Raw genomic sequence first — 114056 nt, forward strand, 5'->3', positions numbered from 1 at the left:
CGGCTTCTGGATGAAGGCGTTGGCGCCGGCCTCGGTGCCGCGCTGACGCAGGTCCACGTTCTTCTCCGCCGTCAGCAGCAGGATGGGCACCGAGCGGACCTGCGGCATCGCGCTGGCGCGCACCTCCTTGACGAAGGTGATGCCGTCCATCCCTGGCATGTTGATGTCCGCGATGACCAGACTCACCGGCACCAGCCGGAGAATCTGCAGCCCCCGGGTCGCATCGTCGGCCTCGACGGTCGAGACCTTGAGGTTCATCAGGTAGATCTTGACGATGTTGCGAACCGTCGGGCTGTCGTCCACCAGCAAGACGTTGGTGCTGTGGGTGCTCACTGTGCGGCGGCTCCTGCGCAGGCCCCGCGACGCGCGGAGAATCCTGCGAAACGTTCACGACTCTAGCGTGAGGGCTCTCACGTGAGAACAGGGGGCGGTCCGACCCGGCATCCGTGCGGGCAGGCAGGTGTCGGATGACCTCAGAGGCGGCGCCCCCGGGTCCAGATGGTCCCGGGGGAAAGGGCTTACTCTCCGGCGGGCTTGGGGGGGAGCTCGTCCGCGTCCGGCGTCACCGGAGGCGCGCCAATGGCGTGGTAGCCACCGTCCACGTGGATCATTTCGCCGGTGGTGGAGGGCAGCCAGTCCGACAGCAGGGCACACGCGGTGCGGGCCACCATGTCGTGGCTGTCCTTGGCGCTCCAGCCCAGCGGCGCCTGCGCCCCCCAGCCGCGCTCCAGGGCCTTGAAGCCCGGTATTCCCTTCGCGGCGATGGTGGACAGCGGCCCGGCGGCCAGCGCGTTGACGCGGATGCCCTTGGGGCCCAAATCCCGCGCCAGGTAGCGCACCGTGGACTCCAGCGCCGCCTTGCACACCCCCATCCAATCGTAGATGGGCCACGCGACGCGGTTGTCGAAGTCCAACGTGACGATGGAGCCGCCCTGCGTCATCAGCGGCAGGCACGCCACCGACAGCTCCTTCAGCGAGAACGTCGAGATGCGGAACGCCGTCTGCACGCTCTCCCACGGGGTGTTGAGAAAGTTGCCACCCAAAGCATCTTCGGGCGCGAAGGCGATGGAATGCAACACACCGTCCACCCGGTCCCAGCGCTGGCGCAAGGCGTCCGTGAGCGCCGGGAAGTGGGCGGAGTTGGTGACGTCCAGTTCCAGCACCTCCATCCCTGGCTTGAGGCGCTTGGCGCTCCGCTCGGTGAGGGACTTGGCCCGGCCGAAGCCAGTGAGGAGGACCTCGGCCCCCTGAGCCAGCGCGTGCTCGGCGATGCCGTAGGCCAGGGACTGAGGCGTGAGCACCCCGGTGATGAGCAGCTTCTTGCCTTGGAGCAGCATGGAGACAGCCTCGTTGCGGAAGGGGAAAGACAGGAAACGCGTTCTCTACCATTCCTTCTGGGCGGAACGGTTGAAGTTGCACTCACCCAGGGCATGAATCCACCTGCTCCACGGCAACAGGTGCGGCTTATCGGCCAGCGGCCGGGCGCTACAAAAGTTGCTGCGAAAACCCCCCAACGGGGCGCCCATCCAGTAAAAGACGACACCGCCATGGCGAATTTCCAGGACACGTTCCTTTCCGGCGCCAACATCGACTTCATCGAGGGCCTCTACGCCCTTTATCTGGAGGACCCCGCCAGCGTGGATGCAAGCTGGCGAGAGGTCTTCGACCGCAGCAACGGCGCCGGCCGACCCATCTTCAGCACCAGGCTGCTGGAGCCGGTAGCGGCTCCAGCGGCGGCCAAGGGAGGCAAGGGCGCCGCGCCCAAGGCCCCGGCGGCGCCGCAGGCCGCACCGGTGGCCGCGCCCGTGCCCGGGCAGACCGTCCAGGACATCTCGCTGCAGGCGCGCGTGGATCACGTCATCTTCGCGTTCCGCCTGCGTGGCCACCTGCGCGCGAAGCTGGATCCGCTCGGCCGTCCGCGCCCGGCGCTGGAGCACGTGGCGGACGTGGCCCTGGTGGATGACAGCCACTTCACCGACGCCGAGGCCCAGCAGCTCGTGGAGACCAACGGCGTGTTCGGCGAGCAGCGCGTGCGCCTGGCGGACCTGCTGGCGCGCCTGCGCCGCACGTACACGGACACCATCGGCGTCGAGTACATGCACATGCTCGACAGCCAGCGCCGCCGCTGGCTGATGCACCGGATGGAGTCGAACGAGAACCGCACCGACTTCTCCCCGGACGAGTGCCGGCACATCCTCACCAAGCTGTCCTACGCGGAGGGCTTCGAGCACTTCCTCCACACCAAGTACGTGGGCGCCAAGCGCTTCAGCCTGGACGGCGGCGAGGCGCTCATCCCCATGCTGGACGCGCTGGGCGAAGTGGCCACCGGCATGGGCCTGAAGGAGATCGTCATCGGCATGGCCCACCGCGGCCGCCTCAACGTGCTGACGAACATCCTGGGCAAGCAGCCGGATCAGATCTTCAGCGAGTTCGACGGTCCCCGGAACCCGCAGGCCTACCTGGGCCGCGGCGACGTGAAGTACCACATGGGTTTCTCGTCGGACCACACCACGCGCCAGGGCCGCAAGCTGCACCTGTCGCTGGCCTTCAACCCCAGCCACCTGGAAGCGGTGGATCCGGTGGTGGAGGGCCGCGTGCGCGCCAAGCAGGACCGCGGCGGCGACACCGAGCGCACCGGCGTGATGCCGCTGCTCATCCACGGCGACGCGGCCTTCATCGGCCAGGGCGTGGTGCCGGAGACGCTCAACCTGTCCGGCCTCAAGGGCTACACCACGGGCGGCACGGTCCACGTCGTCATCAACAACCAGGTCGGCTTCACCACCGACCCGCACGACTCGCGCTCGTCCCTCTACTCCACCGCCATCGCGCAGATGCTGGACATCCCCATCTTCCATGTGAACGGGGATGATCCGGAGGCCTGCGTCCACATCGCGCAGCTGGTGGCGGAGTACCGCCAGACGTTCAAGACGGACGTCGTCATCGACCTGGTCTGCTACCGCCGCTACGGCCACAACGAGGGTGACGAGCCCTCGTTCACGCAGCCGGCGATGTACGACATCATCCGCAAGCACCCGACGGTGCGCACGCTCTACGCGGCGAAGCTGGCGGCGCAGAACAAGATTCCGGCCGAGGAGTCGGAGGCCATCAAGCAGCGCTGCCAGCAGGAGTTCGACGCGGCGCTCACCCGCGCGCGCCAGGAGAGCCAGTTCAAGGAGCCCAGCGCGCTGGAGGGCCTGTGGAAGCCCTACCAGGGCGGCTCGCTGAAGAGCGCGCCGGACGTGTCCACCGCGGTGGACAAGCAGGTGCTGTGCGATGCGCTGCGCAAGCTGTCCACGCTGCCGGAGGGCTTCAACGTCCACCGCGACGTGGAGCGCACCGTCATCAAGAAGCGCCTGGGCATGCTGGACAGCGGCGAGCTGCAGTGGAGCGAGGGCGAGTCGCTGGCCTACGCCACGCTGCTCTCCGAGGGCTACAACATCCGCATCACCGGCCAGGACAGCGAGCGCGGCACGTTCAGCCACCGCCACGCGGTGTTGCACGACGTGAAGACGGGCGAGAAGTTCGTCCCGCTGCGCCAGTTCGTCAGCGGCAAGGGCAAGAACGGCTTCCACGTCTACAACAGCCCGCTGTCGGAGATGGGCGTGCTCGGCTTCGAGTACGGCTACAGCCTGGACGTGCCGGACGGTCTGACGGCCTGGGAAGCGCAGTTCGGCGACTTCGGCAACGGCGCGCAGATCATCATCGACCAGTTCATCGCCGCCGGTGAGAGCAAGTGGCGCCGCCTCAGCGGCCTCACCCTGCTGCTGCCGCACGGCTACGAAGGCCAGGGCCCGGAGCACTCCAGCGCGCGTCTGGAGCGCTTCCTGGACCTGTGCGCCGAGGACAACATCCAGGTCTGCTACCCCACCACGCCCGCGCAGATCTTCCACCTGCTGCGCCGCCAGGTGCTGCGCCCGGTGCGCAAGCCGCTGGTCATCATGTCGCCCAAGAGCCTGCTGCGCCGGCCGGAGGCCACCAGCAAGGTGGACGAGCTGGCCACGGGCACCTTCCAGGAAGTCATCATGGACCGGGTGGACCCGGCGGGCGTGACGCGGCTGCTGCTGTGCAGCGGCAAGGTGTACTACGACCTGGTGAAGGCGCGGGACGAGCGCAAGGACGAGAGCATCGCCATCGTCCGGCTGGAGCAGCTCTACCCGTTCTCCTCCGACGTGCTGGCGGGGCTCATCGCGAAGATGCCGAAGCTCGCCGAGCTCCTGTGGGTGCAGGAAGAGCCGCGCAACGCCGGCGCGTGGCACTTCATGTTCCCCCGCCTGCACGACCTGGCCTCCACGCAGTCGAAGCAGCAGGTGAAGATCGGTTACATCGGTCGCGCCGAAGCCGCCAGCCCCGCCACGGGCTTCCCCAAGACACACGAATACGAGCAGCAGCTCATCATCGAGGAAGCCATCCTCCGAGGGACCAAGAATGGCCGTTGAAATCAAAGTGCCGCCCCTGGGCGAATCCATCACCGAAGCCGTGGTCGGCAAGTGGAACAAGAAGCCGGGTGACGCCGTCACCGCCGACGAGCCGCTCGTCGTCCTGGAGACCGACAAGGTCACCATCGACGTGCCGGCCCCGTCCGCGGGCTCGCTGTCCAGCATCGCCTTCAAGGAGGGCGACAAGGTCCGCGTGGGCGAGGTGCTCGGCCTCCTCGATGCGGGTGCCGGTGCTCCCGCCGCCAAGCCCGCCGCCGCGGCTCCGGCCGCCGCGCCCGCTCCCGCCGCCGAGGCGCCCGCCGCGTCCGACGCGCGCTCCACGCCCACCGCGCGCAAGGTGGCCGAGGAGAACCGGGTGGACATCTCCCAGGTGAAGGGCAGCGGCGCTGGTGGCCGCGTGCACAAGGACGACGTGCTGGGTCAGCTCAACCGCCCGGCCGCCCCCGCCGCCCCGGCGCAGCCCACCGGCCCCCGCCCGAACGCCGCCCGCGAGGAGCGCGTGCGGATGACGCCGCTGCGCAAGCGCGTGGCCGAGCGCCTCATCCAGGCCCAGTCCACCGCCGCCATGCTCACCACCTTCAACGAGGTGGACATGGGCGAGGTGATGGCCCTGCGCAAGAAGTACAACGACAAGTTCCAGCAGAAGCACGGCGTGAAGCTCGGCTTCATGAGCTTCTTCATCCGTGCCTCCGTCGAGGCCCTCAAGGCCTTCCCGCAAATCAACGCGGAGATCGACGGTGAGGACGTCATCTTCAAGCACTACTACGACATCGGCGTGGCCGTCAGCGGCAGCCGCGGTCTGGTGGTGCCGGTGGTGCGCAACGCGGACAAGCAGGGCCTGGCGGAGCTGGAGAAGTCCGTGGGCGAGCTGGGCACCAAGGCGCGCAATGACAAGCTGGCCCTGTCCGACCTCCAGGGTGGCACCTTCACCATCACCAACGGCGGCATCTTCGGCTCCATGCTGTCCACGCCCATCCTCAACCCGCCGCAGACGGGCATCCTGGGCATGCACAACATCGTCGATCGCCCCGTGGCCCGCGACGGCCAGGTCGTGATTCGGCCCATCATGTTCATCGCGCTCACCTACGACCACCGGCTGGTCGACGGCCGCGAGGCCGTGCAGTTCCTGGTGCGCGTGAAGGAGTGCATCGAGGACCCGGAGCGGCTGCTCCTGGACGTCTGACTTCAGGCCCGGCATCCGGGCAAGACTTGCATTCCGGGCGGCCGGCTGGACTTCCAGCCGGCCGTTTCACTACAACTGGGAGTGTCTCCCGGTTGTCGGGGGGCGGGAAGAACGGGCGGCTCTCCTCGCGCCGCCCCGCAAGACTGAAGGACGTGCAATGGCAACCGGTACCGTGAAGTGGTTCAACGACGCGAAGGGCTTTGGCTTCATCACCCAGGACGGCGGCGGTGAAGACGTGTTCTGCCACCACACCGCCATCAACATGGACGGATTCCGCACCCTGGCCGAAGGCCAGAAGGTGGAGTTCGAAGTCACCCGTGGCCCCAAGGGCCTCCAGGCGCAGAACGTCCGCGCCGCTGGCTAACGCGTCCGTCAGCCACTCCCTCCGGACTGGCCGATGACAAGAGGCCCGGCCCCACACCTGGGGACCGGGCCTCTGGTTTTTCAAACCCTGGGGCCGCGCGGCCTACAGGTTGCGCTTGAAGTGGTCCATGACGCGCTCCCACTGGCGCTCGGTGACGAGCGGGTCGGGCACCATGTGCGTCAGGCCGCTCAACGGCAGCAGGTCGTGCGGCTTGCCGGCGCGGAAGAGCGCGTCACTCAGCTTCAGCGTGTGGAAGAAGTAGACGTTGTCGTCCGCGGTGCCGTGGATGAGCAGCAGCTTGCCCATGGGCTTGTCCTGCTTCGCGTACGTCAAGAGCGAGCTCTTCTCGTAGGCCTCCGGGCTCTGCTGCGGCACCCCCAGGTAGCGCTCGGTGTAGTGGGTGTCGTAGTCCAGCCAGTCCACCACCGGGGCGCCGGCCACGCCGGCCTTGAAGACGTCCGGACGCTTGAGCACGGCCAGGGCGGCCATGTAGCCGCCGAAGCTCCAGCCGGAGATGCCCACGCGGGACAAATCAATCTCCGGGACTTCCTTCGCCAGCGCCTGGATGGCGGCGGCCTGGTCATCAATCGTGACGCCGGCGAAGTCGCCCTTCACCTCGCGCTCCCACTTCGCGCCGCGCAGCGGGGTGCCCCGGCCGTCAATCTTCACCACGAGGAAGCCCTGGTCCGCCACCCACTGCGACATCAGGTGCGCGGCCATGCTCTTGTGGACCACGGTGGTGGTGGGGCCGCCGTACACCTCGACGATGACGGGCAGCTTCTGGCCGGGCTTGAAGTTGCGCGGGCGCACCAGGGACGTCCAGAAGCGCTCGGGGCCCACCTGCCGCTGCTCCACGTTGGGCGTGTAGGGCGGCTCCTGCGCCACCGAGGGCAGCTCGCCCACGCGGGTGCCGTCGCCGCGCACCACCTGCACCTTGGGCATGGACTTCAGGCCCTGGCCGTTCATCACCACCAGCCCGCCACTCTTGGACACCGAGCCCGACTCGATGTCGAGCCCCGTCGTCACCTTCTCCGGCGCGCCACCGGCCTTCACGCGCCACAGGTGGCTCTGCGTAGGGTTGGGGCCACCATTGAAGTAGAGCGTGTCATCCTTCTGGATGTAGCGCGCCAGCGAGCGGAAGCCCGCGTCCGGCTTCACCACGGTGCGCGCCAGCGAGCCATCCGCCTTGCGCAGCTCCACCTCCGGGCCGCCGTTGCGCTCGGTGTACCAGAGGAAGCCGCTGCCATCCTCCAGCCACAGCGGGAAGGCCTGCTCCAGGTTGAGCCAGGCGTCGTCCTTCTCCGTGAGCAACTCCCGCGACTTGCCCGTGCGCGGGTCCACCGCGAGCAGCTTCTGCTCGGTCTGCTCGCGGTTCTGCACCAGCACGGTGAGCGGGCCGCCCTTGGGCCACGTCACGGTGGCCAGGTACGGGTACTTCGCCGCGTCCCACTGCGCCCACACGGTGCGTCCGCCGGTGACGGGGGTAATGCCCAGGCGCACCTTGGCGTTGGCCTTGCCAGGACGCGGGTATGCGAACTCCTCGCCGCCGCGCTCGGGGTGCATGACGTCGACGATGGTGAGCTTCTCCACGTCCGACGTGTCCGACTCCGTGTAGGCGACGGACTTCGCGTCCGGGCTCCACCAGTACCCGGTGAAGCGGCCCATCTCCTCCTGGGCGACGAACTCGGCCACTCCGTGCGACTTCGTCTCGGTGCCGCCCTTGGTGACGCGCTGCTCGCGGTTGGCGGCGACGTCGATGCGGTACACGTCGTTGTCCCGCACGTAGGCCACCTGCTTGCCGTCCGGCGAGAAGCGCGGGTCCAGCGTCCCCGGCCCCGTCTTCAGCTCCGTCACCTTGCCGTTGGCGCGGTCCACCACGTAGAGGCGGCCGGACAGGGGCACCAACAGCCGGTTGCCATCCTCGGACACCTGGAAGCTGGTGAAGCCCCGGGCGCTGACGCGCATGCGCTCACGGCGGGCCTTCTCCTCGGGGGTGAGCGTCTCCTCGGCGCCCTTGAGGATGGCCTCGGGCGTGAGCAGCTCACGCGTCTGCCCGCTCTCCACGTCGAACGCGTAGAGCGTCTGCACGTTGGACGTGGGCTGGGTGCGCAGGAAGAGGATGCTCTTCTCGTCGGGCGAAATGCGCACGCCGCCGGGCCGGCCGCTCATGAAGCGGCGCGTCTCCGAGAACTGGCGCAGGAAGGGGTCTTGCGACCGCTGCGTCTTGGACATGGTCAGGGGCTTCTGCTCCTGGGCGAAGGACGAAGCGCTCGCAAACAGGAGCGCGGCGGTGAGGACGTGGCGCATGCGTCGTCGAATCCCCGCGCGGAAGGGCGGGGCTCCTTTCGTGGAAAGGTGCGGAGCAGCCTACACTCGGCGGCCTCGCGGCCGGAGCAAACGCCTGGCGTGCTGGAGGATTCCCGACGCAATGGAAACGGAAGACGACGCTCCGCGGCACCTGCGCCTGGCCGGCATCATCCGCCTGGGCCTGGGCGGAGGACGCGGCCCCCAAGACGCCTACGTGTTCGACCCGCACCGGCTCGCCCTCCCCGCCTGGGCCTGCGCCCTGGGTGACACGGAGGGCCCCGCCCTGCTGGTGACGCTGGACCGGCACCTGGACACCGTGGTGCCCCGGGCTCCCGCGGCCGTGCCGGACCGCACGGCCGGGCTGCGCGCGCTGGATGAACATGCCCGCTGGTCCCTGGACGTCCGCAACTACGACCACATCCTCGCGGCCATGGAGGCCGGGCTGGTGGGAGACGCCCTGCTGATTGCACGCACCCGCCCCCGCGGCGCCTTCGCGGGCGACACCTACGTGGACACGCGGGGCCGCGCGCACCGGCTGGTGGCCATCCCCACCGTGGACCGCGCCGCCGAGGCCTACAGCCGCCCTGCCCCCGGCGACGCCGTGCGCGACGTGCTGGACGCCGCCGGACGGGTGCTGCTGGACGTGGACCTGGACTGCTTCACCTCCCTGAGCGACGCGGACCCGACGACGGTGCTCCCCTGGCCACAGCAGGTGATTCGCGAGTTCCTGCTTCCAGAGGACTCGGAGCCCTTCTGGGACACGGTGCTGCGCAAGACGGTGGCGCTGACGCTGGCGCGCGAGCCCCACCACTGCGGCGGGCTGCTCGCGTCCGGGGACCTGTTCCAGGACGCGGCCCAGGTGCTGTTCCGGGAGCTCTTGCGCACCGAGCCCCCGTGAGCCACGCCGCGCGCTACAGCGGCGTCTCCATGAAGTTGGGCCGCACGTCCGTCATCTGCCCGCCCGCGAAGGAGAAGCGGCTGCCCACCGGCGGCCGGGCGTCGTTGAGCACGTAGCCGAAGTCCACGCGGAAGGGCAGGACGTTGAACTGCGGGAAGAGCAGCCGCAGGCCCATGCCCACCGTGTGCACCATGGCGGGCCGGTCATTGAAGGCGCTGCCCGAGTCCCAGAAGAGCACGCCGCCCAAGTGCACCGTCTTCACGACGATGGGCCGGCTGCGGTACTCCAGGTTGAAGAGCAAGAGCCGCCGGCCGGAGTAAGCATCCGCGCCCGCGCCGCGCAGGCCGTTGGCGCCGCCCAGCAGGTGGATGCGGTCGAACAAGTCATCGATATTCACGTCCAGCAGCCCGCGCGCCACGAAGCGCCCGCCCAGCACCTTGGGCGACACTTCAATCAGCTCCGCCGCCCAGCGCCGATTGGTCCACGCGCCCCCCGGCCCCAGCGGCCGGCGGATGGCGCCCGACATGGACGCGGTGGTGAGCGTGTCCCCCAGCCGCAGGCGGTAGCGCAGCGCCAGCCCGCCTTCGACGAAGTGGCTTTGCTCGCCGAACACCGGCGGCGCGTAGCGCAGGGTGGCCGCCACCCAGTGCCCCATCTGGAAGTCCTCGGCCAGGACGTACGAGTCCACGTCCCGCAGCACCTCGTAGCGCGCGTCGAAGGCGCGCAGGCTCAGCCCGACGTAGCCCGCGTCCTCGGCGCGCGGCAGGTAGTTGCGGTTGAACCACTCCGACTGCTCCGGCGAGAGGCCGGATGCCAGCGGCGCGCCGTAGGCGTAATGGTAGGCCCCCACCGTGCCGCCCACGTTCCACTTGTAGCGGGTGCCATGCGAGCGCGTGTACGAGAAGCCGCCCACCACCTCTTCGGTCCGGTAGATGTAGGGCACCGCGGGCCCGCCCGGGAATGGCAGCTGCCAGATGGACGCGCCCCGGTAGACGCGGTTGGTCTCCACGTTCCAGGACACGGAGGCGCTGGCGCTCCACGGCGTGGACAGCGAGTACAAGGGCCGGCTCACCGCGAGGCTGCCGCGCGAGCCCTCCGTCTTGCCCGTCTCCCGGCCCTGGATGACGGCGATGGACTCACTCAGTGACCAGCGGCTGCCCAGCACACGCGGGTCGGTGTAGCTCTGCCCCAGGCTGAGGGTGTCCTGCCGCAGCACGAAGTCCACGGCGATGCGCTTGCCGCGCCCCAGGAAGTTCTGCTCCGTGCCCTGCAGCTTCAGGTACTGGAGCAGCGAGCCCACCGCCGCGAAGTCACTGTTGAGCCGCAGCGACCAGATGTCCTTGGTGACGGCCATCAGCGCCACCGAGTCCGGCGTGCGGCCCTTCACCGCCACCAGGCGGACCATGGAGAACAGGCGCAGCCCGCGCAGGTTGCGCGCCGTCTCCTGGGCGAGCGCGTCCGAGTACGGCGCCCCCACCTGGAGCAGCACCTCGCGCCGGACGACGTCGTCCCGCGTCCGGGCATGGAAGATGTTGAGGAAGTCCGGGAAGGGGTCGATTTCGGCCACCACGTCCTCGGTGTCCACCAACACCTCTTCCAGAATCTTGCCCTCCGGCGCAGGCTCCAGCACCCGTCCGTGCCGGGCCAGGGCCTCGTCAATCAGCGCGTCCTCGTAGTTGTCGATGGCCGACGCGAGGCCCTGCGCTGGCGCGTCAGACGACGCTTCCGGCGTGGAAGGCGCGGCCGCGAGAGACGTGGCGACGAGCAACGCAGGCAGCAAAAGCGGCACGCAAGGCATCCTGTCATGAGCCGCGGCATTGCCCCCTGGACAATGCCGCGCTCTGTTACATCGGGGGATTTCCCGCTTTCACGGTCGCGTCAAAAATATACATGGGGGAAGCAACCGCGAAGCCCACTGGGTGGATAATGACGGCATGACCAGCGTCGTCGGCCCCCGCCGCTCGCCCCTCCTCGCTCGCCCGACCACCGAAACCGCCCGTGAGACGACGTCCTCCCCCCGGACGACCTCCTCCGCGGCCACCAGTTCGTTCCAGCCCGCGCGGCCGGGACTCGAGGGCACAACGCCTTCGATGCTGACGAAGCTCGGCGCGGTCTTCGTTCCCCAGACGCCCACTGCGACGCAGGCGGCGGCCTCCCACCTGAAGGCCGCGGTCGGCACACGGGCGGCGGCGCTGGTCCACAGCACGACGCCCAACGCCGACATCAAGGACCACACCACCATCGAGAGCACCATCGACGTCCCCGAGGACGCCACGGTGGAGTCGCTCAAGCTCAACCTGGACATCGAGCACACCTACCGGGGAGACCTGAAGGTGACGCTGACCTCGCCGTCCGGCAAGAGCGCGGTGGTGTCGGACCGCAAGGGCGGTTCGGCGGATGGCCTGACCGGCGCCTTCGACCTGTCCGCGTTCAAGGGCGAGCCCACGAAGGGCACCTGGATGCTGGAGGTGCAGGACGCGGCGCGCGGCGACACCGGCACGCTGAAGTCGTGGGGCCTGGACATCGCCCCGCAGACGCCAGTGACGGAGCCCGAGGCGCCGGAAGAACCCGAAGGTGGCCTCTTCGAGGGCCTGCGCGACGGCGCGCTGCTGGACGCGCTCCAGGACTACTCGTCCGGCAAGAAGGTGGTCAGCTACAACGAGGCCCGCCGGCTGATGTTCTCCAGCCTGGATGTGAATGAGAACGGCAACGTCGTCTGCGTCTACACGGGCGCCGAAGTCAAAGGCGGCAAGATTCCCAACAACTCGGTGATGAACACCGAGCACACCTGGCCCCAGTCGAAGGGCGCCACGGGCGCGGCGAAGAGCGACCTGCACCACCTCTACCCCACCGACAGCAAGGCCAACTCCCGGCGCAGCAGCTTCCCGTTCGGCGAAGTGGTCAACGTGCGGTGGAGCCAGAACGGCGCCAAGCTGGGCACCGACGCGCGCGGCAACATGGTCTTCGAGCCGCCCGACTCCCACAAGGGCAACGTGGCGCGCGCGATGTTCTACTTCTCCGCCACCTACAACAAGCCCATCTCCAGCGACGAGGAGGCGGCGCTCAAGGCGTGGAACAAGCTCGACACGGTGGACGCCGCCGAAATCGAGCGCAACCGCCGCATCGCCACCATCCAGGGCAACTCCAACGCCTTCGTCGAGGACGCGGCGCTGGCCGACCGCATCAAGGACTTCTAGGCCCCCGCGGAGCGCAGCTCCCCATCGCGCAGGGGCGGCAGCTTCTCGCCCCGCGCCACCGCCGCGACGATTTTCGCCAGCCGGTCCACGCCGTCCGACAGGGCGGCCGGCCCCGGCTGGAGGATGAGCGAGCTCTTCACCTCGTAGAGCTGGTCATCCACCACCGCCCGGACCCCGGTCCACCCGGGGCGGGCGACGATTTTCTCCCGCTTCGCCTTGCGCCCGCACCAGCTGGCGATGACGCCCTCCGGGTCGCGCCGCGCCACCTCCTCCGGCGCGAAGATGCGGCCCTGCGCCCCCTGCGACGCGCGCGACTCCCGGCACACGTCCACGCCGCCCACCAGCTCCACCAGCTCCGAACACCAGCGGATGCCGGAGATGAGCGGCTCATGCCACTCCTCGAAGAAGATGCGTGGCCGGCGTGGAAGCGACTCCGCGGCGTCCGCGTGCCGCTCCAGGTTCGCGGTGAGCTCGGCGGCCAGCGCCTCCGCGGCCTCGGGCCGCCCCACCAGCGCGCCCGTCAGCCGCACCGACTGGAGGATTTCGGCGATGGAGCGCTGGTTGAACAGGTAGACGGGCACGCCCCGCTTCGCCAGCTCGCGGCCGATGTCCGCCTGCAAGTCGGAGAAGCCCAGCACCAGGTCCGGCTTCAGCTCCAGGATGCGCTCGAAGTTCGCGTCCAGGAATGAGCTGACACGCGGCTTCTTGCGAGCCTGGGGCGGACGCACGGTGAAGCCGGATACACCCACCACCAGGTCCTCCGCGCCCAGGCGGTAGAGCACCTCCGTCGTCTCCTCGGTGAGACACACGACGCGGCGGGGATAGGGCGGCGCACCGGAGAGCAGCTCGGACAGGCGGGCATTCATGCGGGGCCACACCCTAACGCGGCCACCGCCGCGCTACGTGTCCGTAGCATTCGTCCGTGCGCATGGACCGGGCTTTCACCGCACTCCCAGTCACGACACGTCCCAGGTGTGTCACCTGTGAAACGTTGTCGCGCCCGAGCCGGATTCTCGGCCGGTGGCGCACTGCGCCAACCCGGCAGGTCGCTTGGGAGGTGGACGATTGCAGTGTTAGCATCTGCCCTCATGTTCGACCGGCGTGTCACGTGCCTCACCGGTCGGTGGGGGCAGTCATGATGGAAAGCAACGCCCCGACGAATGGCGCCCCACCCGACGTCGCGGACCCCATGCTGGGCCGGGTCCTGAACGAGCGCTTCCGCATCCTGGAGACGCTTGGCGCCGGAGGCATGGGCCGCGTCTACAAGGCCGTGCAGTCACCGCTGGACCGGCTGGTGGCGCTCAAGGTGCTCAACCCGCAGTACGGCGAGGGCAAGGACCCCGGCTTCCAGAAGCGCTTCTTCCTGGAGGCCAGCGTCACCGCGAAGCTGCGCCACCCGAACACCGTCACCGTCATCGACTACGGCAAGACGGAAGACGGCATCTACTACATCGCCATGGAGTACCTGGAGGGGCTGACGCTGGGCCAGCTCCTCACGCAGATGGGCCCGCTGCCGTGGCCGCGCGCGCTCAACATCACCCAGCAGATCGCCCGCTCGCTGCGCGAGGCGCACAAGGTCGGCCTCATCCACCGCGACCTCAAGCCCGCCAACGTCATGGTCCTCAATCAGGAGACGGACCACGACGTGGTGAAGGTGCTCGACTTCGGCCTGGTGAAGTCCTTCATCGGCGACGCGGCGCCCGTGCCGCAGGACACGTCCATCACGCAGGCGGGCATCATCCTGGGCTCGCCGCAGTACATGGCGCCGGAGCAGGCGCGCAACATCGCCGACCCGCGCAGTGACGTGTACAGCATGGGCGTGGTGCTCTATCAGATGCTGATGGGGCGGCCGCCCTTCCTGGCCGCGCAGAGCATCGACGTCATCGTCAAACACATCAACGAGCTGCCGCCCGCCTTCGGCTCGCTCTACCCCAACCATGGCATCCCCGGAGAGGTGGAGGCCCTGGTGATGAAGTGCCTGGCCAAGACGCCACCGGAACGCTACCAGTCCATGGACGAGGTGATGGAGGCCATGCGCCGCACCATGTCCACGGTGGGCGTCAGCGGCGCCTTCAGTGGCGCGCGCTTCGCGGGCGCTGGCGTCAGTGGCGTCGGTGGCAGCGGCCCCATCAGCGGCCCCCACGGCAGCGGTCCCCACGGCGCGGCCGGCTCCGGTCCCGCCACCGTGGCGCTGGACATCTCCGTGGAGGAGGCGCCGGTCAAAGGCGGCCGCAAGCCGCTGGGCCTGCTCCTCGGTGGCGGCGCGCTGCTGGTGGGCCTTGGCGCGGCCCTGGTGGTGGCGATGCGCCCCAACCCGCCCGCCGAGCCCATCGTCACACCGCCACCGCCCGCCACCGCCCAGGCCGCGCCCGAGGCCGCCAGCCCGCCCGCGGAGTCCGCGGTGGGTGAGTCCGACGAGGAGCTGGCCCTGGCGCCGCTGACGCGGCCCACCGTGGAGCCGGTGCGCTTCCTCATCGTCAGCGACCCCATGGGTGCGCGGGTGACGTACCAGGGGAAGGACTTGGGCGAGACGCCCCTGAACCTCGAGGTGGCTCCGGATGCCAGCGGCGTCGCGGAAGCGGCGCTGACCTTCACCCTGGACGGCTACCAGCGCGCCCGCGCCGTCGCCAAGGGCGCGGGCCCCGAAGAGCGCTTCACGCTGAAGCTCCAGCCCAAGAAGAAGGCGAGCACGCGGCCTGGAAAGGCCCCAGACTCGTCGCCCTACAAGGACGACCCGTACAATTGAAAACCCTGACAGCCCTCAAACGAGCGGGCCTCCTCGCGATGTGTCTGTGCGCGGGGGAGGCCCTGGCGGACGCCCGCCTTGAGGCCCGCCGCCACTTCCGCAGCGGCATGAGCCTCATCGCCCAGAAGCAGTACGACGCGGGCATCGCCGAGCTCGAAGCCGCCTACGCCATCAAGCCGCACCCCAACGTCCTCTTCAACATCGCCCGCGCCTACCAGGACTCGGGCAGGTCGAAGGAGGCGCTGGAGGTCTACCAGCGCTACCTCGCCAGCAATCCGCCGGACGCGGCGTCCGTGATGCCCATGGTGGCCGCGCTGGAGGAGAAGCTGAAGGCCGAGGGAGCACAGGCCGCCGCGCAGGACCCGTCGTCGCTGCCCATGCCGCCGCCCCCCGCGGGCATGCAGTCGCAGCAGCTGAGCGCGCTGCTGGAGCGGCTGGAGAAGGCCATTGAACGGGCCGAGGCCATGCCCGTGGGGAGCGCCACCATTCCCGGCCTGACGCCCACCGGCGTCGCCCCCGCCAGCACGGACGACACGGCCGGCGGCGTGGACCTGGGCGCGGTGCCCTACGAAGAGCGCGTGGTGACGGCGAGCCGCCGCGCGCAGTCCTCGCTGGACGCGCCCAACGCCACCACCGTCATCACCGCCGAGGACATCCGCCTGTCGGGCGCCACGTCGCTGCCGGAGCTGCTGCGGCGCGTGCCCGGCGCGGACGTCATGGCCCTGGGCGTGGGCAGCGCCAACGTGTCGCTGCGCGGCTTCAACCAGCGCATCGCCAACAAGGTGCTGGTGCTGGTGGACGGCCGCACGGAGTACCAGGACTTCCTGGGCCTCACCATCTGGTCCTCCATCCCCATCGGCCTGGAGGAGATTGAGCGCATCGAGGTCATCCGCGGCCCGGGCAGCGCGCTGTACGGCGCCAACGCCATGCTCGGCGTGGTCAACATCATCACCCGCGCGCCTGGCACCGGACCGCGCGCGCAGTTCAACGTCACCGGCGGCACCGGCAACACCGCCGCGGGCTCCTTCGTCAGCCACGGCGGCTCGGGCGCGATGCGCTACCGGGCGGCGGCGGGCTATTCGCAGACGGACAAGTGGAGCCGGGACTACGCCAGCGGCCTGCCGGACGTGACGCTGCGCGGCCCCGACCCGGACCTGGGTGCTCGCGGCGCGCGCGCGTCGCTGTCCGCCGTGTACACCTTCGCCGAAGGGCGCCAGGTGGGCCTGTCCGGCGGCGTGAATCGCTTCACCACGGAAATCTATCCGCCGGGCCTGCTGCGCAACTACTTCATCGACGGCGTCAACGCCTTCGCCAAGGGCGACGTGGAGCTGGGGCCCCTGAAGCTGAAGACGTTCTGGAACCACATCTCCAGCGACGCGGGTCCCCAGTATGAAGCCACGGGCCAGCGCTCGCTGGTGACGTCGCTCAACTCCAACCTCTTCAACGCCGAGCTGCTCTTCGCGCGCGACTTCGAGCTCGCGGGCACGCACCAGCTCAACATTGGCGTGGAGGGCCGCATCAAGCGCGTGGACTGGGGAGACTACCTGGGGCCGCTGCGCGAGCAGGTGCACGCGGCCTTCTTCGTCCAGGACGAGTGGCGCATCGTGGAGCCGCTGGCGCTGGTGGCCAGCTACCGCGTGGACCGGCACCCGCTGCTCAACCTGGGCAGCCCGGGCCTGGCGCACTCGCCGCGCATCTCCGCGCTGTTCAAGCCTTTCGAAAACCACGCCTTCCGCGCGAGCGCGGCCTCCGCCTTCCGCGAGCCGACGTTCCTGGAGAGCTACACGCAGCTGACGGTGCCCGTGCCGGGCATCAACGGCGTCAGCACGCTCACCACCGGCAATCAGCAACTGCGCCCCGAGCGCCTCACCGCCTTCGAGCTGGGCTGGCGCGGCGAGGCCCCGGAGCTGGGCATCGACCTGGACGTGGCCGTGTACCAGAACACGGTGAGAGACCTCATCGGCCTGTCCGGGGTGTCCCGGCTGCCGCCGGGCCAGTCGTATGACCCGGGCACCGGTTCGTACCTGCTGGGCAGCTCGTCCTTCCAGAACGAGGACGCCATCTACACCGCGCGCGGCGCCGAAGCGGGCGTCACCCTGGCGCCGGTGGACGGCTTGGGACTGAAGCTGAGCGCGTCGCTGCAGGACGTGACATCGGACCGCGAGTCGGCGGCCGAGTGCGGCCCGTGCAACCAGGCGCCGCAGTTCCGGCTGTACGGCGGCCTCACCTACCGCTCGCGCGCGGACCTGGAGTTCGGCGTGGACGCGGCCTACACCTCCGCGTCCACCTGGATTGAGCGCGAGCCCGCCGCCGCGGACCCCACGCGCATCGAACTGGTGTCCAACCCGCTGCGCGCCTACACCGTGGTGAACGCACGCGTGGGCTACATGGCCGTCAAGGACACCGTCACCGTCGCGCTGGTGGGCAGCCACCTGGGCGGCGCGCATTCCCAGCACCCCTTTGGCAATCGCATCGAGCGGCGCGTCTACGCGACCCTGACGGTGACTCCATGAGCCGCCCCACCCTGTCCTCCTGGAGGCGGGCCGCAGGTGGCCTCGCCCTCGCGTCCGTGCTCGGACTCGGCTGCGATTCACCACCCGTGGTGCCCACCGCCGACGTGCGGCAGAACACGCGCACCGCGCGCATCGACGGCAACCTGGTGGTTCAGTCACGCGCGCGTGGCAACGCGGTGGTGTTCCTCTACGACGCGGACCGGCCCCCGCCGCCGCAGGGCACCGGCCGCCCCATCACCTTCACCGTCGTCCCCGCCGAGCAGCTCTTCGGCCCGGCGCTGGCGGGTGACACGCCCGGCCCCTTCGTCGCGCCCTTCAGCTTCAGCCTGGTGCCCGCGGGTCGCTACATGCTCCGCGGCTTCATCGACGCGAACGGCTGCGGCTCGGACGCGGGCGCGGACTGCCGCCGGTCCGACTTCAACCCCTGGTACGGCGTCACCAGCGAGCCCAACGCGGGTGACGTGGGTGGCGCGGCGGTGGACGCGACCGGAAGACCGCTCACGGTGGAAGTCGTGGCGGACGCGGACGGCCAGCCGCAGCCCCTCACCGGCGTGGCGGTGAGCTTCTCCGACACCGCGCGCGTGCTGAGGGACCGGCCCACGTTCCAGGTGGTGCAGGGAGACGGGCAGATGGGCAGTTCGCAGAAGCAGCTGCGCCTCCAGCCGCTGTCCCTCCACGACGGCGCGGTGGACCAGCGCCCGGACGGCTTCGCCGTCAGCTACGTGGACGCCGACAACGACGGCACCCCCGATGGCTTCTGGCCGCGCGTGGTGGTGCGCAAGCTGGCGGACCACGCCAGCAACCTGGTGGACGAGAACGACCTGGACCGCGATGGCGTCCCGGATGACACCGGCGTGGACTACGCCCGCGCCGATGGTTCCCAGGACGGCGTACCGGATGTCGTCGTGCTCAACGCGCGCCTGGTGCCAGACAGCATCATCGCCGCGCTCACCGACGAGAACGGCAACCCTCGCATGGAAGGCGCCGTCGTTCCGGAGCTGGTGGTGGAAGTGCGACCCCAGGCACTGGATGCCCGGGTACCTACCAACCCCGTGCCGCTGCGTGAGCTGCCCCGAGGTCGCTACGCGGTGGTGTTGATCCAACCCAGTGGACAAACATGGCGTGTGCCCAATGAACTGGCACCCGCCCTCGCGTCTGGACTGGGGCTTCCCGCCGTGGAAAGTCAGGCTTTCTTCCTGGAGGTTCCCTGAGTGGCGGTGCTTTGACTTCGGACGCTCCATCCGCCAACATGATCGCCGTTCCCCGGGGAACTGCCCCAATTGAGGTTGATGATCCGATGAAGGCCGGAACCCTCCCCGAGCCCCTCCCCCTCCGCACCACGACGGAGACGACCCGCCCCCTGGGCGCGCGCCCCGTCACGGGCACGGCTCCGCAGCGTGTGCTGTTGGTGGATGACAGCCGCTCCATCCGCACGCTGCTGAAGATCTACCTGATGGCCCGCAACTTCGAGTTCCTCGAAGCGGAGTCCGCCGAGGAAGGCCTCAAGGTGTCGGAAGCGGAGCCGGTGGACCTGGTCCTCACGGACTTCCACATGGATGGGATGAACGGCGCGGACTTCGCCGCGCAGATTCGTGCCAGCGCCAACCCGCGGCTGGCCAAGGTGCCCATCCTGATGATGACGGGCGACCCGAACGTGGCGGAGGTGCGCGCGCTGGGTCAGAAGGCCGGCATCAGCGCCTTCGTCCGCAAGCCGGTGAGCTGCGCGCAGCTCATGACGCTGGTGGACACCATCCTCCCGCTGCCGCGCAAGTAGCGCGCCGCGCCCCTCTGGGCGCCGCTTCACTCACGCCGGGTTCCGGGCCGCCGCAGCGGCGCGGGCCCGGCGTTTTCGCATGGCTTCACCCACGCGGATGGCCATCAGCAGCGCCAGCACCGCGCCGTAGATGAGCGGCTCGGTGATGTCCTTCTTCACGCGCCACACGAAGTGCACCACGCCCAGCGCCGCGGCCACGTAGGCCAGCCGGTGCAGCCGCTGCCAGCGCGGAAAGCCCAGCCGCCTCACCCACCGGTTCGTCGACGTCACGGCCAGGGGCACCAGCAGCACCAGCGCGGCGAAGCCCACGGTGATGAAGGGGCGCTCGGTGACGTCCGCCCACAGCGCGCCCCACGCCAGCCCCTGGTCCAGCACCGCGTACACGAGGAAGTGCGCCACCGCGTAGGTGAAGGCCAGCAGGCCCAGGGTGCGGCGCACGCGCGCGGGCCACGTCCACCCCGCCACCAGCCGCAGCGGCGTGCACGCCAGCGAGGCCAGCAGCAGCACCAGCGCCAGCAGCCCCGTCTGGTGGAGCGCGGCTTCAATCGCGTTGGGCCCCAGCTCGCCCCGCGGGCCCTGGACGGCGAGCATCAGCAGCGGCGACAGGCCCCCCACGACGAGCGCGGGGTTGAGCCAGGGATGATACGGAGACGAGGCCATGGCGCGGGGACTCAGTAGAACCGGCGCAGGTCCATGCCGGTGTAGAGGTGGGCCACCTGCTCCGCGTAGCCATTGAAGGGCAGCGTGGGGCGGCGCTCGAAGTCACCGATGCGGCGCTCGCTGGCCTGGCTCCAGCGCGGATGGGGCACGGAAGGATTCACGTTGGCGTAGAAGCCGTACTCGCGCGGCGCGGACAGCCGCCACGTCGTCATGGGCTCCTCCCGCGTGAGGCTGATGCGGACAATGGACTTGATGCCCTTGAAGCCATACTTCCACGGCACCACGAGCCGCAGCGGCGCGCCGTTCTGGTTGGGCAACTGCCGGCCGTAGAGCCCCGTGGCCAGCAGCGTGAGCGGGTTCATCGCCTCGTCCAGGCGCAGCCCTTCTGTGTACGGCCAATCCAATAGGGCGCGGCGCTGGCCCGGCATCTGCTCCGGGTCCAGCAGCGTGGTGAAGGCGACGTACTTCGCGTGGCTGGTCGGCTCCACGCGCTGGAGCAGCGCCGCCAGCGGGAAGCCCAGCCACGGAATCACCATGGACCAGGCCTCCACGCAACGCATGCGGTAGACGCGCTCCTCCAAAGAAAACCAGGACGTGAGCTGCTCCACGTCCACCGTCCGCGGCTTGTGCACCTCGCCGTCGATGACGACGCTCCACGGCTTCGGCTTCAGCGTGTGCGCGAAGCGGGCCGGGTCGTTCTTGTCGAAACCGAACTCGTAGAAGTTGTTGTAGGTGGTGACGTCCTCGTAGGGCGTGCGCGGCTCGTCCGTGTCGTAGGGGCCCATCGCCTTCGCCACCGGTTGTTCCACCAGGCCCGCGTCCGGGACGAAGCGGTCCATGGGGCGCGTCTGATTGCGGCCCAGCAGGTGCAGCCCTCCGGCGACGGCGACGGCCGTGCCCGCGAAGAGGCCCGCGTTCTTCAGCAGCTCGCGCCGGCGCAGGTACGTCTTCTCGGAGGTGACTTCGGAGCTGGGCGGCTCGGCGGGCGGCTTGTCACGCATGGCCCCTGTATAACGGCCCGGGCCGCCCGCGCGTTACCGGGCAGTGCCTTCGTGTCCCGGGAGCGTCCCGGCGCTCTGCGTCAGCGCGGTCTCACGGGCACGGGCGTCCTTCAGGCGCCACAGCCGCCACCAGGGCGTGCCTGGGGACTCGTGGTGCTCCCAGTGGTAGCCGAAGAAGAAGCACGACAGCAGGGCCCACAGATGATTGCGCGGCAGCGTGCGCGCGTGGTGCGGGGCCATGTCCGGCGTCTCCGGGCGCCGGTGCGGCAGGTAGGTGCCGAAGTAGAAGAGCTGCAACGTGCCCAGCACCGAGGGCAGCACCCAGAAGACGAGGATGTGCGGCTGGGAGACGCCCAGGAAGAGCAGCACGTTGAACTTGGCCGCCATCACCCCAATCTGGGGCAACGTGGTGTAGCGGGCCATGAAGGTGCCCAGCCACGGCCAGAAGGACTGGCTGTGAGTGGAAAAGTCCGGGTCCTCCTCACTCGTGGGCCGGGCATGGTGGGCACGGTGGTTCACCACCAGCCGCCGGTAGGACAGCCCCGCGAAGAGGAAGCAGGCGACCGTGCCCACGGCCTCGTTCACCCAGCGCCGGCCAGACACCGTGCCGTGCATGGCGTCGTGGCCGGTGATGAAGAGGCCCGTGCACAGCCAGGCCTGGAGGGCGACGTGCAGCCAGGTGAGCGGCTCCACCCACGGCAGCTCCGCGCGTGTCAGCGCCCAGGCAAGGTGCCCGCCCCACGCGCCCATGACGACGAGCGCGATGACAACGCCCCAGGGACCGGGCGGCGCTGGACGGAGTTGGCGGGCGGAAGTCTCCATCTCTCCTGCTTTCTGGCCATCGCCGGCCCGCCGCGCATGGGAAATGCCCAGGCGGCGGGGCGGGCAATGGACCGGTGGCTACTTCTTCACATCACGTACCAGTTCCTCCGCGGTGACGTAGCGCGGCTCGATGTCCACCGGCACGTCCTTGAGGCGCTCCAACACGCGCTGCACGGGCGGGCGCACCACGCCGTGCTTCGCCAGCAGCGCCTCGGCGGCCTTCCGGTCACCGCGGCCCTGAATCTCCATGAGCTGCTTCGTCAACGAGGTGACGGCCTGCTTCATCTTCGCCGGCACCACGGAGAAGGTGCCGTCCGCGTTCACCTTCACCGCGCCGGTGTCCAGGAAGTAGTTGAGCTGCACGGCGATGCCCTTGCCGTGCGCCTCGTCCACGCCGAAGCGGATGGAGCGGAAGGCGGAGGCCAGGAACGTCGTGTACATGGTGCGCTCCAGCGACTTGTCGATGACGCCGGTGTCCACCAGGCGCTGGAGCGCCCACAGGCCGGAGATGTCCGCCTTCGCCTCTTCGATGGCGCTGGAGGCCGCCTGGAGCTCCTTGCGCACGGTGGTGGCCTTGCCACCCACGGTGATGTTGCTGGGCCCCAGGCCGTGCATCAGCTCGTGCATCAGGATGTGCGTGAAGAAGGCATCGAAGGAGACGTCCTTCTGGTCCGCCGGGGTGAGGGCCACCTTGGCGATGGGCAGCAGCACGCGCTCGAACTTGGCCTCCTGCACGTTCTTCAGCATCACGCGCTTGGAGCCCATCTTCTCCGACACCCGCTCGTCGTTGGGCAGGTTGAAGGCGGCCGTCTGCACGCCCCGGTTGCCGTCACCGGAGGAGAACAGGCTGTTGATGACGCGGATGGGCGCCAGCGCGCCCAGCTTCGGGTTGCGCAGCTTCGGGTCGATGGGGAGGTTGTTCTCCAGCCCCTGGAGCTGCCCGCTGAACTTCGCCAGCTTCTGCGTCTCCGCGTCGTCGCGCAGGCCCACGAAGGCCTCGAAGGCGGCCTTGTAGTTGAACCACTCGTCCTCGTAGACCTCGTAGGGCCCGATGGTGGGCTCGATGCTGGCGTCCAGCTCCATCCACGCCACCTCGCTGGCGTAGTAGTCGTTGGACAGGAACGCGTCCGCGCGCGAGGTGAGGAACGCCTTCAGCGTGGGCTGCTGGGTGAGCGCGGCGGCCTCACGCAGCAACGCGGCGGCCTGGGCCAGCTCGCCCTGGTACTCCACACTGTAGGGCACCGTGATGAAGCGGCCATCCGTGCCGCGGCGGATGGTGGTGTAGAAGCCGGTGGCCTCCTTCTGCTGCACCTCGGGCAGCGACTTCACCCACGCCTCCACCTCCGCCTGGGTGGCGCCAGCCGGATAGAAGTTCGCGGACGCGGGCTTGGCCGGCACGCCCGGGATGAAGGGCCGCGCCTCGTCGAGGCTGTTCCAGGGCCCCTTGTCCAACAGGAACGCCTGCAGCCGCGCGCGGCCCAGCGGCGTCGAGTCCTGGACCAGGTCCAGCAGCAGCGGCTCGTTGCCCGCCCACCGCTGACGCAGGAAGAGCGCGTCCATCAGCTTCGAGGCCTGGACGATGCGGGCCAGGGCGCGGCGCTCGGACTCCGGCAGCGCCTTCAGGTCCACCCGGAGCTCCACCGGGGCGAAGCGCGCCGTCAGGCGCTGGAGCTCCGCGGCATCCGGGAAACGGGCAGGGGGCGTCTTCTCCGCGGCGGTGGCGGCGCCCGACAGCATCGCCGCGCCGAGCAGGGACAGGAGGGTACGGTTCATGTCCCCTTCCCTACTCCAACCCAGCCCCCCCTCCCAGCGGTCCTCACATCTGAAAACCCAACGTCCCACATTTCCCCCCTCATTCGCGCACACTCGGAAGTCGGGGGAGCCCATGCCACCATGCGCGCCGGCAGCAGCCGTGCTCCCGCCCTCCTTCGAGGCCCTCGATGACACCCGCGTCCCGCGCCCCGTGCGCGACGAGGTCGCCGGCCAGACGTACTGGGACACCCACTTCGGCGTGGACCACCAGCCCACCCGCCCCTGAGCGGGCGGGCGGACGGTCCGGACTCGACAAGCGGTTTTCCATGGTTAAGGGAAAGCGACGCTGGCGCCCCACCGGGCGCCCCGGAGGCCCCTGTCACCATGACCGTCGAAAACGCCCCCCAGCGGGAGACCCACGCCTTCCAGGCGGAAATCAATCAGCTCCTCAGCCTGGTCATCAATTCGCTCTACAGCCACAAGGAGATTTTTCTCCGCGAGCTGGTGTCCAACGCGTCCGACGCGCTCGACAAGCTCCGATTCCGCGCGATTACGGAGCCGGAGCTGCTGGCGGACGAGCCGGCCCTGGAGCTTCGCCTCATCCCGGACGAGGCGAAGGGCACCCTCACCATCGAGGACACCGGCATCGGCATGTCGCATGACGAGCTGGTGAAGAACCTGGGCACCATCGCCCACTCCGGCTCGCGCGAGTTCATCGAGGCGCTGGCGCAGAAGGGCCAGCAGAAGGACATGCAGCTCATCGGCCAGTTCGGCGTGGGCTTCTACAGCGCCTATCTGGTCGCGGACCGCGTGGAGGTGGTCAGCCGCGCCGCCGGCCAGGGCCAGTCCGCCTGGCGGTGGACGTCGGAAGCCAAGGGCTCCTTCACGGTGGAGCCCGCCGAGCGCGCCGCGCGCGGCACCTCCATCACCCTGCACCTGAAGGAGGACCAGAAGGAGTTCCTGGGAGAGTGGCGGCTGCGGTCGCTCATCACGCAGTACTCCGACTACGTGGGCCACCCCATCAAGCTCCAGGTGAGCAAGACGACGGGGACGGGCGACGAGGCGAAGACGGAGACGTCGTTGGAGGTGGTCAACAAGGCCAGCGCCCTGTGGCAGCGCTCCAAGTCCGAAATCACGGACGAGCAGTACCAGGAGTTCTACAAGCACCTGACGCACGACTGGGAAGCGCCGCTGGCGTGGACGCACTTCAAGGCGGACGGCAACACCCAGTTCACCGGCCTGCTCTTCGTGCCCAAGCAGCCTCCGTTCGATTTGGACGCGCAGCAGCAGCGCGGGGTGCGGCTGTTCGTCAAGCGCGTGTTCATCATGGACCGCTGCGAGGAGCTGGTGCCTCAGTGGCTGCGCTTCGTGCGCGGCGTCATCGATTCGGATGACCTGCCGCTGAACGTGTCGCGCGAGCTGCTCCAGGACTCGCAAGTGGTGCGCGCCATCCGCAAGCACGTGGTGAAGAAGTCGGTGGACCTGCTGGAGAAGCTGGCCAAGGACAAGCCGGACGACTACCTCACCTTCTGGAAGGCCTTCGGCACGGTGCTGAAGGAAGGCCTGGCCACGGAGGCCGAGCAGAAGGACAAGCTGGGCGGCCTGCTGCGCTACGAGAGCTCGCGCGAGGAAGGCCTGACGTCCCTCACCGACTACGTGGGCCGCATGAAGGAAGGCCAGGAGGCCATCTATTACGTCTACGGCGAGTCCCGGAAGGCGGTGGCGGACAGCCCCCACCTGGAGGCGCTGAAGCAGCGCGGCTTCGAGGTCCTCTACATGACGGCCCCGGTGGACGAGTGGGCCGCGCAGGGCCTGCGCGAGTTCCAGGGCAAGCCGCTGGTGTCCGCGCTCCAGGCGGACCTGAAGCTCCAGTCCACGGACGAGCAGAAGAAGGAGCAGGAGCAGCACGCCGAAGGCCTGAAGACGCTCACCACGAAGATGAAGGACGTGCTCCAGGAGTCGGTGCGCGAGGTGCGCGTGTCGGACCGCCTGACGGACTCGCCCGTGTGCCTCGTCGTGCCGGAGGGCGGCTCGCCGGCCTACCTGGAGCGCCTGCTCCAGCAGCGCGGCCGGGGCGCGGGCATGCCGCGCGTGAAGCGCATCCTGGAAGTGAATCCGAAGCACCCCGTCATCGAGCACCTGAAGGCCGTGCATGACCGAGACCCGGCCGCGGCCCAGGTGGCGGAGTGGATTGAGCTGCTCCACGACCAGGCGCTGCTCACCGAGGGCAGCACCATCGCCGACCCCAACCGCTTCGCTCGCCGCATGACGGGGCTGTTGACGCAGGTGGCGGCCCTGGCGGCGGCGCCCGCTCCAGCGCAGGCCCCCGTCTCGTCGACGGCGAGCTGAGACGCCGTCACCCACGCCCCCTCTCGCTTCGAGAGGGGGCGCCCGCAGCCCGAGCGAGCGCATGGTGCGCCTGGCTGCTTCAGCGAGGCCCTGGACAAGGGGCATTGCCGACCCGGGACGGGGGTATCGGCTTCCCCGGGGCGCGTCGGCTATCGTCCCTCGGAATATCGAGGGGAGTCCGACGACATGAAGCGAGTGGTTCTGGGGTTGTTCGCAGCCGTGGTCCTCAGTGCGTGCGCAGCGCACGAAAAGACGGGAGACCGCGCCGCGGCCGTGGGGGATTGGAAGGCCGCGTATGCGTCCTACCGGCAGGCGCTGGCCAGCGAGCCGGACAGCCCCGAAATCAAACTCAAGTTCGACACGGCCCGCAGCAAGGCGCTCCAGGATGCGCGGCAACGGGCGCAGACGTGCGCGCAGGTGAATGACTGGGGCTGTGCGCTCGCCGAGTCCGACTTCGCCCTGTCCGTGGAGCCGGGCAACGCGGAGATCGCCTCGTTCCGCGCGCACGCGGCGCAGCAGGTGGCGATGACGCAGTTGGACACGGCCGTCGAGCAGGCGCAGCGGGGGCAGTACGCGGAGGCCGCCTCGCTGATGGACCGGGCGCTGCAGCTGTCCCCGGTGCCCGAGGTCAAGACGCACGCGGAGGACGTGCGGCGCATCATCACCACCCAGGGGCGTGCCCAGGCAGACCGGTACCTGCTCGAGGGCCACTTCATCGCGGCCCACGAGCTGGCGCAGCTGGTGCTGCGGCTGGACGCCTCCGCCTCGGCGTGGGCGCAGAACATCGCCGCGGAGTATGAGCACTTCATCACCGAGGAGGTCGAGCGGCTGTCGCGCGAGGGTGACGCCGCGCGGGCGCAGCATGACTGGGGGCGCGCGCAGCAGAGCTACGGCGCCGCGCTGAGCCTGCGGCAGGGTGGCCGGGCCGCGCCGCTGGAGGAGTACGTGCGCCACATGGCCCTCGCCGACCAGCGGATCGCGGGCCGCGACTGGAACGGGGCGGCGGATGCCTACCATGTGGCGCTGCGCACGGGTCAGGACGACGGCTTCGCCACCCACCAGTTGGAGCGGGTGCAGCTGCGGCCCTACCGCTTCGTCCTGCACTCGGTGCTGGTGACGCCAGGCCGGCCGGATGGAAGGGCGTGGGTGGGCGCGTCGAACGACATCTTCATGCGGCTGGCCAACCGGGTGACCCAGATGGTCCGGCAGCGCGGCATGACGGACCTGGTGAAGGACCTGGCCATGAGCATCCCGCACGAGAACCGCCCGCGGCTGCGCATCGAGGTCCACCACCCGGATGGCATGCACCTGACGACGCAGGGGCGTAACGGCATCTACACGGACTACGACGCCGAGTTCGTCGCCGTCGCCAATGCCTTCGACGGCCGGCGGGTCGGCTTCCAGGTGTACATGGACGGGCCGCACGGCAGCGAGCTGCTGGGCTCGGTGGACGTGCCCGTGAACGAATTGGTGGAACGCCGCGACGTGTCGCTGGAGAGCGCCGCCATCCTCTCGATGCGGCTGAGCACCGTGAGTGACGGCCGTCAGCCGGGCCCCTACGGTGGCATGGCGCACGTGGTGCCCGCGCCGCCGCCCGGTGCGCGGCCGCCGCCGCCGGGCCGCGGCCACGTCGCCTCACCGACTCACTGACGTCCCGCGAGGCCGGAAGCATGGCTTCCGGCCTCCAGACACGGTGTCACACGCCCGGAGCATCGTCCCGGGCGTGGGCAACGAGCAGATGCACACCCGCGCCCTGAACGCCCCTTAGCGCGGCAGGCGGAGCCGGAACGTAGAGCCCGTGCCGACGACGCTCTCCACCTCGATGTCCCCCCCGTGCGCCCGGGCAATCCGGCGGGACACGGAGAGCCCCAGGCCCACGCCGGGGATGTCCTTCGCCGCGGTCCGGCTGCGCGTGAACGGCTCGAAGAGGGTGCCCAGGTCGCCGGGCGGAATCCCCACGCCTTCATCCGTCACGGACACCGACACGTCGCGCTCCGAGGACTCCAGCCGCAGCGACACCACCCCACCCTCGGGCGAGTACTTGATGGCGTTGCTCACCAGGTTGGTGAGCACCTGCGACAGCCGCGTCGAATCACACCGCCAGGGCACGGGCGAGTCCGGCACGGAGTACTCCAGCCGGTGCTGCTCGCTGGACGGCCGGTGGAGCTCAACCACCTCCTCCACCAACCCGCGCAAGTCACACTCCTCCAGCCGCAGCTCCAGGTTCCCCGCCTCGATGCGCGTCCGGTCCAGCAGGTCGCCCACCATGCGCTCCAACCGGTCCACCTGGTTGGAGATGCGCACCAGCGAATCCCGCACCTTCTCCGGCGGAGGCGCCGTCTTGGCCCGTAGCAGCATCTGCGCCGACAGCTTCAGTGCGTTGAGCGGCGTGCGCAGGTCGTGCGCCACGCCCGCGAGGAACTGGAGTTGCCGCGCGTCCTGACTGGTGACGGTCTCCGCCATGTCGTTGAACTCCGCGCCAATCTCCTGGAGCTCTGGCGGCCCCGCGCGCGCCACCCGGGATTCACGCCGGCCTGACTTGAACGCACTCAACGCGCGGCGGATGGCCACCAGCGGCCGGTAGATGCTCGTCTGCGCGATGGTGAGGAACAGCACCACGCCCGTCAGCACCGACACCGCGAGCAACGTGCCAAGGAGCCGCCCCGTTCTCCGCACGGCGGTCGCCTCGTCGCGAGCCGTGCGCGCCCGCGCGATGCTGGAGTCCATCACCGCCCGCGTCGCATCCACTGCCTGCGCCAACCGGCGCCGCCGGTCCGGCTCCGGCGCATTGAGATAGGCCTCGACGCTCGCGCGGGAAGCCGCCACCAGCCCGCGCTCCGCCTCCGTCTCCGTGTACATCTCGACATGGGCCAGCCGCTCCGGCACCTCGCGCACCAGCGCGTCCACCCCGACGCGCGGCCCGATGTCCGTGGGCCCGATACCTTCCACTTCGTGAGCGTACTGGAGCAGCAGCAAGGTGATTTCCAGCTCGGCCGCCGCGCGCACCCGTTCCGCGGCGTCGATGAGGCTGGTGGTCTGCCGCTGCAGCAGGGTGGTCATCCAGAAGAGCCCACCCGCGGACCCCAGCCCCAGAACCGCAAGGAGTACCGCTCCAAGGGTGAGGAAGGTCCGCAACCGCATCACGCCCTCCTGGGGAAAGCCCCACCCTACCCGATACGTGGCGCGAACGGACATCCCAACCCGCCCTCCCGCGAACGGCATCCACCAGCAGCCATTACCCGTGCTGTACCCGCCCTCACCGGGATGTGCACTGCTTCACGGCATGGCAACCCGGTGGCGGGATATCGCCGCGCCAGGCCACATCTCCTCCGGGCCGGGACATGCGTGCGATACGCTGTGGAGTCCACCGTCTTCCGGGAGGAGCCGGCGCCATGAGCTTCACCTTGAACGTCAACGGCCGGGAGCACGCCGTCGACGCGCCCGAGGACACGCCCCTCCTCTACATCCTGCGCGATGAACTGGGACTTCACGGAGCCCGGTATGGCTGCGGCGTGGGCCAGTGCGGCTCATGTACGGTGCTGAGCAATGGCTCACCGCTGCGCGCCTGCGTCGTGCCGGCGGCCACGCTGAGCGGCCGGAACCTCACCACCGTGGAGGGCTTGCGCGCGCCGGATGGGACACCGCACCCGCTCCACAACGCCTTCGTGGCCGAGCAGGCCGGCCAGTGCGCCTACTGCATCCCCGGCATGGTGGTGACGGCGGCGGCCCTGCTGAAGGAGAAGCCCCGGCCCACCGAGGCGGAGATTCGCGCGGCGCTGGATGCCAACCTGTGCCGGTGCGGTTCACACAACCGCATCGTCCGAGCCATTCAGCGCGCCGCGGAGGAACTGGCGCGATGAGCCTCCGCCTGAGCCGCCGCGAGGTGCTCCAAGGCTCGCTGGTGCTGGCCTTCGCCCTCACGGGCCCACGCGCATTGGGCGCGGCACTGGAAGAGGCCGGGCTTCCCGGGAGCCTGCGGCGCACCCGCGACCTCGACGCGTGGCTGCGCATCGGCGCGGACGGCGTCGTCACGCTGAAGACGGGGAAGGTGGAGCTGGGCCAGGGCATCCTGACGGCGCTCGGGCAGCTCTGCGCGGACGAACTGGACGTCAGCATCTCGCGGCTGACCTTCATCTCCGGCGACACCGAGCTGTCGCCGTACGAAGGCACCACCGCCGGCAGCAACTCCGTCTCCCAGGGCGGCACCGCGGTGCGCTACGCGTCCGCCGAGGTTCGCGCCATCCTCCTGGCCATGGCCAGCAAGCAACTGGGCATCCCGGTGGAGCATCTGCGCGTCCGGGACGGCACCATCCGGGCTGGCGGCGGGAAGGGTGCCTCCATCTCGTACTGGAGCCTCGTCGGCGGGAAGGCACTGAACAGGAAGGCGACGGGCACGGTGAAGCCCAAGCCTCCCATCGAGCGCCATCATGCGGGTCGCTCGGTTCCGCGCGTGGACCTGCCGGGCAAGATTTCCGGCGAGGCGAGCTTCGTGCACGATTACCGGCCCGCCAACCTGGTGCACGGCCGCGTCATCCGCGCGCCGTCCCAAGGCGCCTCGCTCACGGAGGTGGACGCCGCGCCGGTGGAGCAGATGCCCGGCGTGCGGAAGGTGGTGCGTGACGGCGACTTCCTGGGCGTCCTCGCCACGAAGGAGTGGCAGGCCATCCAGGCCGCGGCGGCGCTCGCGAGCAGCGCCCGCTGGCGCGAACAGGCCACCCTGCCCCCGGACCCGTACACCTGGCTGCTGGAGCAACCCAGCCAGGACAGCGTCATCGAGGACACGGTGCGGCCCACCGACGTCGCGCCCACGCACACCATCGAGGCGCGTTACCTGCGGCCGTACCAGATGCACGGTGCCATTGGCCCGTCCTGCGCGGTGGCGGAGTGGGACGGCGAGCGCCTCACGGTGCACACCCACAGCCAGAGCGTCTTCGACACCAGCGCGGCCATCGCGAGGATGCTCCGCGTCCCGGTGGACCGGGTCCACGGCAAGCACCTGCCCGGCTCCGGCTGCTACGGCCACAACGGCGCGGACGACGTCGCCGCCGATGCCGCGCTGCTCGCGCGCGCCCTCCCCGGCCACGCGGTGCGCGTGCAGTGGTCCCGCGAGGACGAGCACGCCTGCGAGCCCTATGGCTCCGCGATGGTGATGAAGGTGCGCGCGGGCGTGGACGCGGAAGGCAACGTGCTGGACTGGGACTATGCGCTGTGGTCCACGCCGCACAGCACCCGGCCTGGAGGCCACCCGGGAAATCTGCTGGCGGGGCGTTCGCTCGCGTCGCCCTTCTCCATGCCCATGCCCCGGAATGGCGGACCGCCGAACTACGCCGCGGACCGGAACGCCATTCCGCTCTACGGCTTCCCGGGCCGGAAGGTGACGACCCATCTCGTCACGCGAATGCCCTTGCGCGTCTCCTCGCTTCGAGGCCTGGGGGCCTACGGCAACATCTTCGCCATCGAGTCCTTCATGGATGAGCTGGCCCACGCCGCGAAGGTGGACCCGGTGGCCTTCCGGCTCCGGCAGCTCCACGACGCGCGCGCGAAGGCGGTCATCCAGAAAGCAGCGGAGCGCTTCGGCTGGACCACCGCCCCCAGGCCCCAGGGCCATGGGCGCGGCATCGGCTTCGCGCGCTACAAGAACCTCGCGAGCTACTGCGCCGTCTGCATCGAAGTGCGCGTCGACCCTCGGACCCACGCCATCCAGCTGCTGCGCGCGGTCCTGGCCGCCGATGCGGGCGAGGTCGTCAATCCGGATGGGCTCGCCAACCAGCTCGAGGGCGGGCTCATCCAGTCGCTGAGCTGGAGCCTGAAGGAGGCGGTCCGCTACGACGCCCAGCGCGTCACCTCGCGAGACTGGCGCACGTACCCCATCCTCACCTTCTCGGAAGTCCCGCCCATCGAGGTCGCGCTCATCGAGCGTCCTGGAGAGCCCCTCCTGGGTGTGGGTGAAGCATCCCAGGGCCCCACTTCGGCTGCGCTGGCCAATGCCATCTTCGACGCCACGGGGGCCCGGCTGAGGGAGCTGCCGCTGACGCCGGAGCGGCTGGCGGCGGCGCTCCAGACACGCTGAGGCGGCACCGAGGGGGCAAGCCCATGGCCCGCGCTCACGTCGACAACACTCGACGGAGGCCGCGCGCCATGTGAATCTGCGCTCGAAGTGGAAGGGTGCGGCGATGAACGCCGCAGGAACTCGGATGGTCGGGCCGCCATCCCAGCCGGCAACGCAGCCGGCGGGAACAGCGTATGTCGACGACCACGCCACCGGGGCAGCCTCCCCTTCCGCCCGAGGCCTGGGCCCCACTGCTTCGCCTCTCCAAGCTCGCGAGGTGGCCGCTAGAGCGCTTCCTCCACATCGAGGCAGCCAGCGGCATCCTGCTCCTCGTGGCGGCGGCGCTTGCGCTCCTATGGGCGAACTCTCCCTGGGCGGAGAGCTACGCGAGCTTCTGGCACACGCCGCTCGGGCTCCGCGTCGGTGACTTCACCTTCGAGCGCAGCCTCGAATGGGTCGTCAACGACGGCCTGATGGCCATCTTCTTCTTCGTCGTGGGAATGGAGATTCGTCGCGAGGTCCACCAGGGCGAACTGTCCGAGTGGCGGCGTGCCGCGCTCCCCGCCGCGGCGGCGCTGGGGGGCATGCTCGCGCCAGCGGGCATCTACCTCCTCCTGGCGGACGCTCCGGCCACGCGGTCGGGATGGGGCGTTCCCATGGCAACGGACATCGCGTTCGCGGTGGGCATTCTCACGCTCCTCGGGAGCCGAGTCCCGCCGGCCCTGCGCGTGCTCCTGCTGGCGCTCGCGGTCATCGACGACCTGGGCGCCATCATCGTCATCGCGGTGTTCTACTCATCGGGCGTGGCCGTCACCGGGCTGCTCGTCGCGGCGCTGGGAATCGTGGGTGTCTTCGCGATGCAGCGGTTTGGCGTGCGCTCGAAGTGGGCCTACGTCGTTCCAGCGTTCGTCGCCTGGGCGGGCGTCTACTCCGCGGGGATTCATCCGACGATCGCGGGCGTCATCATCGGGCTCATCACGCCGGTGCGCACCTGGCTCGGTCCGGAAGGCTTCGTCACCGGCGCCCGGACCGAACTCGAACACATCGCCCAGGCGCAGCCGGGCGAGCTGTCCTCCCATCACCTCTCGGAGACCTTGCGCCGGGTCGATGCCGCGCGCCGTGAGGCCATGTCCCCTTCGGAGAGCCTGATTGCCACGCTGCATCCGTGGGTGGCGTTCGGCATCATGCCGGTGTTCGCGCTCGCGAACGCGGGGGTGTCGATTTCCAGTGAGCCGCTCGATGCCGCGTCGTGGACCGTGGCCCTCGCGACGGCCACCGGGCTCCTGGTGGGCAAGCCCCTGGGCGTGATTGGGGCCTGCTGGCTGGCACTGCGCCTGCGGCTCGCGACGTTGCCGAAGGGCCTGGGCATGCGGGAGCTGCTGGTGCTGGGAAGCACCGCGGGCATCGGCTTCACCATGGCCCTGTTCATCGCGCAGCTGGCCTTCACGGAGACGAAGCTGCTCGCCGCCGGGAAGCTGGGGGTGCTGGCCGCGAGCGGGGCCGCCGCTGTCCTCTCGCTCGTCCTGGGACGGTGGCTGCTCACCGCTTCGGCGCGGCCCGGCGCCGCGAGGTCCGCGGACGAGGCGGAGCGTTCGACGGCGCTGTAACACCGCCCAGCTCGACAGCAGCCGGGCCCTGTCGCGGGTGCTGCCAGACGACCCGCTGTTCAACGCGTCTCCCATCGACGACGCGAAGACCGCGCCCGCGCTGGGGAACCTCGGACGCCTGCCGATGCCTCACGGCGCGCACCACATCGAGGTGCGCTGACCCGAGCTCGCGCACGTGGACGCCTCCTGGCGACGCATCCAGGGCTCGGGCACTATCCCGGTCACGAGCCTCGATGGCTCGTCGAACACTGCGGGAGCAAGTGATGCGGACATCGATGAAGTGCGTGGGGCTGTTGTTGCTCGTACTGGGGGGCGCGTGTGCGAGCACCCGGCCCGCGGTGACTGAGCCCGTGCCTCCCCACCAGACGTTCACCATCGAGTCCGTGAAGCTGAAGGAGCCCCGCCACATCACCATCTATCTTCCGCCGGGCTACACGACGTCGGCGGAGGGCCGCTTCCCGGTGCTCTACATGCCCGACGGTGGCCTGAAGGAGGACTTCCCGCACCTGGCCACCACCGTCGACACGGCCATCCGCGCGGGTGAGCTGCGGCCCCTCATCATCGTGGGAATCGAAAACACCGTGCGGCGGCGGGACATGACGGGCCCGACCACGGTGGCGTCGGACCTGGAGGTCGCCCCCGTCACGGGAGGCTCGGCGACGTTCCGAGCCTTCATCCACGAAGAGCTGCTGCCGGAGGTGGAGCGCCGCTACCGGGTGACGCAGGAGCGGGCCATCATCGGCGAGTCGCTCGCGGGCTACTTCATCGTGGAGACGTTCTTCCTCCAGCCGGACCTGTTCGACACCTACCTCGCGCTGAGCCCCAGCCTGTGGTGGAACGCGGAGTCGTTGGTGAAGGGCGCGGGTGAATGGTTCGCGGCACGGCCGGACCTGCGCGCGGGACTTTATGTGTCCTCCGCCAATGAAACGGACGATATCGTCCCCGCCGTGGCGAGGCTCCAGGACGTCCTCCGAACCAGCGCGCCCGCGGGCCTGAAGTGGGAAGTCGAACCCCGGCCCGACTTGCGTCATGACAACATCTACCGGAAGAGCTCGCCCAGCGTGCTGCGCAAGTGGCTGCCTCCCGTGGTGGCCGCCGAAAGCGCGCCCTGACGAAGCGCCCGCGCGCCGCGCGGAAGCCCTGGGCATCCACGCGGCACGCCACATCCGGCGACTACTGCGGAGGCATCTGGTTCGGGTCCATCCAGGCCACCTCCCAGTGGTGACCGTCCGGGTCGTAGAAGCTCCCGCCGTACATGAAGCCCATGTCCATGGCGTCCGCAGCGGGCGAACCGCCGTTCGCCAGCGCGGTCTTCACCAGCTCATCGACATCCTCGCGGCTGGTCGCGGACAGCGCATAGGTGCCCGCGGTGGTCTGGTGCGCGTCGTGCAGTGGCTTCTTGATGAAGTCCTTGAAGCGGGTGTGCGTGAGGAGCATCACGAACGCGTCCTCGCCCACCACCATGCAGGTGGCGTGCTCGTCGGTGAAGTCCTTGTTGAACTCGAAGCCCAGCTTCGTGAAGAAGTCCACCGACCGCTTCAGGTCGGCCACGGGCAGGTTGAGGAAGAGCTTACGGGGACGGCTGACCTTCATGTTCGCCTCCAGGGCGGGTGGGTTACGAAGGCTTTGACTCCAGAGGCGGACCGAAATCATCGGTCCTTTTTCAGAGAGATTCTCCGCGCCCCGCCTACCGAGGGAGCTCCTTGGGGAGGCCGAACCGCGGGAACAACGCCTCTGTATCGAGGAAGTGGGTCATCGCCGCGATGCGTCCACCGGACAGCTCCAGGACGATGAGCGACCACGGCTTGAAGGGCCCGCCGTCGCTGCTCGCGTGGTACTGGCCATAGGCGGGTGAGCCACAGGCCTCGGTCCGCACCAGCCGGGAGTCCTTGCAGACCGCCCCCCGCCCGAGGAACCAGCCGCGAATGGGCTCGTGCCCCTGGAGCCACAGCGTGTAGGGGGGCATGGACAAGGTGACCTCCTCGTGGAGAATCGCGGTGAAGGCGTCCATGTCGTAGCGCTCGAACGCATCCACGTAACGATTCAGCAACGCCGCCTGCGCGTCGGACTGAGGCACCCGGAACTCGGAGTCCTCCAGTCCCAGGTCCGACACAGTCGCCCGGGCACGCTGGAGCGCGCTGTTGACCGAGGCCACCGACGTCTCCAGCGTCTCGGCGATCTCCGTGGCCGGCCAGCCCAAGACCTCGGCCAGCAGCAGCACCGCGCGCTGCTTGGGGGGCAGGTGTTGGAGCGCCGCGAGGAACGCGAGCCGAATGCTCTGACGCAGCGACACCTGCTCGGAGGGGTCCACGTCCGACGGCACCGCCAGCGCGTCCGGGATGGGCTCAATCCAGCTGTTCGCCGGCAGCGGCGTCAGCGGCCCGTCGATGGAGTATGCGGGCCCCAGCTCCATCGGCCGCGCCCGGCGCCCGCTCGCCGACAAGGCGTCCAGGCACACGCGAGTGGCGATGGAGTACAGCCAGGTCCGTGGAGACGCACGGCCCTCGAACCGGTCCATCGCGCGCCAGGCGCGCACCATCGTCTCCTGGACGGCGTCGTCCGCCTCCGAGACAGAACCCAGCATGCGATAGCAATGGCCGATGAGCGCCGAGCGGTGCTCCTCAAAGGCGAATGCCTGCTTCCCAGAATCCGGAAGGTCCTTCATCAATGAGCTGTCTATCAGGCCCATCAGGTCATGTCAGGGGCTCGGACAGGCAGCCCCCGTGTCAATCCAAGCGCGGATGAGCTCACCAAATGCACGCTGAGTGCCTGGCACGGGCTCCAGGCCAGGACCTGGGTCCCAACCCCACCCCACCAGGACGTCCTCGGCCATGTGGTGATGCAGCGCGTCCAGGGACTTTCCGCCGTTTCGCGCGGGGTCCTTGAGCTGCTCGCAAATCTTCCCCAGGGGGACGCCCACCCACGCCATCTCCGCTGGCGCCAGTGCCCACTTCGGATTGCCAGGCACGCTCCGCAGCGTCGTGCCCACCAATGGCGTGTTCCGCGCCTGGTGGCACGAGGAGCAAGGCAGTCCGGGAGTGCCATGTCCCGTGGGCCCGCCCGTCACGGCGGGCACGTGCCGACGCCGGTCCATGCCCTGCCGGGGTACGCCATCGGCCGGGTGGCAGTTGACGCAGCGAGGGTGCGTTATCACACGCCCCGCCTCGACGAAGAGCGCGGCGGAGCGCTGCTTCTCATCCGTGATGGCGGCGAACGCGGACACGGGCTGGAGTGACAGCCCCACATCCTGCGCCGCCTGCGTTCCCGCGGCATCCGGTGCGCTCTTGGTGGACTTGCAGCCCACCCCCGAGATGACGGCGCCCAACACGATGATGGAGAGCCCCCGGTGTCTCATTCGCGCTCCAACTCTCTCAGGACGGCCTCTGCGGCGCGGCGGCCCGACACCAGCGCGCCGTCGATGGAGGCATTGTCCCGGTGGTCTCCACACACGAACAGTCCCGGTGACAGCCGCACCGGCCGGCGAGGCGGCTCCAACACCTCCGGAGGCTGCGCGGGCAGCGCGAGCGGAATCGCATAGGTGCGCAGGTGCCGCCATGCGGACACAGCCGGACCAAACCAGTCCGTCAACTCCGCGAGCACCTCGGCTTGCAGCGTGTCCAGGTCCGGCGTGGCGCCGACAACGGACACGGACACGAGCGCCTGTCCCCGAGGCGCATACGCCGGTGACACCTCGCTCATCACCGCCACGTTGTTCACCCGGCCCCGGCCCTCGCCATTGAGCAACAGCCACGGCCCTTCCACGGGCGGCTCCGGCGCGGCGAAGTAGAGGCACGTCACCCGGTTCATCACCGGTGGCACCATGCCCGGCAGCAGCCCCACCGCGCTCGCCGGGTCCGTGGCCACCACCACCGCCTTGGCGGCAATCAGCTCTCCGTCCGCCAGGCGAACGCGGTGTCCCCACACGTCCGCCACCGGCGCGCGCATCCGCAACAGGCCCGGAGGAAGGCGCGCCGACAGTTGCTCCGGAATGGCGCCCATCCCCGACTCCGGCACCGCCGCGTATCCGGATGAGAACATGCGGAAGACGAACTCCAGGAAGCGGCTGGACGTGGTCAGCTCCCGCTCCAGGAAGATGCCGGCGAAGAAGGGGCGTAGGAACGACTCACGCAGAGCCTCCGTGAAGCCCAGTTCGTCCAGGTAGCGCCGCGTCGTGCGTGACGGCCGCTGCCACACGTCCTCCACTTCACCGGAGAGCGCCAGCTGCCGCAGTTCCAGGATGCGCAGCTTGTCCCCGAACGTCCCCACGGGAGCGAACAGGTGCCCGAGCGCCTCCACGGGGCGGCGCAGCGGGTCCACGACCGTGTGCAACCTGCCCCCCCGCCACACCTTCGCGCCGGGGACGAACCTGCGCAACGACAGCGCCTCCAGGTCCAACGTGCGCCGGCCCTCCGGATACGCGGACAGGTACACCTGGAAGCCCCTGTCTAGCAGGAAGCCCTCATGGACATCCGTGCGAACCCTGCCCCCCGGTGCGTCACTTCCCTCTAGCAGCAACACCTTCACCCGTGACGCGACGAGCGCCCGCGCGCACGCCAACCCCGCGAGCCCCGCCCCGACGACGATGACCTCCGGATACGACACGCACGCTCCTCCACACGTCCTGCTCAAGAAAAGCGCCCACGCTCGCTTGATAAGCGTGGGAGGCGCAAGGGAGACTCGGATGCGGTTGCGGGCAACCGACACTTGATGCAGAAACACCGGCTGTTGCCCGTCACACCTGTGCAACCCGGCGCCGGAATGCTCCCGGCCCACAACACCCCTCGGAGCGAGAGAAAGCAGGTAGCCCCATGTTGATCGTGATGCGACCCGACGCGACGGCCCAGGACATCGAGCGTGTGAACGACGAGATCCGCCGCCGTGGTTGGCAACCGCACGCGATTCCAGGGGGCACTCGCACGGCCGTTGGCATCACCGGAAACCCGGGCGCGGTGGAACCGGAGCCCTTCCGCGTGCTCCCTGGCGTCGCTGACGCCGTGGCCATCTCCCAGCCGTTCAAGCTCGTCAGCCGAGAGGTGAAGCCGGACGACACGCAGCTGCGCATCGGCGACCTGACGATTGGCGGCTCGGCCTTCCACGTCATCGCCGGCCCGTGCTCGGTGGAGTCGCGCGAGCAGATTCTCTCCACCGCCCACGCGGTGAAGAAGGCGGGCGCCACCATGCTGCGTGGTGGAGCGTTCAAGCCGCGCACCAGCCCCTATGAGTTCCAGGGCCTCAAGGGTGACGGCCTGGCGCTGCTGGCCGAGGCGCGCCAGGAGACGGGCCTGCTCGTCACCACCGAGGTGAAGGACACCGCGACGCTCCAGGCCGTCGCCGACGCCACGGACATCCTCCAGATTGGCGCGCGCAACATGCAGAACTTCAGCCTGCTGGAGGCCGTGGGTGAGCTGCGCAAGCCCGTGATGCTCAAGCGTGGCATGAGCGCCACCATCAAGGAACTGCTGATGGCGGCCGAGTACATCGTCGCCCGCGGCAACACGCAGGTCATCCTCTGCGAGCGCGGCATCCGCACCTTCGAGACGATGACGCGCAACACGCTGGACCTCAACGCGGTGCCCATGCTGAAGGCGCTCTCGCACCTGCCCGTCTTCGTGGACCCGTCGCACGGCATCGGCGTGCGCAAGGCGGTGCCGGCGATGATGCGCGCGGCGACGGCGGTGGGGGCGGACGGCATCATCGTCGAGGTGCACCCCGACCCGCCGCGCGCGAAGTCGGACGGTGCCCAGTCGCTGGACTTCTCCGAGTTCGAGAAGTCCATGAACGAGGTCCGCGCCATCGCCCAGGCGATGGGCCGCGAAGTGGTCAGGCTGGGATAGGCCATGACACTCAAGGAAGCGCTGGGCAAGGTGGTGGGCCGGCGCGACCTCACCCGCGAGGAGATGACCCGCGTCATGGGTCTGATGCTCGCCGGGGAGGCTTCGCCTGCCCAGGTTGGCGCGCTGGCGACAGCGCTGAAGATGAAGGGTGAGACGGAGGATGAAATCCTCGGCGCGGCGGAGGCCATGCGGGCCTGCGCGGCGAAGCTGTCCCCGCGTGCCGACGTGGTGCTCGACACCTGCGGCACCGGCGGCGACGGCGCGCACACCTTCAACATCTCCACCGCGGTGGCCTTCGTGGCCGCCGGGGCCGGAGTGACGGTGGCCAAGCACGGCAACCGCGCGGTCTCCAGCCGCTGTGGCAGCGCGGACGTGCTGGCGGCGCTGGGCGTCTCCATGGAGCGTCCGCATGAGCGCGTGGCGCGGGACATCGACGAGCACGGCGTGGGCTTCCTCTTCGCGCCGTCCCACCATGGGGCCCTGCGGCACGTGGCGCAGGCGCGGCGGGACATGGGGTTCCACAGCGTGTTCAACCTGCTGGGGCCGCTGACGAACCCGGCGGGGGCGCGCTACCAGCTCCTGGGGACGTTCGACGGCAAGCGCGTGGAGCAGACGGCGCGCGTGCTGGGCCGGCTCGGCAGCCGCCGCGCGTGGGTGGTGCACGGCCATGACGGGCTGGATGAAATCTCCCCGTGCAGCGCCACGGAGGTCGCGGAGCTGCGCGAGGACGGCACGGTCCACACCTTCACGGTGTCGCCCCAGGACGCGGGGCTGGATGTGGTGCCTCGCGAGGCCATCGCGGGTGGCGACGCGGACGAGAACGCCCAGCGGCTGCGCGCGCTGCTGGACGGCGAGCGCTCGGGGCTGCGCACGGCGGTGCTGCTCAACGCGGCGGCGGCGCTCGTCGTCGTGGGACTGGCGGCGGACCTGCGTGACGGCGTGCGGAAGGCGGAGCAGGCCATCGACTCGGGCGCGGCCCGGAACAAGCTGTCGGCCCTCATCGAGGGGGCCTTGTCATGAGCACGACAGGAACGTTGGACCGCATCATGGCGCGCAAACGCCAGGAGCTGGCGGCGCGGCCTCCCATGGCGCCTCGCACCCGGCCCACGCCCCGCGACTTCGCCCAGGGGCTGGTGACCCACCGCTCCGGGCGGCGACTGAGCGTCATCGCGGAAGTGAAGCGCAAGAGCCCTTCAGGCGGGGATTTCCCCCACGCCGACGTGGTGGCGGTGGCCCGGGCCTATGAGGCCGCGGGCGCCAGCGCCATCAGCGTGCTGACGGATGGGCCGGACTTCGGCGGCGGCCTGGAGGACCTCGTGGCCGTGCGGGCGGCGGTGTCGCTGCCCGTGCTGCGCAAGGACTTCCTCGTGGCGGCGCGCGAGGTGGAGGAGAGCGCGATGTGGGGCGCGGACGCGGTGCTGCTCATCGCCGACGCGCTGGAGGATGGCGAGCTGCGGGAGATGGTCGCCACGGCGAAAGCGGTGGGCGTGGCCGCGCTGGTGGAGGCCCACACGGAGGCGCACGCCGAGCGCGCGCTGGCCGCGGGCGCGAAGCTGGTGGGCATCAACAACCGCGACCTCGCCACCCTGAAGACGGACACGGGCACGGCCCTGCGGGTGATGCCGAAGCTGCGCACCCGGGCCCGGGTGCTGGTGGCGGAGAGTGGCCTCAAGTCCCTGGCGGACCTGATGGCGGCGCAGGAAGCGGGAGCGGACGCCGTCCTGGTGGGCGAGTCCCTGCTTCGAGAGCCCGACCCCGGACACGCGCTGCGGCGGCTGCTCGGGGTGAAGGACGCGGCGCCATGAGTGTCCGTGTGAAGGTGTGCGGCGTCACGCGCCTGTCCGACGCGGTGGCCGCGTGGGAAGCAGGCGTGGACGCGCTGGGCCTCAACTTCTACCCGAAGTCGCCCCGCTACCTGGACCTCCCCACGGCGGCGGCCCTGGCACGTACGCGGCCGCCCCTGGGCACGGTGCTGGGCGTGTTCGTCAACGCGGCGCCGGACACCATCCGGGAGACGGTGCGCGCTTGTGGCCTCACGGCCGTGCAGCTCCATGGGGACGAGCCCCCGGAGGCCTGTTCGGGGTACGGCGTGCCCGTCATCAAGGCGCTGCGTGTCCTGGGTCCGGAAGACGTGGCCCGGGCTCGGACGTATGTGGGCGTAGGAGACGTCGCGGGGCTGCTGCTGGACGGCGCGGCCCCGGGATATGGCGGCGGCGGCGTGGGCTTTGACTGGTCGCTCGTCGCGGGGCTGGCGGGAAGTGGCCTGCCCGTGCTGGTGGCGGGAGGCCTGCGGCCCTCCAACGTGGCCGAGGCGGTACGCGCGACGCGGCCGTACGGCGTGGATGTGGCCAGCGGCGTGGAATCCGCCCCTGGCATCAAGGACGTGGAAGCGGTGCGCGCCTTCGTGCGCGCCGCGAAGTCCATCAACCTCTGGGAGTGACAGACATGACGACGGAGACTGCCGCCGGCCGCTTCGGGCGCTACGGCGGACGCTACGTTCCGGAGACACTGGTTCCCGCGCTGCAGGAGCTGGAAGAGGCCTATGCCGCGGCGAGCGCGGACCCGGCCTTCCGCGAGGAGGTCGCCCGCGTGCTGCGCGAGTACGTGGGCCGCCCCACCACGCTGACGCCCGCCCGGAGGCTCACGGAGGCCTGGGGCGGCGCGAATGTGTGGCTCAAGCGCGAGGACCTGGCGCACACCGGCGCACACAAAATCAACAACACCGTAGGTCAGGTGCTGCTCGCCAGGCGGATGGGCAAGAAGCGCATCATCGCGGAGACGGGCGCGGGCCAGCACGGCGTCGCCACCGCCACCGCGTGCGCCCTCTTCGGCCTGCCCTGCGAGGTGTACATGGGCGCGCTGGACGTGGAGCGGCAGGCGCTCAACGTCTTCCGCATGCGCGCGCTGGGCGCGGTGGTACGTCCGGTGGAGTCCGGCTCGCGCACGCTGAAGGACGCGATGAACGAGGCCATGCGCACCTGGGTGTCGCAAGTGTCGGACACGCACTACGTCATCGGCAGCGCGGCGGGGCCACATCCGTATCCGACGGTGGTGCGCGACTTCCAGGCCGTCATCGGCCGCGAGCTGCGGACACAGGCCCAGGCTGCCTTTGGCGGCCTGCCGGACGCCATCATCGCGTGCGTGGGGGGCGGCTCGAATGCCATTGGCGTGCTGCACCCGTTCATCGGTGACGCCAGCGTGCGGCTGGTGGGCGTGGAGGCGGGAGGCCACGGCCTGGATACGAAGCAGCACGGCGCGTCGCTGACGCTGGGGACGGAGGGCGTGCTGCACGGCTCGCGCTCGCTGGTGCTCCAGGACGAGGACGGCCAGATTCAGGAGGCGCACAGCATCTCCGCGGGTCTGGACTATCCCGGCGTGGGCCCGGAGCTGGCGCACCTGGCGAAGACGGGCCGCATGGAGGTCCGCATCGCCACGGACGACGAGGCGCTGGCGGCCTTCTACGAGGTGGCGCGCCTGGAGGGCATCCTCCCCGCGCTGGAGACGTCCCACGCCTTCGCGCGCGGCCGGGAGCTGGCGCGTGAGCTGGGGGCGGGCAAGCACCTGGTCATCAACTGCTCGGGCCGCGGAGACAAGGACGTGGCCACGATTTCCGCGCGGGGCGTGCCTCCGCCGGTGGGGGTGAAGGCGTGAGCGGCGAGATTGCACAGGCTTTCGCCCAGGCGAAGGCGCGGGGCGAAGGCGTACTGGTGACCTATGCCATGGCGGGCGACCCGGACCTGCCCCGCTCGGTGGACGTGTTCGCCGCGCTGGTCGAGGGCGGCGCGGACGTGCTGGAGATTGGCGTGGCGTTCAGCGACCCCATCGCCGACGGCCCCGTCATCCAGGGCGCGGCGGAGCGGGCGCTCAAGGCCGGCTCCACGCTCAAGCGCGTGCTGGACGAAGTGGTGCCGGCGGTACGCAAGCGATGTCCCCAGACGCCGCTGGTCATCATGACGTACGTCAACCTCATCATGGCCATGGGCGAGGCGCGCTATGCGAAGCTCGCGCGCGAGCGCGGCGTGTCTGGAACCATCCTCCCCGACCTGCCGCCCGAGGAGAGCGCGAGCCTGCGCGCCACGTTCGACGCGGAGGGCCTGGACTTGATTCCCCTGTGCGCCCCCACCACGCCCCCGGCGCGGGCGCAGGCCATCGCGAAGGAAGGCCGAGGCTTTGTCTATTGCGTGTCCGTGTCGGGCGTGACGGGCATGCGCGCGGAGCTGCCGCCGGACCTTTCACAGCGATTGGATTTGGTGCGCAAGGCCGCGACCGTGCCCGTGGTGGCAGGCTTTGGCATCTCCACGGCGGAACAGGCACGCATGCTGTCTGCCCATGCGGATGGCGTCGTGGTGGGCAGCGTACTGGTGCACGCCGCGCACACCGAGGGCCCCGAGGCGGCGAAGGCGCTCTGCGCCGACATCAAGCGCGGGCTGCGGCGCTGAGGCACGGCTGCAAACGCTCTCTTCAAGCTGAAAACTCAGGGATAATCCCACACCCCGTATAAGCACTCCGGCTCTCCGCATGTGCCCGCATCAGGCGGGCATTTGCGCGAGGACATTCCTCCGGAGGCAATATGCAGCAACGGCGAAGGCCGTCTTGGAGCAGTACATTCCTGCTGACAGCGGGTCTGTTGGCAGGAGCGGGATGTGGGGGCAACGCGGCTCCCACCGAGCCCGAGCAACTCAGGAGTCAGTCGCAAAGCCGGGGCTTTGGCCCCGACCTCGTGATTCGAGAGCTACGAGGCCCCAGCAGTATTCGGTTCGGTGAGCCCTTCACGACCATCGTGAAGGTCTGCAACGAAGGCACAGCGCCCGCGCAGAGCCCCGTAGGTCCCATCCAGATGGACTTGTACCTGTCCACGGATGACACGCTCTCCTGGCCCGACCCGAACTTGCCACCCCCGACGGACCAGGTGTTCCTCGCCACGCTGGACGTCAGCGCGCTGGAGGCCGGCCGCTGCGAGACGCGAGCCATCACCAGTTCCGCCACGCCGCCTGGCCCCCAAACGGACGGCACCTACTACCTGGGAGCCATCACCGACGTACACCAGACCCTCGTCGAACTGGACGAGGCCAACAACACCGCGGTGACCGCGCTGGGCATCGGAAACCGGCCGGACCTTGTCGTCACGGAGCTTCGTGGCCCCACGAGCGTCACGGACAGCGGGACGGTCGCGTCGACCCTCAAGGTGTGCAACCAGGGCACCAACCTGTCGGACGCCACCATCGTGGAGCTGTACTTCTCCACGAACGGCACGCTGACACCGCCAACGACGGGCGGGCCTCCGCCCACGCATCAGGCCTCACTGGGAACGGTGGAGGTGCCCGGCCTGGTCCCGGGCCACTGTGCCATCCGCCACGCTTCTTTCCCGGTGATATTGCCGCCCGACGCGACACCCGGTCAGCCGCTCTACCTGGGCGCCATCGCCGATACGCCCGAGTTCTCCACGGAACTGAACGAGGACAACAACGTCTTCGTGGGTGGCCTCGTCGCAATGGGGGTGGGACCGGACCTCGTCGTCACCTCGGTGCACGGCCCCACCAGCATCCAGAGCGGTGACCTGATTGGCGCCTCCGTGAGGGTCTGCAACCACGGCACGCTACCAGCGAATCCCAGCTCGCTCGAGCTGTACCTCTCCGTGGATGGCAACGTCACCATGCCAGGTGGCGGCAGCCCACCGCCGCCTGGACAGGAAATGGTAGGCCAGACGGATGTGCCCCTCCTGAACCCTGGCATTTGCATCACTCGCAACGTCCAGGGCGCCGCGACGTTCCCAACTGGCGCGCCCCAGGATGGCGCCCTCTTCCTGGCCGCCATCATCGATTCCACGCAAGACATCCCTGAACTGCGCGAGGACAACAACGCCTTCACCCAGGGGCTCATCGGCGCGGGGGCGCGCCCGGACCTCGTCGTGACCGCGATTCGCGCTCCAGCCAGCGTGCCCCCTTCGGCATCTTGGGCCTCTGTCAGCGTCACCATTTGCAACGTGGGGACCGTCTATGCCCAGGCGGCCGCGGTGGATATCTACCTTTCCATGGTGCCGACGCTGGACTCGCCCGCCATGGAGGGACCGCTGCACGGGACCCAGTTCAAGGTCGGCGGTTTCGGCCTCTCCGGCGTGGAAGCAGGGCGTTGCGTCACACGCGAGGAGCCCATCACCCTGGCCCGTCCCCAGGGTGCGCCACCCCAGCTCCAAGCATTCTACGTGGGCGCCATTGTCGACCCCGGGTCGAACATCGTGGAGCTTCGCGAGGACAACAATGTCTTTGTCGGTGAGCAAATGGGTCTCGGCAACAGGCCGGACCTGGCCATCACCTCAGTGAAGGGCCCCGCCAGCAGCATGCCTGGCGACGTGCCTGTCACCGCCCGCATCTGCAACCAGGGCACCGTGGCCTCACAGAACACCCAGGTGGAGTTCTACCTGGCCGCGCATGCCTTCCTGAATGCCCCGATTCAGGGGGGCTCGCCTTACAACGCCGACCCGCATACGGCGTTCTCCATTGGGATGCACCAGGTGCCATCGTTGGATGTGGGCGAGTGCAGGACGATCTCCGCCCTTGCTACGGCGATGAGCTTCCCCGCGGAGTACATCGACAGGGCGTTCAATCTTGGAGCCATCATCGACCCACACGCGCAGGACGAGGAACTCCGCGAAGACAACAACACCTTCGTCGGAGACTTCATGGGCCTGGGCAACCGTCCTGACCTGGTCGTCACTGCCATTGATGGTCCCGCCAGCGTGCGCAACAGCGCCCTCTTCGCGACCACCCTGACCGTCTGCAACCAGGGCACCTATTCCTCCGGGCCCACGATGGCGCAGGTGTATCTGTCCACCGAACCCCACCTGGTACTTCCAGATTGGAGCGGGCAAGGAACTCCGTTCCCATGGAGTCAAACGCCCGTGGGCGACGTGAGCATCCCCACCCTGCACGTCGGGCACTGCTTCACAGGGCAAGTGACTGGCGCGGCCTACATCCCGCCCGGCGCGCACGGCGAGGCCATCTACCTGGGCGCCATCATCGATGCGAACGACTCCATCGAAGAGCTTCGCGAGGAGAACAACGCCTTTGTGAGCGGCCGCATCGGCGTAGGAAACAAAGCGGACCTCGTCGTCACCGCCATCAACGCTCCGACGAGCGCGCGAATCCACAGTGCCTTCACCGCCACCGTGACGGTCTGCAACCAGGGCACCGACTACGCGAGTTCCTCGGACCTGGAACTGCACTTCTCGACCCTGCCCACGTTGGAAATGCCACGGTGGTCCGGTTCGGGCTCCCCCCTGCCCGTCACCCAGACCCCCATCGGCAACATCTCAGTGCCACATCTGGACGCGGGCCACTGCATTTCCCAATCCATCCAGGCCTCTACACAGTTGCCACCCGACGCACTGTTTGCCCAGCCCCTGTACCTGGGCGCCATCATCGACGGGTGGGGCAACGTCGAGGAACTGCGCGAGGACAACAACACCTTCGTGAGCGGAATCATGGGCGTCGGTGACGGCCCTGACCTTGTCATCACCGCGGTGCAGGCGCCCCCGAATGTCGGGCCGTTCGCGACGTTCCACCCGACCGTCACGGTTTGCAATCAGGGGACAGCGCACTCGGACAGCACCCTCGTGGAGTTCCACCTCTCCACGGAAGAGGCGCTCGTCATGCCGCGCTGGAATGGACCAGGCAATCCACTGCCACCGACACAGCAGCCCATTGGCGAGCTGAGTGTCCCCTTCCTGAATCCAGGGAGGTGCTTCACGGGAAGCGCTGTCGCAACACTGGCGCCGCCGCCCGCGACAGCCCCTGACCAGAAACTCTACCTGGGTGCCCTGGTCGATGGGCTTCAATCCCAGGAGGAGCTGCGTGAAGACAACAACATCTTCATAAGCGGTCGCATGGGCGTGGGCCATGCGTCCGACCTGGTCATCACGTCACTCACGGGCCCCGCGAGCGTCGAAGCCAACACCGCGTTCACCGCCACGGTCACCGTCTGCAATCAAGGCACGTATGAGTCCTATCCCACGGAACTGGAGGTCCACCTCTCCACCGAAGCAAGCATGGCCATGCCCGAATGGTACGGCCCGGGAATCCCGATACCCGCCAGCCAGGTGTACGCCGGCGCGCTCGGAGTCCCCGCCCTGGATGTCGACGATTGCGTCACGCTTCAGGTGCCCTCCTGGTCGAGCCTTCCTTTCCTGGCTCAGCCCGAACAGCCATTGTATCTCGGCGCGGCCATCAATCCCGACCTGCTCGCCGGTGAGCTGCGCGAGGACAACAACACCTTCGTCGGTGACCTCATGGGTGTTGGCGCCGGTCCCGACCTGATTGTCACCGCGGTGCAAGCGCCCGTCAGCGTGGAACTCAACGGCAACTTCACCGCCTCGGTGACGGTCTGCAATCAGGGCACCCAGACCTCGGGCAGCGTGCTGTTGGACCTGTACTTCTCCACCCGGGCCCAGGTCGTGATGCCTCAGTGGAATTCACCAGGTGCCCCCTACCCGCGCACGCAAGAGCTCATCGGATCCTGGAACGTGCAGCCCCTGAATCCGGGACAATGCATCACAGAGCCCGTCCCCGCGTGGGTCGCCCGGCCCGAGGAGGCCGAACCCCATCACCCGCTGTATCTGGGCGCGATCATTGACTCGAACCAGATGCAGGCCGAGCTGCGCGAAGACAACAACATCTTCGTCAGCGGACTCATGGGTGTGGGCAACCGGCCAGACCTGGTCGTCACCTCTGTCTCCGGCCCCACCTCCGTGAGAACGAGCAGCACCTTCACCGCCACCGTGCGGGTCTGCAACCAGGGCACCACGCCCACCCACGGCTCCACGGAAGTGACGCTGTACCTGTCGAGCAACAACACGCTCGAATTCCCCTATCAAGGCTGGCCGGGCGCCCCCCCCGACAGTCAGAGCCAGATTGGAGTGATGACCGTGCAATCTCTGGACGCCGGTCAGTGCGTCACACGCAACACGCAGGTGACGGCCAACACGCCTCCGGATTCGGGCCCCACGGGGTTCTTCTACCTGGGCGCCATCGTGGACCCGTGGATGAACAGGGACGAACTGCGCGAGGACAACAACATTCTCGCGGACCGGCTCATCATGGTGACGCCGTAGTCGCTGGCTGAGAACGGGCCCGGCCGAGCGCAACGACGTTCGGCCGGGCCTTGTTTCGAGTTCGAACGAGAGGGCCCTTCCCGTCCTGCGGGCATGCATCCCTGAAAGAATGCCAGCCTCCCGCCTGCAACTCTTACACGCCCGCGTTGCAGCGTACCGCCCTCGGCGTCAGCGCCTCCTACCGTCACGTGCCCCTCCGGCTGGGAATTCCAGACAAGAACAAGCCCCCGGGGCCATCCTCCCGCCGGCACCAAGACATTCCCAAACAACACCATTCGACATCCGGTCGCCCGCCGGGGCATGCGTATCAACCCCCGAGAATAACAACACACAAGAAAACAATTGGTACATCGGCTGCAGCCGTCCCTTGTCCCTCCAGCAATGACGGACGAGGAGACCCCCATGATGGATAGGAAGTGGCTCGGGCTCCTGTTCATCGGCGCCGTCTGGGCCTCGAACGCCTGGGCCAACGACTTCCGAGCCGAGAAGCTCGTGAACGGGCTCAAGCAATACACGGTCGACACCTACCCGGAGACGCTGCGCTTCACGTTCACCGTCTCCAACATCGACCCGACGCTCCCCTCCGAGCTGCTCTCCGCGACCGCGCCCCTGCTGAAGTCCTGCACGCTCTCGCCCACGTCACCCCTCGTGGTTCCAGCGGGAGGCCACGTCACGTATCAGTGCGAAATCGAGCTGGAGAGCTACGACGCGTGTCTCACATTGGGGATGCACGATGCGAACCCCGTGACGCCCAACCCCGAGGTCTCCTTCACCAGCACCTTCAGCATCAGCTGGGACGCAGGCGCCAGCCAGGCGGGGACCAACGTGCTCTGCCTTCCTCAGCCCAACCTGCTCTGCGACGACACCGTCTACCTCTCCACGGCCTCGCACTCCCCGGAAGGACGGCCCGCGGCCCCCTCACGGCTCTACATCTTCGACCCCGCCACCGGCACGCTGACGCTGCAGGGTGAAGCCGCACTTCCCTACAACGCGCTGGCGTACAACCACTACGACAACATCCTGTACGCCATCGCCTCGGACGGCGTCAGCGCTCCCAGCTTCATCCGCGTCGACGCCACCGGCTCTTCGAGCATCATCGCCCCGCTGGGCACCACGGCACCTCGCTCGGCCATCTGGACCGCGGGAGCCATTCTCAAGGATGGCTCCTACGTCGGCTTCGAGCACAGCACCCATCGCCTCATCCGCGTCAACCCCAGCACCGGTGAGACGCTCTCCGAGCAAGTGGTGACCGTCCTGGGAGGCTTCCAGATGGCGGACTTCGCGATGAGTCCCCGGGACGGCCAGCTCTACGCCTTCAACAACGCCACCCAGCGGCTGACCCGCATCGACCCGCTCACGGGCGTGGCCACGGACCATCCCGAGCCCGCGCGGATTGACGGCAGGTCCGCGGAGAACCCCGTCATGAGCGCCGCCGTCTTCACACGCGACGGCGAGTTCTTCCTCTACGGAACCAGCGGCCCCGACACCCGCAGGGTCAGCGGCTTCCATGCCGTGGACGTGACGACGGGAAACCTGACCACCCTCCTCACGCGGCCGGTGCCCCAGCTCGCGAACGGCGCAATGTGTGGCGTCTACCTCTGGGGCTCGTCTCGTCCGCAGCCGACGACGCGGGACCGCGGATTCTTCGGCGCCAGCGAGAGCGCCCTCTTGGAGTGCCTGGCATACGGCCCCATCTCCCTCGGTGCTCTCGGCGAAGTCTCCACCCTCCCAGGTGCCCTGGGCATCCTCTGGGCCAACCCCGCCATCGCCTCGAACAACGCGCGTCGCACGACCCTGGAGTCCTTGAAGGTCCGGACGGCGCGCGAGGCGCTGACGGCGGCCTGCAACGAGCGCGTCTTCAACACGCGCGCGCCTACCCTGTCCGCGCTGGAGAATCCGGACTCGCTCGACCCCGTCCGCATGGAAGAGCTGCGTCAGCGGCTGGAGCGGCACAACCACTCTGGCAAGCGGATCGCCATCCCGCTGCGAAAGCGAATATTCGCGGTGGACCCGCTGCGAGCCATGGAGCGCGCCGAGGAGCCTCGGTTCTGAGAGGGAGCGTGGGCATGAAGATTCCATCCCAATCCAGGTGGGTTCCGGCCCTGCTCGTGGTGCTGGGAACAGGTGCCTGTGATAGCAGCGAAGACGATTTGATGCGGGCGTTGGGCGACCCCGTGCTGGACGCCTTCGAAATCCGTCTGCGGGGCCAGGACGCGGCCCAGTACGAGAAGGTCCTGCTGGGCATGGGACAGGTCGATGTCACATCCTTCGGCGAGCCCGTCCGCTTCGAGCCCTCGCCGAACGCACGCGCTATGGACCTGTCGAACACGGACCACGCCCACCTGCTGGGGCGCTTCTTCCTGCCCAGGTACGTGAAGCAGGTGGACATCACCGTGCGCTTGGACGACGTGGGAGCGTTCAAGGAAGACAGCCTGGCGGGTCTCATCAACGCCCACGCCGGAACCATCCAGTTCTCGACCACGCGCAGCGCCCTGGAGCAACGCTCACGCGTCGTCATCCACCTGCACCTGAAGGACAGCCTCTTCGACGGCAGAGGCGAAAAGACGCTCCTGCCGTCAACATACATCGCCCACTGAAAGTCCCGGCGCCCCCAGGGCCCTCTGGCTTCCACCTGCGCGCGAGCCCGGGCCCTGCCAGAATGCGCGCCATGAAGAACCCCGGGAAACAGGTGGTACTCGTCCGGCACGGAGAGACGGAGTGGAGCATCAACGGCCGGCACACAGGGCGAACGGACATTCCGCTCCTGGACTCCGGAAGGGAGATGGGCCGCCTTCTCGGCGCGCCGCTGAAGGCCTGGCGCTTCGATGCCGTCTACACCAGCCCGCTGAGCCGCGCGGCGGAGACGTGCGCCCTGGCCGGCTATGGGGACTACGCCCAGCCGCGCGAGGACCTCATGGAGTGGGACTACGGCGACTACGAGGGACGCACCGGCGCGGAGATTCGGGCGGAGCGGCCCGACTGGACCATCTGGAAGAACGGCGTCCCCAACGGGGAGACCGCGGCGCAGGTGGCCACTCGCGTGGACAGCGTCATCTCCGATGCACTCCGGACGGACGGAGACGTGCTCATCTTCGCCCACGGGCACCTGCTTCGCGTGCTCGCGGCGCGGTGGCTGGGCCTGCCCCCGTGGGAAGGCCGCCTCTTCCTGCTGAGCACCGCGTCCATCAGCGTGCTCGGCCATGACGGCGACAGGCGTCGCCCGGCCATCGTGTCGTGGAACGACACCACGCACCTGCGCGCGTAGCTACAGCCGCCCCTCCAGGAAGTTGCGCACCAGCAAGGGGCCTTCGGGTGTGAGCACGCTCTCCGGATGGAACTGCACGCCCACCACCGGCCGCTCACGGTGGCGCAGCGCCATGATGAGGCCGTCCTGGCTCCACGCGGTGGCCTCCAGGCCGGCCGGCAGTGACGGCGCCTCCACGATGAGCGAGTGGTAGCGCGCCGCCGAGAAGCCCTCGCTGAGCCCGGCGAAGAGCCCCGTGCCGCCATGCCGGATGTGCGCCGCCTTGCCATGCACCGGCTCTGGCGCGCGCACCACCTTGCCTCCGAAGGCCGCGCCAATGGACTGGTGCCCCAGACACACGCCCAGCACCGGCACACGTGACTGGGCAATGGCCGCCACGCTGACGCCCGCCTCGTGCGGCGTGCAGGGCCCCGGCGAAATCACCAGGTGGGACGCGCCCGAGGCCGCGACACCTTCGGCATCCAGGTCGTCGTTGCGCACCACCTTCACCTCGGCCCCCAGCGTGTACAGGAGCTGCACGAGGTTGAAGGTGAAGGAGTCGTAGTTGTCGATGACCAGAATCACCGGCCACCTCCCTCGCGCGCCAGCCGCAGCGCGGCGGCCATGGCGCCCGCCTTGGCTTCCGTCTCGTCCGCTTCCTTCGACGGCACCGAGTCCGCGACCACTCCCGCGCCCGAGGTCCACATCGTCCGGTCTCCGTCCACGAAGAAGGTGCGCAGCGCAATCGCCACGTCCAGCGTGCCGCAGAAGGACAGGTAGCCCACCGCGCCCGAGTAGGGCCCGCGCCGCTGGACCTCCAACTCGTCGATGATTTGCATCGCGCGAATCTTGGGCGCCCCGGACACCGTGCCCGCGGGGAAGGTGCTGGCCAGCGCGTCCAGCGCGTCGTACTTCGCGTCGAGCTTGCCGCGCACCTGCGACACGATGTGCATCACGTGGCTGTAGCGCTCGATGAGCATCATGTCCTCGACGCGCACCGAGCCAGGCGCCGCCACGCGGCCCACGTCGTTGCGCCCCAGGTCCACCAGCATGATGTGCTCGGCGCGCTCCTTCTCGTCCGCGAGCAGTTCCTTCTCCAGGGCCAGGTCCTCGGCCTCGGACGCGCCACGGCGACGGGTGCCGGCGATGGGCCGCACCACCACGTCTCCGTCGCGCACCTGCACCAGCAACTCCGGCGATGCGCCCACCAATGCGCGGGCCTCGCCCAGCTCCACGAGGAAGAGGTACGGCGACGGATTCACCCGCCGCAGCGCGCGGTAGAGCGACAGCGGCGGCGGCGCGCCCCGGGATTCGAAGCGGCGCGCGAGCACGACCTGGAAGATGTCTCCGGCGCGGATGTACTCCTGCGCCTGAGCCACCGCCGCCTCATACCCCGCGCGGTCCCAGCACGCGGTAGGCGCCACGTCCCCGCGCATGCGCGGCGCGGGCGCGTAGGCCTCCGGAGGCAGTGGCTTCAGCAACCGGTCCGCAATGGCCTGCGCGCGCGCCTCCGCGTCCTTCAGCGCGGCGGCCACGCTGCCGTGCAGCGACGGCCGGGCAATGGCGGTGGCCTTGAGCGTCCCGGTGCGGGTGTCGTGCGTGACGAAGTCCTCGCACACCAGCCATTCCGAGTCCGGGAAGGAGATGTCGCTGGGGTGCCGGTCCGGCACCGTGGGCTCCAGCCACGAGAAGCAGTTGTAGCTCATGTACCCCACGAGCCCGCCCAGGAAGGGCGCTTCACCGGGGAGCCGGGCCACGGCCAGCTCGCGCCAGAGCTGGCGCAGCACGTCCAGGGGCTTGCCGTCCCGACGCTCCTCGTTCGAGCCGCGCCACAAGGTGGCGCCGCCGCGGTCCAGCCGCACGCGGCCCGCGGGCTCCGCGCCAATGTGGCTGTAGCGGCCGAACCGCTCGCCGCCGTAGCACGACTCGAGGATGAAGCCGCGCGAACCACCGCCCAGCTTCAGGTAGGCCGACAGCGGGGTGTCGAGGTCCGCCGGCAGCTCCACCGACACCGGCACCGCCTCGCCCTGCTCCGCGCGCTGCCGGTAGGCTGACTTCCGCTCCTGTGCATCCATCGTCTCTGACTCACTTCCCACCGCGCATCACGGCAGGGGGAATGGGGTTATCCCCCGTCCAGGGGAGTCCTCCAAGCGGTCCGATATTCCTCTGCGTGCGTCGCGCAAGCCCCCGGGCCAGCGGGTGCCCGGGGAGCAGCCCGGAGAGCTCCCGCCGGTGAGGCGAAGTCCCACCCCGGGTGGTCCGGCTCCAGACCCCTCGCTATCTGAATGGGACTTTGAGTGCCGCTCCTTCCGCTCCATTGATGACGGTGACGCCTCAGGGGCTCTACTGCGTTCCCGGCGGCTTCCACGTCGACCCCTGGCGTCCGGTGGACCGGGCGCTCATCACCCACGCGCATGGTGACCACGCACGCAGTGGCAGCCGCCACTACCTGGGCGCCCGGGCAGGCAAGGGACTGCTGCACCGGAGATTGGGCGCGGACGCCACCATCGACACGCTCGACTACGGCGAACGGTTGAGCATCAACGGGGTCACCGTCAGCTTCCATCCCGCGGGCCACGTGCTGGGCAGCGCGCAGCTGCGCGTGGAGCACGGCGGTGAGACATGGGTCGTGTCCGGTGACTACAAGCGCGCGCCGGACCCTACGTGCGCGCCCTTCGAGGTCGTCCCCTGCCACACCTTCATCACCGAGGCGACGTTCGGCCTGCCCATCTTCCGCTGGGACGCGACGGAGCAGGTGGCCGAGGACATCCTGCGTTGGTGGGACGCCAACCGCGCGCTGGGCCGCGCGGTGGTGCTGTTCTGCTACGCGCTGGGCAAGGCGCAGCGGCTGCTCGCGGAGCTGGCGAAGCTGACCGACCGCACCGTGTTCGTCCACGGCGCCCTGCACTCCCTGGTGGACGTGTACCGGGACGCGGGCGTCCGCATGCTGCCCACGCAATGGGTGTCCGAGGTGGAGAAGGGCACCTCGTTCGCGGGAGCCCTGGTGCTGGCGCCGCCGAGCGCGAGCGGCTCCACGTGGATGCGCCGCTTCGGTGATTACGAAACCGGCTTCGCGTCCGGCTGGATGCGCGTTCGAGGCAACCGTCGTCGCCGGGGCTTCGACCGCGGCTTCGTGCTGTCGGACCACGCGGACTGGCCGGACCTGCTGCGCACGGTGAAGGACACCCAGGCGGAGCGCGTGCTGGTGACGCACGGCTACACCGAGCCGCTGGCCCACTACCTGCGCGAGCAGGGCGTGGACGCCACGCCCCTGGCCACGCCCTTCGAAGGCGAAGCGGAGGGCTGACGCGTGCGGCGACTGGCGGACCTCTACGAAACGCTGGACCAGACCACGTCCACCAACGCCAAGGTGGAAGCGCTCGCGCGCTACTTCAAGGAAGCGCCCCCGGAGGACGCGGCGTGGGCGCTCTACTTCCTCACGGGGCAGAAGCTGAAGCGGCTGATTCCCACGAAGCTGCTGGTGGAGTGGACGCAGGAGCTGACCAGCATCCCCAGCTGGCTCTTCGAGGAGGTCTACGCCTCCGTGGGTGACCTGGCGGAGGTGATTGCCCTGCTGCTGGACGCCCGCGAGCGCCCGGCGCGGACCGAGGAGCTGCCCCTGTCCGTCTGGCTGGAGCAACGCCTGTTGCCGCTGCGTCAACTGGATGCCGCCGGGCAACGCGAGCAGGTGGTGTCCTGGTGGCACGCCATGCCCCGGCGTGAATTGTTCCTGCTCAACAAGATGCTCACCGGTGAGCTGCGGGTGGGCGTGTCCTCCACGCTGGTGGTCCGCGCGGTGGCGCAGGTGGCGGGCCTGCCCGCGCCCAGCGTGGCGCACCGGCTGATGGGGACGTGGACGCCCTCGCCCACCTTCTTCCGGCAGCTCGTGTCCCTGGACGTGTCGGACGGCGACAGCTCCCGGCCCTACCCCTTCTATCTCGCGTCGCCGCTGGAGCAGCCACCAGGAGACCTGGGCGACCGGGCGGAATGGCAGGTGGAGTGGAAATGGGACGGCATCCGGGGCCAGCTCATCCGCCGCAAGGGCAGCGTGCACCTGTGGAGCCGCGGCGAGGAGCTCATCACCGAGCGCTTCCCCGAAATCGCGGACGCCGCCGCCGCGCTACCCGAGGGCACTGTGCTGGACGGCGAGGTGTTGGCCTACGCGGACGGAAAGCCCCTGCCCTTCGCCATGCTCCAGCGGCGCATCGGCCGGCAGAAGCTGACGCCCACGGTGCTGGCCGAAGCCCCCGCGGCCTTCATCGCCTACGACATGCTGGAGCTGGGAGGCGAGGACCTCCGGGGCCAGCCGCTGCGCGAACGGCGCGCGAAGCTAGAGGCGCTGCTGAAGGACCTGCCTCGGCTTCCCGTCTCCCCCGTCGTGCAAGCGGCGACCTGGGAGGACCTGGCCACCGCGCGGGGCGAAGCGCGAGCGCGCAACGTCGAGGGCTTCATGCTCAAGCGCCTGGAATCGCCGTACCTCACCGGGCGCAAGCGGGGCGACTGGTGGAAGTGGAAGATTGACCCGTTCACGGTGGACGCGGTGTTGCTGTACGCGCATCCGGGCCACGGCCGACGCTCGTCGCTATACACCGACTACACCTTCGCGGTGTGGAACGGCGCGGAGCTCCAGCCAGTGACGAAGGCGTACTCCGGCCTGACGGACGCGGAGATTGGCCGGCTGGACCGGTGGATTCGCGCGCACACGCGCGAGAAGTACGGCCCCGTGCGCTCGGTGGAGCCCGAACAGGTCTTCGAGCTGCACTTCGAGGGCATCCAGCCCTCGCCGCGTCACAAGTCGGGCGTCGCGCTGCGCTTCCCCCGAATCGCCCGCTGGCGGACGGACAAGAAGCCGCAGGACGCGGACACGCTGGACTCACTCAAGGAGCTGCTCCATGCCAGCGGGTAGACCCCGCTCGCTGCGGGCGCAGATTGCCGCCAGTCGCAAGGCCCTGCGCGCCACCACCGAGCCTCCGGACGCAGAGGCGCCGTGCAAGCCCAGGCGACCTCGCATCCAGCGCGCATCGACTCGAGCTCAAACGAATGAACCACCCCTGGAGCGGCTGCGCGGCTGGTTCCACGCGAAGGGGTGGACGCCCTATCCGTTTCAAGAAGAAGCCTGGGCCGCCCATGCGCGCGGCGAAAGCGGGCTCATCCACGTCCCCACCGGCGCGGGCAAGACATACGCGGCCTACCTGGGCCCGCTCGCGGAGGTGGCGGCGCATGGACAGCCAGGGCTTCAACTCCTCTACGTGACACCGCTGCGCGCGGTGTCCCGGGACGTGGAGAAGGCGTTGAGGGAGCCCCTCGCCGTGCTGGACGCGGACATCACCGTGGAGAGCCGCACCGGCGATACGTCCTCCTCGGTGCGCCAGCGTCAGCGGGAGCGCCTGCCGCGGGTGCTCATCACCACGCCGGAGTCGCTGTGCGTCCTACTCACGCATGAACGGGCCCCAGAGCTGTTCGCGTCTCTGCGCTCCGTCATCGTGGATGAATGGCACGAACTTCTCGGCTCCAAGCGGGGTTCGCAGTTGGAGCTGGCGCTGGCCCGCCTGCGCCACTTCGCGCCGGGCCTGCGCACCTGGGCGCTGTCCGCCACGCTGGCCAATCTGGAAGAGGCCGCCCGTCACGCCGTGGGCACCGGCCAGACGCCCACGATTGTGAGCGCGGCGTTGGGGCGGCCCGTCATTGTTGAGACACTGCTGCCCGAGTCCGTGGATGCGTTCCCCTGGGCGGGCCACCTGGGCTTCTCCATGCTGGCCCGCGTGGGCGCGTGGCTGGACGCGGAGCGCTCCACGCTCATCTTCACCAATACGCGCTCCCAAGCCGAGCGCTGGTTCGAAGGCCTGCGCTTCGCCCGTCCGGAGTGGGAGCACCTCATCGCGCTCCACCATGGCTCCATCGCGCGCGAGGAGCGCGAGCGCGTGGAGAGCGGCCTCAAGGAAGGCTCGCTGCGCATCGTGGTGTGCACCTCGTCGCTGGACCTGGGCGTGGACTTCGGCCCGGTGGAGCGCGTGGTGCAGGTGGGCAGCCCCAAGGGCATTGGCCGGACGATGCAGCGCGCGGGCCGCAGCGCCCACCGCCCGGGCGCCACCTGTCACATCCTCTTCGTCCCCACGCACGCGCTGGAGCTGGTGGAGATGGCCGCCGCCAAGGACGCGCTCCTGCGCCGCGAGGTAGAGGCCCGCACGCCTCCGGACAAGCCGCTGGACGTCCTGGCGCAGCACCTGGTGACGTGCGCGTTGGGCGGCGGCTTCACGCCCGACGCCCTGCGAGACGAGGTGCGCACCGCGGCGGCCTTCGCCGGCCTCACCGACGAGGAGTTCGGGTGGACATTATCCCTGGTCCGCGAAGGCAGCCCGACGCTGCGCGCCTACCCGGAGTTCCGGCGCGTGGTGGAGCACGAGGGCCGCTGCGTCGTCGCGGACGCGCGCGTGGCCCGCATGCACCGCCTCAACATCGGCACCATCACCTCCGACGCGGTGGTGCAGCTGCGCTACTGGAGCGGAGGGCGCCTGGGCAGCGTGGAGGAGTCCTACGTCAGCCGCCTCAAGCCGGGCGACACCTTCATCTTCGCGGGGAAGAAGCTGGAGTTCAGCCGCATCCAGGACATGACCGCCTACGTGCGGCCCGCGAAGACGAAGGTCACCCAGACGCCGCGCTGGGGCGGCAGCCGCCTGCCCTTGTCCGGCTCACTGGCCGCCGCCGTTCGGCGCACGCTGGACACCGCGCGCCACGGCGACGTCACGTCGGACGAACTGGCCGCGGCCTGGCCCGTGCTGGACGCGCAGGCCCGCCTGTCCCGCATCCCCGCGGCGGACATCCTGCTGGCGGAGACGTGCCAGACGCGCGACGGGCACCATCTCTTCCTCTATCCCTTTGAAGGGCGGTTGGTGCACGAAGGACTGGCGGCGCTGCTGGCACTGCGGCTGACGCGCCTGCGCAAGGCCACCTTCACCCTGTCGGTGAATGACTACGGCCTGGAGCTGCTCACGCCCACGCCCTTCCCCTTCGAGGAGGCGCTGCACCCCGCGCTCTTCACCCGCGAGCGTCTGGAGGCGGACGTCCTGGAGAGCGTCAACGTCGGCGAGCTGTCAAAGCGCCAGTTCCGCGACATCGCCCGCATCGCGGGGCTGGTGCTGCCGGGCCTGCCCGGCGCGCGCAAGTCCTCGCGGCAGGTCCAGGCCAGCGCGTCGCTGCTGCACGACGTCTTCATCAAATACGACCCGGACAACCTCCTGCTCGTCCAGGCCCGCCGGGAAGTGCTGGAGCAACAATTCGAGGAGGGGCGCCTGGAACGGACCCTGGAGCGGCTTCAGGCCGCGCCCCTGGAGCTCATCCATGTCCGCCGTCCCACGCCTCTGGGCTTCCCGCTCGTCGTCGAGCGCATCAGCGCGAGCCTGTCGAGCGAGTCCCTGCTGGAGCGGGTGGAGCGATTGAAGGAGCGATGGACGCGCGAAGATGCCAGGTCCACATAGAGGGCACCCTGCTGGAGCTGCGCCCGGAGCGCGCCCTGTACTGGCCCGACACCGGCACCCTGGCCGTGGCGGACCTGCACTGGGGCAAGACGGAGAGCTTCCAGCAGCACGGCATCCCCCTGCCCACGGGCGTGCTGGAGGACGACCTGGCCCGCCTGTCCGCGGCGCTCACCACCACCGGCGCCCGCCGCCTGCTCCTGCTGGGTGACCTCATCCACTCACGCCAGGGCCTCACCCCCGCCGTCGTGGAGCGGCTGGCGGTGTGGCGCGAGTCCCACGCGTCGGTGGAGTGCGTCCTGGTGCGGGGCAACCATGACCGGCATGTGAAGACGCTGCCCGACCGCTGGCGCCTGGACGTCCGCGAGTCCTCCATCGACGAAGGCCCCTTCCACTTCGCCCACCACCCGGAGCCCGTGTCAGGCCGCTATGTATGGGCAGGTCACCTCCACCCCATGGTGCGGCTGGGCGGAAGGAGCGACACACTGCGCCTTCCCTGCTTCCAGGTGGGACGCGGCGTGGGCGTACTTCCGGCCTTCAGCGCCTTCACGGGTGGACTCAACGTCTCCCGCCGCGCGGGCGATCGCATCTTCGCCGTCGCCGGCCCCGCAGTCGTCGAGGTGTAGGATGAGCTACGCCAAGCGCCGCAAGATACTGGGTATCATCGAAACAGATAATACCTTCGAGCGCGCCGACCACCGGGGCCGCGAGGCGTGGCTCGGCAAGTGCTTGCACTGCAACGCGCACTTATGGGTCGGCCTGGATGGCGAGCCGATCAGCCGCGCCACCATCGAGCACATCCTCCCGAAGACGGCCGGGGGCACCGAGGCGCTGACCAACCTGGGCCTGGCCTGCGCCCGGTGCAATCAGGGCAAGGGCACCCGGCATGACGCCCGTTATCACCGGGACGCACGCGCCCGGGAGCTGGTGGAACGGCTTCTGGCCCGGCGCCTCGCGCGCTGGCGGAAGCCGGAGACCGACGAAGAGCCGTGAAACACCCGGAGTGATCCACCCCGGCGGGTGCTTTGCTCAATCGTCCCTACCTCCCGCCAGAAGAGAGATTCATCACCGCGCGACCGCGACTTTCCGCCCTCGCGCGAGGAAGTGGTATCCCCGTGCCGCCACATCTGAATGGTTGACACTGCCGTGTCGATGCCCGATGGTCCCGCGCCGCATTAGGGCAGGGAGAGTAGGAGGGCCCCGCCCACGGCATTACTAATAGAGGTTTCGTTGGACGTGTCCGCTTCGCCTTCAGTGCGCCAGGAGCCACCGCCCACCCGCCCCGTTGGGGCCGGGAACGCCCCTCCGCTCCCCGTGCCCGGTAACGCCCACGCCTCGCCTTTCGTTCCCTTCACGAGTGCTGTTGTCGAAGCCCCCTTGCCCATGGTCCAGGTATGAGCGGCCCTCTCTTCCCACGTTGGACGAACACGGTGTCGCGGCTGTCCGCCGCGGCGCTCCTTGCCGTGCCCGCCATCGGCATCGGCGGTCTCATGGCCTACGTGCGCTCGCCGTACGTCACTGGCCAGCAGCGGCCCGTTGAACAGCCGATCGAGTTCGATCACCGCCACCACGCGGGTGATGAGCAGATTGACTGTCGGTACTGCCACTGGTCGGTCGAGGATTCGCCCTCCGCGGGCATCCCCTCCACCACGGTGTGCATGTCCTGCCACGCACAGGTCTGGAACAAGAGCCCGTACCTCACCGAGGTCCGCAAGGCGTTCTTCTCCGACCAGCCCATCCCCTGGGTCCGCGTGCACAACCTGCCGGACTTCGTCTACTTCAACCACTCCATCCACGTGGCCAAGGGCGTTGGCTGCGCCACCTGCCACGGCCGCGTCGACCAGATGGCCGCCGTGGAGCAGGCCGCGCCGCTCACCATGGCCTGGTGCCTGGATTGCCACCGCAATCCGGAGCCCCACCTGCGTCCGGCGGAGTTCATCACGTCCATGACGTGGACCCCGCCTGAAGACAAGGCCAAGGCCGCTGAGCTTGGCCGCCAGTTGGCAGAAGCGTACGACGTCCACTCGCGCGAGAGCTGCTCCACATGCCACCGATGAACACGAAGCGCGACGGCGCCCCGTCGCAGGATACCCCCTCCTCCTTCGCGCTCCCGGTCGTCACGGACCGGCCTGCCGCCAAGTCCGACGTTGTCGGCGAGGCGCTTGAGCACGCAGCCGCCAACGCCTCCCCCTCCGAGCCCGGCTATGGCCAGACGTACTGGCGCAGCCTGGAGGAGAAGCTCGGCACGCCCGACTACCTGGAGGAGACGCGTCCGGAGTTCCCCGTCGGCGCGGACCTGGCTCCCACCGGCTTCGCCCGCCGCGAGTTCATGCACCTGCTGGGTGCCTCGCTGGCGCTGGCCGGCGCCACCGCGTGCAGCACGCGCCCGGTGGATGAGCGCCTCCTGCCGTACACCAAGACGCCTCCCGAGCTCGTCCCGGGCAACCCGCTCCACTACGCGTCCGGTATGACGCTGGCCGGTCACACCTCCGGTCTGCTCATCACCGCCCGCGAGGGTCGCCCCGTGAAGATCGAGGGCAACCCGGACCACCCGGTCAACCAGGGCGCCGCCGGCCCCTGGGAGCAGGCGTTCCTGCTGTCCCTGTATGACCCGAGCCGCGCCCGCGTGCTCCGTCAGGGCAAGAGCCCCCGCGCCCTCCGCGCCCTGCGCGAGGAACTGGTCAACCGCGCCAACAAGGCCTCCGCCGGTGACGGTGGCAGCCGCGTGCGCTTCCTGTCCGAGCCCGGCAACTCGCCGCTGACCGGCGACCTGCGCAACCGCATCCTGAAGAAGCTGCCGAACGCGCGCTTCCACAGCTACACCGCGCAGACGCACGACACGCAGGACGAGGCGGCCCGCGCGCTCTTTGGCGGCCAGGCTGTTTCGGCCATCTACGACTTCGCCCAGGCGGACATCGTCCTGTCGCTGGACGCGGACTTCCTGGAGAGCCGCCCGGAGAACCTGGGCTACGCGCGCCAGTTCGCCAACCGCCGCGACCCGAACAACGGTCCGCTCAACCGGCTCTACGTGGCCGAGGCCCGCTTCTCCATCACCGGCGGCATGGCCGACCACCGCCTGCGCGTGAAGTCGCAGGACGTGCTCGCGGTCGCCGCCGCCGTGGCCCAGGCCGTGGGTGGCCCCGCCGCTTCGCTGGCTGGCGCCGCCGCCAACAAGGCGTCGCTGAAGTCGGACCACAACGCCTGGGTTCAGGCGGTCGTCGCGGACCTGCGCGCCGCGCGTCCGGGCCGCACCCTGGTGGTCGCGGGTGAGCGTCAGCCGGCGGCGGTCCACGCGCTGGCCCACGCCATCAACGCCGCGCTGGGCAACACCGGCACCACGGTGAAGTACGTGCAGTCGTCCATCGCGGAGCAGGAGGGCCTGAGCCAGGTCCGCGCGCTGGTGGAGGACATCACGGCGGGCCGCGTGGACACGCTGGTCATCACCAGCTGGAACCCGGTGTTCTCGGTTCCGGCGGACACGGGTCTTAAGGAGCTGCTGGACCCGGCGACCAACTCCAACCGTGGCAACCTCACCGTTCTCTACACGGGCCTCTACGAGGACGAGACCAGCCAGTACGCCGACTGGTTCGTCCCCGCGACGCACCCGCTGGAGACGTGGAGCGACGGCCGTTCGTTCGACGGCACCGTGGCCATTGCCCAGCCGCTCATCCAGCCGCTCTACAACGGCGTGCCGGAGTCCGAGCTGCTGGCGATGTTCCTCGACGAGCCCTACCGCCCCGCGTACCAGATGCTGCGCGACTACTGGCAGGGTCGGGCCGAGGGCCAGGGTGACTTCGAGGCCCGCTGGGAGAGCTGGGTGTCGGACGGTGCCATCCCCGGCACGCAGGCCGCTCCGGCGCAGGGCGCCCCGGACTTCGGCGCCGCCTCCGCGTTGGTGACGGGCTACACGGCCCCCGCCACGAGCGAGCTCGAGATCAACTTCGTCTACGACTACAAGATCTTCGACGGCCGCTTCGGCAACAACTCCTGGCTGCAGGAGCTCCCGGACCCCATCACCAAGATGACCTGGGACAACGCCGCGCTGCTGAGCCCGGAGACCGCCAAGAGGCTGAGCCTCGAGCCCGGTGACCTGGCGGAGCTGACCTACGGCGGCCGCAAGATGACCGTGCCGGTCTGGATTACGCCGGGCCACGCGGACGACACCGTGACGATGTCGCTGGGCTACGGCCGTGACGGCCTGCACGAACAGGTGGCCAAGGCGGTGGGCTTCAACGCCAACGCGGTGCGCACCGTGAAGGCCCCCTGGTTCGACGGCGGCGCCACGCTCGCCAAGGTGCGCGGCAGCTACAAGTTCAGCCTGACCCAGACGCACTGGCGGATGGAGAACCGCCCGCTGGCGCTGGACATGCCGCTGTCCGAGCTGAAGAACCCGTCCATCGCGACGCAGCACACGCTCCACCGCGTCAAGAGCGAGCTGAAGTTCGGCGTCCAGGACAACCTGCCGGCCTTCGACTACAACAAGGGCCCCAGCAACCCCCAGGGCTACAAGTGGGGCATGGCCATTGACCTGTCCCGCTGCACCGGTTGCAGCGCGTGCGTGATTGCCTGCCAGGCGGAGAACAACATCCCCGTCGTGGGCAAGCAGCAGGTCTCCGTCAGCCGTGAGATGCAGTGGCTGCGCATCGACCGCTACTTCGAGGGCAGCGAGAGCGACCCCCGGATGGTCATGCAGCCGGTGATGTGCGTGCACTGCGAGAAGGCCCCCTGCGAGTACGTCTGCCCGGTGAACGCCACCGTGCACTCGGACGAGGGCCTCAACGACATGGTGTACAACCGCTGCGTCGGCACCCGGTACTGCTCGAACAACTGCCCGTACAAGGTGCGCCGGTTCAACTACCTGCACTACACGGCGGACAAGACGGCCACCGAGAAGATGCTGATGAACCCGGACGTCACCGTCCGCAACCGCGGCGTGATGGAGAAGTGCACGTACTGCGTCCAGCGCATCGAGCGAGTGCGCATCGACGCCCGCGTCGAGAAGCGCGTCATCAATGAGAAGGAGCTGCAGACGGCCTGCCAGCAGACCTGCCCCACGCAGGCCATCACCTTCGGCTCCCTCAACGACCCGCAGCAGCGCGTCACGCAGCTCCATGAGGACGAGCGCGCGTACAAGCTGCTCCACGAGCTGGGCACCCGCCCGCGCACCGCGCACCTCATCCGCGTCCGCAATCCCAACCCCGCCCTCGAGCCCGCCGCGCCCGCCGCTGCGAACCAAGGGAGCCACTAAGCCATGGCTGAAACTGCTTCCACCACGTATCACGACCCGCTCGAGCCACGACCCCTCGTCGCGCCGCACCATGACGACGCGACCCTGAACGAGACGCTGCTGGACCATGTCTGGCGCAAGCCGGGCAAGGGCTGGTTCATGCTCTTCGGCCTGTCGCTCAGCGCCCTGGGCCTGCTCGTCATCGGTGTCACCTACACGCTGGCCCGCGGTATCGGCGTGTGGGGTAACAACCAGCCTGTCGGCTGGGCGTTCGACATCATCAACTTCGTCTGGTGGGTCGGTATCGGCCACGCCGGTACGCTCATCTCCGCCATCCTCCTGCTCTTCCAGCAGAAGTGGCGCACGAGCATCAACCGGTTCGCGGAAGCCATGACGCTGTTCGCCGTCATGTGCGCCGGTCTGTTCCCGCTGCTGCACACCGGCCGTCCCTGGTTCGCCTTCTGGCTGTTCCCCTACCCCAGCACCCTGGGCGCGTGGCCGCAGTTCCGCTCGCCGCTGGTGTGGGACGTGTTCGCCATCTCGACCTACCTCACGGTGTCCGCGCTCTTCTGGTTCGTGGGCCTCATCCCGGACCTGGCGGCGCTGCGTGATTCGTCCAAGACGAAGCTCCAGCGGACCATCTACGGCCTGTTCGCGCTCGGTTGGCGCGGCTCCGGTCGGCACTGGCACAACTACAAGATTGCGTACCTGCTGCTGGCCGGCCTCTCCACGCCGCTCGTGGTGTCCGTGCACACCATCGTTTCGTTCGACTTCGCCGTCTCCCTGCTGCCCGGCTGGCACGCCACCATCTTCCCGCCCTACTTCGTGGCCGGCGCCGTGTTCAGCGGCTTCGCGATGGTGATCACGCTCATCATCCCGGCGCGCAAGTACCTGGGTCTGCGGGACGTCATCACGGACCGCCACCTGGAGAACATGAACAAGGTCATCCTGGCGACGGGCCTGCTCGTCTCCTACGGGTACCTGATGGAGCACTTCGTCGCCTGGTACTCGCAGAACCAGTACGAGCTCTGGACCTTCTACGTGAACCGCGCCACGGGCCCCTACGCCGGCGTGTACTGGCTGATGATCGCCTGCAACGTCATCACCCCGAACATCTTCTGGTTCAAGAAGTGCCGCACCAACATCGCCATCATGTGGGTGGCGTCCATCGCGGTGAACATCGGCATGTGGTGCGAGCGGTTCATCATCATCGTCACCTCGCTGAGCCAGGACTTCCTGCCGTCCTCCTGGGGCATCTACACCCCGACGTGGGTGGACTGGTCCATCTACATCGGCACGCTGGGCCTGTTCGGCACCCTGTTCCTCCTGTTCCTCAAGTTCGTGCCCGCGGTCGCCATCAGCGAGGTGAAGGAGCTCCAGCTCGAGCTCAAGCACGCCGCTCACCAGCACGGCTCTGATGATGCGCTTGCCGGCGCCGGCACCCTCACCCACGGAGCTCACTAAGAGCCATGGAAGCCACCGTTCTCGATTCCTGGGTCCTGGCGGAGTTCTCGACGCCGGACGCCCTCGTGACCGCCACCCGCCAGATGCGGGAGAAGGGCTTCGAGGGAATGGACACCTACTCTCCGTACCCGCTGCACGGCGGGTCGGAGGCCCTGGGGCTGCCGCCCTCGCGCGTGCCATTCATCGCCCTGTGCGGCGGTCTGACGGGCGTGGCCACGGCGCTGGCCATGCAGACGTGGATGAACACCATCGACTACCCGCTCAACATCGGTGGTCGCCCGCTGCTGTCGCTGCCGGCGTGGGTGCCCATCACGTTCGAGCTGGGGGTGCTGTTCGCCGCCTTCGGCATCTTCTTCGGTCTGCTGGGGCTCAGCCGCCTGCCCCAGCCGTACCACCCCGTCTTCGAGTCCGAGGAGTTCCGCACCGCCTCCACGCACGGCTACTGGCTGAGCGTGCCCCAGGCGACGGGCACGGACGCGGCGCCGGTCATGGATCAGCTCAAGGCCCTGGGCGCGACCCAGGTGACCCTCGTCACGGGAGAGAAGGAATGAGGTGGCTCATCCCCGCCGCCGGACTCGCCGCGCTCACGGGCTGCAACGTCAGCTCGGAGTTCCTCCAGCGCATGGAGCACCAGGCGAAGTACGAGTACTACGAGGCGTCCGACTTCTGGGCGGACGGTCGCGCCATGCGCACGCCTCCCGTGGGCACGGTTCCGCGTGAGCGCTTCGACAAGCTCCCCGAGCTCAAGGACCCCACCCAGCGCCAGGTGGCCCTCACCGGCCGCAGCGCCGGCCAGCCGGTGGCCCACGTGCCCATCACGGTGGACCAGAACCTGCTGACCCTGGGTCAGAAGAAGTACAACATCGTCTGCTCGCAGTGTCACGGCGTGCTCGGCGATGGAAACAGCATCGTCGCGGAGAACATGGCCCTGCGCCTGCCTCCCTCGCTGCTGGACCTGGAGAGCAAGTCGGACGGCCACTTCTACGTGGCCATCAACGAGGGCTACGGCGTGATGCCGTCCTTCTCCGGTGAGCTCGACCTGCGCGAGCGCTGGGCCGTGGTCGCCTACGTCCGCGCACTCCAGACGGCCCGCAATACCCGCACGGACGGCCAGCAGCCCGTTCCGCAGGAGAACCGATGAGTCCCCCCGTCACCAACTCGCACACCAGCTTCGGGCCGTACACCGGCACGCCGAAGCTCATGGTGCCCGCGTTCGCCGTGGGCATTCTCTGCCTCCTGGCCACGCTGGGTGGCTTCTTCGCCACCGACGCCAAGGGTGAGACGGCGCACGCCTATTTGATTGGCTTCACCTACTGGGTGGGCATCAGCGTCGCCTTCCTCATCATGCAGGCCATCTTCCACACGGCGAAGGCCAAGTGGCTCATCGTGCTGCGCCGGACGATGGAGACGGCCTCCGCGGTGATTCCGGTGTTCTTCGTGCTGGCCCTGCCGCTGCTGGCCATGGCCGCCTACCTCTACCCCTGGTGGGAAGGCTCCGCGCTGACCAAGGGCTACTCCAGCCTGGAGCTGGAGCACCTGAGCCACAAGCAGCATGGCTACCTGAACAACCACCTCTCCTTCCCCCCCGGCGTAGGCATTCGCCACATCATCTACTTCGGCGTGTGGAGCTTCGCGGCCTGGCGGCTGCGGTCGTGGAGCCTGAAGCAGGACACCGAGGGTGGACTCGACTTCACGGTGAAGCAGCGCAAGTTCTCTCCGGGTGTGCTGCCTTTCCTTGCCCTCACCATCACGTTCGCTTCTTTCGACTGGCTGATGAGCCTCACGCCGCTCTGGCAGTCGACCATCTTCGGCGTCTATTACTTCGCCGGAAGCTTCCTGGCGGCCTTCTGCATCCTGACCATCGTCACGGTGAACGCCCAGGGCAAGGACCTCTACGGCAGCGTCGTGAAGCCGGACCACTTCCACAACCTCGGCAAGCTGATGCTCGCCTTCACCGCGTTCTGGGCCTACATCGCCTTCTCCCAGTTCATGCTGGTGTGGATCGCGAACATCCCGGAAGAGGCGCCCTGGTACGGCCTGCGCATGTTCGGCCCGTGGCGGCCGATGTCCATCGCCCTGTTCTTCCTCCACTTCCTGCTGCCCTTCGGCATCCTGCTGTCGCGCAAGCTGAAGCTGCAGCCTCGGAAGCTGGCCGTGGTGGCCATATACCTGCTCATCATCCACGCGGTGGACCTGTACTGGCTGGTGTGGCCGGCGCTGACCGGTGACGCGGGCCCGACGTTCCACTGGTCGCTGCTCACGGCCTTCTTCGGCGTGGGCGGTATCGCGGTGGGCTTCGCCCTCTTCCTGGCGCGTGGCCACTACACGCTCACGGTGAAGGACCCCTACATCGCCGAGTCCTTGAGGTACGTGCAGCCATGAAGAAGACCCAGGTTGAGCTCGAGTCGCGCGTCATCGTCGGCGCGCACGGCGTGGCGGCGGAAGAAGACCACCTGGTCATGGGCAAGGTGGTGGGTATCGGCGTGGGTTCGCTCCTCATCTTCGGGGTGGGCATCGTCTGGGCCTGGTGGATTCAGGTCCAGACCATGGCCGACATCCAACCGGAGGGTCCGCCGCCGCGTCCCGCGGCGATGGGCCAGTACGAGGTGGGCATCGTCAACCAGCGCCTGTTCGAGCAGGACTGGCACGCCGAGGACAAGATCAGCGGCCAGGACCGGGCACTGCGCGCCGGCTGGGGTGACCAGCCGGGGGTGAAGCAGCACCCCGGCATCGACGCCGCGATGAAGACGGTCATCGAGCAGAAGCGCAACCCGCCCCCCACGCCCGCCCCGGAGACCGCTCCCGGGCAGACGCCTCCGGCACCGCAGCAGTAGCCTTCACCGCTCCCCTGTCGTAAGAGCCGTCCTGCAATGATGTCCACCCGCTCCTACATCCTTCCGCGCGCCTGCCGCGCGGGCTTCCTCGCCGCGGCGGCGCTGGTGCTGGCCGTCGCGGTGCCGGCCTTGGCCATGCCAGGTGCCGGGAAGACGCCCCGGGCCATCCTGGAGGCACAGCAGGACCTGCCGCCCCCCATTCAAGGTGTGGACGTGCAGGAGCATCTGGGGGAGCTGGTGCCCATGGACACCCGCTTCCTCGACGCCTCCGGGCGCGAGGTGCGCCTGGGCGACGTGGTGCCGAAGGCGCGGCCCACCCTGCTGACGCTCGTCTATTACAACTGCCCCATGCTCTGTAACCTGGTGCTCAACGCCCAGGTGCAGTCCATGAAGGAGCTCGGGCTCGAGCTGGGCAAGGACTACGAAGCCGTCACCGTCAGCATCGACCCTGACGACACGCCTGCCCAGAGCCTGGAGCGGCGGCGGCGGCACCTGCAGTCCATGGGCAAGCCGGAGACGGCCCCCTGGCACTTCCTGACCGGCACGGACGCGGAAATCCGCCGGCTCGCGGACGCCCTTGGCTTCAAGTACACCTACGACGAGAGCACGAAGCAGTACGCCCACGCAGCCGTGGTGCACGTGCTCACGCCGGAAGGCAGCATCTCCCGGTATCTCTACGGGACGACGTTTCCCCCCTCGGACATGAAGCTGGCGTTGCTGGAGGCGGCCAATGGCCGCGTAGGTACCAGCTTCGATCAGATCATCCTGTCCTGCTTCAAGTATGACACCGCCAGTCGGCGGTATGGCTTCTACATCTTCGGGTTCATCCGCCTGGGCGGCATAGCCGTGTTCTCCGTCCTGGCGACGATGCTGATCTACTTCTGGAGGCGCGAGCTGAAGAAAGGCGCGGCGGCATGAGCGAGCTTCTCAACAATATCCTGTTCCTCCCGGAGGCCGCGTCCACGTTCGCGGAGCGCATCGACACGCTGCATCACTTCGTCGTGGGTACGACGATGGTGATGTCAACGGCGGTCGGTATGGCGGCCCTGTTCTTCTTCTTCCGTTACCGCCGCCGCCTCCCGGCGCAGGCGACGGAGTACATCGTTCCCACCCTGAAGACGGAGTTCCTCTTCGTCTCCGTTCCCCTCGTGTTCTTCCTGACCTGGTTCGGTATCGGGTTCCGGGACTTCACGTGGGTCACCACGCCGCCCAAGGACTCGATGGATGTCTACGTCATGGGCAAGCAGTGGATGTGGAAGTTCTCCTACCCGGAGGGCCCCAACGGGGTGAACGTGCTGCACGTGCCGGCGAACCGTCCGGTGCGTCTGCTCATCACCTCGCGTGACGTGCTGCACTCCTTCTACGTGCCGGCCTTCCGCATCAAGATGGATGCGCTCCCGGGCCGCTACACGCAGATCTGGTTCGAGGCGACCAAGCCGGGCACGTACCAGGTGCTGTGCACCGAGTACTGCGGCCTGTCGCACTCGAAGATGCTGGCCGAGGTCGTCGTGCTCCCGCAGGAGGAGTACGAAAACTGGATCCAGGAGCAGCGCCGCGGCCGTCTGCAGGACCGTCAGGACGCGCTGGCGGACAACTCCCTGGTGCCGCCGGTGGCGCGCATGGTGGAGCAGGGCCAGGTGCTCGCGGGCACGCAGGGCTGCCTCAAGTGCCACTCGGTGGACGGCTCGCAGCACATCGGCCCGACCTTCCTGGGCATGTACGACCGCGTGGAGCAGCTCGAGGACGGGCAGACCATCCGCGTGGACGAGGCCTATATCACCCAGTCGATGATGGACCCGGGCGCCCACCTGGTGGCGGGCTACCAGAACGTGATGCCGACCTACCAGGGCAAGCTGCAGGGCCCGGAGACGGCCGCCATCGTCGAGTACATCAAGTCGCTTCGCACTCCGAACGTCCGTGAGGGCGCCTCCGAGGGACCCGCCTATGACGCCATCCAGTAGCATCGCAGCCCCGGGCGCCACCCCCGCGCCCGAGGAGCATCACGACCACCACCCGAGCTACCTGGTCGACGGCACCACCATCAAATCGTGGCTGCTGACGGTCGACCACAAGCGCATCGGGCTCATGTTCCTGTTCTGGGTCCTGCTGTTCTTCCTCGTGGGCGGCATCTTCGCGCTGCTCATCCGGGTAGAGCTGCTGACGCCGGGCCCGACCATCATGGACGCGATGACGTACAACCGTACGTTCACGCTCCATGGCCTGGTCATGATCTTCCTGTTCATGATTCCGGCCATCCCCGCCGTCTTCGGCAACTTCATGTTGCCGCTGATGCTGGGTGCCAAGGACGTGGCCTTCCCTCGGCTGAACCTGCTGTCACTCTACATCTACCTGGCCGGCGCGGTGTTGGCGCTGTGGGGCATGCTCAACGGCGGCCTGGACACGGGCTGGACGTTCTACACCCCGTACAGCGCGCACACGACGACCACGGTGGCGCCGGTGCTGTTCGGCGCGTTCATCATCGGGTTCAGCTCCATCGTCACGGGCATCAACTTCATCGTGACGACCCACACCATGCGCGCGCCGGGCATCACCTGGTTCAAGATGCCGCTGTTCGTGTGGGCCATCTACGCCACCAGTTGCATCCAGGTGCTGGCCACGCCGGTCATCGGCCTGCTGCTGGTCCTGGTGACGGTGGAGAACCTGTTCGGGTTCGGCATGTTCGACCCGGCGCGCGGCGGCGACCCGGTGCTCTTCCAGCACCTGTTCTGGTTCTACAGCCACCCGGCCGTGTACATCATGGTGCTGCCGTCCTTCGGCGTGATGAGCGAGATCGTCGCGACCTACAGCCGCAAGAACATCTTCGGCTACCGCGCGGTGGCGTACTCCAGCCTGGGCATCGCCTTCGTGGGCTTCTTCGCCTGGGGCCACCACATGTTCGTGTCCGGCCAGTCCACCTTCGCGGGCGGCCTGTTCGGCGTGCTGACCATGCTGGTGGGCGTGTTCACCGCCATCAAGGTCTTCAACTGGGTGGGCACCGTCTACAAGGGCGCGGTCGAGTTCAAGACGCCCTTCGCCTACTTCTGCGGCTTCCTGTTCTTCACCGTGTTCGGTGGCATGACGGGCATCGCGCTGGGCACGGTGTCGCTGGACGTCGCCTGGCACGACACCTACTTCGTGGTGGCGCACTTCCACTTCATCATGGTGGGCGCGACCATCATGGCCTTCCTGGCCGCCCTCCACTACTGGTTCCCGAAGATGTTCGGGCGCACGTACCACGAGGGTTGGGGTCTGGTGTCCGCGGCGCTCATCATCCTGGGCTTCAACGCCACGTTCATTCCCCAGTTCCTACTGGGCAACAACGGCATGCCGCGCCGCTACTATGAGTACCCGGAGCGCTTCCAGGCGCTGAACGTGGCCTCCACGGCCGGCGCGACGCTGCTGGCGTTCGGGTTCATCATCATCGCCATGTACCTGACGTACGCCCTGATCTACGGCAAGGCGTCCGGCAAGAACCCATGGCGCAGCAAGGGCTACGAGTGGCTGTCCGAGTCTCCGCCGCCGACCCACAACTTCGTGGGGCCGCAGCCGGTGTTCCCGGAGGAGCCCCACTTCTACGTGGACCCCAAGAAGGCCGAGGTGCCCGATGCAGTCTAGTTCTCACGCCGCCGGGGGCGCCGCCGTGCCCGTCCCCCGGCTCGCCGGCCACTTCGCCTCGCTCGAGGTGCAGAACCACGCCGCGCGCCTGGGCATGTGGCTGTTCCTGGCGACGGAAATCCTGCTCTTCGCCGGCCTCTTCATCTGCTACGGCGTCTACCGCTTCCTCTTCCCGGAGGCGTGGGCCGCCGCCAGCCGCAGCCTGGACCTGACGCTGGGCACCATCAACACGGTGGTGCTCATCACCTCCTCGCTCACCGCGGCGCTCGCGGTGCACTACGCGAAGGAGGGGAAGAACAAGATGGTCGCGGTGCAGATTGCCCTCACCCTGGTGATGGCCGTCGGCTTCCTCGTCATCAAGTACTTCGAGTACCACCACAAGTTCGAGATTGGCACGCTGCCGGGCCGCTTCTACTCGTACGAGGGCATCCAGCTTCCGGGCGTGCCCCTGTACTTCACGGTCTACTTCTGCGCGACGGCCCTGCACGGTATCCACGTCGTCATCGGCATGATCGTGCTGGCCTTCTCCATGGTCCGCGCGCTGAAGAAGGCTGACTTCGGGCCGAACAACTACACGATGGTCGAGCTGGGCAGCATGTACTGGCACCTCGTCGACCTGGTGTGGATCTTCCTCTTCCCGATGCTGTACCTCGTTTGAAGGGTTCCTCCACCATGGGCATTGCCAACGAATCCCGGCAAGAAGAACAGAACATGCGCGAGGAGCACCACGGAGCGGGCCGTTACTGGCTCATCTGGGGCCTGCTGCTGGTGCTGACGTTTGTCACGGTTGCCACCGGCGGCATCCACATCCCGACGTGGGGCTTGGTGCTGGCGCTCGTCATCGCCTCCACCAAGGGCGCGCTGGTGCTGCTCTACTTCATGCACCTGATTGACCACCGCGGCGCCAACCGACTGGTGTTCGCCGTCTCCATCATCTTCGTGGTGCTGATGCTCGCCATTCCGCTGGTGGACCTGGGCACCCGCTTCCGCGGCGCCACGCCTCCGGGTTCGACGTACAGCGACCTGCAGGCGATCGACATCGGCGCGGACGCCGAGGAAGGCCGCTACGGCGGCGGCATCCGCAAGGAAGGGAAGATGGGCGAGGAGTCCGGCGCGCCCAAGCAGTAAGGCGGTCGGGGCGGCCACCGCCCCACTCCACCAGCACGCGGCGCCGAGGGACATCCCCGGCGCCGCTTTGCTTTTGCGGGCTACAGCATCACTTCGAAGTTCAGCGCCAGCGCGGTGTCCGTAGACACCTTGCCCGGAGGTGGCGCGCTGTCGTGCTTCACCAGGAAGCTGGTGCCCAGCGACAGCTGCTTGGTGAGCCCCACGGACAGCTGCGTCTGGCTGTTGAAGAGCATGCGCGAGTCGCCGATGACGCTCACCAGCACCTCCACGTCCTCCTTGAAGGTGACGTTCTGCGCCAGGCCGTAGCGGAACACCGCGCCGAAGCGGGGACCGCCCAGGTCCACGTCCGGCAGGTTCAACCGCGTGGGGTAGTACTGGAAGCGCGTCTCGTTGGCGTAACGGAAGGCGGCGTCCGTGCGGAGGTAGGACTCGCGGCCCTTCTCCTTCTTCTCGTCCCACCACAGCACGCCCAGACCGCCTTCGCCGAAGGTGCGTGACTCCACGCTCTTCACATGGTCCGTCTCCGCGCCCGCCAGCAGGTAGCCGCTGATGACCTCGGTGAAGCGCCGGTCACCGCGCAGCTCCAGGCCCGCGTTGAACGCCACCACCTGGGACACGGCCTCCTCGCCCGTGACTTCGGGCGGACGGCTGCGGCCATAGGAGCCGTAGGACTTGATGGCGTAGATCCAGTTGTCCGTCGTGCGCTGGGCGCTGGCCAGGCCGCTCACCGTCAGGGTGGAGGCGTTACCCGTCAGCGAGATGAGGCCCAGGCCGACGGTGACGTCCCACTCGCCCTGCTTCTTGTCGGTGGCGGGGGCAGCCTCGGGCGCGGAGGCCGGGGGCGGAGCCGTGACGGCGGCGGCGCGCTCGGCGGCCTCGGCGGCGCGGACGCTGGCCTCGGCGGCGCGCTCAGCGGCGATGGCGGCGCGCTCGGCGGCGGCGGCGGCGCGCTCCTCCACGCTGAGGGGCGCGGCGGCCGCGGTCTCGGCGGCGGGAGCCGGCGGCGTGGAGGGAGCGGGCGCAGGCGTCTGGGCCTGCAGGGACGTGGCAATCAAGAAGGCAGCGGAAAGCATCGGGTCTCCAGGTCAACGACGCCGGCAAAAAGCCTGAGTCCGGGTGCGGAAGTCCTGTGTTCCCCCCCGATGCCGACGCAGCCCCCTTCCTGCTTCAAAGGCCCGCCACGCTTCAATGCCTTAATGGTCGAATTCGGACACGCCCCGCGCCGCCGCACCGGGTGGGTCCGTTCCAACCGCTTCGCAGGCGGCTCTTGAAAGAAAAGGCGCGAAGAATTCCAGTCTCCGGGACGCCCGCGAGGAAGCCCATGCCCCTGCGCCCCGCTCCGCTCCTGCTGCTCTGCGCCCTGCTCGCCCCCGCCGCGGCCTCCGCCCAGCAAGTCACCGTCCCGGTGGAGGTGGGCATCGACCTGGAACTCCAGCTCTCCAAGAGCTTCCTGTTGGGCGTGGGCTGGGAGTCCGCGTTCTACGTCCCGCAAGAACTGGGAGGACTGGGCCTGCCCGAGCGCCTGCGCGACGGCTTCTTCCACGTGGGACAGGCCTACCTTCAGCTCCACTTCCGCGTCCCCTACGCCGTGCGCGTGTAAGGCGGAAGGCAGGCAGGCCTCAAGAACCCTCCAGCGCTGCTGCGAAGCGTCGCGCGCGCGACTACCCTGCCCCGCCATGCATCTGGTCGTCGCCAACGAAGCACAGAAAGCCGACAGGGACCGCCACACCTATACGGCCTGGGGCTCGCCCCTCACCGTCGAGCAGTTTCTCGAGCGGGAGCAGCGGCTGCGCGCCCATGCGTGGAGCCAGGACACCATGCGCACCTGGCTGCTGTGCGACGACGCCGGCCGCGTGCTCACCTCGTGCGAGACGTTCCGCACCCCCAGCTACCTGCGCGGCCCCGACTGTCAGACGACACGCGGCGACAGCTTCGTCATCGCCAGCGTCTACACCGAGCCGGCCCTGCGCGGACACGGCCACGCCACGCGGCTGATGGACCAGGTGGCCGCGGAGCTGGAGTGCACGGAGCCGGACGCCCAGGCCGCCGTGCTCTACTCCGACGTGGGCGCCCGCATCTACCGGCGCTCCGGCTACCAGGAGGTCCCCGCCTGGGACTGGCACCTGCCGGTGGGCAATGGGCCCGTGATTCGCAAGGTGGACGCGCTGTTGGAAGACCCGGACGTGCCCTCGGCGCTCGAGCGGATGCGGCGGCCAGAGGTGCCCTTCTACCTGTGGCCGGACGCCACGCAGGTGGACTGGCACCTGGAGCGCGAGCGCATCTACGCGGAGCTGCTGCGCCGCCCCCGCCCCCGGGCCTGCGGCGCGGTGGTGGGCTCGTCCACGGCGCTGTGGGCGATGATGGCCCGCCAAGGAGAGCTGGTGGTGCTGATGCTGGACGCGCGCTCCGAGGACGACGCCGCCGCGCTGCTGGAGGCCGCGGGGGCCCAGGCCCACAAGGCCGGGCTGTCCAAGGTGGTGCTGTGGGAGGAGCCGGGCAACATGCCGTGGGTGGCCCGGCTTCCCGAAGCCAGCCGCGAGGCCCGGGATGGCTCGTTGCCCATGGTGCGCCCCCTGCGCGCGGGCCTGCCCGCCGCCGCGGACATCCCCTTCGCTCGCGCGCTGTGGGCGTGAGCGTCCGGCTAGGATGCGCGCATGGCCCGCAGAACCCGCATCATCGAGGGCACGTGGAACTGCACCTCGTGTGACACGAAGTCGATTCGCGCCCGGCACAAGCGCTGCCCCCAGTGCAACAACCCGCGCGAGCTGACGGGCAAGGAGTCGGAGTTCGACTTCGGCGGCGTGGACGCGGCCAGCGGGAAGTCGCTGCGCGAGGGTGTCACCGACGCGGCGGCGTTGGAGCTGGCCAAGGCGGGAGAGGACTGGTTCTGCGCCTTCTGCGGCGCGGCCACGCGGGGGGACACGACGCGCTGCAAGCACTGCGGCGCCGAGCGCACCGACGACGCGAAGGCCGCCCCACGCCAGGCGTTCGACGAGCCCCCACCACTGCCGCCGCCACGTCCCGCGAAGCCGAAGCGCAAGGCACCGGTGCTCCTGGCATTGGGCTCGCTGTTCCTCTGCTGTCTCGGGTCCGGCGTCTTCGGCCTGTGGGCCAACAAGACGCATGAGTTTCCCGGCGAGGTGACGGGCACGGCCTGGAAGCGCACCGTGGTGCAGGAGCGCTTCACCCGGGTGACGAAGCAGGGCTGGCGCAACGAGTTGCGCGCCGTCACGCCCCGCCTGCCCGTTGACGGCACCGGCGAGGTGGCGGGCGTGGCCAACATCCGCGACTGCGTGTCCATCCAGCGGGGCACCCGCCGCGTCCCCGACGGCACGGAGCGGGTGTGCCGGACGAAGTCGCGCAAGGTGGCCTGCGGCTCGGAGGAGAAGTGCCGCCGCAAGGACATGGGCAATGGCTTCATGGAAGAGGTGTGCGAGGACGTGACGAAGTACTGCCGCGAGTCCTACGAGGACTGCCAGAACGAGACGCGCTACCGCCGGGAGCCCGTGTATGCCGACCAGTGCACCTACGACACCCATGAGTGGAAGCCGCTGACGCGCCGGGAGGCGTCCGGCACCGACGATGCGCCGCGCTGGCCCGAACTGGCCGTGGGCGCCGCGGACCGGCTGCGCCGCGAGGAGACATACACGGTGCGGCTGCGCTACGAGGACGACGGCGCCCACGAGCACGTGCTGGAGCCGGAGGACGAACGGACGTTCCTCGTCTGGAAGAAGGGCCAGGGCGCGCGCCTCACCGTGACGAACCTGGGCACGGTGGAGAAGGTCGTGCCCCTGTGAGTGCCCCCCACCCCAAGCCCGTGGAGTGCACGCGCTGCGGCGCCTGCTGCGTGGCGCCCGACATCGCCGCGCTGGACAAGCCGCTGGGCCTGCGCTGCCCGCACCTGCAGGAGGACAACCTCTGCGGCGTGTACGAGGAGCGGCCCGCCATCTGCCGTGACTACCAGGCGGACGAAATCTGCACCCTCATCGAGGCGCCCACGCTGGAGGAGCGCGTGGAGAAGTACCTGGGCCTCTTCGGGCTCCAGTCAGAGGCCCGGGCGCTACGCGAGCAGGGCTGTGCTTCCATGCGCATGGCCCGCCGCCTGGCCGCCCTGCCCCGCCCTGGAGGCGCCAAGGACTAGGCGCCTGGCGGCAAGAGCGCTTGTCGTCCCCGCGCACGGGCGATATCCCCCGGCCGTGCGATTCCAGCCCACCCAGCCCTTCGTGCCCGCGCCCGGCCTGGCGAACGAGCATGCGCAGACCATCTACGCCTCGCTCGTGCGCCCCACCCGGGCCCCCACGCTGCGACGCGAGCGCCTGGAGCTGCCGGACGGCGATTTCGTCGACCTGGACACCTTCGACGGCGCGGCGGGCGCGCCACACGTCGTGGCACTGCACGGCCTGGAGGGTTCGTCCCGCGCGGGCTACGTCACCGCCATCCTGCGAGGTGCGCAGACGCGGGGCTGGGGCGCCACCGCGCTCAACTTCCGCTCATGCAGCGGCGAGCCCAACCGGCTGGCGCGCTCGTACCACTCGGGCGACATCGATGACGCGCTCCGGGTGCTGAACGAGACGCGCGCCCGCGTCACCGGCCCGCTGTTCGCGGTGGGCTTCTCCCTGGGCGCCAACGTGCTGTGCCGGACGCTGGAGACACTGGGCGACGACGCGCCCGTGGAGGCCGCCGCGTCCGTCAGCGCGCCGTATGACTTGAGCGCCTGCTGCCGCAAGCTCGACGCGGGTGGCCCCTTCCACCGGCTGTACCGCGAGCGCTTCCTGCGGACGCTGAAGCAGAAGGCGCGCGACAAGCTGCGCCACTTCCCGGAGTCCTTCGACGGCCGGGCCATGGAGGCGGCGCGCACCATCCGCGCCTTCGACGACGCCGTCACGTCCGCGCTGCACGGCTTCCGCGACGCCGCCCACTACTACGCGGAGTCCTCCGCCGGCCCACGGCTGCACGCCATCCGCCGGCCCACGCTGCTGCTGAGCGCCGCGGACGACCCGATGCTGGAGACGCCCGTCATCCCGCCCGCCGCCGCCGACAATCCCCACCTGAGCATCGTGGTGACGGAGCGCGGTGGACACGTCGGCTTCGTCGGCGGCCACGTGCACCGGCCCCACTTCTGGGCCGAGGCGCAAGTGCTGGCCTTCTTCGACGCGGTGCTGGCCCATCCGCGCGCGGCCTGAGGCAGCGGCCTCGACTCAGCCGAAGGACAACAGGATGCCGAGCTTCGCGGTGGGCTCGATGTTGCTCAGGCTCCAGCCGTGGAAGTTCGCGGGCTCCAGCGCGTCGCGGAACTGCTCGTCCACGCCGACGATGCCAGGGCTGTAGAGCCGCATGATGCTGAAGCCGCCGCGCACGAAGAAGGTCAGCCGCTTCGGGGCCTGCCATTCGAAGCCCAGCAGGGCGCTCGCGTAGGAGTAGCCCACACGCTCCAGAGAATGGATGGGCATCTGCGTGCGGTCCACGATGCGCCGCTCCAGGCCTTCACCATTCGCGGGACGCGCATGACCGGCCTCCAGCGTCAGCGCGGGCGTCAGGCGGCCCTTCCAGGGCAGCAACGTGAGCCCCACGCGCGCTCCGGGACGGACACCATTGTGCGTGCCGCCCACGTGGAGCCGGAGCATTCGCGTGGGCCGGAAGGAGAGTGACAGGCCCGCGCCCTCGGGTGCGCTGGCGTCCAGCATCAAGCCGAAAGGAGCCATCCGCTCCGGGTCCTGGGTCCGCCGCTGGGGCCCCGAAGCTGACGCTGTCTGTGTCGTCAGCAGCACCCCTACCGCCGCCAGCGCGGATACCACCCCCATGCCCGGCCTCCCTTGACGCATGCCCCGTCCCGCCCGTCCTCCCACCCCGCCGCTACGACTGGCCTCTCGGGTGATGCTACTGCTCACTCGCCACCCTGCATTCGCGTCCCGGGAGTGCCCTGACTGCCCGCCTGGTCAGCGCCGGGCGGGAGCCTTGCTCCACCGCCGCACCTGAACCGCGAGCGAGGGAAAAGACGCGACGGGTTCCGGGAAGCCCCCACCTCACCGGAACCCGCGCCCCTTTTCGCCATGCCGTCGAGCCCACGCGGCGCTCCGCCCCCACGAAGCACCGCGGCCCCATCCGTCACGCCCCCCGTCCTGCTCCCCCAGAATCCGTCATGCCCCGCCCTGCTGGCGCGAACCCGCCGCGCTCCGCCCCCACGAAGCGCGGCAGGGTCCGCCCATCCGCCGACCTGTTCCCTGTCCCACCGCGAGCCAGGCCCTGCCGCCACGTCCGCCGCCGCCCTCGTCCCCAACGAAGCGCCGGCATGCCGCGCCGTCCTTCTCCCCCATCCCACCGAGGCCCGCCTCCCCACTCCAGGCGCCGCCCCAGTTCCGTCCCCGCTCCTGCAACCCGCGACCCGCACCGGCTTCCCACACCCGCCAACCCTCCCCATCCGCCGGCCCGCGTCGCACCGTGCCCAACGCCATAGCATTCGCCGTGCCGTGCCCACCGGAGCACGGAATGCGAATCGTTTCAGCCACTTACGAAGGCATGGAACCCAGGGGCGGACGCGGAGTTGGACGGCGGCCGGAAAAAACTACGTTCGCGGGCCGAACGGCCTGTCCCGGCGTACCGGTCTACTGTCGAAGCGACGACGAAGCCCTTCAGGCGCGCCCGACAGGTGGGCGCCACAGCCGGAGCGAGTCCTGGGCAAGCAGCTCGTGCATGGCCTGCTGAAGCGAGACGAGCATCTGATGGAGTGACTCGGCGGTGTCACCGTGGGCTTCGAGCACCCGCTCGTGCCGCCCATCGAAGATGCGCAGCCTGCCAGGGACGAGCGCGATGACGGGGAGCGTCGGGTGACGTTTGCGGAGCAAGCCCAGGAAGAGCGGGTGGTCCTCATCCGGGCGGCGCACGTCCACCACCACCAGCGCGGGAGGACGGGAGGTCAGCGAGGAGAAGGCGTCGTCCGCATCCCCGGTGACGGAGATGGCCAGGTCCGGCGCCTCGAGGATACGGCGCAACAGCTCGCGCGAAGGAGCATGAGGACTGACGATGAGGACTCGGCGCATCTTGCAGCTGAATCTAGCCCTTCCAGACGGCGATGGCGGCCCCCATGAAGGCGAGCCCGGAGCCCAGCACCCGGGGGAACGTCGCGGGGCGGCCTTCCACCATCGCATCCCACACGAGGCTGGTGAGGAGCTGCGCCGCCATCAGCAGCAGGACGGACTGCACCGCGCCCAGGCGGCTCAAGGCCCAGGGCATGCCCAGGACGATGATGACGCCGCACAGGCCCGGCAACAGGTGCCAGGGCGTGAAGCCACTCAAGCGACCCTGGCCCGCCGCGGCCTCCGGCCAGAGCCCCGGCACCGTGCGCACGACGAGGTACACCACGAAGGTGGCCATTGTCGCCACCACCATGTTCAGGAGCACGGCGCTCATCAGGCCCCACTGGCCCGCGAAGCGACGGTTGAGACCGGCCTGAGCCACGACCGCCAGGCCACACAGCATGGGAACGAGCGAGATGAAACGCATGCGGCGCGCTGGGTACCGTGAACAGCGCCTACCTGCAAGCCTACCCTCCACGTCTTCGATGAGACTGGCGAAACCCTGGATGACCGGCTAGGTCCCTACACGCCGATGCCGTCGCCCACCGAGCTCCACTTCGACTGCGGCACCCTGGTCGCGCCCACGCTGCCGGAGGATGCCCGCCTGCGGGCCCTCTTCCAGAAGGACGGGCGCACCGGCGTCTACCGCGCGCCCGCGTGGCATTACCGCGAGGCGGTGCTGCGGCTGCGGGAGCTGGGCATCCCCTACGAGGACAAGGCGAAGCGCTTCGAGCCGCTGGAGCTGCCGCTCACCTCGCCCATCCAACCCTTTCCGCATCAGCAACAGGCGCTGGAGGCGTGGACGCGCGCGGGCGGACGTGGCCTGGTGGAGCTGCCCACGGGCGCGGGCAAGACGCTGCTGGCGGTGCTCGCCATCGCCCACGTGAAGCGGCCCGCGCTGGTGGTGGTGCCCACGCTGGACCTGATGACGCAGTGGCAGGGCGTGCTGGCGCGCCACTTCTCCGTACCGGTGGGCCTGCTGGGCGGCGGCGTGAATGACCGGCAGCCGCTGACGGTGACGACGTACGACTCCGCGGCGATGCAGACGGAGTTCCACGGCAACCGCTTCGGCCTGCTGGTGTGCGACGAGTGCCATCACCTGCCCGCGCCCAGCTACCGCTTCATCGCGGAGGGCTCGCTGGCGCCGTACCGGCTGGGCCTCACCGCGACGCTGGAGCGCGCCGATGGCGGCGAGCGCGTCTGCGAGGAGCTGCTGGGCCCCCGCGTGCACCGCTCGGACATCCGGGAGCTGCAGGGTGAATACCTGGCGCCCTACGAAGTGAAGCGGGTGGAAGTCCCGCTGACGCCCGACGAGAAGTCGCGCTACGACACGGCGCGCGCGCTGTACCTGGGCTTCGTGCGCAGGCTGGGCGTGCCGCTCTCCGCGCCGGACGGGTGGGCGCGCTTCCTGGCGCAGAGCCAGCGCAGCGACGAGGGCCGCGCGGCGTACCGCGCCTACCGCGAGCAGCGGCGGATTGCGCTCACGTCCAGCGGCAAGCAGGAGGTGATGTGGCGCATCCTCCTGGAGCACCGGGACGACCGTGTCCTCGTGTTCACCGACGACAACGAGACGGTGTACACGCTGGCGCGCCGCTTCCTGCTGCCCGCGCTGACGCACCACACGCCCGTGCCCGAGCGCAAGGCGTTGCTGGCGGCCTTCGCCTCCGGGGAACTGCCAGTGCTGCTGACCTCGCGCGTGCTGAACGAAGGCGTGGACGTGCCCGAGGCGCGCGTGGGCGTGGTGCTCAGCGGAAGCGCGAGCGTGCGCGAGCACGTGCAGCGGCTGGGGCGCATCCTGCGCAAACGGCCGGGGAAGCGCGCGCTGCTGTACGAGGTGTGCTCCGCGCAGACGGCGGAGAGCAGCATCAGCGAGCGGCGACGCCAGCACGGCGCCTATCAGGAGGGCGGCTGAGATGCTGACACGCGAGCTGCTCAACTTCCGCGTGCGCCAGGGCGTCCTGCGCCCCGTCTTCGTCAAGCGCGATGACGCGGAATTGCTGACCTTCGCCCAGGACCTGCTCGCGGAGGTAGCAGCGTCGCACGGCGGCCAGCGCGACGACATCGAGGAGTCGCTGGGCTTGAAGGCCGGCGCCTTCACCAAGCCCAAGGTGGCGCGCGGCCTGGTGAAGCTGGTGCTGGACCGGCTCCTCTTCGACGAGCCCGCGCCCGGCGTGACGGAAGCCCGCTGGGAGCGAATCAAAGCGGCGGGGCAGGTCCTGCGCGCCCTGCCGCCCGACGCCTCGGTGGAGGACTTCGAGGCACGGCTGGCCCAGACGCTCCCCGTCCCCCTGGCCGAGGCCCGCGAGGCGCTGTACTCGGACCTGCCCGGCCACCGCCGGCTGGTGGGCTGGGACGGCGAGGCACTGGACGCCCAGGACCTGCTGGACCGCTACAACCTGGCGCTGGCGCAGGGCCCCCTCTTGTCCGCACGGCGCCTCCGCCTGCGAGCCCAGGCGCCGGACCTGCTGCGCGTGCGCAAGGTGCTCCGGTGGCTCAAGTTCTGCCGCCTGGTGGCCGAGGTGTGGCGCGACGACGACAACTGGGCGCTCGACGTGGAGGGCCCCGGAGCCATGCTGGCGCTCCAGAAGAAGTACGGCCTGCAGCTGGCGACCTTCCTGTCCGTGGTGCCGGTGCTGGAGCGCTGGGAGCTGACCGCCACCGTGGAACCTTCCCGGCGGCAGGCCACGCTGATGCTCAGCCACAAGGACCCGCTGCGTTCGCCCCTACCCGCCGCACTGGGTCACATTCCTCCGGAAGTGGCCTCCCTCGCGGAGGGCTTCATGGATGACGCCTGGGAGCTGGACCTCACGCCCCTGCCCCGGCACGTGGGCGCCTCCGGACTGTGCGTGCCGGACCTCACCTTCCGCCACCGTGCGTCCAAGAGAGAAGTCGCGCTGGAGCTCTTCCACGCATGGCATGCGGCGCCCCTGGCCCGGAGGCTGACGGAGCTGCGCTCGCGGCCGGACGCGGGCCTGCTGCTGGGCGTGGACCGGGCGCTGGCCAAGGAGGCCGCCGAGCGAGAGACGCTGGAGGCCCACCCGCAGGTGGTGCTCTTCAACGGCTTTCCCTCCGCGCGCAAGCTGCGGGAGCGCCTGGCGAAACTGGAGCCCGGGCGGTGAGCGATGCGCTCGCCTGCCGCGGACGTGCGTCAGCCGCGCGACTTGAACTGCGCCGCGAGCACGCTGAGGATCCGGATGGACGTCCGGTCCAACTGCTTGGCCCGTCGCATGAGCCGCCGCAGCTCGGCGGACTCGCCGTAGTCACTGGGCGGCTCGGCGGCCCACTTCACCTCCTGCACCGGCTTGAGGCCCAACGCCTCGTCCGCGGAGATGGAGAGCACCGTGCACAGCCGGCGGAACGTCTGGATGCTCGGCAGCATGTGGCCGCGCTCGAGCCGGCCATAGACTTCGCTCGCGATGCCAATGCGCTCCGCCACGTCGGCCTGGGTCAGGTTCAGGCGGGTCCGAGCAAGGCGAGCCGCTCCGCCAAGGCGGGATGCGAGAGTCTTTTCCATGGGTCGTTAACCTAGCGGGTCCGCACATGTCGATATGACTTGAGAGGTTGGCATCCAAGAACTTCCTGAGTAGTCTTGTAGGTAGGCAACCTCGTGCGTTTGGCCAACCACACAGGTCTCACCCTGCTGGCGCGAAGAACATGCTGACCTTCTTGTTCGTGGACGAAGACCCACGTTCACTCGCGGCGCTGCGGCGTCTCGTGAGGGATTTGCCCGGCGGCAAGCGCTTCGCCCGTTGCGTGGAGGAGGCCCTCGCGCTCGTGAAGGAAGAAGCGCCGTCCGTGGTGGTGACGGGCGATCTGCTCCCGGACGGAGACGGGCTGGAGCTGCTGGAGCAGGTGCGCGCGCGCCACCCCCGCACCGCCTGCGCGCTGCATGCGGTGATGCCGCCCCTGGCGCGGGACATCACCTGGATGGACCGCGCCGCGCCGCCCTCGGAGGTGCATGCCCTGCTGCGGATGCTGGGCATCTGTGCGGCGTCAATGGGAAGCCCGCGTTAAGGTGCCCCCCTCGACGCGCCATGAAGCTCTACGCCATCAGCGACCTGCACTTGCGCCACAACGACAACCGCCTGGCGCTCCAGGCGCTTCCGGCCCATCCGGAGGACTGGCTCATCGTCGCGGGGGACGTGGGCGAGACGCTGGCGGAGATGGAGCTCATGCTGAGCACCCTCACCCAGCGCTTCCGCCAGGTCATCTGGGTGCCCGGCAACCATGAGCTGTGGACCATGCCGTCGGAGCAGCCGCAGCTGAAGGGGGAGGCGCGCTACCAGCGGCTGGTGAGCCTGTGCCGCAGCTACGGCGCCCTCACGCCGGAGGACCCCTACCCCCGCTGGCCCGGCCCTGGCCCCGAGCGCGTCATCGTCCCCATGTTCCTGGGCTACGACTACACGTTCCGCCCGGACCATGTGCCCGCGGACAAGGCGCTGGAGTGGGCCTGGGAGGATGACCTGCTGTGCACCGACGAGGTGCTGCTGCACCCCGAGCCCCACGCCAGCCGCTCCGCCTGGTGCGCCGCGCGCGTCGAGTCCACGCGGGCCCGGCTGGACGCCCTGCCCCCGGGCTGCGCCACCGTCCTCATCAACCACTACCCGCTGCGCTACGAGCACGTGCGGCTGCCGCGCATCCCCCGCTTCTCCATCTGGTGCGGGACGAAGCAGACGGAGGACTGGCACACCCGCTACCGCGCGGAGGTCGTCGTCACCGGCCACCTCCACATGCCCGCGACGCTGTGGCGTGACGGCGTGCGCTTCGAAGAGGTGTCGCTGGGCTACCCCGTGCAGTGGAAGTACCGGGGCGTGCACGCGTGGGAGAGCTGCCTGCGCGTCATCCTGCCCGGCCCCACGCCGTAGAAAACACGAAGCCCCGGGCGCCGCGTGAAGCGGAGCACCCGGGGCCTCATCGGCGCGGACAAAGGCCGCGCCGTCACTTCAGACTAGCGAGGCAGCGGCTCGAGGAAGGAGCCGATGAGGACGATGCCCTCGAAGCCATCCTTCGCGCCGTAGACCTCGATGTAGTAGCGGCCGGCCGGAGCGTTGATGAGGTTGCACTTCTCCGACTGGTGGTCCTTCACGCTGCGGCAGTCGTAGTCCGCGTGCGTCGGGGCGCCACCACGCTTGACGTAGAGGTCGGGGTTGCCCTTGCCCTCGCCCGTCTGGATGTAGATGTTGTTCTTCCCCTGGCCCGGGCGACGCTCCGGCACGTCCAGGATGAACACCTGCGAGGAGCCCGCCGCGCCCGAGAGGTTCTCCACGGCAATGCCGCTCTCGATGGGGACGTAGCCACCCTCCCAGGTCACGGTCAGCGTGGCGTCGGAGTACGCACGGTAGCCGTTCAGCATCGCGTACCACTTGCCGTGCTGCGGAGCCGCGAAGGTGCAGACCTCGTTGTTGCCACCGGCGTACGGGCGGCAATCGTACAGCGCGGTGGTGGGCGCGCTGTTGTAGCGGACGTACAGGTCCGCGTCACCCGTGCCACCCGACAGGGTGAACCGCAGGTTGTAGGCACCTTCCGGCACCGTGACCTCGAAGTACTTCTTCTCGTTGGCGCCACCCGACACGACGACCGGCGTGTCCTTGCCGATGGGGTCCGTCGGCGGAGGCGGAACCGGGACGCTGACGCCAACGGCCTTCCACGCGTTCGACACCGACTCGATGGTGGCGGCGTCGTAGCCGAGCTGCGCCGCGGCCTGCTCCGAGATGGTCTTCGCGGCCTCGAAGTTGGACGTCGGCACCATCAACGTGTTGGCCTTGTAGAAGATCTGCGCGGCCTTCTCGATGCCGATGCCCGCCACCACGATGGTGCTCTTGCCACGCGGGTGCGTGCCACCCTGCGACAGGAGGTAGAACGCCAGGTTGGAGATACCGGAGCTGTAGTGCACGCCGGTACCGGGCACGTAGTTGTGGTAGTGGTCGAGCGAGTCGCCATCCAGCGCCGGGTCGTTCATGTAGCGCAGGGCGTCGTTCGGGATGGACGGGGTCCACACGTCGTCGCCAATCAGCCAGTGACGCGGGGAGACCTCGTCCGCGCCGTCGCCGTACCACTCGCACACCGCGCCGAACACGTCGGACATCGACTCGTTCAGGCCGCCGGACTCACCCGAGTAGATGAGGTCCGACTCGTTGTCCGTCACGGCGTGGGTCAGCTCGTGCGCCGTCACGTCCAGCGAGTTGGCCAGGTTGGTGGCCGTCACGCCGTCGCCATCGCCGTACACCATCTGGGTACCGTCCCAGAAGGCGTTCACGTAGTTGACGCGGTGGTGCACCGTGCTGATGAGCGTGCCACCCACGTTGTCGATGGAGTCACGGCCGAACAGGGTGTTGTAGCAGTCGTAGACGGTGCCCAGGTGGTCGTAGTTGGTGTTGACCACGGGGTCCGCCACCGGCACCGCGCCCTCGATGCGCACGACCGCGCCCGGCAGGATGCTGGTGTTGTTGCCGTTGTGGAGGCGGCGGTCGAGGGATTCCTTGATCTGCGGGATGCGCAGCATCACATCGGCGTTGCGCGCGTCCACCAGGACCCAGTCGCGAACAGGCGTGCCGTCCGCCTTGTTGCCGTGCTGGACGACCTTGTACATCAGGCGCAGCTCGTCATCGACGCGCCAGTACACCAGCTCCGGGTTCTTGTCGGTGACCCAGCCCTTGAGCGTCTCGCGGTCGGAGTCCACCGCGGACGTGGCAATCTCACCCGCGATGGTCGCCTTCAGTTCGGCGCGCAGGTCGCTGCGGACGTTGGTGTTCGCCGCGAACACCTTGCCGTTGCGCGCGTGCAGGATCAGCTCGCCGCCCAGCACCGGGAGGTTGTTGTGCTTCACGGCATAGCGGTAGTGGCTGTCACCCTGCTTGTCCGTGTGCGCCTTCTTGAAGACCAGGTTGCCCGGCTCCAGGCGGAACGTCGGCGCCACGGCGTCGACGACCGGGGCCAGCGCGGACGCGTTGAGCGCCTTGGGGCCAGCGGCCGGAATATCCGGCAGGGCAATCGACAGACCGGTGACGAACTGCGCCACCTTCTGGTCGTCCGTCAGGACGACCTTCGCGCCATTCTCCAGCGTCGCCGCCTTCGCGGCATCCGTAGGCTTGTCGGCCTCGGGGGCAGGGGTGGACTCGTTGCAACCGACAACGACAGACAGCGCCGCGATACCGAGCGCTCCGCGAACTCTCTTCTGCACCATGTAATCCTCCTAAGCGGAAAGATTAGGAAGCACGATGACACAGGGATGGCACGTATTTCAAGGTTGCGCGATTATTTCAGTTGTTATCCTCTTCTTAGATTTCAGGCTAATTACGATTAATCCTTTGCTTCCACGGACTTACGGAGTCCACTTCCAGTGCGGGCAACCTGTCACGTGACGTGACAGGTCGTCCAGGCGGGCCTCGGTTTTCCACAGGTTTTGTGAACTCCGTGCCGAACTCCGGGTCCGCCCGCGCGCGTGCGGCAACACTGGCATCGACGTGGCTGGCCATTACGCTTCCTGTCCGGGAGGCAACGATGCGCGCATTGCAGCTACAGCGGCTGGACGGCCCTGACGGGCTCCAACTGGTGGACGTGCCCGAGCCCGAGGCGGGGGACTCGGTGCTCATCGACGTGGTGGCGGCCGGGGTGAGCTTTCCGGACCTGCTGCTCACCCGGGGGCAGTACCAACTCAAGCCCGCCCTGCCCTTCATTCCAGGCGTGGAGGTGGCGGGCGTGGTGCGGCAGGCACCCGCGGGCGCGGCGGTGAAGCCCGGGCAGCGGGTGATGGCCTTCAGCTTCGGGTTGGGCGGCTTCGCCGAGGTGGCCGCGATTCAGCCGGAGATGGTGTTCCCCATCCCCGCGGACTGGAGCTTCGAGGCGGCCGCGGGCGTGGTGATGAACTACCACACGGCGCACTTCGCGCTGCACCGGCGAGGCCGGCTCAAGGCGGAGGAGCGTGTCGTGGTCCATGGCGCCGCGGGAGGCGTGGGCACGGCGGCGGTGCAGGTGGCGCGCGGCGCGAAGGCGCGCGTCATCGCCGTGGTGAGCGACGAGCGCAAGGCGGACGTCGCCCGGCGGGCCGGCGCGCATGAGGTGCTGCTGTCGACCGGAGACTGGGTCGCGCAGGTTCGGGAGAAGACGGGCGGCCTGGGTGCCAACGTGGTGGTGGACCCGGTGGGCGGCGACATCTTCGACAAGAGCCTCAAGTGCCTGGCGCCCGAAGGCCGGCTGCTGGTGGTGGGCTTCGCGAGCGGGCGCATCCCCGAGGTCCAGGTGAACCGGCTCCTGCTGCGCAACATCGACGTGGTCGGCGTGGCATGGGGCGGCTTCCTCCTGCACGAGCCATCCCTGACGCCCACCATCGCCAAGGACCTGGAGGCCATGGCGGACCGTGGTGTGCTCACGCCCGTCGTGGGCCCGGTGTTCCCGCTGGAGCAGGGCGCGCAGGCCCTGCGTGAGCTCGACGCCCGGCGCGCCACGGGCAAGGTGGTGCTGCGCATGCGCGAAGGCTGACATGGCCTGGAGGCACCGGCGCGGGAGTGCTCGCGCCCGGTGCCCGTTGATTGACCGCCGGGCATGCGACCTGCTGCGTGCGGCCACGCCCGGCGCTGCCTTCTTCGCGGGCGGACCCCACCTTGGTGCAGGAGGTGAAGGCACCATGGCGGATGACCCCTTGGAGCGGCAGCACCAGCGCGAGCGGGAACAGGAGCGCAAGCGCCTGCGCGAGGAGGAGCAGAAGGACCTGGACGTGGAGTCCCACCGGGGCCCCCGGCCCCTGGAAGGCTACGCGGGCGGCCACACCACATGGACGGGCCAACAGGATGATGACTCCGCCCGCCGTGTCCATGCAGGCGATGCCCAGGCCTCCTGGGAAGCCAGCGAACGGCAGGCGCGACTGGAGCCGGAACCCGAGCCCGCCGGCAGTGAGGACGAACCGCCGCCGGGTGGCGAGCGCTCCCGATGAAGCGCGGCCCACAACGCGTGGGTCAACGAAGCTCGGGCACCTCGCGCTCCAGCGTCTCCGCCGCGCGCGCATCCTTGGGCAGGCCGAAGCGCTGGCGCGAGCACGCCAGCAACTGCCCCGCGTAGACGGTGTCCTCGATCGCCTCCTGGAAGCGGCCCAGCTGCGCCAGCGTGCGTGCCCGCTCGTCCACCAGCCGGGCCAGGATGCGGGCCTGCTCCGCGTGTGAGAACAGGCGGACCACGGAGCGCGCGTCGAAGCACACCAGTGTGTCGAACTCCATGCCCAGCGTGGCCGTGCAGGCTTCGCGGATGTGCAGGAGGCTCGTGTCCAGGGCCGCCTCTGCCCGTGCCCGGGCGATGTCCGGAGCCAGGCGGCCGAGCTCACGCACGGCATTCAGGGTGAAGGCGTAACGCAGGACAGGCATGCGGATGGGAACTACACCCCAGCCGCGAGGATTCATCCACTCATTGCGTGTGTCGAGTGCCGCACCCAGGCCCGCCTCGGGGCGCTCCCGCGAAAGAACGCCACTGGCCGGGATGGAATGGCGCCGACTACAGTTTCTCGTCGCGTTCCAGTCACCCCCACCAAGGACGACGAGACATGAAGGACCTGGACGCCATCCTCCGCGCGCGGGCGCAAGCTCGCGGCCCCCTGGTCCTGGCCACGGTGGTCGAGGTATCGGGCTCCGCCTACCGGCGGCCGGGGGCGAGGATGTTGATGAGCGAGGACGGATGGCTCGCGGGCGGCATCAGCGGCGGCTGTCTGGAGGCCGACGTCGTCCGCAAGGCCTTCTTCTGGACCACCACCGGGCCCCGCCTGCTGCGCTACGACTCCACCAGCGACACCTCGGAGGACGAAGGTGCCTTCTCCTTCGCGCTGGGCTGCAACGGCGTGGTGGACGTGCTGCTGGAGCGCTGGGAGGCGGGCGCGGGCGAGGCCCTCACCTTCGCCGCCGAGGCGCGGGGAGCGGGACGCCGGGCGGTGGTGGCGACGGTGTACCGGGGCCCCGCGAACGCCGTGGGTTCCCGGTTGAGGCTCCGCGATGACGGCACCGAAGCGGGCCAGCTGTCCGGCGCACTGGGAGACGCCGTGCGCGAAGCCGCACGCGAGGCGCTGGAGGCGGGCCGGACGTGGAGTGGCCCCTGCGGCGGCGCGGACGTGCTGGTGGAAGTCGTGGAGCCGCCCCATCCCCTGGTGCTCTTCGGCAGCGGCTTCGACGTGGCCCCGCTGGTGAACCAGGCCGCGGCCCTGGGCTGGCATGTCACGGTGGTGGCGGACCGGCCCGCACAGGCCCTGCGGCGCCGCTTTCCCCAGGCCCATACGGTGGTGTCGGCGAAGGCCCCGGACGCGCCCGGTGCGGTGCCCCTGTCGCCCCGTACGCTGGCCGTGCTGATGACACACAGTCTGCCGCAGGACCGCGAGCTGCTGGCGCGGCTGCTCCCACGGCCCCTGCGCTATCTGGGCGTGTTGGGACCTCGCTCGCGCACGGACCGGTTGCTCGCGGAGCTGCCCTCCCCGCCCACCGACGCGCACCTGGAGAAGCTCCACGCGCCCGTGGGCCTGGACCTGGGCGCGGAAGGCGCGGAGGAAATCGCCCTGTCCATCATCGCCGAGCTTCAAGCGGTGGTCTCCGGACGCGCGGGCGGCAAGCTTCGCGAGCGGCGCGCGCCCATCCACACCGCCGCGCCCCCTCCGGTGCGGAGGCTCGCATGACGGTGGGCGTGGTGCTGCTGGCCGCGGGCGGCTCCTCGCGGCTGGGCCACCCCAAGCAGTTGGTGCATTACCAGGGCACGACGCTGGTGCGGCGCGCCGCCGAGGCCGCGGCCTGCTTGCGATGCGGCCCCGTGGTGGTGGTGCTGGGCGCGTCGCGGGATGCGGTTGCCGCGGAGCTCACGGGCCTCGCCGTGCGCACCGTGGACCATGCGGACTGGGCCACGGGCCCTGGAGGCTCACTGCGCGCGGGGCTCGGTGCGCTGCGGGAGACGGAGCCCCCGGCGCTGGACGCAGTGCTCGTGTTGCTGTGCGACCAGCTTCGCGTGGATGCCGCACACTTGCGGACGCTGCTGGATACCTTTGAACGGACTCGCGCGTCCGTGGTGGCCTCCGCCTACGAGGACACCCAGGGCGTGCCCGCCCTCTTCGCGCGTGACGTCTTCCCGGAGCTGGATGCGCTCAGCCCGGGCCAGGGCGCGCGCGGTGTGATTGCGCGCGTGGCCTCGCGCGTGGTGGACGTCCCGCTGCCCGGCGGTGGCGACGACGTGGACACGCCCGAGGATGTCTCGCGGCTGACGTGAACCGAGCCCGCATCCGTCGCGCCGCGAATACGCGCATCGGCCCGGAGGCCGGCCCTCTGGTACGTCAGTGCGTATTGCCACCGCCGCGCACCGCTCCCCACCTTCTGCGCGCAGGACTTTCAGCAAAGGGGGGCTCATGTCCAGATTCAGGTTCCCGGCGGCGCTGGCCGCCTCGGCGGTGATGTGTTTCTCGGTCGGCTGCTCCAGGCACGCCAAGACATCCCAGGGCGGGAGGCCACCCACGGCGCAGCAGATGCCACGGCAGGGCGAAGGCCTGCCGCCCAACGCGCAGGCGGAGATGAAGCGGGACTGCCCCATGGACGTGTCCGGCGCACAGGCACGCGCGGAGGACATCCCGGAGGGCGTGGCCCTCATCATCGTCACGCAGGAAACCGACAAGGTGGCGGACCTCCAGCAGCGCAGCCGGAGGATGATGCAGTTCCAGCAGCAGCACGGGACAGGCGGCAGCGGCATGGCCCAGCCACCGGGCGTCGACTACGACGAGATGGGCGGCCGCGAGGAGCCGGGCTCCGCGGGCGCACCGTCGGTGCCGTCCATCGCCAGCGTGCACGACTCTCCGGAGGGCGTCGTCATCGTCTACACCGCCGTCGACCCGGCCCGGCAGGACAAGCTGAGCTCCGAAATCCACCGGAACGCGAAGTACCTGGACACGGGGAAGTGCCCGGGGATGGCGGCGGACTGAGCCCGACATGAGGCCAGCGCCCGAGGCCCTGCCCCCCGCGTCGTCCAGGTGGGCCAGGCGCTGGCTTCATCCCCCGAAGACGCCAGCCGTCACGCCAGCGGCGGCAGGTGCGTCAGGAGCCGCTGCAGGTCCGGCTGCAGCTCATCCGGCGAGGCGCTCGCGAGCACCTCCACCGGATGCGTGCCCCAGGTGACGGCGTAGGTCCGCAGCCCCGCCGCCTGTCCCGCGCGCAGGTCCAGCGCGGTGTCCCCCACCATCCACAACCCGCCCGTGCCCAGCGCCGCCAGCGCGTGGTGGATGACGTCGGGCGCGGGCTTGTGCGGAAAGCCATCCGTGCCCTGGACGTGGTGGAGCAACGGGCCCAGGCCCATGGCGTCCACGAACTTGCGCGCCATGTCGGGGCGCTTGGTGGTGGCCACCGCCAGCAGGTAGCCCCGCTCGCGCAGCGCGCGCAGCACCTCCACCACTCCCGGATAGGGCCGTGAGCGCCGGTGGAAGTTGAGCGGGTAGTGCTCACGGTAGGCCACGCACAACGCGGGGACGTGGTCCGGGGCGAACTGGCTGTACATCCAGTCCAGCGGATGGCCGATGAGCGCACGAACCTGCTCGTACGTCGGCGCCGGAAGCCCCAGGTGCCTGAAGGCATGGAGGAAGCTGTCGATGATGTCCGGCAGCGAGTCCACCAGCGTGCCGTCGAGGTCGAAGAGGATGCCGCGAGAAGTAGAAGCGCTCACGCACCTTCCATACCCCCTCTCGCGCCCCCTGTCCTCCCTCCGGACTCAGGGCGAGGCGTGCTCCGTCGGAGCAGCGGGCGCCTGCTCCAGGACGCACATCCACAGCCGCTCCTCCTGCACACAGCGCGTACCGCGAATGGCGCGGAACTCATGGAGCCGCTGCGGAATGGAGAGGTAGAGGGTCTCCGGGTCGAGCTTGCCCGCCCGGATATCGTCGTCGAGTCCCAGGCAGTAGGGCTGCGCGCGCGAGTCGTCCAACCGCGCGACGTAGCCGCTGTTGAAGGTGAGCCCCAGCCGGTAGGCGCGGTAGGCCCAGCGGTGGAAGTCCATGGGCCCGGCGCGGCAGCCCCGCCCGGAGCCGTCATGCATCTGCGGCGGGTAGAGCACCAGGTGCTTGCGCCCCACGGCGGCCTCGCGCAGCGCCTCGGACGGCTGCGTGTTCCAGGCCGGCCCTTCCTTCGCCTGATGGCCTCGCCCCAGGTTCACATCGAAGGCCTGCAGCACCAGCGCCAGGGCCAGGAGCGACGGCGCCACCGTGGGCCGGGGCAGGCGGATGAGGGCGAGCGAGGAGCCCAGCGCCAGCAGGTAGTACAGCGGCCACACGAAGCGGCCGGAGGAACGGAAGGGCTCCACCCACCGCATCACCGGCGCGTAGAGGCCCGTCAGGTCCGCGATGAGTTCACCTTGCAGGGTGATGCGCGAGGACAGCGCGAAGAAGCCCAGGCCCAGCGTCACCAGCCCCACCGGCACCAGCCTGCGCCATTGCCGCGCGACGAGCGGCGCGTCCCGCACGAGCAGGATGAGCGCGGCCCAGAGCGCGAAGAGCACGCCCAGCCCCAGGTAGCCGAAGCCTTCGTACTGGGCGCCCTGCCTCGGCAGCGAACCCAGGAAGCGCGACCAGGAGTCCCGGTAGCCCATCGGATTGACGAACGCCAGGAGGTCCGCGGAGAACCCACCGAAGGCGCCGGCGCCCAGGGTGCGCACCGTGCCGAGGTAGCCCAGCACGTAGAACAGCACCAGCACCACGCCCACGTTCACCACGGCGCCCAGCAGGGGCCACCGCCAGGGCAGCTTGCGCTCCAACGCGGTCCGCACGCACAGCGCCAGCGCGAGCGGCAGCACCATGGCGGTAATCACGGGGTGCACGCCCGCGGCGAACACACACAGCGCCAGCGCGATGCCCAGCGCCTGCGTCGCCTCGCGCGCGTCCCGCTGAGGAATCAGGTTCAGCCCCACCAGCAGCACGATGGTCCAGTGCGCGCACAACGCTTCGTGCGCCATGCTCATGCGCGCCAGCAGCGTGGGCGACAGCACGAGCAGCGCGCCCACCAGCCATTGCTGCGGCACCGTCGCGCCCATCCGCCGCGCCACCCACGCGGACGAAGCGCCCTGGAGCACCAGGCACATGCACATCCACGGTCCGATGTACTGGAAGTCGGCGGGCAGCAGGCTGGAGAACGGCCGCAGCAGCAACGCCACCCAGGGGATGGCGTCCATGTAGCCAAGCGTCGTCCCGAGCGGATGCAGGTAGCCGTCGATGGCGCCCAGCGGAAAGCGGAGCGGTTCGTTTCGGAAGAACAGCCAGCCCAGCAGGTGCTGGCTGAAGTCGTCACGGATGAGCCAGGCCAGGCGCGTGGGATTCAGCGCCGCCGGACCGTAGATGGCCAGGAACGCCAGCAGCCCCACCACGGCGGCCCCCAGCGGGCCCGCGTTCGCCACGACGAACGATGCAACCGTGTCCAAGATGCGCCGCAGCCGCTCGGGCAGGGCGGGCCTCATGAGCGGCACTCACGCGGGGCGACAGAGACGAAGGTGACGCGCGCTTCGGGCATGGAAGCGCCGCTTGAAGCACAGCCGTTTCAGGGGCGTCAAGCAGCCCCGGCGCAGACAGGGGTGCCCCTGCCCTCCATCTCCACAGCCTCCACATCCTCGGGCTCCGAGGTGAGTCGCCACAGGGCGTCCTCCAGGAAGCCCAGCGCGCCACGCAGGTCCGACGAGGCGGCCTCGGGCGGAGCGCACCGGGCCCGCGCGATGCGCTGGCGCACCGACTCGAAAGCCCGCTGCGCCCGCGCGACGTCGTCCCGGGCCGCCCGTGCCTCCGCCAGGTCCACCGCCGCGCGGAGCAGCGCGGCCAGCTCGCGCAGCACCGGGTCGTCCCGCAGCTCCGACGCGCCCTCCAGCACGACGAAGCTCGCCTCCGCCGCCGCTGCGTCTCCCACGCACGCCTCCACCACGGCCCGGTACACCGCGAAGCGCAGCACCTGCCCGCGCGACACGCGCCCCAGGCCGGACACCGCCTCCGACAGCCGTGCCCAGGCTTCGCTCCACGCCCCCAGGGCCAGCTCCGCGCGCCCCAGCTCGCCCAGCGCGGTGCCCTCCAGCAGCCGCTGCCCCAGCTGCCGGCCAATGCGCACAGCGGCCAGCAGGTGCTCGCGCGCCTCCTGCGGGCGCCCTTCCTCCAGCAGGTAGCAGCCCAGGTTGAGGCGAGCCAGCGCATGCCCCGCCCGGTCTCCCACACTGGCCGAACGCGCCATCGCATCCTCCAGCAGGCTCATCGCCTCGCGCGTGCGCCCCATCTCCCCGATGGCCACCGCGCAGTTGGACAGGAAGCCCACCTCGAACGTCACGTCGCCCACGCCGTGGAAGAGCGCCTGCGCCGCGCGCAGGTGGGGAATGGCCGCCTCCGCGCCGCAGCGCGCCTGCTCCACCAGCCCCAGGTTGCCCACTGTGTAGGCATCCAGCCAGCGGTCGCCCTCCGACGACAGCAGCCGCGCCTCGCGCACCAGCTCCCAGGCTTGGGACAGCTCGCCTTCGTGACGAGCCACAATCGACAGGTCCACCAGCACGCGCTTCTCGCCCGCCACCGCGCCCAGCCTCCTCAGCGACGCGCGTGCGCACTCCAAATCCCTGCGGGCCGACACCAGGTCGCCCGCCTCCAGGAACACGCGGCCACGCACCGCCACGGCCTCGGCCACCAGCCTGGGCGCGCCCATCACCCGGTCCGTCAGCGCCAGCGCCGCGTCCAGCCGTTCGAGCAACAGGCGCACCGGGCCCCGTGTCACCACCTCCGGCTCCAGCGCCACCAACGCCTCCAACGCCCGCTCCACCGAGCGCGCCGTCGCGGGCGTCACGGCCAGGGCGTTGTCACACGCCGCCAGGAGGTTCTCCCGCTCCAGCGCCAGCCGCTGCAAGGCCTCCGCGCCGCCCTGGCTGCGCACCTGCGCGCGCAGGCCGTGGGCCAGCGACAGGTACCAATCCGCGTGCCGCTCCGCCAACGCGGCCACATTGCCCACGCCCTCTTCGGCCAGCCGGGCCGCGGCGTACTGACGGATGCTCTCGTACTGGCCCAGCCGGGAGTCACCGCCGGGCAGCTCCGCCTCCAGCACGCGCAGCAACGACTTGGCGCGCAGCGACTGGAGCACGTCCAGCACGGCGGGCCCGTCCGGGGGCAACCCCAGCACCGCTTCCGCCGCCTCCAGCGTGAAGCCGCCACGGAACACCGAGCAGCGCGCCAGCGCGGCCCGCTCCTCCGGTTCCAGCAGGTTCCAGGACCAGTCGATGGCTCCTCGCAGCGTCGCCTGCCGCGCGCGGCCGTCACGCCGTCCCGTGCGCAGGAGTTCGAAGCGACGCGTGAGCCGCTCCCGAAGCTGGCTCACGCTCAACAGCGCCATGCGCGCGGCGGCCAGCTCGATGGCCAGTGCGATTCCATCCAGCTGCCGCACGATGTCCGCGACCTTCGGTGCCTCGCCGGCCGTTAGCTCGAAGTGGCCTCGGGCTTCGCGCGCCCGCTGCGCGAACAGCCGCACCGCGTCCGACCGGACCAACTCCTCCAGCCGTGACTCGCCCTCCTCCGGCACCGAGAGCGGCGCCAGGTCCAGCAGTCGCTCACCGGGAAGGCCCAGCGCCTCGCGCGACGTCGCCAGGAAGCGCGCGCGAGGCGCCAGTTGGAGCCAGCGCCCCAACGTAGCGGGCAGGTGCTGCACGGCCTGCTCCAGGTTGTCGAGGATGAGCAGCACGTCACCACAGTCGTTCAGCGCGCGCCCCAGCCGCTCCGCCGGCTCGGTCGGGTCGCCGTCCGCGCGCAGGGGGATTCCCAGCGCATGGCCCACCGACAGGCAGAGCGCCTCCGCTGTCTGGGCCTCGGCCAGCTCACACAGCCACACCCCGCCCTCCCATTCCCCCGACTCCAGCTCCAGCGCACCAAAGGACGTGGCCAGCCGGGTCTTGCCCATGCCGCCCGGCCCCAGCAGCGTGACGAGCCGCGTGCCGTCCACGAGCCAGCGGCGGAGCAACCCGAGTTCGATGCCTCGCCCCACCAGTCCCTCTTGGAGCACGGGCACGTTCCCCTGCCGATCTCTCGGCGCACGTGGAACTCCGAAGCGCCGCTCCGACAGGTGCGCGGGCAGCACCTCCACCAGGGCCACGGCATCATCGATGCCCTTCAATCGGAACGCGCCCAGGGGACGCACCGCGGGCCGGCCCAGCGGCTCCAACCCCTGCGCGGCCTGCGCCCAGGCGCCGCCACTCACCAGGACCTGACCTCCATGGCCCGCGGCCGCCACGCGCGCCGCCACGTTCACCATGCGACCCAGGTAGTCCGTCCGGCCGGAGCGCGCATCCACGCGGCACTCCGGCTCGCCCACGTGCACGCCCATGCGGACCCGCAGGCCCCGGAACAACAGGCCTCCGGGCCCCACCTCTTCGGCGGCCTCGGGCTGGGAGAGGATGTCCACCGGCCAGGGCGCGCGCAGCAGCACGTCCTGCGCCTCCAGGCACCACGTCAACGCCTCCAGCACCGAGGGGAACGCAATCATGAAGGAGTCCCCCTGCGTCTTCACCTCGTAGCCGGTGCTGCCGACCAGCAGGGAACGCAGGGCGCGGTCATGCACCTCCAGCGCGTCACGCATGCCCGCGCCACAACGCTCCCACAGCCGCGTGGAGCCCTGGACGTCGGTGAAGACCAGCGCCACGGAGCCCTCGGGAGGCGTCGCGGAGGCCGGCTGGGATTCCTGGCCGGGCAGTGCCCTCAGCATGCCCGCCGCGGAGCCTGCCAGCCTTCTGGAGGACACATCACCCATCGCACGCTCCTGCGATGCCAGTTCCCGATGAAGAGATGACACCACGCGGACCGAACACCGCCCATGCGTGACGGGCACATGCTCCGGGCCTCAACACAGACAGCATCCGGCACGAGACGCTCGCGCGCGGACGCGTCCACAACGCCACGGCCCACTCGTCCCGGGAGGCACCGCCGGTGTGAACCCCGTGCCCACCTCCAGCACGCCTCGACTGTCCGCGACTGCAAACATTGCCCGTGGGTACGGGTTGTCCGCATGCATCCCCGGTGCAAATTTTCGCGCCGGCCACCCTTCACCATGCCCGCACTCCTCGGGGTGGCCCCGCCCGGACACTTGCACCGCGAGCCGTCCGGCGACCTGGACCCACTGGGGAGTCGATGAAAAAGACACTGTTTCCGAAGACGTTTCCGATGCTCGCCCTGACGATGCTTGGCATTGCTGGCTGCGAGCCTCTGCCGCCAGACGCCGTGTCCCCGACCGGCGCGCTGACGCAGCCGCAGGATTCGTTCAACGGGCTGTCCTTCAATGGCCTGTCCTTCAACGGGCTGTCTTTCAATGGCCTGTCGTTCAACGGGCTGTCCTTCAATGGCCTGTCGTCGGAAGCCTTCAACACCTGGTTCCAGGCCAATCCCTCACTGGCCGACATGGCGATGCGCTACGTGGTCCGCTGCGCCGTGCCCGCGGGGCAGACGCGCACCTACACGGCCCCCACGACGGAGCAGTCGTACACCTGGGAAGGCGGCCTGGGGCTGGCGCCGGACTGGGCCAGGGGAAGCCCGGCCACGGTGGCCGAACAGCAGGTCGTCTCCGCGTGCCTGGCGGCCCACGCCAACCGGCTGGGGGAGGAGCTGCTCATCTCCGTCCTCGGCCTGGACGGCGCGGGCGCCGTCATTCCCTACACGGCGCAGGAGCTCGCCACGCACTCCCGGAAGGAGTCGTGTTTCTTCGGCAACCTCTTCAATTCAGAAGGCATCCACGTGGGGGCGGAGCGCGCTCCGCTGGGTCCCCAGGAGAGCACCTCGCGCGCCTGCGCGGGCCTGCTCCACGACGGCACGGAGACGCTCGTGCCCTGCGCACCCATGGTGTACGTGGGCGCCTGCACGTCCCACTGCACGCTGGACTCGAGCGGCCTCTACTACGAGACGTGCACGCTCGGCGGTGTCACCTACCGCCCCATCACCACGCGACTGTCCCCCACGAACGTGAATGTGTGCGGAGACACCCTATGTCAGGCCACGGAGCAATGTGGCACCTCCAACCGGTACGACAGCTGCGCACAGGATTGCGGCCCCTGCCCGTGAGGTGAGCCGCGCGAGCGTCTGCTGTTAGACGCTTTTCGCGTGCGCGCGGCGGAATGGATTGGAAGGCGCATGGGCGTGGCTACTTCCCTCTCTCATGCACCTCACCCCATCCCGCCCCATCCCCCTGGGCCTGCCCCGCGCGCTGCTCGTCGCGAGCGTGCTGCTGGCCTCGACGTCCCACGCCCAAACCACGCCGCTGGAAGACAACAACCGCATCACCGCGGGCTACATCGAACTGGCCTATGAAGTCGGCGGCCTGCTGGACCCCACCCTCACCCCGGGTGGCACCAGCGCCGTGCGGCCCAATTGGTTCGTCTTCGCGCCGCACGCCTCGCGCACCGGCGGCGAAGGCCTTCTCGGCGCGTCACTGGCCCGGAGCGTCATCCGCGCCGCCCGCGGTCAGCCGTCCCTGTCGCTTCAGCAGGCGCTGGGACGCGTGGGACTCACGGGCGCCCTGCATCTGTCCGTCCAGCAACTGGGCCTGCGGTTGGTGCTGACGGGCCTGCCCTTCGACGTGGCTGCGTCCCTCGCCTCGCTCACCACGGCGCTGAATGGCGCGGCCCTGCTGGACCCGCGCACGCTGCTCACCACCACGTCGCGCTTCGCCGCGCTCTACGCGAGCGCGCCCGGCGTGCGCCCGCTCGACAAGGCGGAGCGCATCGTGGACACGCTGGAGCGCACGCTCAACGAGAGCAACCTCGCCATCTTCACGGACATCGGCGGCTCGGGGCGCCTCTACATGGACTGGCGCGCGGGGGCCGGCGTGGTGACGCCCGAGCGCGTGCTGACGGAGTTCACGCTGGTGGGCGCGGTGCCCGCCCAGTCCCGGCAGGCCTATGACTACGCGCTCGCGCACGCCTTCGACACGCCGCGCCCGTTCAAGTTCGACACCCTCTTCCCCGGCATGCACTGGAAGAGCCTGCTGGTCGCGGCCTTCGCGCTGTACGAAGAGGCCCATCTGGCGCCCACGCCGGCCGCGCGCGACGCGCTGATTGCCATGGGCAACAACTACATCGCCTGGCGCGAGCAGCACGACATGGCCCAGCCTGTCTTCTCCCCTGCCGTCCAGCGCCCGGACGAGGTGTCGCGCGTCGAGCTGCTGCGCGCCATCACCCCGCTGCTGTCCACGGACTTCGGGACGATGACGTGGACGTACGCGGACTTCGCCTACAGCCAGCCGGACCGCGACGGCAACCCACTCACCTCGCCGCCCACTGAGTACAACTGGGCCATCTTCTGGGACCGCTGGACGGGCATTCTCTTCGCATTCGACGCGGCCTATCTTCAGCCCACGGCGCTCTGGGTCATGCCTGAACCCCTGGTGGACCCCACGGCGGCAGCGAACGGAGGCTGAGCGCGCATGGGCGAGTCGGGGCGGCCTGGGGGGGGCCGGAAACGGGGACGCAGGGACCGGCGCCGTGAGCCTCCTGACACACCAGGAGACCCTGCGAGCGCCGCGCCGGACGGCTTGACGCCTCCGGATGGCCGGGAGACCTTCCCGGCCCCCATGAGACTCGCTCCGTCTTCCGAGCCCGGTCGTCCCTCGGAGCCGCCCCCCGCAGTCACCACCACCGAGCTGCCTGCTCACGCCGCCGACGAGGTCAGCCTGTCCGCCGAGGCCCGGTTGTGTGTGCTGCAGGAGATGATGGGCGAGGCCTTCTTCACGCTCGACGCCCACGGCCGCGTCCGCGAGCTGAACACGCACGCCGCCGCCCTGCTGGGGATGTCAGCCGAGCAGGTGCGCGGCCAAGAGCCCTGGCTTGCCCAGCCCGGGCTTTCGGGCACGGTGATGCACGAACGGCTGATGACGGCGCTGACCACACGCGAGGGCGGCCGCTTCCTGGCGGAGCTGCCGTCGCGGACCTGGCTGGAGGTGACGGTCCGCGTGGTGGGTGACGAGACGTGGGTGCTGGCCACGGACATCACCCAGCGCCAGCACGCGGAGAATGAAGTGGCGCGCACCGAGGAGCGCTTCCGCCAGCTGGGCGAGCGCTTCCAGGTGGCGCTCGACTCCGCGCAGATGGCCGTCTGGGAGACGAACCTCGTCACCGGCCAGGTGTTCCGCTCCGAGGCACATGACCGGCTCTACGGCTACGCACAGCCACAGGCGGAGTGGACGCACGAGAAGTTCCTCGCCTCCATCCACCCGGAGGACCGCGCGGAGGTGGAGGCCCAGGTCTCCGCGCTCTTCACCCGGCACGTGGACGCCTACACGTCCACCTTCCGCACCCGCTGGCCGGACGGGAGCTGGCACTGGCTCACCAGCCGGGCGTCGGTGATTCGCGACGCCACGGGCAACGTCGCGGTGGTGCGCGGGGCCATCCTGGACATCACCGCGCTGAAGGAGACGGAGGCCGCGCTGCAGGAGGCGGTGCGCACGCGGGACGACTTCCTCTCCATGGCCAGCCACGAGCTGCGCACGCCGCTGACGTCCCTGCGCCTCCAGTTGCAACTGCTGCGGCGCCTGGGCGCCTCCGCGCCGACCGCGACGCTCGGCTCGGACAAGGTCGCCGGGAAGCTGGACAACACGGAGCGCCAGCTGCGCAGGCTGGGCGCGCTGGTGGACAACCTGCTGGACGTCAGCCGCATCCAGACGGGGAAGCTGGACTTCCAGTTCGCTGACGGAGACCTGTCCGGCGTGGTGTCGGACGTCGTCTCCCGCTTCGCCGAGGAGGCCCGTCTGGCGGGCGTGCTCCTGGACTCGCACGTGGACGCGCCGGCCCCGTGCCGCTTCGACCGGCTGCGCATGGAGCAGGTGGTGAGCAACCTGCTCACCAACGCCTTCCGTTATGGCGCGGGCAAGCCGGTGAAGGTGTCGCTGAAGCACGCTCCGGACAGGACGCGGCTGGTGGTGCAGGACAGCGGACCGGGCATCCCCGCCGCGGACAGGGATCGCGTCTTCGAGCGCTTCACCCAGGGCGACAACGCCCAGCGGCGCGGCGGCCTGGGGCTGGGGCTCCACATCGTCCGGCAAATCATCGAAGCGCACGGCGGCCGCGTTCACGTGGAGGAAGCGCCCGGAGGCGGCGCCGCCTTCGTGGTGGATTTGCCACGGTAGGGCAGGTGCCACCCAGTCCGGCGGGGCGGGTGCGGCATCCACTCCTGGACACATGTGGGGCGCCGCCCACGCGGTGACACCCGGCCCTTTCTCCGATTTCTTACACCCTGACGCCTTTCGAGAAGGACTTGGCGCCATCAGTGAATCGGGGTTCGCCGAACACGTGCATGATGCCGTCCCGGTTCGGCGTCAAGTGGGTGTGGGTTCGTTGCTCGTCATGGTCGCGACGGTCGTTTCGTCAGGAGGCGCTCCGATGTGGATTGAGAGCATCATCATGCCGCGCGAGGACGACTCGGAGCCCTACGTCCCGGCACCACAGCGGGACCGGCGCAGCGGGCTCGCGGCGGCGTTGGACGAGAGCCGCAAGCTGCGCGACAGGGTGCAACGCTTCGTGAGCGCCCACGACTTGTCGGACGGCGTGAGGTGGCTCAGCGAGCCTGGCCTCCTGCCCGTCATCACCATCCACTGCACGGACTTCGCGCTGGCGAAGCTGCGCGAAGCCGCGGATTTCGTGGTGGGCTGCGCGGCGCCCATCGACGTCTACCCCGCGCTGGTCGGCGCGCAGGGACAGGTGGCCCCCGAGGCCCTGCTCACCTCGGCGGTGTCACACCTGCAGCGCCGCGTGTAGGGCCGCCTCACGGCGTGGGGATGCGCCGGTAGCGCGCGGCGCAGAGCTGATAGACGGCGTAGGCCACCAGTCCCAACGCCACCAGGCCCAGCAGCCAGGGTCCGAAGGGCTGACGCGCCAACGTGCCCAGCGCTTCACCCAGGCCACCCGCCTCTCCCGGGTCCGCGCGCAGCGCCGCCTGGATGAAGAACCAACCCACCAGCAGGAACACCACGCCGCGCGCCGCGACACCGGCCCTGCAGATGCGCTCCACCCAGGTCCGCCGGCGCGCGGCCAGTCCGGACAGGGTCAGCTCCTCCAACATGCGTCCCTTCCAGGCCTGGTAGAGCTGGTACCCGGCGAACGCCATCACCGACAGGCCCACCATGACGACCAGCACCTGGCCAAAGGGCTGGGACAGCAGCCTGGCGGTGAGCCCCTGATTGCCGCCGCCACCACCACCACCCTGGCCGCGAAGGAGATTGAAGGCCGTGAGCGCGAGACTGGCGTGAATCACGCCGCTGCCCGCCATGCCCACGCGCGCCGCGATGCCCTTTCCGGAGCGGCCCCTGTCCTCCAAGTCCCAGGCGGCTTGGGCGAAACGCCACAGCGCGAAGGCCACCAGGCCCACCCCTAGCATCACCAGCAACACCGAGCCGAAGGGCTGGCGGGCCACCTCCTCCACCGCGCCATGGGTGTCCGTCGCCTGGCCTCCTTCACCCGCGGCCAGCATCAACGCCAGCACCCCAATCACCGCGTAGACCGCCGCGCGCGCGGCGAAGCCCACGCGGGCCGCCCACTCCACGCCGCTCCGGCCCGCGCCCTGCCCCGCCCGAGCCATCCGCTGGAGGTCGGGCCGGCGCAATGTCCCCGTCGCCATGTGTCCTCGTTCCTTTCCAGTGCTCCCGCCACGTCCGCGAGGGAACGATGTACATGGACGCGTCGGAGCCCAACGACCGCTCGCCCGGATGCCCGCCCAGGACACCGGGGCGCTTGTCTTGTCATTGGAGCGAGGACAGCTCAGCCGAAGCGCGCCTGGAACGCGCGCAGATTGGGTCCATCCCCACCGCGCTCGTAGACGGCGAAGACGACCTGGTCAAAGGCGCCCGGGAGCGAGGCCAATCCCAGCGCGAAGGCCTCCGCGACCTCCACGGGGTTGTTGCGGAACACGCCGCATCCCCAGGCGCCGAGCACCAGGGTGCGGTGCCCATGGTGCGCGGCGACACGGAGCACCTTCAGGGCCCGCGCATCCAGCACCTTGCGGATGCGTCCTCCCATGTCCCGGTCACGCGACAGCGCCACGCCTGCGTTGGGCGCGGGCGCCGTGAGGATGGACACCTGGAAGGGCTGCTCCAGCAACGTCAGGCCCTCATCCCGGAAGAACGGCACGTCCGGCGAATAGATGAGGTGGTCCGTGTAAAGGGGCGACCGGTCCGCGCGGTTGACGTCGTAGTACTCGCGCTGCGTGAGCAAGCACGGGTACAGCGCCGAGCAGCGCGCCAGGTCCTCTTCCTGTGCCTTCGCGCCGCCCAGGAAACCACCTCCGGGGTTCTTCGCCGACGCGAAGTTGAGCGCGGCCACATGGGACGCGCCCGCCTCCACCAGCCGGCGCGCGGCGGCGCCTGTCTTCTCGGCGGTGACTTCGATTCGAGGCGCCGACGGGTTCGCCGCCGCGGGGAATGACAAGCGCGAGAAGTCACCCGGCCGGTACAGCTCCGTGCCGGAGACCGCGCGCTCCACGGCCTCACCCAATGGGACGCATCGGCCCGAGGGAGCCAGGTACTGACCCCGCTCGATGATGTCCACCGTCTCCTGTCCAATGCCCTTCAACGACATGTGCTGCGTCCTGTCTGTCCGCGCTCACGCGAAGGTGCGCGAGCATTAGTGTAAGAACAACACGAACAGGCCTCGGGCAACCTGACAGGAACCGCGCGCGATGCGGCTCAGTCGCAGCCGACGCGCTGCGTGCTCACCACGACGTTGTCAATCCACGTCTCGGAGCCGGACGCACCCAGCGGGTGGACGAAGCCGTAGCCCACGGAGAAGTTGTTGAAGGCGCGCATGCCGATGTTGGTGAAGTCGTGCGCCAGCGTGCCGTCCACGTAGACGCGGGTGTTGCCATGCGTGCTCGACGTGCTGTCGCGGCGGACCTCCCACTCCAGGCACACCCAACGCCCCGCCGACATGCCCAGTTGGACGGGCTCGGGCTGGCGGTTCCATCCCTGCCCTTCGCGGAAGGACCAGTCATCCAGCGCGAAGCCGCTGTCCTGCATGACCTGGAGCTCGAAGCCACCAAAGTCCGCGCCGAAGTTGGACAGCACGAAGAAGGTGCCCATCTGCCCGAACGCCCCTGGCAGCGAGCGCATGTAGACGTGCGCGCGCACGAAGAGCCGGGTCTCGAAAGCGGGGATGCGCTTCTCCCACTGCGCGATGGCCTTGCCGGCCCGCTGCCGCTCGTCGTGTCCATCCTCGGTGAGGACGTGCAGCGCGCCCGGGCCGTTGCGCGTCCGCGTGCTGTCCACCTGGACGGAGGCGTTCTCCGCGCTGGCCGTCCATCCGTTGGTGTCGTTGCCGCTGTCGAACAACTCGCAGAGAAGCGCGTTGGAAGGACAGGTGCCGGGCTCGGTGCTGGGCCCCGGGTTGTCGTCGCCCGCGTCGGTGCCGGAGTCCGTTCCCATATGGGTGCCCGCGTCGGTGCCCGCGTCATTGCCAGGAGGGTTCTCGTCACCATCATCCGAGCACGCCGGCAGCACACCCAGTGAAAGCACCGCGAGGGGAAGCAGGAAAGACTGCTTGAGACGCATAGGTTCAGGTATCCGGACAGGCCCGCGGGGCCGGGCATGCGCTGAGGGGACGCGGTCGGCCGGGCTCCCCGGACCGGTGCCGACCTTCACGAATCCCTATCACTCGCAGTGCCTGCGGGTCACCTGGGCAGGGCCGACCCAGGGGGCGGCTGGGGGAGCACGCCCGACCTTCTCCGACCTGCATCCGAATTCATGGCGAACGGCGCCGGAGTCGTGCAGGAATCCGCGCCATGAAACTCTTCTACTCCCCTGGCGCCTGTTCGCTGTCGCCCCACATCATCCTGCGTGAGGGCGGCTTCTCCTTCACCACCGAGAAGGTGGACATCCGCGCCAAGAAGACGGCGGCGGGCGAGGACTTCCTCGCCATCAACCCCAAGGGCTATGTCCCGGCGCTCCAGTTGGATGACGGCAGCCTGCTGACAGAGGGCCCCGCCATCGTCCAGTTCCTCGCCGACCAGGTCCCCGACAAGAAGCTGGCCCCGGCCAACGGCACGCTGGAGCGCTACCGCCTCCAGGAGATGCTCAACTTCATCTCCACCGAGATTCACAAGGGCTTCAGCCCCCTGTTCAACCCGGCGTTCCCGGATGAAGGCAAGCGACTGACGCGTGAGCGGCTCGCGCAGCGCCTGGGCGTGCTGGAGGCGGTGGTGGCCAAGCAGGCGTTCCTGCTGGGCGACCAGTTCACCGTGGCGGACGCGTACCTCTTCACGACGCTCAACTGGGCCGGGCACACGAAGGTGGACCTGGAGCCCTTCCCCGCGCTGCGCGCCTATCACGCCCGCGTGGCGGACCGGCCCTCCGTACAGGAGGCCCTGAAGGCGGAAGGCCTCGCGAAGTGACGGCGGCCTTCGTCAAGCTGCTCGTCACGGACAGCGCGCGCTCGGTGGCCTTCTATGAAGCGCTGGGCTTCACGCGCGTGAGCGCCGAGCCCCCCTTCGTCCACCTCCGGTGGGCGGAGGCCCTGGACGTGTACCTGGTCACCCCGCCGCCGCAGCTGAAGCTGGAAGGCCGACGCGGCACGGGGGTGCTCGTCGGCCTCCGCGCCGAGGCGCCCCACAGCCTGGACGAGGTGCTCCTGCGGGCCCAGGCCCTGGGCGCCGCCGTGGACGGCCCCACGGTTCAGCCCTGGTACACCCGGGAGCTCATCGTCACCGACCCGGACGGCTACCGGCTGAACTTCATCGAGCCGGCGTAGCCGCGCTTCACCGCGGGCCAGGGCGCGCGGCCTTCACCCGAGGCCGCCGCCCTGCGTCCCAGCGCCACCGCTCGTCGAACCGCTTGCCCTCGAGAGGCGACGTCCGGCAGGCCCCCTCCCGAGCGGCTTCGGCTCACAGGGGAGCCGGACAGGTCCGGGGCATGGAAGCGACGGCCCTCGCCAGTTACGGTGCGGGCCTCCGCTCCCGTCTCATGGAATCCCGCGTCGCCGCCCTCTTCGCCCACGTGCGCGAGCACGCCGAGAATCGCCCAGGCATCTACCGGATGCTGGGGCCTTCGGACGAAGTGCTCTACGTGGGCAAGTCCGTGCGGGTGCGCACGCGGCTCTTGTCGTACTTCCGCGCGCAAGCGCACGAGAAGGCGGCGGAAATCATCGCCCACGCGCACCGCATCGTCTGGGAGTACACGCCCAGCGAGTTCGCCGCGCTGTTGCGCGAGTTCCGCCTCATCAAGTCACAGCGCCCCCTCTACAACGTGGAGCACAAGCGAGACCGGGGCCACTGCTTCATCCACCTCACGCGTGAACCCGTCCCCCGGCTGCGCGTGGTGGGCCGCGCCAGCGGCGAGAGCGGCGACTACTACGGGCCGTTCCACGGCCGGAGCGCCGTGTCCGACGTGGTGCGCGCGGTGAGTGACTTGATGGAGCTGCGCGACTGCGCGGCGGACACGCCCATGCGCCTGGCGGACCAGGGCCAGCTCTTCCCGCTGAAGCAGGAGCCGTTGTGCATGCGCGGGCAGCTCTCGCGCTGCCTGGCGCCCTGCGCCGGCGGCTGTACTCGCGCGGAGTACGACGCGCGCGTCGCCCAGGCCCGCGCCTTCCTCGAAGGAACGTCCGACACGCCGCTGACGCTGCTGCGTGAGCGAATGGCGCTGGCGGCCCGCAGGCTCCAGTTCGAATACGCCGCGGAGCTGCGGGACAGGGCGGAGCGGCTGGAACTGATGCGCGGCTGGGTGGTGGAGCTGAGCCGGATGCTCAAGCGCCTCTCTTTCGTCTACACGGTGCCCGGCCATGGCGGCGATGACCGCGTCTACGTGGTGCGCCGGGGCAGCGTGCGCGCGGAGCTGCCCGCGCCCGTCACGCTTGAGCAGCAGCAGGCGCTGGAGGCGAAGGCCCGTGAAATCCTCGAGCGGCCCGAGCCGGAGACGCTGGGCTTCCGTGCACACGAAGCGCAGGAGGTGATGCTCATCGCCCGCTGGTTCCGCCTGCACCCCGAGGAGCTTCTTGAAAGGCCCTACCAACTGGTAGGGCCTTTTTGTTTAACACGGGCCTCGCGATGAACATCGCGGGGCCTTCGTGCTTAGGCCCCTGAATCACAAGGGATTTCTCCTCGCGGTGCTGAAGAGGGCTCTCTCGGCTCGCTACCCCGCAGAGCGAGATGTCCCCTCTTCTCCGCCGCCAACTGGGCTCTCTGGAGCGCTCTTTCACCCATTTTGGGGAGAGAGAGGCCGAGAGTGGTTAACAGTTTTGTTAACCACCGCAGGCGACCGATTCTGACAATCCCTGGCTTTCGATGTCGTACCTTCCAGGGTTGCTCCGTTTCCCTGTCTCCAGGGCCGCCCGGAGCCCTTCGACGACGGTCCAGCCCCATGCGGCTGTTAACCGAGAGAGAAAAACGCAGCAGGTATTTACCGGGTACTCGCGATTTCGTCGCGCGGCGCAGACTCCCCGAGACGACTCTCAGAACCTCTTGGCCGAGTCCTCAGCACGGCCCCCTGCCCCGCCTCTCAGTTCTTGCCCGCGCGCCGTAGTGGCTCCGAGGGGGGGACCTTCAGGGCAAGGAAGACGGCCCGAGGATGCGCTCGCGTTCGCTGGCTCCTGTGCCGAGCCGTCCATTGGCCACGGAGAAGAAGTCCGCCGCGTCCGGCCCACGGCTGCGCTGGTCCGCCGAGGAGGAGCTGCGCTGCCGCTTGGCACGAGCGGCAGCGTGTGAACGAGCACGTCGCGAGCGCCATCGTGAGGGCCGTCGAATCCAGACAGGTTGCCGTGCTCGACTTCCTGCTCAGCCCCGAGCTGAAGCCCGTGACGCTCACCCAGAAGCTCGATTCCTTCCGCCACGACCAGGCGATGAAGGGTGGCTGGAGGGGCGTGGTGCTCTGGCGCTCGCGGAACTCGCACCTGTTCTTGCCCTGGAGGGACCTGAGCAAGCGGGACAAGCTCCGGCTGAGGGCCATGGCCACCCGCGTCGTCGAGGCGGAGCCCTCGAAGGTCTTTCTTCGCCACGACGTCCGAGGATGGACCGTTGCCTGAAACGACGAAGGGCCCGTGTGTGTGCACGAGCCCTCGTGGAACGTCACCCGCGCGCGGCGCCGGTCAGAACTGCCCGGCGCGCGCCTGCTCGAAGGGCACGCGGTGCTTCAGGTACATCGTGTCCATCATGTGGTTGCCGATGAGGTTCAGGTTGCCGTCCGTGAAGCGGTGCACCACGGCGCCCTTGCCCGCGCATAAGAGGAATGGGGGCCCTGTTGAGGGGGAGGGAGGGTGCAGAGGGGCCGAGGAGGGCCGCTGACGGGGCCGCCCGAGCGATGCTCCTGGCCGGTGGACAGGCCGCTTGAGCCCCCTTGGGGCACACGCCTGCCCAGGCCGGCGCGCGCCATCAGCCAGGCCGAGCACACGGGGCTCATGCTGGAGGCCACCACGGACACCGTCTTCGTGGGCAGCCCCACCTCGGGGACCAATGGGGACATCACCCGGGCGCTGCTGCCGGGCGGAGTCGTCTTCACCTTCACCGGGCAGGCCGTGCTTCACGGCGACGGGCGCCAGCTCCAGAAGAAGGGGCTGGAGCCCCACGTGAAGGTGCGGCCCACCCTCGCGGGCCTCCAGGCGGGCCTGGGACGAGCTGCTGGAGCGCGCCCTCCAGGTGCTGCGTGAAGAGACCGCTCCGAAGGCGGCGACGCGCAAGGAGTGAGCCGCGTCCCGGGCCTGACTCCGGACGGGGCACGCGCGACTCGACGCGTGCCCCGCTCGAAGTGTCACTTCAGGTAGCCGGATTGCTGGATGAAGGCCTTCACGGCGGCGACGTCGGAGTAGTCGAGCTGAATCATCTCCCGGAGGGCCACGCGCTTGTCGGGGGCCTGCTCGTGGTAGCGCCGGGCGATTTCGTAACCCACGTAGTAGCCGACGTCCGACACGCCGAAGGTGTTGGTGGGCGCGTTGTAGAGCCAGTCCTTCAGGGAGTCGCCGTCCATCTGCGCCACGAAGTGCGCCCGGATGGCGTCGGCGTGCGCGGGGCCGTAGCGGTACATCTCCAGCGCGGGCCGCTTGCCGGTGACCTGCTCGGCGACGAACTCCGCCACGCCCTCGTAGGCGACCCGCGAGGCGAGCACGTCCGCCATGTCGCGCTGCTGGGTGTGGACGTACTCGTGGATGTTGTTCTGGCCGTTGTTCTCGCGGGGGCGTGTCGCGAAGAAGGCGCCCAGGCGGGTGCGCATCGGCTCGGGGAATTCGGACACGTCCACCGTCTCGTCCGTCAGCGCGATCTCCGCGCCGATGAGCACCTGTCGGCCCAGGGTCGTCCCCCCTGTCCGCATCGCGCCGATGGCGTAGGTGATGGTGGCGGGCTGGAGCTCGGGGTACAGGCGTCGGAAGGTGGCGAGGTCCTTCTCCAGTGACGAGGCCGCGCTCCGGGCGTGCGAGGTCAGCGGGCGGACGGAAGCCCAGTACTTGGGATAGCGGGTGATGACGTCGGCGAAGGACTGGGCGGTGTAGTCGCGCGCCTGCATCAACGCATGCAGCCCGGGAGTGCCGGGGTCGATGTAGAGGCGCTGGATGATGGCGGCGCGCTCGGCCACGTCCTCGGTCGCCATCGCCGCGTCATGGGCCACCCAGAAACGGTCGATGTCCTCCGTCACCACGGAGGTGGGCGATGCGGCGGGGGTGCTCGGAAGGGCTGTCTCGGGCGGCTTCAACGTGGGGGCACACCCCACCAGGAGGGCCGTCAGTACCGCTGTTCTCCACTGCATTCGGTGCTCCAGATATCCCCCCAGGCGTCGTCACCCCTACATCAGGGCCGCCGTGCATCCCAGGGACATGGCGCGCCGTGGACGCGGTTTGTGGCGGCTGTGTCAGGAGTTTCATGTTCTGCTGGCATGCGACCCTGGATGGCGCATGGCGAGAAGCAAGCGGATGCTGCTGTTGAGTCTGTGTGCATGGATGTCCTGCTTCGCTTGTGGCGATTCCAATTCGGACGACGCGTGTGACGGCAATCCGCCCGGTGGGGCCTCGGCCGTCGTGTGTCGGGATGGGTGCAGCTACCAATGCGGGAGGCAGTGCGCGGACGTCTGCGCCGCGGCAGGGTGTTGGTCCTGCTCGGCCGGGACGTGGACGAATACTCGAAAGAAAGCTGGGTGAGCGAATGGTCCAGCAGCGACCGGCAGGACGGCATGGACCGACGGGTGAGGCAGGAGCCGCCAAGCGCACTTGCCGACACGAACCTGCAGCCCCTGGCTCTGCCGTGACGAGCCTTCGTGTCAACCGCCGCCGCTCCACTGCACCGGACGCTCGCGAATACCACGAGGCCAACCGCTCGTTCGGCCCATCTCAATTGATCGACCGCATGCCGCTGCAGCGAAGCTCCGCCTCCACGTAGAATTGGGAAAGCGAATGCTCTCGAAGCGCCTGGCGCGAGCGCATGTAGCGATATGCTCGAACAAAGGGCAGGCACACTGAATCCCCGACTCGCACCTGAGACTCCTCAAGCCTCGCGCGAGGCACCCACCGTCCACCCAACCTACGCACCAGCACCTCCCCCAAGAACGCCCCAACAAGTGGCACCGTCGACTCATCAATTTTCCAGCGCTCAAACGACTCCGGAAAGTTCTCCTCCCAGAAGTGCGCATCAATATCCGCAAGCGACTCGGGAGTTGATTCAAAGACGGACGGAACCGGCACATGCAGCAACGCAACCAGGTATTCCGCAAGAAGCGAATAGTGCTCAACGACGCCCTCAAAATCCTCGACATCACAGCTTGAGGCTGCCTCGGCCGGAAGCCACTCCTCCATCTGCTGAGCACGAACTGCATCTACCGTCACCAACTGCTGAACCAACCCCTGAAGCTGTTGAATCTCTCCCTCCGCAGTCTCGGGCTCAGATTCAAGAATCTCAATGACGCGCAAGTAGGTCGCACGAGCATCAGAGATGAGCCCCAGCTCGTGCTGCACTTTGGCGATTCTCTTGAGAAGCAGCGCTAGAACATTTGTATACTCAATTGCGCCCTTCAACTCCCGCACTGCCAAAAGGAGCGCATCCGGCGCAGTCGGGTAGCCCTCCTTTCCCATCTCACAAGCATCCCAACAAGCTGCGATGGCACAAGCAGTCCGCTCCTGAAAATCCACATCCATCGCATCAGGCACTGGATGCAAGACATGCCCTTTGGCCATCAGACGGGCATCATTCTCGCGACCGATCACGCCAGTGAGTTCCTCAGCCAACTCAGCAGGCCGAGCAATGAGACTGAACGCGGGGGAGCCGTCCTGAGTCACTTGGGGCGCGATGCCGCTTATTCGAGCGACACGTACACGAGATGCCGGAATCTGTTTGTACTCCTCCGCCGTGTCGCGATTCCAGAACGAATGAAATCTCAGCTCCCGAAGAAGACGTGGGGACTGCTCCTCCATCGCATCCAAGCACCGATAAACATCACAACACGAGAGGTCCAGCCCACGCATATATGTCAACAACGGCTCCACGATACGGCTGTATCATTCCGAGCTGCGTGCGAGCCCCATAAAGGCCGAAGCAAGCACTTTTCCGCCATACAGTCGCGCAGCAGTCTGGTCCGCCTGCAGCCTACTCAGACGCAAATCATAGCCAGCAAGTTCGACCTGCATTACGGCACAGGGCCGCGCAACCCAAAACAGTGGGTTCAAGATTGGATACTTGATGAGCGCCATCGCCCCCATCAGCGAGGACTCTCCACGACTCTTGATGGCCAGCAATCGAAAGTCCCGTGACGAAACCGGCAATATGACTGAGCGACCAACGCCTTCATCTCACTGCTCGACAACTCCTTCACGAGGGGGAACCCAAGTAAAAGGGTTCGTTCACCGCGCCCGGCGAGTACCTCCCACAGCGGTCCGACCTCGGTGACGCCAATACTTGGGGCTGCCAGCATTATCACCTTATCCACCATCCGCATTCCCATCGCATCCGCGACCTCGGCGAGCGTCGCAAACAACCGAGGTTCGTCTGCTTTGGTAACAGGCCGCCCAAGAAATCGATCCGGAGGGAAGAGGTTGCGGCCCCGGAGCATTGAAAGCAGCGAGACAGCCCCAGTCGCCGACGCAGCCAGGAGAACATTGACAGAAGGTGACGACACTCGTGTCGCCTCGTACAGCACTACGCCAACGGAGATCGCAAGGACCAAAGGGAGCAAGGCACAGATGAGCGCGCTCACGGACCAAACACTCAGCCTGAGTAGCCGTCGGAGCCAGGCGCGCTGAAGTATCTTCTCATCGAGTCGGGCCTGCGCCTCGGCCGCAGACAAATGCGCCCCCTCAAGGCGCAAGAACAGAGCATTGATTGCCAGCAGCACACGTGGCATCACCAGGACGCCGATCCCTAAACCGAGGTTCGTGAATCTCGATCAGGTTGGAGGGCAAGCGGGCGCGGAGCGAGCGGGAAGAATGGGCAGGGGCACCTCCCGTTCGGCTCTGTGTGCGCAGAAAGCCTGAGAGCGAAA

General features: G+C 69.2%; 98 protein-coding genes (1 of these 98 only partly in view). 67 read left to right on the forward strand and 31 right to left on the reverse strand.

Annotated features, from left to right (window positions below; all coding sequences use genetic code 11):
* Nucleotides 1–333 carry the 5' portion of a response regulator gene (locus BHS09_RS30950; RefSeq protein WP_011555982.1) on the reverse strand. Its footprint begins 54 nt before the window's first position, so 333 of the gene's 387 nt are visible here — the first part of the coding sequence; it begins with the start codon at nt 331–333; the stop codon falls past the left edge of the window.
* 185 nt (nt 334–518) lie between these two features.
* Nucleotides 519–1337, reverse strand: coding sequence for an enoyl-ACP reductase FabI (gene fabI, locus BHS09_RS30955; RefSeq protein ID WP_140799814.1), 819 nt, complete (start codon nt 1335–1337; stop codon nt 519–521).
* Between the two features lie 210 nt (nt 1338–1547).
* Here fabI and BHS09_RS30960 point away from each other — a divergent pair, with 210 nt between their 5' ends.
* The 3 genes from BHS09_RS30960 to BHS09_RS30970 all read left to right on the forward strand — a co-directional run bounded on the left by BHS09_RS30960 (nt 1548) and on the right by BHS09_RS30970 (nt 5983).
* Entirely contained in the window at nt 1548–4436 is a 2889-nt protein-coding gene (locus BHS09_RS30960; protein WP_140795015.1) for a 2-oxoglutarate dehydrogenase E1 component, read from the forward strand.
* Nucleotides 4426–5619, forward strand: a complete 1194-nt coding sequence (gene odhB / locus BHS09_RS30965; RefSeq protein ID WP_140795016.1) for a 2-oxoglutarate dehydrogenase complex dihydrolipoyllysine-residue succinyltransferase — start codon at nt 4426–4428, stop codon at nt 5617–5619. The genes BHS09_RS30960 and odhB overlap by 11 nt, the downstream gene beginning before the upstream one ends.
* A gap of 157 nt (nt 5620–5776) precedes the next feature.
* A complete protein-coding gene (locus BHS09_RS30970; RefSeq protein ID WP_011555986.1) occupies nt 5777–5983 on the forward strand; it encodes a cold-shock protein in 207 nt (68 codons plus the stop codon).
* 102 nt (nt 5984–6085) lie between these two features.
* Here BHS09_RS30970 and BHS09_RS30975 read toward each other — a convergent pair whose 3' ends face one another.
* Complete coding sequence (locus BHS09_RS30975; RefSeq protein ID WP_140795017.1) at nt 6086–8290, reverse strand: S9 family peptidase; 2205 nt, start codon at nt 8288–8290, stop codon at nt 6086–6088.
* A 121-nt stretch (nt 8291–8411) separates the two neighbouring features.
* Here BHS09_RS30975 and BHS09_RS30980 point away from each other — a divergent pair, with 121 nt between their 5' ends.
* Nucleotides 8412–9188, forward strand: a complete 777-nt coding sequence (locus tag BHS09_RS30980) for a UPF0489 family protein (RefSeq protein ID WP_140799815.1) — start codon at nt 8412–8414, stop codon at nt 9186–9188.
* Between the two features lie 13 nt (nt 9189–9201).
* Here BHS09_RS30980 and BHS09_RS30985 read toward each other — a convergent pair whose 3' ends face one another.
* On the reverse strand, nt 9202–10986 hold the full coding sequence (locus BHS09_RS30985) for a BamA/TamA family outer membrane protein (RefSeq protein WP_140799816.1): 1785 nt from the start codon (nt 10984–10986) through the stop codon (nt 9202–9204).
* Nucleotides 10987–11122: 136 nt separating this feature from the next.
* Here BHS09_RS30985 and BHS09_RS30990 point away from each other — a divergent pair, with 136 nt between their 5' ends.
* Nucleotides 11123–12385 carry an endonuclease gene (locus BHS09_RS30990; protein ID WP_140799817.1) on the forward strand — a complete coding sequence of 421 codons (1263 nt, stop codon included), beginning with the start codon at nt 11123–11125 and terminating at the stop codon, nt 12383–12385.
* Here BHS09_RS30990 and BHS09_RS30995 read toward each other — a convergent pair.
* On the reverse strand, nt 12382–13251 hold the full coding sequence (locus BHS09_RS30995; protein WP_140795021.1) for an ABC transporter substrate-binding protein: 870 nt from the start codon (nt 13249–13251) through the stop codon (nt 12382–12384). The genes BHS09_RS30990 and BHS09_RS30995 overlap by 4 nt on opposite strands.
* 269 nt (nt 13252–13520) lie before the next feature.
* On the opposite strand from BHS09_RS30995, the gene BHS09_RS31000 reads away from it, so the two are divergent.
* The 4 genes from BHS09_RS31000 to BHS09_RS31015 all read left to right on the forward strand — a co-directional run bounded on the left by BHS09_RS31000 (nt 13521) and on the right by BHS09_RS31015 (nt 19418).
* The gene (locus tag BHS09_RS31000) at nt 13521–15131 is read left to right on the forward strand and encodes a serine/threonine-protein kinase (protein WP_140799818.1); all 1611 of its coding nucleotides are present in this window, start codon (nt 13521–13523) and stop codon (nt 15129–15131) included.
* Nucleotides 15128–17644 (forward strand): TonB-dependent receptor domain-containing protein, encoded by a 2517-nt coding sequence (locus BHS09_RS31005; RefSeq protein WP_472796530.1) that lies wholly within the window; start codon nt 15128–15130, stop codon nt 17642–17644. Before BHS09_RS31000 ends, BHS09_RS31005 begins: the two co-directional genes overlap by 4 nt.
* Nucleotides 17641–18855 carry a hypothetical protein gene (locus tag BHS09_RS31010; protein WP_140795023.1) on the forward strand — a complete coding sequence of 405 codons (1215 nt, stop codon included), beginning with the start codon at nt 17641–17643 and terminating at the stop codon, nt 18853–18855. Before BHS09_RS31005 ends, BHS09_RS31010 begins: the two co-directional genes overlap by 4 nt.
* A gap of 86 nt (nt 18856–18941) precedes the next feature.
* A complete protein-coding gene (locus tag BHS09_RS31015) occupies nt 18942–19418 on the forward strand; it encodes a response regulator (protein ID WP_140795024.1) in 477 nt (158 codons plus the stop codon).
* Nucleotides 19419–19448: 30 nt separating this feature from the next.
* On the opposite strand, the gene BHS09_RS31020 is transcribed toward BHS09_RS31015, so the two are convergent.
* The 4 genes from BHS09_RS31020 to BHS09_RS31035 form a co-directional block, all read right to left on the reverse strand.
* A complete protein-coding gene (locus BHS09_RS31020) occupies nt 19449–20078 on the reverse strand; it encodes a protein-methionine-sulfoxide reductase heme-binding subunit MsrQ (RefSeq protein ID WP_140799819.1) in 630 nt (209 codons plus the stop codon).
* Nucleotides 20079–20089: 11 nt separating this feature from the next.
* Nucleotides 20090–21079, reverse strand: a complete 990-nt coding sequence (gene msrP, locus BHS09_RS31025; protein WP_140799820.1) for a protein-methionine-sulfoxide reductase catalytic subunit MsrP — start codon at nt 21077–21079, stop codon at nt 20090–20092.
* A gap of 33 nt (nt 21080–21112) precedes the next feature.
* Nucleotides 21113–21901, reverse strand: a complete 789-nt coding sequence (locus BHS09_RS31030) for a fatty acid desaturase (protein WP_140799821.1) — start codon at nt 21899–21901, stop codon at nt 21113–21115.
* 78 nt (nt 21902–21979) lie between these two features.
* Nucleotides 21980–23674: a dipeptidyl-peptidase 3 family protein gene (locus tag BHS09_RS31035; protein ID WP_140799822.1), complete on the reverse strand. Its 1695-nt coding sequence runs from the start codon at nt 23672–23674 to the stop codon at nt 21980–21982.
* Between the two features lie 139 nt (nt 23675–23813).
* On the opposite strand from BHS09_RS31035, the gene BHS09_RS39985 reads away from it, so the two are divergent.
* From BHS09_RS39985 to BHS09_RS31045, 3 genes are all read left to right on the forward strand, one after another.
* Nucleotides 23814–23939, forward strand: coding sequence for a hypothetical protein (locus tag BHS09_RS39985; RefSeq protein ID WP_257792122.1), 126 nt, complete (start codon nt 23814–23816; stop codon nt 23937–23939).
* A gap of 98 nt (nt 23940–24037) precedes the next feature.
* Complete coding sequence (gene htpG / locus BHS09_RS31040) at nt 24038–26002, forward strand: molecular chaperone HtpG (RefSeq protein ID WP_140799823.1); 1965 nt, start codon at nt 24038–24040, stop codon at nt 26000–26002.
* Between the two features lie 186 nt (nt 26003–26188).
* Nucleotides 26189–27652, forward strand: a complete 1464-nt coding sequence (locus BHS09_RS31045; RefSeq protein WP_140795030.1) for a hypothetical protein — start codon at nt 26189–26191, stop codon at nt 27650–27652.
* 114 nt (nt 27653–27766) lie between these two features.
* On the opposite strand, the gene BHS09_RS31050 is transcribed toward BHS09_RS31045, so the two are convergent.
* Nucleotides 27767–29143: a HAMP domain-containing sensor histidine kinase gene (locus BHS09_RS31050; RefSeq protein WP_140795031.1), complete on the reverse strand. Its 1377-nt coding sequence runs from the start codon at nt 29141–29143 to the stop codon at nt 27767–27769.
* A gap of 251 nt (nt 29144–29394) precedes the next feature.
* Between BHS09_RS31050 and BHS09_RS31055 the strand changes: the two genes are divergently transcribed.
* The 5 genes from BHS09_RS31055 to BHS09_RS31070 all read left to right on the forward strand — a co-directional run bounded on the left by BHS09_RS31055 (nt 29395) and on the right by BHS09_RS31070 (nt 34770).
* A complete protein-coding gene (locus BHS09_RS31055; protein WP_140799824.1) occupies nt 29395–29862 on the forward strand; it encodes a (2Fe-2S)-binding protein in 468 nt (155 codons plus the stop codon).
* Nucleotides 29859–32072, forward strand: a complete 2214-nt coding sequence (locus tag BHS09_RS31060) for a xanthine dehydrogenase family protein molybdopterin-binding subunit (RefSeq protein WP_140795033.1) — start codon at nt 29859–29861, stop codon at nt 32070–32072. The genes BHS09_RS31055 and BHS09_RS31060 overlap by 4 nt, the downstream gene beginning before the upstream one ends.
* Before the next feature lie 173 nt (nt 32073–32245).
* Entirely contained in the window at nt 32246–33658 is a 1413-nt protein-coding gene (gene nhaA / locus BHS09_RS31065; RefSeq protein WP_140799825.1) for a Na+/H+ antiporter NhaA, read from the forward strand.
* A 37-nt stretch (nt 33659–33695) separates the two neighbouring features.
* Nucleotides 33696–33818: a hypothetical protein gene (locus tag BHS09_RS39990; RefSeq protein ID WP_257792123.1), complete on the forward strand. Its 123-nt coding sequence runs from the start codon at nt 33696–33698 to the stop codon at nt 33816–33818.
* Between the two features lie 73 nt (nt 33819–33891).
* Nucleotides 33892–34770 (forward strand): alpha/beta hydrolase, encoded by an 879-nt coding sequence (locus BHS09_RS31070; RefSeq protein WP_140799826.1) that lies wholly within the window; start codon nt 33892–33894, stop codon nt 34768–34770.
* A 61-nt stretch (nt 34771–34831) separates the two neighbouring features.
* On the opposite strand, the gene BHS09_RS31075 is transcribed toward BHS09_RS31070, so the two are convergent.
* The 4 genes from BHS09_RS31075 to BHS09_RS31090 form a co-directional block, all read right to left on the reverse strand.
* Nucleotides 34832–35251, reverse strand: coding sequence for a VOC family protein (locus tag BHS09_RS31075; RefSeq protein ID WP_140799827.1), 420 nt, complete (start codon nt 35249–35251; stop codon nt 34832–34834).
* Nucleotides 35252–35345: 94 nt separating this feature from the next.
* Nucleotides 35346–36323, reverse strand: a complete 978-nt coding sequence (locus tag BHS09_RS31080) for a sigma-70 family RNA polymerase sigma factor (RefSeq protein ID WP_174260603.1) — start codon at nt 36321–36323, stop codon at nt 35346–35348.
* 33 nt (nt 36324–36356) lie between these two features.
* Complete coding sequence (locus tag BHS09_RS31085; protein WP_140795038.1) at nt 36357–37013, reverse strand: Isoquinoline 1-oxidoreductase subunit; 657 nt, start codon at nt 37011–37013, stop codon at nt 36357–36359.
* On the reverse strand, nt 37010–38260 hold the full coding sequence (locus tag BHS09_RS31090; RefSeq protein ID WP_174258947.1) for an NAD(P)/FAD-dependent oxidoreductase: 1251 nt from the start codon (nt 38258–38260) through the stop codon (nt 37010–37012). Before BHS09_RS31090 ends, BHS09_RS31085 begins: the two co-directional genes overlap by 4 nt.
* A gap of 206 nt (nt 38261–38466) precedes the next feature.
* Here BHS09_RS31090 and aroF point away from each other — a divergent pair, with 206 nt between their 5' ends.
* From aroF to BHS09_RS31140, 10 genes are all read left to right on the forward strand, one after another.
* Entirely contained in the window at nt 38467–39492 is a 1026-nt protein-coding gene (gene aroF, locus BHS09_RS31095; protein ID WP_140795040.1) for a 3-deoxy-7-phosphoheptulonate synthase, read from the forward strand.
* A 3-nt stretch (nt 39493–39495) separates the two neighbouring features.
* Complete coding sequence (gene trpD, locus BHS09_RS31100; protein WP_140795041.1) at nt 39496–40512, forward strand: anthranilate phosphoribosyltransferase; 1017 nt, start codon at nt 39496–39498, stop codon at nt 40510–40512.
* Nucleotides 40509–41297: an indole-3-glycerol phosphate synthase TrpC gene (locus BHS09_RS31105; protein ID WP_140795042.1), complete on the forward strand. Its 789-nt coding sequence runs from the start codon at nt 40509–40511 to the stop codon at nt 41295–41297. The genes trpD and BHS09_RS31105 overlap by 4 nt, the downstream gene beginning before the upstream one ends.
* Nucleotides 41294–41932: a phosphoribosylanthranilate isomerase gene (locus BHS09_RS31110; protein ID WP_140799829.1), complete on the forward strand. Its 639-nt coding sequence runs from the start codon at nt 41294–41296 to the stop codon at nt 41930–41932. Before BHS09_RS31105 ends, BHS09_RS31110 begins: the two co-directional genes overlap by 4 nt.
* A 5-nt stretch (nt 41933–41937) precedes the next feature.
* The gene (gene trpB, locus BHS09_RS31115; protein WP_140799830.1) at nt 41938–43143 is read left to right on the forward strand and encodes a tryptophan synthase subunit beta; all 1206 of its coding nucleotides are present in this window, start codon (nt 41938–41940) and stop codon (nt 43141–43143) included.
* Nucleotides 43140–43931, forward strand: a complete 792-nt coding sequence (trpA, locus tag BHS09_RS31120; RefSeq protein WP_140799831.1) for a tryptophan synthase subunit alpha — start codon at nt 43140–43142, stop codon at nt 43929–43931. The genes trpB and trpA overlap by 4 nt, the downstream gene beginning before the upstream one ends.
* Before the next feature lie 281 nt (nt 43932–44212).
* A complete protein-coding gene (locus BHS09_RS31125; RefSeq protein WP_140799832.1) occupies nt 44213–48598 on the forward strand; it encodes a CARDB domain-containing protein in 4386 nt (1461 codons plus the stop codon).
* Between the two features lie 402 nt (nt 48599–49000).
* Nucleotides 49001–50650, forward strand: a complete 1650-nt coding sequence (locus BHS09_RS31130) for a DUF6923 family protein (RefSeq protein ID WP_237079921.1) — start codon at nt 49001–49003, stop codon at nt 50648–50650.
* 14 nt (nt 50651–50664) lie between these two features.
* A complete protein-coding gene (locus tag BHS09_RS31135; protein ID WP_237077607.1) occupies nt 50665–51195 on the forward strand; it encodes a hypothetical protein in 531 nt (176 codons plus the stop codon).
* 62 nt (nt 51196–51257) lie between these two features.
* On the forward strand, nt 51258–51863 hold the full coding sequence (locus BHS09_RS31140) for a histidine phosphatase family protein (RefSeq protein WP_140795049.1): 606 nt from the start codon (nt 51258–51260) through the stop codon (nt 51861–51863).
* Here the strand turns inward: BHS09_RS31140 and BHS09_RS31145 are convergent, their stop codons facing one another.
* Together BHS09_RS31145 and BHS09_RS31150 are read right to left on the reverse strand one after the other, a co-directional pair.
* Nucleotides 51864–52427: an anthranilate synthase component II gene (locus BHS09_RS31145; RefSeq protein WP_140799834.1), complete on the reverse strand. Its 564-nt coding sequence runs from the start codon at nt 52425–52427 to the stop codon at nt 51864–51866.
* Nucleotides 52424–53917, reverse strand: a complete 1494-nt coding sequence (locus tag BHS09_RS31150) for an anthranilate synthase component I family protein (RefSeq protein WP_140799835.1) — start codon at nt 53915–53917, stop codon at nt 52424–52426. Before BHS09_RS31150 ends, BHS09_RS31145 begins: the two co-directional genes overlap by 4 nt.
* Nucleotides 53918–54096: 179 nt before the next feature.
* Between BHS09_RS31150 and BHS09_RS31155 the strand changes: the two genes are divergently transcribed.
* The 17 genes from BHS09_RS31155 to BHS09_RS31235 all read left to right on the forward strand — a co-directional run bounded on the left by BHS09_RS31155 (nt 54097) and on the right by BHS09_RS31235 (nt 73582).
* On the forward strand, nt 54097–55149 hold the full coding sequence (locus tag BHS09_RS31155) for a ligase-associated DNA damage response exonuclease (protein ID WP_140799836.1): 1053 nt from the start codon (nt 54097–54099) through the stop codon (nt 55147–55149).
* Between the two features lie 3 nt (nt 55150–55152).
* Nucleotides 55153–56748, forward strand: coding sequence for an ATP-dependent DNA ligase (locus tag BHS09_RS31160; RefSeq protein WP_140799837.1), 1596 nt, complete (start codon nt 55153–55155; stop codon nt 56746–56748).
* Nucleotides 56735–59317, forward strand: coding sequence for a ligase-associated DNA damage response DEXH box helicase (locus BHS09_RS31165; protein ID WP_140799838.1), 2583 nt, complete (start codon nt 56735–56737; stop codon nt 59315–59317). Before BHS09_RS31160 ends, BHS09_RS31165 begins: the two co-directional genes overlap by 14 nt.
* Nucleotides 59287–59940: a ligase-associated DNA damage response endonuclease PdeM gene (gene pdeM, locus BHS09_RS31170; protein ID WP_140799839.1), complete on the forward strand. Its 654-nt coding sequence runs from the start codon at nt 59287–59289 to the stop codon at nt 59938–59940. Before BHS09_RS31165 ends, pdeM begins: the two co-directional genes overlap by 31 nt.
* A gap of 1 nt (nt 59941) precedes the next feature.
* On the forward strand, nt 59942–60307 hold the full coding sequence (locus tag BHS09_RS31175) for an HNH endonuclease (RefSeq protein WP_140795056.1): 366 nt from the start codon (nt 59942–59944) through the stop codon (nt 60305–60307).
* Nucleotides 60308–60708: 401 nt separating this feature from the next.
* The gene (locus BHS09_RS31180) at nt 60709–61371 is read left to right on the forward strand and encodes a cytochrome c3 family protein (protein ID WP_140795057.1); all 663 of its coding nucleotides are present in this window, start codon (nt 60709–60711) and stop codon (nt 61369–61371) included.
* Nucleotides 61368–64562 carry a TAT-variant-translocated molybdopterin oxidoreductase gene (locus BHS09_RS31185; protein WP_140800798.1) on the forward strand — a complete coding sequence of 1065 codons (3195 nt, stop codon included), beginning with the start codon at nt 61368–61370 and terminating at the stop codon, nt 64560–64562. The genes BHS09_RS31180 and BHS09_RS31185 overlap by 4 nt, the downstream gene beginning before the upstream one ends.
* A gap of 3 nt (nt 64563–64565) precedes the next feature.
* The gene (gene nrfD / locus BHS09_RS31190) at nt 64566–66005 is read left to right on the forward strand and encodes an NrfD/PsrC family molybdoenzyme membrane anchor subunit (RefSeq protein ID WP_011556029.1); all 1440 of its coding nucleotides are present in this window, start codon (nt 64566–64568) and stop codon (nt 66003–66005) included.
* 5 nt (nt 66006–66010) lie between these two features.
* Nucleotides 66011–66556 carry a DUF3341 domain-containing protein gene (locus tag BHS09_RS31195; protein WP_011556030.1) on the forward strand — a complete coding sequence of 182 codons (546 nt, stop codon included), beginning with the start codon at nt 66011–66013 and terminating at the stop codon, nt 66554–66556.
* Nucleotides 66553–67146 carry a c-type cytochrome gene (locus BHS09_RS31200; RefSeq protein WP_140799840.1) on the forward strand — a complete coding sequence of 198 codons (594 nt, stop codon included), beginning with the start codon at nt 66553–66555 and terminating at the stop codon, nt 67144–67146. The genes BHS09_RS31195 and BHS09_RS31200 overlap by 4 nt, the downstream gene beginning before the upstream one ends.
* The gene (locus BHS09_RS31205; RefSeq protein WP_140799841.1) at nt 67143–68387 is read left to right on the forward strand and encodes a hypothetical protein; all 1245 of its coding nucleotides are present in this window, start codon (nt 67143–67145) and stop codon (nt 68385–68387) included. The genes BHS09_RS31200 and BHS09_RS31205 overlap by 4 nt, the downstream gene beginning before the upstream one ends.
* Nucleotides 68384–68839 (forward strand): hypothetical protein, encoded by a 456-nt coding sequence (locus tag BHS09_RS31210; RefSeq protein WP_140795060.1) that lies wholly within the window; start codon nt 68384–68386, stop codon nt 68837–68839. Before BHS09_RS31205 ends, BHS09_RS31210 begins: the two co-directional genes overlap by 4 nt.
* 36 nt (nt 68840–68875) lie before the next feature.
* Entirely contained in the window at nt 68876–69757 is an 882-nt protein-coding gene (locus BHS09_RS31215) for an SCO family protein (RefSeq protein ID WP_140795061.1), read from the forward strand.
* Nucleotides 69754–70800, forward strand: a complete 1047-nt coding sequence (coxB, locus tag BHS09_RS31220) for a cytochrome c oxidase subunit II (RefSeq protein ID WP_140795062.1) — start codon at nt 69754–69756, stop codon at nt 70798–70800. Before BHS09_RS31215 ends, coxB begins: the two co-directional genes overlap by 4 nt.
* Nucleotides 70784–72454 carry a cytochrome c oxidase subunit I gene (ctaD, locus tag BHS09_RS31225; RefSeq protein WP_140795063.1) on the forward strand — a complete coding sequence of 557 codons (1671 nt, stop codon included), beginning with the start codon at nt 70784–70786 and terminating at the stop codon, nt 72452–72454. Before coxB ends, ctaD begins: the two co-directional genes overlap by 17 nt.
* Nucleotides 72444–73112: a cytochrome c oxidase subunit 3 family protein gene (locus BHS09_RS31230; RefSeq protein WP_140795064.1), complete on the forward strand. Its 669-nt coding sequence runs from the start codon at nt 72444–72446 to the stop codon at nt 73110–73112. The genes ctaD and BHS09_RS31230 overlap by 11 nt, the downstream gene beginning before the upstream one ends.
* 14 nt (nt 73113–73126) lie before the next feature.
* On the forward strand, nt 73127–73582 hold the full coding sequence (locus BHS09_RS31235) for a cytochrome C oxidase subunit IV family protein (RefSeq protein WP_140795065.1): 456 nt from the start codon (nt 73127–73129) through the stop codon (nt 73580–73582).
* Nucleotides 73583–73662: 80 nt separating this feature from the next.
* Here the strand turns inward: BHS09_RS31235 and BHS09_RS31240 are convergent, their stop codons facing one another.
* Nucleotides 73663–74655, reverse strand: a complete 993-nt coding sequence (locus tag BHS09_RS31240; RefSeq protein ID WP_140795066.1) for a DUF481 domain-containing protein — start codon at nt 74653–74655, stop codon at nt 73663–73665.
* A 248-nt stretch (nt 74656–74903) separates the two neighbouring features.
* On the opposite strand from BHS09_RS31240, the gene BHS09_RS31245 reads away from it, so the two are divergent.
* The 5 genes from BHS09_RS31245 (at nt 74904) to BHS09_RS31265 (ending at nt 78765) form a co-directional block, all read left to right on the forward strand.
* Nucleotides 74904–75182 carry a hypothetical protein gene (locus BHS09_RS31245; protein WP_140799842.1) on the forward strand — a complete coding sequence of 93 codons (279 nt, stop codon included), beginning with the start codon at nt 74904–74906 and terminating at the stop codon, nt 75180–75182.
* Between the two features lie 76 nt (nt 75183–75258).
* On the forward strand, nt 75259–76215 hold the full coding sequence (locus BHS09_RS31250) for a GNAT family N-acetyltransferase (RefSeq protein WP_140799843.1): 957 nt from the start codon (nt 75259–75261) through the stop codon (nt 76213–76215).
* A 21-nt stretch (nt 76216–76236) separates the two neighbouring features.
* Nucleotides 76237–77379: a hypothetical protein gene (locus tag BHS09_RS31255; protein WP_140799844.1), complete on the forward strand. Its 1143-nt coding sequence runs from the start codon at nt 76237–76239 to the stop codon at nt 77377–77379.
* Nucleotides 77376–77723, forward strand: coding sequence for a YkgJ family cysteine cluster protein (locus tag BHS09_RS31260; RefSeq protein ID WP_140795069.1), 348 nt, complete (start codon nt 77376–77378; stop codon nt 77721–77723). Before BHS09_RS31255 ends, BHS09_RS31260 begins: the two co-directional genes overlap by 4 nt.
* Before the next feature lie 55 nt (nt 77724–77778).
* Entirely contained in the window at nt 77779–78765 is a 987-nt protein-coding gene (locus BHS09_RS31265; protein ID WP_140795070.1) for a hydrolase, read from the forward strand.
* A 15-nt stretch (nt 78766–78780) separates the two neighbouring features.
* Here BHS09_RS31265 and BHS09_RS31270 read toward each other — a convergent pair whose 3' ends face one another.
* The 3 genes from BHS09_RS31270 to BHS09_RS31280 all read right to left on the reverse strand — a co-directional run bounded on the left by BHS09_RS31270 (nt 78781) and on the right by BHS09_RS31280 (nt 81082).
* Nucleotides 78781–79383, reverse strand: a complete 603-nt coding sequence (locus BHS09_RS31270) for a hypothetical protein (RefSeq protein WP_140795071.1) — start codon at nt 79381–79383, stop codon at nt 78781–78783.
* A gap of 828 nt (nt 79384–80211) precedes the next feature.
* Nucleotides 80212–80619 (reverse strand): response regulator, encoded by a 408-nt coding sequence (locus BHS09_RS31275; protein WP_140795072.1) that lies wholly within the window; start codon nt 80617–80619, stop codon nt 80212–80214.
* A 13-nt stretch (nt 80620–80632) separates the two neighbouring features.
* Complete coding sequence (locus tag BHS09_RS31280; protein ID WP_140795073.1) at nt 80633–81082, reverse strand: DMT family transporter; 450 nt, start codon at nt 81080–81082, stop codon at nt 80633–80635.
* Nucleotides 81083–81187: 105 nt separating this feature from the next.
* Here BHS09_RS31280 and BHS09_RS31285 point away from each other — a divergent pair, with 105 nt between their 5' ends.
* Together BHS09_RS31285 and BHS09_RS31290 are read left to right on the forward strand one after the other, a co-directional pair.
* The gene (locus tag BHS09_RS31285; RefSeq protein WP_140799845.1) at nt 81188–82567 is read left to right on the forward strand and encodes a DEAD/DEAH box helicase family protein; all 1380 of its coding nucleotides are present in this window, start codon (nt 81188–81190) and stop codon (nt 82565–82567) included.
* A 1-nt stretch (nt 82568) separates the two neighbouring features.
* Nucleotides 82569–83774: a DUF790 family protein gene (locus BHS09_RS31290; protein WP_140799846.1), complete on the forward strand. Its 1206-nt coding sequence runs from the start codon at nt 82569–82571 to the stop codon at nt 83772–83774.
* A 29-nt stretch (nt 83775–83803) separates the two neighbouring features.
* Here BHS09_RS31290 and BHS09_RS31295 read toward each other — a convergent pair whose 3' ends face one another.
* The gene (locus BHS09_RS31295) at nt 83804–84169 is read right to left on the reverse strand and encodes a helix-turn-helix transcriptional regulator (protein ID WP_140795076.1); all 366 of its coding nucleotides are present in this window, start codon (nt 84167–84169) and stop codon (nt 83804–83806) included.
* Between the two features lie 140 nt (nt 84170–84309).
* Between BHS09_RS31295 and BHS09_RS31300 the strand changes: the two genes are divergently transcribed.
* Both BHS09_RS31300 and BHS09_RS31305 read left to right on the forward strand, forming a co-directional pair.
* Nucleotides 84310–84669 (forward strand): response regulator, encoded by a 360-nt coding sequence (locus tag BHS09_RS31300; RefSeq protein WP_237077610.1) that lies wholly within the window; start codon nt 84310–84312, stop codon nt 84667–84669.
* A 20-nt stretch (nt 84670–84689) separates the two neighbouring features.
* On the forward strand, nt 84690–85520 hold the full coding sequence (locus tag BHS09_RS31305) for a metallophosphoesterase family protein (RefSeq protein WP_140799847.1): 831 nt from the start codon (nt 84690–84692) through the stop codon (nt 85518–85520).
* Between the two features lie 83 nt (nt 85521–85603).
* Here BHS09_RS31305 and BHS09_RS31310 read toward each other — a convergent pair whose 3' ends face one another.
* Entirely contained in the window at nt 85604–87838 is a 2235-nt protein-coding gene (locus BHS09_RS31310; RefSeq protein WP_140799848.1) for a M4 family metallopeptidase, read from the reverse strand.
* A gap of 317 nt (nt 87839–88155) precedes the next feature.
* On the opposite strand from BHS09_RS31310, the gene BHS09_RS31315 reads away from it, so the two are divergent.
* Both BHS09_RS31315 and BHS09_RS31320 read left to right on the forward strand, forming a co-directional pair.
* The gene (locus BHS09_RS31315) at nt 88156–89133 is read left to right on the forward strand and encodes an NADPH:quinone oxidoreductase family protein (RefSeq protein ID WP_140795080.1); all 978 of its coding nucleotides are present in this window, start codon (nt 88156–88158) and stop codon (nt 89131–89133) included.
* Nucleotides 89134–89278: 145 nt separating this feature from the next.
* Entirely contained in the window at nt 89279–89584 is a 306-nt protein-coding gene (locus BHS09_RS31320; RefSeq protein ID WP_140799849.1) for a hypothetical protein, read from the forward strand.
* Between the two features lie 22 nt (nt 89585–89606).
* On the opposite strand, the gene BHS09_RS31325 is transcribed toward BHS09_RS31320, so the two are convergent.
* On the reverse strand, nt 89607–90008 hold the full coding sequence (locus tag BHS09_RS31325) for a hypothetical protein (RefSeq protein ID WP_140799850.1): 402 nt from the start codon (nt 90006–90008) through the stop codon (nt 89607–89609).
* Between the two features lie 176 nt (nt 90009–90184).
* Here BHS09_RS31325 and BHS09_RS31330 point away from each other — a divergent pair, with 176 nt between their 5' ends.
* The 3 genes from BHS09_RS31330 to BHS09_RS31340 all read left to right on the forward strand — a co-directional run bounded on the left by BHS09_RS31330 (nt 90185) and on the right by BHS09_RS31340 (nt 92581).
* Nucleotides 90185–91297 (forward strand): XdhC family protein, encoded by a 1113-nt coding sequence (locus BHS09_RS31330; protein WP_140799851.1) that lies wholly within the window; start codon nt 90185–90187, stop codon nt 91295–91297.
* Nucleotides 91294–91878 carry a nucleotidyltransferase family protein gene (locus BHS09_RS31335; RefSeq protein WP_140799852.1) on the forward strand — a complete coding sequence of 195 codons (585 nt, stop codon included), beginning with the start codon at nt 91294–91296 and terminating at the stop codon, nt 91876–91878. Before BHS09_RS31330 ends, BHS09_RS31335 begins: the two co-directional genes overlap by 4 nt.
* Before the next feature lie 136 nt (nt 91879–92014).
* Complete coding sequence (locus tag BHS09_RS31340) at nt 92015–92581, forward strand: hypothetical protein (protein ID WP_237079923.1); 567 nt, start codon at nt 92015–92017, stop codon at nt 92579–92581.
* A gap of 89 nt (nt 92582–92670) precedes the next feature.
* Here the strand turns inward: BHS09_RS31340 and BHS09_RS31345 are convergent, their stop codons facing one another.
* The 3 genes from BHS09_RS31345 to BHS09_RS31355 all read right to left on the reverse strand — a co-directional run bounded on the left by BHS09_RS31345 (nt 92671) and on the right by BHS09_RS31355 (nt 98471).
* Nucleotides 92671–93315, reverse strand: a complete 645-nt coding sequence (locus BHS09_RS31345; RefSeq protein ID WP_140799854.1) for an HAD family hydrolase — start codon at nt 93313–93315, stop codon at nt 92671–92673.
* Between the two features lie 45 nt (nt 93316–93360).
* Nucleotides 93361–95094 carry a DUF6311 domain-containing protein gene (locus BHS09_RS31350; protein WP_237077612.1) on the reverse strand — a complete coding sequence of 578 codons (1734 nt, stop codon included), beginning with the start codon at nt 95092–95094 and terminating at the stop codon, nt 93361–93363.
* Nucleotides 95095–95183: 89 nt separating this feature from the next.
* Nucleotides 95184–98471 carry an ATP-binding protein gene (locus BHS09_RS31355; protein WP_140795088.1) on the reverse strand — a complete coding sequence of 1096 codons (3288 nt, stop codon included), beginning with the start codon at nt 98469–98471 and terminating at the stop codon, nt 95184–95186.
* 152 nt (nt 98472–98623) lie between these two features.
* Between BHS09_RS31355 and BHS09_RS31360 the strand changes: the two genes are divergently transcribed.
* The 4 genes from BHS09_RS31360 (at nt 98624) to BHS09_RS31375 (ending at nt 103380) form a co-directional block, all read left to right on the forward strand.
* Nucleotides 98624–99694: a hypothetical protein gene (locus BHS09_RS31360; RefSeq protein WP_140799855.1), complete on the forward strand. Its 1071-nt coding sequence runs from the start codon at nt 98624–98626 to the stop codon at nt 99692–99694.
* Between the two features lie 94 nt (nt 99695–99788).
* On the forward strand, nt 99789–101048 hold the full coding sequence (locus BHS09_RS31365; protein ID WP_140795090.1) for a hypothetical protein: 1260 nt from the start codon (nt 99789–99791) through the stop codon (nt 101046–101048).
* Nucleotides 101049–101054: 6 nt separating this feature from the next.
* A complete protein-coding gene (locus BHS09_RS31370; protein ID WP_140795091.1) occupies nt 101055–102752 on the forward strand; it encodes a sensor histidine kinase in 1698 nt (565 codons plus the stop codon).
* A gap of 253 nt (nt 102753–103005) precedes the next feature.
* Complete coding sequence (locus BHS09_RS31375; protein WP_140795092.1) at nt 103006–103380, forward strand: hypothetical protein; 375 nt, start codon at nt 103006–103008, stop codon at nt 103378–103380.
* 7 nt (nt 103381–103387) lie between these two features.
* On the opposite strand, the gene BHS09_RS31380 is transcribed toward BHS09_RS31375, so the two are convergent.
* From BHS09_RS31380 to BHS09_RS31390, 3 genes are all read right to left on the reverse strand, one after another.
* Nucleotides 103388–104239: a DUF1206 domain-containing protein gene (locus BHS09_RS31380; protein WP_140795093.1), complete on the reverse strand. Its 852-nt coding sequence runs from the start codon at nt 104237–104239 to the stop codon at nt 103388–103390.
* 140 nt (nt 104240–104379) lie between these two features.
* On the reverse strand, nt 104380–105195 hold the full coding sequence (locus BHS09_RS31385) for a TIGR02452 family protein (RefSeq protein WP_140795094.1): 816 nt from the start codon (nt 105193–105195) through the stop codon (nt 104380–104382).
* 107 nt (nt 105196–105302) lie between these two features.
* Nucleotides 105303–106163, reverse strand: a complete 861-nt coding sequence (locus BHS09_RS31390; RefSeq protein WP_140795095.1) for a hypothetical protein — start codon at nt 106161–106163, stop codon at nt 105303–105305.
* 230 nt (nt 106164–106393) lie between these two features.
* Between BHS09_RS31390 and gstA the strand changes: the two genes are divergently transcribed.
* From gstA to BHS09_RS31415, 5 genes are all read left to right on the forward strand, one after another.
* Nucleotides 106394–107002, forward strand: a complete 609-nt coding sequence (gene gstA / locus BHS09_RS31395) for a glutathione transferase GstA (RefSeq protein ID WP_140795096.1) — start codon at nt 106394–106396, stop codon at nt 107000–107002.
* Nucleotides 106999–107358: a VOC family protein gene (locus BHS09_RS31400; RefSeq protein WP_090492103.1), complete on the forward strand. Its 360-nt coding sequence runs from the start codon at nt 106999–107001 to the stop codon at nt 107356–107358. Before gstA ends, BHS09_RS31400 begins: the two co-directional genes overlap by 4 nt.
* A 212-nt stretch (nt 107359–107570) precedes the next feature.
* Nucleotides 107571–108656: a GIY-YIG nuclease family protein gene (locus BHS09_RS31405; RefSeq protein ID WP_237079926.1), complete on the forward strand. Its 1086-nt coding sequence runs from the start codon at nt 107571–107573 to the stop codon at nt 108654–108656.
* A 649-nt stretch (nt 108657–109305) separates the two neighbouring features.
* Nucleotides 109306–109626: a hypothetical protein gene (locus BHS09_RS31410; RefSeq protein WP_140795098.1), complete on the forward strand. Its 321-nt coding sequence runs from the start codon at nt 109306–109308 to the stop codon at nt 109624–109626.
* Between the two features lie 288 nt (nt 109627–109914).
* Nucleotides 109915–110247: a S41 family peptidase gene (locus BHS09_RS31415; RefSeq protein ID WP_237077615.1), complete on the forward strand. Its 333-nt coding sequence runs from the start codon at nt 109915–109917 to the stop codon at nt 110245–110247.
* Nucleotides 110248–110348: 101 nt separating this feature from the next.
* Here the strand turns inward: BHS09_RS31415 and BHS09_RS31420 are convergent, their stop codons facing one another.
* Entirely contained in the window at nt 110349–111338 is a 990-nt protein-coding gene (locus BHS09_RS31420; protein ID WP_140795099.1) for a DUF2268 domain-containing putative Zn-dependent protease, read from the reverse strand.
* A 577-nt stretch (nt 111339–111915) separates the two neighbouring features.
* Nucleotides 111916–112992: a hypothetical protein gene (locus BHS09_RS31425; RefSeq protein WP_140795100.1), complete on the reverse strand. Its 1077-nt coding sequence runs from the start codon at nt 112990–112992 to the stop codon at nt 111916–111918.
* Nucleotides 112993–114056: the final 1064 nt, after the last annotated feature.

The sequence above is a fragment of the Myxococcus xanthus genome (assembly GCF_006402735.1).
In the GTDB taxonomy this organism is placed as follows: domain Bacteria; phylum Myxococcota; class Myxococcia; order Myxococcales; family Myxococcaceae; genus Myxococcus; species Myxococcus xanthus_A.

Excerpts from the sequence above, each read along its gene's own strand:
- fabI (WP_140799814.1), bottom strand. The coding sequence starts at position 1,337 with ATGCTGCTCCAAGGCAAGAAGCTGCTCATCACCGGGGTGCTCACGCCT.
- BHS09_RS30960 (WP_140795015.1), top strand. The coding sequence starts at position 1,548 with ATGGCGAATTTCCAGGACACGTTCCTTTCCGGCGCCAACATCGACTTC.
- odhB (WP_140795016.1), top strand. The coding sequence starts at position 4,426 with ATGGCCGTTGAAATCAAAGTGCCGCCCCTGGGCGAATCCATCACCGAA.
- BHS09_RS30970 (WP_011555986.1), top strand. The coding sequence starts at position 5,777 with ATGGCAACCGGTACCGTGAAGTGGTTCAACGACGCGAAGGGCTTTGGC.
- BHS09_RS30975 (WP_140795017.1), bottom strand. The coding sequence starts at position 8,290 with ATGCGCCACGTCCTCACCGCCGCGCTCCTGTTTGCGAGCGCTTCGTCC.
- BHS09_RS30980 (WP_140799815.1), top strand. The coding sequence starts at position 8,412 with ATGGAAACGGAAGACGACGCTCCGCGGCACCTGCGCCTGGCCGGCATC.
- BHS09_RS30985 (WP_140799816.1), bottom strand. The coding sequence starts at position 10,986 with ATGCCTTGCGTGCCGCTTTTGCTGCCTGCGTTGCTCGTCGCCACGTCT.
- BHS09_RS30990 (WP_140799817.1), top strand. The coding sequence starts at position 11,123 with ATGACCAGCGTCGTCGGCCCCCGCCGCTCGCCCCTCCTCGCTCGCCCG.
- BHS09_RS30995 (WP_140795021.1), bottom strand. The coding sequence starts at position 13,251 with ATGAATGCCCGCCTGTCCGAGCTGCTCTCCGGTGCGCCGCCCTATCCC.
- BHS09_RS31000 (WP_140799818.1), top strand. The coding sequence starts at position 13,521 with ATGATGGAAAGCAACGCCCCGACGAATGGCGCCCCACCCGACGTCGCG.
- BHS09_RS31010 (WP_140795023.1), top strand. The coding sequence starts at position 17,641 with ATGAGCCGCCCCACCCTGTCCTCCTGGAGGCGGGCCGCAGGTGGCCTC.
- BHS09_RS31015 (WP_140795024.1), top strand. The coding sequence starts at position 18,942 with ATGAAGGCCGGAACCCTCCCCGAGCCCCTCCCCCTCCGCACCACGACG.
- BHS09_RS31020 (WP_140799819.1), bottom strand. The coding sequence starts at position 20,078 with ATGGCCTCGTCTCCGTATCATCCCTGGCTCAACCCCGCGCTCGTCGTG.
- msrP (WP_140799820.1), bottom strand. The coding sequence starts at position 21,079 with ATGCGTGACAAGCCGCCCGCCGAGCCGCCCAGCTCCGAAGTCACCTCC.
- BHS09_RS31030 (WP_140799821.1), bottom strand. The coding sequence starts at position 21,901 with ATGGAGACTTCCGCCCGCCAACTCCGTCCAGCGCCGCCCGGTCCCTGG.
- BHS09_RS31035 (WP_140799822.1), bottom strand. The coding sequence starts at position 23,674 with ATGAACCGTACCCTCCTGTCCCTGCTCGGCGCGGCGATGCTGTCGGGC.
- htpG (WP_140799823.1), top strand. The coding sequence starts at position 24,038 with ATGACCGTCGAAAACGCCCCCCAGCGGGAGACCCACGCCTTCCAGGCG.
- BHS09_RS31045 (WP_140795030.1), top strand. The coding sequence starts at position 26,189 with ATGAAGCGAGTGGTTCTGGGGTTGTTCGCAGCCGTGGTCCTCAGTGCG.
- BHS09_RS31050 (WP_140795031.1), bottom strand. The coding sequence starts at position 29,143 with ATGCGGTTGCGGACCTTCCTCACCCTTGGAGCGGTACTCCTTGCGGTT.
- BHS09_RS31055 (WP_140799824.1), top strand. The coding sequence starts at position 29,395 with ATGAGCTTCACCTTGAACGTCAACGGCCGGGAGCACGCCGTCGACGCG.
- BHS09_RS31060 (WP_140795033.1), top strand. The coding sequence starts at position 29,859 with ATGAGCCTCCGCCTGAGCCGCCGCGAGGTGCTCCAAGGCTCGCTGGTG.
- nhaA (WP_140799825.1), top strand. The coding sequence starts at position 32,246 with ATGTCGACGACCACGCCACCGGGGCAGCCTCCCCTTCCGCCCGAGGCC.
- BHS09_RS31070 (WP_140799826.1), top strand. The coding sequence starts at position 33,892 with ATGGCTCGTCGAACACTGCGGGAGCAAGTGATGCGGACATCGATGAAG.
- BHS09_RS31075 (WP_140799827.1), bottom strand. The coding sequence starts at position 35,251 with ATGAAGGTCAGCCGTCCCCGTAAGCTCTTCCTCAACCTGCCCGTGGCC.
- BHS09_RS31080 (WP_174260603.1), bottom strand. The coding sequence starts at position 36,323 with ATGAAGGACCTTCCGGATTCTGGGAAGCAGGCATTCGCCTTTGAGGAG.
- BHS09_RS31085 (WP_140795038.1), bottom strand. The coding sequence starts at position 37,013 with ATGAGACACCGGGGGCTCTCCATCATCGTGTTGGGCGCCGTCATCTCG.
- aroF (WP_140795040.1), top strand. The coding sequence starts at position 38,467 with ATGTTGATCGTGATGCGACCCGACGCGACGGCCCAGGACATCGAGCGT.
- trpD (WP_140795041.1), top strand. The coding sequence starts at position 39,496 with ATGACACTCAAGGAAGCGCTGGGCAAGGTGGTGGGCCGGCGCGACCTC.
- BHS09_RS31105 (WP_140795042.1), top strand. The coding sequence starts at position 40,509 with ATGAGCACGACAGGAACGTTGGACCGCATCATGGCGCGCAAACGCCAG.
- BHS09_RS31110 (WP_140799829.1), top strand. The coding sequence starts at position 41,294 with ATGAGTGTCCGTGTGAAGGTGTGCGGCGTCACGCGCCTGTCCGACGCG.
- trpB (WP_140799830.1), top strand. The coding sequence starts at position 41,938 with ATGACGACGGAGACTGCCGCCGGCCGCTTCGGGCGCTACGGCGGACGC.
- BHS09_RS31130 (WP_237079921.1), top strand. The coding sequence starts at position 49,001 with ATGATGGATAGGAAGTGGCTCGGGCTCCTGTTCATCGGCGCCGTCTGG.
- BHS09_RS31135 (WP_237077607.1), top strand. The coding sequence starts at position 50,665 with ATGAAGATTCCATCCCAATCCAGGTGGGTTCCGGCCCTGCTCGTGGTG.
- BHS09_RS31140 (WP_140795049.1), top strand. The coding sequence starts at position 51,258 with ATGCGCGCCATGAAGAACCCCGGGAAACAGGTGGTACTCGTCCGGCAC.
- BHS09_RS31150 (WP_140799835.1), bottom strand. The coding sequence starts at position 53,917 with ATGGATGCACAGGAGCGGAAGTCAGCCTACCGGCAGCGCGCGGAGCAG.
- BHS09_RS31165 (WP_140799838.1), top strand. The coding sequence starts at position 56,735 with ATGCCAGCGGGTAGACCCCGCTCGCTGCGGGCGCAGATTGCCGCCAGT.
- pdeM (WP_140799839.1), top strand. The coding sequence starts at position 59,287 with ATGGACGCGCGAAGATGCCAGGTCCACATAGAGGGCACCCTGCTGGAG.
- BHS09_RS31175 (WP_140795056.1), top strand. The coding sequence starts at position 59,942 with ATGAGCTACGCCAAGCGCCGCAAGATACTGGGTATCATCGAAACAGAT.
- BHS09_RS31180 (WP_140795057.1), top strand. The coding sequence starts at position 60,709 with ATGAGCGGCCCTCTCTTCCCACGTTGGACGAACACGGTGTCGCGGCTG.
- BHS09_RS31185 (WP_140800798.1), top strand. The coding sequence starts at position 61,368 with ATGAACACGAAGCGCGACGGCGCCCCGTCGCAGGATACCCCCTCCTCC.
- nrfD (WP_011556029.1), top strand. The coding sequence starts at position 64,566 with ATGGCTGAAACTGCTTCCACCACGTATCACGACCCGCTCGAGCCACGA.
- BHS09_RS31195 (WP_011556030.1), top strand. The coding sequence starts at position 66,011 with ATGGAAGCCACCGTTCTCGATTCCTGGGTCCTGGCGGAGTTCTCGACG.
- BHS09_RS31200 (WP_140799840.1), top strand. The coding sequence starts at position 66,553 with ATGAGGTGGCTCATCCCCGCCGCCGGACTCGCCGCGCTCACGGGCTGC.
- BHS09_RS31205 (WP_140799841.1), top strand. The coding sequence starts at position 67,143 with ATGAGTCCCCCCGTCACCAACTCGCACACCAGCTTCGGGCCGTACACC.
- BHS09_RS31210 (WP_140795060.1), top strand. The coding sequence starts at position 68,384 with ATGAAGAAGACCCAGGTTGAGCTCGAGTCGCGCGTCATCGTCGGCGCG.
- BHS09_RS31215 (WP_140795061.1), top strand. The coding sequence starts at position 68,876 with ATGATGTCCACCCGCTCCTACATCCTTCCGCGCGCCTGCCGCGCGGGC.
- coxB (WP_140795062.1), top strand. The coding sequence starts at position 69,754 with ATGAGCGAGCTTCTCAACAATATCCTGTTCCTCCCGGAGGCCGCGTCC.
- ctaD (WP_140795063.1), top strand. The coding sequence starts at position 70,784 with ATGACGCCATCCAGTAGCATCGCAGCCCCGGGCGCCACCCCCGCGCCC.
- BHS09_RS31230 (WP_140795064.1), top strand. The coding sequence starts at position 72,444 with ATGCAGTCTAGTTCTCACGCCGCCGGGGGCGCCGCCGTGCCCGTCCCC.
- BHS09_RS31235 (WP_140795065.1), top strand. The coding sequence starts at position 73,127 with ATGGGCATTGCCAACGAATCCCGGCAAGAAGAACAGAACATGCGCGAG.
- BHS09_RS31240 (WP_140795066.1), bottom strand. The coding sequence starts at position 74,655 with ATGCTTTCCGCTGCCTTCTTGATTGCCACGTCCCTGCAGGCCCAGACG.
- BHS09_RS31245 (WP_140799842.1), top strand. The coding sequence starts at position 74,904 with ATGCCCCTGCGCCCCGCTCCGCTCCTGCTGCTCTGCGCCCTGCTCGCC.
- BHS09_RS31250 (WP_140799843.1), top strand. The coding sequence starts at position 75,259 with ATGCATCTGGTCGTCGCCAACGAAGCACAGAAAGCCGACAGGGACCGC.
- BHS09_RS31255 (WP_140799844.1), top strand. The coding sequence starts at position 76,237 with ATGGCCCGCAGAACCCGCATCATCGAGGGCACGTGGAACTGCACCTCG.
- BHS09_RS31270 (WP_140795071.1), bottom strand. The coding sequence starts at position 79,383 with ATGGGGGTGGTATCCGCGCTGGCGGCGGTAGGGGTGCTGCTGACGACA.
- BHS09_RS31275 (WP_140795072.1), bottom strand. The coding sequence starts at position 80,619 with ATGCGCCGAGTCCTCATCGTCAGTCCTCATGCTCCTTCGCGCGAGCTG.
- BHS09_RS31280 (WP_140795073.1), bottom strand. The coding sequence starts at position 81,082 with ATGCGTTTCATCTCGCTCGTTCCCATGCTGTGTGGCCTGGCGGTCGTG.
- BHS09_RS31285 (WP_140799845.1), top strand. The coding sequence starts at position 81,188 with ATGCCGTCGCCCACCGAGCTCCACTTCGACTGCGGCACCCTGGTCGCG.
- BHS09_RS31290 (WP_140799846.1), top strand. The coding sequence starts at position 82,569 with ATGCTGACACGCGAGCTGCTCAACTTCCGCGTGCGCCAGGGCGTCCTG.
- BHS09_RS31295 (WP_140795076.1), bottom strand. The coding sequence starts at position 84,169 with ATGGAAAAGACTCTCGCATCCCGCCTTGGCGGAGCGGCTCGCCTTGCT.
- BHS09_RS31300 (WP_237077610.1), top strand. The coding sequence starts at position 84,310 with ATGCTGACCTTCTTGTTCGTGGACGAAGACCCACGTTCACTCGCGGCG.
- BHS09_RS31305 (WP_140799847.1), top strand. The coding sequence starts at position 84,690 with ATGAAGCTCTACGCCATCAGCGACCTGCACTTGCGCCACAACGACAAC.
- BHS09_RS31310 (WP_140799848.1), bottom strand. The coding sequence starts at position 87,838 with ATGGTGCAGAAGAGAGTTCGCGGAGCGCTCGGTATCGCGGCGCTGTCT.
- BHS09_RS31315 (WP_140795080.1), top strand. The coding sequence starts at position 88,156 with ATGCGCGCATTGCAGCTACAGCGGCTGGACGGCCCTGACGGGCTCCAA.
- BHS09_RS31320 (WP_140799849.1), top strand. The coding sequence starts at position 89,279 with ATGGCGGATGACCCCTTGGAGCGGCAGCACCAGCGCGAGCGGGAACAG.
- BHS09_RS31325 (WP_140799850.1), bottom strand. The coding sequence starts at position 90,008 with ATGCCTGTCCTGCGTTACGCCTTCACCCTGAATGCCGTGCGTGAGCTC.
- BHS09_RS31330 (WP_140799851.1), top strand. The coding sequence starts at position 90,185 with ATGAAGGACCTGGACGCCATCCTCCGCGCGCGGGCGCAAGCTCGCGGC.
- BHS09_RS31335 (WP_140799852.1), top strand. The coding sequence starts at position 91,294 with ATGACGGTGGGCGTGGTGCTGCTGGCCGCGGGCGGCTCCTCGCGGCTG.
- BHS09_RS31340 (WP_237079923.1), top strand. The coding sequence starts at position 92,015 with ATGTCCAGATTCAGGTTCCCGGCGGCGCTGGCCGCCTCGGCGGTGATG.
- BHS09_RS31350 (WP_237077612.1), bottom strand. The coding sequence starts at position 95,094 with ATGAGGCCCGCCCTGCCCGAGCGGCTGCGGCGCATCTTGGACACGGTT.
- BHS09_RS31365 (WP_140795090.1), top strand. The coding sequence starts at position 99,789 with ATGCACCTCACCCCATCCCGCCCCATCCCCCTGGGCCTGCCCCGCGCG.
- BHS09_RS31370 (WP_140795091.1), top strand. The coding sequence starts at position 101,055 with ATGGGCGAGTCGGGGCGGCCTGGGGGGGGCCGGAAACGGGGACGCAGG.
- BHS09_RS31375 (WP_140795092.1), top strand. The coding sequence starts at position 103,006 with ATGTGGATTGAGAGCATCATCATGCCGCGCGAGGACGACTCGGAGCCC.
- BHS09_RS31380 (WP_140795093.1), bottom strand. The coding sequence starts at position 104,239 with ATGGCGACGGGGACATTGCGCCGGCCCGACCTCCAGCGGATGGCTCGG.
- BHS09_RS31385 (WP_140795094.1), bottom strand. The coding sequence starts at position 105,195 with ATGTCGTTGAAGGGCATTGGACAGGAGACGGTGGACATCATCGAGCGG.
- BHS09_RS31390 (WP_140795095.1), bottom strand. The coding sequence starts at position 106,163 with ATGCGTCTCAAGCAGTCTTTCCTGCTTCCCCTCGCGGTGCTTTCACTG.
- gstA (WP_140795096.1), top strand. The coding sequence starts at position 106,394 with ATGAAACTCTTCTACTCCCCTGGCGCCTGTTCGCTGTCGCCCCACATC.
- BHS09_RS31405 (WP_237079926.1), top strand. The coding sequence starts at position 107,571 with ATGGAATCCCGCGTCGCCGCCCTCTTCGCCCACGTGCGCGAGCACGCC.
- BHS09_RS31420 (WP_140795099.1), bottom strand. The coding sequence starts at position 111,338 with ATGCAGTGGAGAACAGCGGTACTGACGGCCCTCCTGGTGGGGTGTGCC.
- BHS09_RS31425 (WP_140795100.1), bottom strand. The coding sequence starts at position 112,992 with ATGGAGGAGCAGTCCCCACGTCTTCTTCGGGAGCTGAGATTTCATTCG.